General features: G+C 46.3%; 75 protein-coding genes and 1 pseudogene. 21 read left to right on the top strand and 55 right to left on the bottom strand.

The features are described 5' to 3' along the window. The first annotated feature begins 601 nt into the window (after positions 1–601). Positions 602–1,024 (top strand): hypothetical protein, encoded by a 423-nt coding sequence (locus HMPREF9999_RS04320; protein WP_009437199.1) that lies wholly within the window; start codon positions 602–604, stop codon positions 1,022–1,024. Between the two features lie 118 nt (positions 1,025–1,142). On the opposite strand, the gene HMPREF9999_RS04325 is transcribed toward HMPREF9999_RS04320, so the two are convergent. The 25 genes from HMPREF9999_RS04325 to rho all read right to left on the bottom strand — a co-directional run bounded on the left by HMPREF9999_RS04325 (position 1,143) and on the right by rho (position 29,980). Continuing rightward, positions 1,143–1,967, bottom strand: coding sequence for a shikimate dehydrogenase family protein (locus tag HMPREF9999_RS04325; protein WP_009437200.1), 825 nt, complete (start codon positions 1,965–1,967; stop codon positions 1,143–1,145). 17 nt (positions 1,968–1,984) lie between these two features. Beyond that, positions 1,985–2,722: a bifunctional demethylmenaquinone methyltransferase/2-methoxy-6-polyprenyl-1,4-benzoquinol methylase UbiE gene (gene ubiE, locus HMPREF9999_RS04330; RefSeq protein WP_009437201.1), complete on the bottom strand. Its 738-nt coding sequence runs from the start codon at positions 2,720–2,722 to the stop codon at positions 1,985–1,987. 22 nt (positions 2,723–2,744) lie between these two features. Next, a complete protein-coding gene (locus HMPREF9999_RS04335; protein WP_044063153.1) occupies positions 2,745–4,517 on the bottom strand; it encodes a chloride channel protein in 1,773 nt (590 codons plus the stop codon). Between the two features lie 193 nt (positions 4,518–4,710). Further along, a complete protein-coding gene (locus HMPREF9999_RS04340; RefSeq protein WP_009437203.1) occupies positions 4,711–5,289 on the bottom strand; it encodes an L-threonylcarbamoyladenylate synthase in 579 nt (192 codons plus the stop codon). 65 nt (positions 5,290–5,354) lie between these two features. Next, positions 5,355–6,509: an acyltransferase family protein gene (locus HMPREF9999_RS04345; protein ID WP_009437204.1), complete on the bottom strand. Its 1,155-nt coding sequence runs from the start codon at positions 6,507–6,509 to the stop codon at positions 5,355–5,357. Positions 6,510–6,565: 56 nt separating this feature from the next. Next, complete coding sequence (locus tag HMPREF9999_RS10585) at positions 6,566–7,765, bottom strand: phosphoethanolamine transferase (protein ID WP_198144618.1); 1,200 nt, start codon at positions 7,763–7,765, stop codon at positions 6,566–6,568. Between the two features lie 955 nt (positions 7,766–8,720). Next, positions 8,721–9,560, bottom strand: coding sequence for a mechanosensitive ion channel family protein (locus HMPREF9999_RS04355; RefSeq protein ID WP_198144619.1), 840 nt, complete (start codon positions 9,558–9,560; stop codon positions 8,721–8,723). 165 nt (positions 9,561–9,725) lie between these two features. Further along, positions 9,726–10,781 carry an OmpA family protein gene (locus HMPREF9999_RS04360; RefSeq protein ID WP_198144620.1) on the bottom strand — a complete coding sequence of 352 codons (1,056 nt, stop codon included), beginning with the start codon at positions 10,779–10,781 and terminating at the stop codon, positions 9,726–9,728. Between the two features lie 36 nt (positions 10,782–10,817). Beyond that, entirely contained in the window at positions 10,818–12,701 is a 1,884-nt protein-coding gene (locus HMPREF9999_RS04365) for an outer membrane beta-barrel protein (protein WP_009437208.1), read from the bottom strand. Positions 12,702–12,744: 43 nt separating this feature from the next. After that, positions 12,745–13,857 carry a peptide chain release factor 1 gene (gene prfA / locus HMPREF9999_RS04370; protein ID WP_009437209.1) on the bottom strand — a complete coding sequence of 371 codons (1,113 nt, stop codon included), beginning with the start codon at positions 13,855–13,857 and terminating at the stop codon, positions 12,745–12,747. Positions 13,858–14,203: 346 nt separating this feature from the next. Continuing rightward, positions 14,204–14,635: a hypothetical protein gene (locus HMPREF9999_RS04375; protein ID WP_157049608.1), complete on the bottom strand. Its 432-nt coding sequence runs from the start codon at positions 14,633–14,635 to the stop codon at positions 14,204–14,206. A gap of 66 nt (positions 14,636–14,701) precedes the next feature. Next, positions 14,702–15,871 carry an AIR synthase-related protein gene (locus HMPREF9999_RS04380; protein WP_009437212.1) on the bottom strand — a complete coding sequence of 390 codons (1,170 nt, stop codon included), beginning with the start codon at positions 15,869–15,871 and terminating at the stop codon, positions 14,702–14,704. A 154-nt stretch (positions 15,872–16,025) separates the two neighbouring features. Then, a complete protein-coding gene (locus HMPREF9999_RS04385; protein ID WP_009437213.1) occupies positions 16,026–16,616 on the bottom strand; it encodes a LemA family protein in 591 nt (196 codons plus the stop codon). Between the two features lie 111 nt (positions 16,617–16,727). After that, positions 16,728–17,678 carry a TPM domain-containing protein gene (locus HMPREF9999_RS04390; protein ID WP_009437214.1) on the bottom strand — a complete coding sequence of 317 codons (951 nt, stop codon included), beginning with the start codon at positions 17,676–17,678 and terminating at the stop codon, positions 16,728–16,730. Positions 17,679–17,868: 190 nt separating this feature from the next. Beyond that, positions 17,869–18,711: a DUF5715 family protein gene (locus tag HMPREF9999_RS04395; RefSeq protein WP_009437215.1), complete on the bottom strand. Its 843-nt coding sequence runs from the start codon at positions 18,709–18,711 to the stop codon at positions 17,869–17,871. A gap of 57 nt (positions 18,712–18,768) precedes the next feature. Next, positions 18,769–19,338 (bottom strand): DUF4924 family protein, encoded by a 570-nt coding sequence (locus HMPREF9999_RS04400; RefSeq protein ID WP_009437216.1) that lies wholly within the window; start codon positions 19,336–19,338, stop codon positions 18,769–18,771. Positions 19,339–19,344: 6 nt separating this feature from the next. Continuing rightward, entirely contained in the window at positions 19,345–20,046 is a 702-nt protein-coding gene (locus HMPREF9999_RS04405) for a LysE family translocator (protein ID WP_009437217.1), read from the bottom strand. Between the two features lie 120 nt (positions 20,047–20,166). Next, positions 20,167–21,327, bottom strand: a complete 1,161-nt coding sequence (gene galK / locus HMPREF9999_RS04410) for a galactokinase (RefSeq protein WP_009437218.1) — start codon at positions 21,325–21,327, stop codon at positions 20,167–20,169. 99 nt (positions 21,328–21,426) lie between these two features. Further along, a complete protein-coding gene (locus HMPREF9999_RS04415) occupies positions 21,427–22,716 on the bottom strand; it encodes an MFS transporter (protein ID WP_009437219.1) in 1,290 nt (429 codons plus the stop codon). 90 nt (positions 22,717–22,806) lie between these two features. Further along, a complete protein-coding gene (locus HMPREF9999_RS04420; RefSeq protein ID WP_009437220.1) occupies positions 22,807–23,889 on the bottom strand; it encodes an aldose epimerase family protein in 1,083 nt (360 codons plus the stop codon). A 538-nt stretch (positions 23,890–24,427) separates the two neighbouring features. After that, entirely contained in the window at positions 24,428–25,309 is an 882-nt protein-coding gene (gene era, locus HMPREF9999_RS04425; RefSeq protein WP_009437222.1) for a GTPase Era, read from the bottom strand. 234 nt (positions 25,310–25,543) lie between these two features. Beyond that, positions 25,544–26,542, bottom strand: coding sequence for a beta-ketoacyl-ACP synthase III (locus HMPREF9999_RS04430; RefSeq protein ID WP_009437224.1), 999 nt, complete (start codon positions 26,540–26,542; stop codon positions 25,544–25,546). Positions 26,543–26,756: 214 nt separating this feature from the next. Next, positions 26,757–26,945: a 50S ribosomal protein L32 gene (gene rpmF, locus HMPREF9999_RS04435; protein ID WP_009437225.1), complete on the bottom strand. Its 189-nt coding sequence runs from the start codon at positions 26,943–26,945 to the stop codon at positions 26,757–26,759. A 196-nt stretch (positions 26,946–27,141) separates the two neighbouring features. After that, the gene (locus tag HMPREF9999_RS04440) at positions 27,142–27,621 is read right to left on the bottom strand and encodes a YceD family protein (protein WP_009437226.1); all 480 of its coding nucleotides are present in this window, start codon (positions 27,619–27,621) and stop codon (positions 27,142–27,144) included. Positions 27,622–27,757: 136 nt separating this feature from the next. Then, complete coding sequence (rho, locus tag HMPREF9999_RS04445; RefSeq protein WP_009437227.1) at positions 27,758–29,980, bottom strand: transcription termination factor Rho; 2,223 nt, start codon at positions 29,978–29,980, stop codon at positions 27,758–27,760. Between the two features lie 315 nt (positions 29,981–30,295). On the opposite strand from rho, the gene HMPREF9999_RS04455 reads away from it, so the two are divergent. The 3 genes from HMPREF9999_RS04455 (at position 30,296) to HMPREF9999_RS04465 (ending at position 33,946) form a co-directional block, all read left to right on the top strand. Continuing rightward, a complete protein-coding gene (locus tag HMPREF9999_RS04455) occupies positions 30,296–32,167 on the top strand; it encodes an ABC-F family ATP-binding cassette domain-containing protein (RefSeq protein WP_009437229.1) in 1,872 nt (623 codons plus the stop codon). Positions 32,168–32,255: 88 nt separating this feature from the next. Next, positions 32,256–33,524: a replication-associated recombination protein A gene (locus tag HMPREF9999_RS04460; protein WP_044063165.1), complete on the top strand. Its 1,269-nt coding sequence runs from the start codon at positions 32,256–32,258 to the stop codon at positions 33,522–33,524. Between the two features lie 80 nt (positions 33,525–33,604). Continuing rightward, a complete protein-coding gene (locus HMPREF9999_RS04465) occupies positions 33,605–33,946 on the top strand; it encodes an L-rhamnose mutarotase (protein ID WP_009437231.1) in 342 nt (113 codons plus the stop codon). Positions 33,947–34,094: 148 nt separating this feature from the next. Here HMPREF9999_RS04465 and miaA read toward each other — a convergent pair whose 3' ends face one another. The 12 genes and pseudogenes from miaA to HMPREF9999_RS04525 form a co-directional block, all read right to left on the bottom strand. Beyond that, positions 34,095–35,015 carry a tRNA (adenosine(37)-N6)-dimethylallyltransferase MiaA gene (gene miaA / locus HMPREF9999_RS04470; protein WP_009437232.1) on the bottom strand — a complete coding sequence of 307 codons (921 nt, stop codon included), beginning with the start codon at positions 35,013–35,015 and terminating at the stop codon, positions 34,095–34,097. After that, positions 35,016–35,552, bottom strand: coding sequence for an IS1096 element passenger TnpR family protein (locus tag HMPREF9999_RS04475; RefSeq protein ID WP_009437233.1), 537 nt, complete (start codon positions 35,550–35,552; stop codon positions 35,016–35,018). A gap of 20 nt (positions 35,553–35,572) precedes the next feature. Beyond that, positions 35,573–36,343, bottom strand: a complete 771-nt coding sequence (lpxA, locus tag HMPREF9999_RS04480) for an acyl-ACP--UDP-N-acetylglucosamine O-acyltransferase (RefSeq protein ID WP_009437234.1) — start codon at positions 36,341–36,343, stop codon at positions 35,573–35,575. A gap of 27 nt (positions 36,344–36,370) precedes the next feature. After that, positions 36,371–37,279 (bottom strand): annotated as a pseudogene (locus HMPREF9999_RS04485) (UDP-3-O-acyl-N-acetylglucosamine deacetylase); the annotation flags it as partial. Positions 37,280–37,467: 188 nt separating this feature from the next. Then, a complete protein-coding gene (gene lpxD, locus HMPREF9999_RS04490) occupies positions 37,468–38,508 on the bottom strand; it encodes a UDP-3-O-(3-hydroxymyristoyl)glucosamine N-acyltransferase (RefSeq protein ID WP_044063117.1) in 1,041 nt (346 codons plus the stop codon). Between the two features lie 908 nt (positions 38,509–39,416). Further along, a complete protein-coding gene (locus tag HMPREF9999_RS04495; RefSeq protein ID WP_009437238.1) occupies positions 39,417–41,603 on the bottom strand; it encodes a RagB/SusD family nutrient uptake outer membrane protein in 2,187 nt (728 codons plus the stop codon). A 117-nt stretch (positions 41,604–41,720) separates the two neighbouring features. Then, complete coding sequence (locus tag HMPREF9999_RS04500) at positions 41,721–45,110, bottom strand: SusC/RagA family TonB-linked outer membrane protein (protein ID WP_009437239.1); 3,390 nt, start codon at positions 45,108–45,110, stop codon at positions 41,721–41,723. 28 nt (positions 45,111–45,138) lie between these two features. After that, complete coding sequence (locus HMPREF9999_RS04505) at positions 45,139–47,106, bottom strand: hypothetical protein (protein WP_009437240.1); 1,968 nt, start codon at positions 47,104–47,106, stop codon at positions 45,139–45,141. 95 nt (positions 47,107–47,201) lie between these two features. Then, the gene (locus HMPREF9999_RS04510; protein WP_009437242.1) at positions 47,202–49,319 is read right to left on the bottom strand and encodes a fasciclin domain-containing protein; all 2,118 of its coding nucleotides are present in this window, start codon (positions 49,317–49,319) and stop codon (positions 47,202–47,204) included. Between the two features lie 3 nt (positions 49,320–49,322). After that, entirely contained in the window at positions 49,323–51,293 is a 1,971-nt protein-coding gene (locus tag HMPREF9999_RS04515; RefSeq protein ID WP_009437243.1) for a RagB/SusD family nutrient uptake outer membrane protein, read from the bottom strand. Between the two features lie 133 nt (positions 51,294–51,426). Further along, a complete protein-coding gene (locus HMPREF9999_RS04520; RefSeq protein WP_009437244.1) occupies positions 51,427–54,828 on the bottom strand; it encodes a SusC/RagA family TonB-linked outer membrane protein in 3,402 nt (1,133 codons plus the stop codon). An 11-nt stretch (positions 54,829–54,839) separates the two neighbouring features. After that, on the bottom strand, positions 54,840–57,854 hold the full coding sequence (locus HMPREF9999_RS04525; protein WP_157049610.1) for a hypothetical protein: 3,015 nt from the start codon (positions 57,852–57,854) through the stop codon (positions 54,840–54,842). A 1,633-nt stretch (positions 57,855–59,487) separates the two neighbouring features. On the opposite strand from HMPREF9999_RS04525, the gene lepA reads away from it, so the two are divergent. From lepA to recA, 5 genes are all read left to right on the top strand, one after another. Next, positions 59,488–61,269, top strand: a complete 1,782-nt coding sequence (gene lepA, locus HMPREF9999_RS04535) for a translation elongation factor 4 (protein ID WP_009437248.1) — start codon at positions 59,488–59,490, stop codon at positions 61,267–61,269. A 163-nt stretch (positions 61,270–61,432) separates the two neighbouring features. Continuing rightward, on the top strand, positions 61,433–62,452 hold the full coding sequence (gene pheS, locus HMPREF9999_RS04540) for a phenylalanine--tRNA ligase subunit alpha (protein WP_009437249.1): 1,020 nt from the start codon (positions 61,433–61,435) through the stop codon (positions 62,450–62,452). Between the two features lie 368 nt (positions 62,453–62,820). Continuing rightward, a complete protein-coding gene (locus tag HMPREF9999_RS04545; RefSeq protein ID WP_009437250.1) occupies positions 62,821–63,390 on the top strand; it encodes an isochorismatase family protein in 570 nt (189 codons plus the stop codon). A 32-nt stretch (positions 63,391–63,422) separates the two neighbouring features. Next, complete coding sequence (locus HMPREF9999_RS04550) at positions 63,423–64,874, top strand: nicotinate phosphoribosyltransferase (RefSeq protein ID WP_009437251.1); 1,452 nt, start codon at positions 63,423–63,425, stop codon at positions 64,872–64,874. A gap of 225 nt (positions 64,875–65,099) precedes the next feature. Then, on the top strand, positions 65,100–66,176 hold the full coding sequence (recA, locus tag HMPREF9999_RS04555) for a recombinase RecA (RefSeq protein ID WP_009437252.1): 1,077 nt from the start codon (positions 65,100–65,102) through the stop codon (positions 66,174–66,176). 158 nt (positions 66,177–66,334) lie between these two features. Here recA and HMPREF9999_RS04560 read toward each other — a convergent pair whose 3' ends face one another. The 6 genes from HMPREF9999_RS04560 to spt all read right to left on the bottom strand — a co-directional run bounded on the left by HMPREF9999_RS04560 (position 66,335) and on the right by spt (position 74,463). Then, positions 66,335–67,528 carry an AGE family epimerase/isomerase gene (locus tag HMPREF9999_RS04560; RefSeq protein ID WP_410488780.1) on the bottom strand — a complete coding sequence of 398 codons (1,194 nt, stop codon included), beginning with the start codon at positions 67,526–67,528 and terminating at the stop codon, positions 66,335–66,337. Between the two features lie 197 nt (positions 67,529–67,725). Beyond that, the gene (locus tag HMPREF9999_RS04565) at positions 67,726–69,306 is read right to left on the bottom strand and encodes a ribonuclease E/G (RefSeq protein ID WP_009437254.1); all 1,581 of its coding nucleotides are present in this window, start codon (positions 69,304–69,306) and stop codon (positions 67,726–67,728) included. A gap of 438 nt (positions 69,307–69,744) precedes the next feature. Next, positions 69,745–70,041, bottom strand: a complete 297-nt coding sequence (locus tag HMPREF9999_RS04570) for an HU family DNA-binding protein (protein WP_262480952.1) — start codon at positions 70,039–70,041, stop codon at positions 69,745–69,747. Positions 70,042–70,164: 123 nt separating this feature from the next. Continuing rightward, complete coding sequence (gene rpiB, locus HMPREF9999_RS04575; RefSeq protein WP_009437256.1) at positions 70,165–70,602, bottom strand: ribose 5-phosphate isomerase B; 438 nt, start codon at positions 70,600–70,602, stop codon at positions 70,165–70,167. Between the two features lie 194 nt (positions 70,603–70,796). Continuing rightward, complete coding sequence (locus HMPREF9999_RS04580) at positions 70,797–72,818, bottom strand: transketolase family protein (protein ID WP_009437257.1); 2,022 nt, start codon at positions 72,816–72,818, stop codon at positions 70,797–70,799. Positions 72,819–73,275: 457 nt separating this feature from the next. Continuing rightward, complete coding sequence (spt, locus tag HMPREF9999_RS04585) at positions 73,276–74,463, bottom strand: serine palmitoyltransferase (RefSeq protein WP_009437258.1); 1,188 nt, start codon at positions 74,461–74,463, stop codon at positions 73,276–73,278. A 257-nt stretch (positions 74,464–74,720) separates the two neighbouring features. On the opposite strand from spt, the gene HMPREF9999_RS04590 reads away from it, so the two are divergent. The 3 genes from HMPREF9999_RS04590 to HMPREF9999_RS04600 are packed head-to-tail and all read left to right on the top strand — an operon-like array spanning position 74,721 to position 77,814. Further along, positions 74,721–75,734: a diacylglycerol/lipid kinase family protein gene (locus HMPREF9999_RS04590; protein WP_009437259.1), complete on the top strand. Its 1,014-nt coding sequence runs from the start codon at positions 74,721–74,723 to the stop codon at positions 75,732–75,734. A gap of 38 nt (positions 75,735–75,772) precedes the next feature. Continuing rightward, positions 75,773–77,281 carry a hypothetical protein gene (locus tag HMPREF9999_RS04595; RefSeq protein WP_009437260.1) on the top strand — a complete coding sequence of 503 codons (1,509 nt, stop codon included), beginning with the start codon at positions 75,773–75,775 and terminating at the stop codon, positions 77,279–77,281. 2 nt (positions 77,282–77,283) lie between these two features. Further along, on the top strand, positions 77,284–77,814 hold the full coding sequence (locus HMPREF9999_RS04600; RefSeq protein ID WP_232301275.1) for a lipocalin-like domain-containing protein: 531 nt from the start codon (positions 77,284–77,286) through the stop codon (positions 77,812–77,814). A gap of 768 nt (positions 77,815–78,582) precedes the next feature. Here the strand turns inward: HMPREF9999_RS04600 and HMPREF9999_RS04605 are convergent. From HMPREF9999_RS04605 to HMPREF9999_RS04635, 7 genes are all read right to left on the bottom strand, one after another. Further along, entirely contained in the window at positions 78,583–79,830 is a 1,248-nt protein-coding gene (locus HMPREF9999_RS04605; RefSeq protein WP_009437262.1) for a DUF1015 domain-containing protein, read from the bottom strand. 218 nt (positions 79,831–80,048) lie between these two features. Beyond that, positions 80,049–80,969, bottom strand: a complete 921-nt coding sequence (locus HMPREF9999_RS04610; RefSeq protein ID WP_009437263.1) for an NAD(P)-dependent oxidoreductase — start codon at positions 80,967–80,969, stop codon at positions 80,049–80,051. Positions 80,970–80,987: 18 nt separating this feature from the next. After that, positions 80,988–82,058, bottom strand: coding sequence for a 3-phosphoserine/phosphohydroxythreonine transaminase (gene serC, locus HMPREF9999_RS04615; protein ID WP_009437264.1), 1,071 nt, complete (start codon positions 82,056–82,058; stop codon positions 80,988–80,990). Between the two features lie 270 nt (positions 82,059–82,328). After that, positions 82,329–85,709: a preprotein translocase subunit SecA gene (gene secA, locus HMPREF9999_RS04620; protein ID WP_009437265.1), complete on the bottom strand. Its 3,381-nt coding sequence runs from the start codon at positions 85,707–85,709 to the stop codon at positions 82,329–82,331. 174 nt (positions 85,710–85,883) lie between these two features. Further along, complete coding sequence (locus HMPREF9999_RS04625) at positions 85,884–87,482, bottom strand: alkaline phosphatase family protein (protein WP_009437266.1); 1,599 nt, start codon at positions 87,480–87,482, stop codon at positions 85,884–85,886. 56 nt (positions 87,483–87,538) lie between these two features. Further along, positions 87,539–88,882, bottom strand: coding sequence for a DUF4105 domain-containing protein (locus tag HMPREF9999_RS04630; protein WP_009437267.1), 1,344 nt, complete (start codon positions 88,880–88,882; stop codon positions 87,539–87,541). Positions 88,883–89,160: 278 nt separating this feature from the next. Continuing rightward, positions 89,161–90,672 carry a hypothetical protein gene (locus HMPREF9999_RS04635; protein WP_009437269.1) on the bottom strand — a complete coding sequence of 504 codons (1,512 nt, stop codon included), beginning with the start codon at positions 90,670–90,672 and terminating at the stop codon, positions 89,161–89,163. A gap of 267 nt (positions 90,673–90,939) precedes the next feature. Here HMPREF9999_RS04635 and HMPREF9999_RS04645 point away from each other — a divergent pair, with 267 nt between their 5' ends. Next, on the top strand, positions 90,940–91,893 hold the full coding sequence (locus HMPREF9999_RS04645) for a LuxR C-terminal-related transcriptional regulator (protein WP_009437271.1): 954 nt from the start codon (positions 90,940–90,942) through the stop codon (positions 91,891–91,893). A 451-nt stretch (positions 91,894–92,344) separates the two neighbouring features. Here HMPREF9999_RS04645 and HMPREF9999_RS04650 read toward each other — a convergent pair whose 3' ends face one another. From HMPREF9999_RS04650 to HMPREF9999_RS04665, 4 genes are all read right to left on the bottom strand, one after another. Next, complete coding sequence (locus HMPREF9999_RS04650; protein WP_009437273.1) at positions 92,345–93,268, bottom strand: phosphatase PAP2 family protein; 924 nt, start codon at positions 93,266–93,268, stop codon at positions 92,345–92,347. A gap of 313 nt (positions 93,269–93,581) precedes the next feature. Beyond that, positions 93,582–94,730: a cytochrome d ubiquinol oxidase subunit II gene (gene cydB, locus HMPREF9999_RS04655; protein WP_009437274.1), complete on the bottom strand. Its 1,149-nt coding sequence runs from the start codon at positions 94,728–94,730 to the stop codon at positions 93,582–93,584. Positions 94,731–94,742: 12 nt separating this feature from the next. Next, on the bottom strand, positions 94,743–96,239 hold the full coding sequence (locus HMPREF9999_RS04660) for a cytochrome ubiquinol oxidase subunit I (protein ID WP_009437275.1): 1,497 nt from the start codon (positions 96,237–96,239) through the stop codon (positions 94,743–94,745). Positions 96,240–96,418: 179 nt separating this feature from the next. Beyond that, the gene (locus HMPREF9999_RS04665) at positions 96,419–96,631 is read right to left on the bottom strand and encodes a DUF4492 domain-containing protein (protein WP_009437276.1); all 213 of its coding nucleotides are present in this window, start codon (positions 96,629–96,631) and stop codon (positions 96,419–96,421) included. Between the two features lie 308 nt (positions 96,632–96,939). Between HMPREF9999_RS04665 and panC the strand changes: the two genes are divergently transcribed. The 8 genes from panC (at position 96,940) to sprA (ending at position 109,587) form a co-directional block, all read left to right on the top strand. Continuing rightward, positions 96,940–97,788, top strand: a complete 849-nt coding sequence (panC, locus tag HMPREF9999_RS04670; protein ID WP_009437277.1) for a pantoate--beta-alanine ligase — start codon at positions 96,940–96,942, stop codon at positions 97,786–97,788. 116 nt (positions 97,789–97,904) lie between these two features. Continuing rightward, complete coding sequence (gene panD, locus HMPREF9999_RS04675; RefSeq protein ID WP_044063122.1) at positions 97,905–98,252, top strand: aspartate 1-decarboxylase; 348 nt, start codon at positions 97,905–97,907, stop codon at positions 98,250–98,252. Next, positions 98,252–98,833 (top strand): nicotinate (nicotinamide) nucleotide adenylyltransferase, encoded by a 582-nt coding sequence (nadD, locus tag HMPREF9999_RS04680; RefSeq protein ID WP_009437279.1) that lies wholly within the window; start codon positions 98,252–98,254, stop codon positions 98,831–98,833. Before panD ends, nadD begins: the two co-directional genes overlap by 1 nt. Before the next feature lie 257 nt (positions 98,834–99,090). Continuing rightward, positions 99,091–99,810 (top strand): phosphatidylserine decarboxylase family protein, encoded by a 720-nt coding sequence (locus HMPREF9999_RS04685; protein ID WP_044063123.1) that lies wholly within the window; start codon positions 99,091–99,093, stop codon positions 99,808–99,810. A 190-nt stretch (positions 99,811–100,000) separates the two neighbouring features. Next, entirely contained in the window at positions 100,001–100,726 is a 726-nt protein-coding gene (locus HMPREF9999_RS04690) for a CDP-alcohol phosphatidyltransferase family protein (RefSeq protein WP_232301276.1), read from the top strand. 65 nt (positions 100,727–100,791) lie between these two features. Beyond that, on the top strand, positions 100,792–101,082 hold the full coding sequence (locus tag HMPREF9999_RS04695) for a DUF4834 family protein (RefSeq protein ID WP_009437282.1): 291 nt from the start codon (positions 100,792–100,794) through the stop codon (positions 101,080–101,082). A 313-nt stretch (positions 101,083–101,395) separates the two neighbouring features. Then, positions 101,396–102,007 carry a Holliday junction branch migration protein RuvA gene (gene ruvA / locus HMPREF9999_RS04700; RefSeq protein ID WP_009437283.1) on the top strand — a complete coding sequence of 204 codons (612 nt, stop codon included), beginning with the start codon at positions 101,396–101,398 and terminating at the stop codon, positions 102,005–102,007. Positions 102,008–102,099: 92 nt separating this feature from the next. Further along, on the top strand, positions 102,100–109,587 hold the full coding sequence (sprA, locus tag HMPREF9999_RS04705; protein ID WP_009437284.1) for a cell surface protein SprA: 7,488 nt from the start codon (positions 102,100–102,102) through the stop codon (positions 109,585–109,587). A gap of 303 nt (positions 109,588–109,890) precedes the next feature. Here sprA and HMPREF9999_RS10715 read toward each other — a convergent pair. Continuing rightward, positions 109,891–110,079: hypothetical protein (locus HMPREF9999_RS10715; protein ID WP_009437286.1), on the bottom strand; the 189-nt coding region annotated here is incomplete at its 5' end.

Raw genomic sequence — 110,079 nt, forward strand, 5'->3', positions numbered from 1 at the left:
TTTTGCACTTTTTGCTTTCACAACCTTCACAAAAATCTCTGTAATAAACTGACATACAATGAATAAGGCTATATTTTCGGACAAAATTTAACAATCAAGCGATGAAATGCCTTTGAGGAACCCTAAAAGAGGAGAAAGAGAGCACGCAGAGGGACAAAAGAGAGGGGCAAGAAAAAGTCCCAAAATCGTACGAAATTGGGGCTATCGGTGAAGGTTGTGAAAGCAAAAAGTCAAAAGTGCTGGGGATGCGCGCGTGTCACGCGCGTGGGCGAGAAACGCACTAATTTCATCAGAAACAAGGGTCATCACACCAAGATTCAGCATTACCCCATATTTCCGATTCTCGCAAAAGGGCTCCAGACTGACCAAAAATGAATATGCCACTCTTGGCCATATTCGCAAATAGAGCAGAGAAAAACACGAAAAGTCACAAGTTTTTTACGATTACACAAAACTTAAATACATCTTTTACAGGGTTAGACCCCAATATTTCAACTCTATTAACCCATATATCTATAGCGGGCACACGGTCAGCACCGCAATAGTACAAAAAAGCCACACAGATATGGGCCGTAAAATATAAATCCTTAAATCACTAAACATGAAAAGTTTATTCATTACTCTCTCTTTCCTCTTCACCACGATGGGCTATCTCTGCCTGATGAGCTGCACAACAACGCGCGAAATTCACCATCAAACCACGCTACACGACACCGTGCGCCTCAGCCAACGTGATACCGTGCGACAATGGCGCATACAGCACGATAGCATTTTTCTCCACGATAGTGTTTACTGGCAAGGGAATCAAATGGTGAAAGAGCGAACACACGAACATTGGCACTTCGTGCATGACACGCTGCATCGGGTACACCTCGATACCTTGTTTCATGCTAGAGATCGACAAGAACAACAACGCACTGCCACTTCGACGACTCCGCGGGACTCACTCATCTCTGCCCTACTTTTTGCCCTCATCGGAGTTGCAGTGGGGGGAGTGTTGAGAGGATTCCTCGTCCGTAAATAATGACTACAACGGTCTAATGACCGATTTGGAATAATACCCAATCGGCTGTGGCAAAACAGATTTTACCACAGCCGAGTCGGATTATTGTTGGGGAATATGCCATTTGCTGAAAGCCTCTCTAGAGCGCAAGCGTGTGCCATGCCTCCCAAGCGGCTTCTGCCTGAAGGTGCAACATTTCAAGTCCGTTTTTCACGACTGTATCTTGCGCTTTGCCCAACTGCATGAAGCGCGTTTCGAGGGGATTGTAGACTAAATCGTACAGCACATGGGCTGACGTGAGCAAGGTATAAGGGATGCCTGGAGCTTCCTCCACTTTGGGGTGCATGCCTAGCGGAGTGGTATTGATCACTAGAGAATGCGCTTTCATCACTTCGGGCGTGAGAGCATCGTAAGTAAGCACTGGCACTACAGCTCCACCTACTTCCACACCTTGGGGCAGAGGGTGGCGACTCACATAAGTGGGATGAATACCCAACTTTCGGAGCGCAACAACGACAGCTCGAGATGCTCCACCAGTGCCCAACACAAGGGCGCGCTGGATGTCGGGACGAAGCAAGAGGCGCAAACTCTCTGTGAATCCGACCCAATCGGAATTATCGCCCAATAGTCGCACTTCTCCATCAGCACTGCGGACTATACGCACCACATTGACGGCTCCTATCTCAGTAGCAGCAGGCGACAAAGCATTGAGTTGCGCAATGATTGTTTGCTTGTGAGGGATAGTTACATTGAACCCACGCAAATGGGGTTGTGTCATTGCCCACTGGTGCAAATCGGGCAGTTGCTCCATTTCAAAGTTCTCATAAGTAGCCTCAATATTTTCGCATGCAAACTTTTCCGCAAAGTATTTTGCAGAAAAACTATGCCTGAGCGGAAAGCCGATAAGCCCATATACATCGACAAAGGCAGCACCTTGGGAAGAAGAGGAAAGCAAGTGCCCCATAACAAGCCTTTACATTCTTATTTTTCAGCTGTGTAGAGCGTGGAGAGTCCGAAAGTGAAACGGCGGAATTTCACCGATTGGAAACCCGCTTTTTCGATGATGCCTTGCATCACTTCGCCTTGAGGGAAAGCTTCCATCGTAGCAGGCAGATAAGAATAGGCTCGGCTGTCGCGTGAAACGAGTTTTCCCACGATGGGCATCCACACATGGGCATAGAGCCAGAAGAGTTGTTTCATGGGGAAGCGAACTGGACTGGTGAGTTCTATGATGACGAGTCGTCCGCCTGGTTTGAGCACACGGAGCATCTCGCGAAGTCCTCGGTCGAGGTCTTCAAAATTGCGAACACCATAAGCCACAGTGACGGCATCGAAAGTGTTATCATCGAAAGAAAGTGCCATGCAGTCTTCCTTTTGTAGCGTGATGATGTCGGACTTTCCGGCGCGCTCCACCTTCTCACGACCTACACTGAGCATTCCTTCTGAGAGGTCAGCCCCAATGAGTGATTGTGGATGCAGACGATCCACGGCCATTAGGGCGAAATCGCCTGTGCCAGTGGCTACATCGAGGATGCGCTGCGGAGCGTAGGGCTTCAAAGAGTCGATAGCTGCCTTGCGCCATGAACGGTCGATGCCCAGCGAGAGGGTGTGATTGAGAAAATCGTAGGAATGTGCGATTTGGTCGAACATACGTTCCACCTGTTCGCCCTTGGCTCCTTCGTTGGAGTAAGGCTTTATGCTTTCTTGCTGATATTTCATTGCAAAGTTTGTGCGTTATAGCTTATTCTTCAGAGAAATCTTTCATGATTTCACGATAAGCACTGTAAAGTTCAGAGCGGCTCACATAGCCCACAAAGCGGTTTTCAGTGTTGACCACGGGGAGTGTGCCTGCATCATCGACTTGGAATTTGTCCATAATGGCTAACATACCATCATCAGTGCGCAGCGTGGCTGAAGGCTGCGACATGAGCCCACGGACGGTGAAGGTCTTGTAGAGTTCGCTTCGAAAGATGATATGGCGAATGTTGTTGAGATTGATTTGCCCCAATAAAGTTCTATCAGGACTACAGACAGCGAAATGGAGACGTTTACTAGAAGAAACGATTTGCAGCATCTCACCGAGAGAGATGTCGGGGTTAAGCACTGGACGCGTTTTGTCGATGACGTCATCGAGATTCATCAAGGCAATGACCGCCTGGTCTTTGTGGTGGGAAAGGAGTTGTCCACGACGTGCCAAACGCATGGCATAGATACTGTGGGGTTCGATGCTGCGCACGAGGCTATAGCTCACTGAAGAGACAATCATCAGCGGCACGAGGAGTTGATAACCGCCAGTGAGTTCTGCAATGAGAAAGATGCCAGTGAGAGGAGCATGGAACACAGCACTCATCACTGCAGCCATGCCATAAAGGGTGGCGTTGGTGGTGGGAAGCACGATGCCAAAGGGCTGTACAAGATTCCACACTCCAGCAAAGACGAAGCCTGTGACTCCCCCGAGGAAGATGGAGGGCGCAAACGTACCACCGCAACCGCCTCCCCCCGTGGTGGCTGTGGAAGCAAAGACTTTCACCAAAGCCACGAGCGCGAGGAAGACGAGCAAATACTGGTCGTGTCCATAGAAGAGCGAGTTGTTCATCACAGACGAGGCATCGCTCACTCCGTGACTATTGAGCAAGGTAGAAATTGTGGAATAGCCTTCACCATAGAGCGGTGGGAAGAGGAAGATGAGGGCTGCTAACACCGATGCCCCAAGGGCGAAACGTACCATCATGTTTTTGCATTTGGCAAAGATTTGCTCAAAGGCATTCATGGAGCGCGTGAAATAAAGGGCTACGAAACCGCAAACCAGACCGAGCAAGATGGTACTGGGCACGCGTTCCACGACAAAGGGATCGTTGAGATCGAAATGAAACATGGTGGCATTGCCCGAAAGGAAATAGCTGATGCAGGCGGCCGTGGTGCAGGAGATGAGCAAGGGGACGAGCGACCACATGGTGAGGTCGATCATCAACACTTCGATGGTGAACACGAGTCCTGTGATGGGGGCTTTGTAAATGCCGGCGATGGCGCCTGCTGCTCCACAGCCGACAAGCAACATCAAAGTGCGGTGATCTTGGTGAAACCAACGACCTATGCGGCTGCCAATGGCTGAGCCTGTGAGTACAACCGGCGATTCGGCTCCAACAGATCCACCAAATCCGATGGTGATGCCGGAAGCGACAATAGACGACCACATGTTGTGCGAACGAATGTGCCCTTGGTTGCGCGAGATGGCATAGAGAATTTTGGTGATACCATGCCCGATGTTGTCACGCACTATAAACTTGATGAAGAGTGCGGAGATAAAGATGCCGACTACAGGATAGATGAGATAGAGGGCATTGGAACGATCGACATCAAAGTTGTGGGTGAGCCAATGTTCCACAAAGTGTACAAACCATTTGAGCAAATTGGCGGCCAATCCCGAAGCTACTCCTACTAAGAAACTTAGAATAAGGATGAATTGCTTGTGGGTGATGCTACCATTGGTGAGCTTCTTTAACCACTGGGGCATGCGTAGATGCGCCGGCGTGGGAAGCGCAGTGATGCTCTCTTTGGTGTTTTCAAAAAATTCTTTGGGAGAAAGAGGCATTGTAGACGTTAGACGTTAGAGATTAGACGTTAGAGGGGCGCAGACCCGTTTTAGACGTTAGAGAGTAGACCTTAGAGGGTAGACGTATACTCTTCTCTCTATATCGTAGTATGGGTTAAGGACGGATGACAGTGACCTCCGAAGATGCCGTGAGTTTGATGATAGACGATGCCGCACCATTGTCGGGTTCATCACGACGGGAGGTGCAGACGTAGTCGACCGCAGCAAGGATTTCGGGAGAGATGTCGGCAAAGCAACGGGGGGCAGCTTCTCCACTGATGTTGGCAGAAGTGCTGACGACCGCGCGCTTCATGCGCATGCAGAGCTCTTTGCTAAACTCTTCTTGGGTGATGCGCAAGGCTGCACTGCCATCTTCTGCGAGAAGATTGGGAGCTAGATGGCGCACATTGTCATAGATGATGGTGAGAGGGCGAGTGGCACACTCCAGCAGTTGCCAAGCAACTTCGGGCACATCGGGTACATAGAAGTCAACTTTGGCTTCACTATCCACCAAACTGATAAGGGCTTTTGCATCTTCGCGACGTTTGATTGCGTAAATTTTAGCCACTGCTTCTGGATTAGTGGCATCACAACCCAAGCCCCAAATGGTGTCGGTGGGATAGAGAATGACGCCACCTTGGTGCATCACGTCAATGGCTTGCTTGATATCTTGTCGTTGTTCGTGAGTGAGCATAATGCAGAGTTTAAATGTGTTGGTGATTGCGTTGAAACCTTATTAGGATTGCTTTTGATACCTTCCTAGAAAGGAGTATGAGGGGTGCTGGATCGAGATTGCTGCCACTGTTTCCACCAACTGCGTACATTTCGATCGGCACGCGCTAAGATATAGGCTAGCGTTATGAAGAGGGCGATGCTCCAACCGAGGGTGGCAACATCATTTCGCTCTGCGGCTTGCGAGGCACGAGGTAAAATCTCAGCACGAATGATGGGATGATAGACAAAGAGTGCGGAAGAATAGATGCCCCAATGCTCCCACCCCATGCGAAATGAGGGATGACTGAGTAAAGATACCCACGGCACTACCGCCATGATGGCAAAGAGGGGAGAAAAGAGCCAGAAGGTGAAATGGAAAGCTGAGCAATAAAGTAACACCAACCCGAGAAGGCTCGTCAATAGGGCTAGTCCCTGCTGCAAGATGGGGGAAAGTTTACTTTTCCATTTCGTCATTGTGGCTGCCCCACCCCATCGCGCTGCGCTTATACCCAAAGCAAAGGGAAGGAGATGACCAAGGGCAGAAACACGAAGATAACGCAGCAACGAACTGTTGCTAATTTCCAAGTGAATGTTGGATTCGTTGGCTAACCACATGGCTAGGAGACTCAATCCTACGATGCTCCACAAAGGAATAGCACTTTTCCATCTATAGAAAACACAACGATAAAGGAGATAGAATTGCAACATCAGGGAGAAGAACCACCAAGGACCATAGAGCAGCGTGTCGAACTCGAAAAAGTTGCCCAAGAAAGCGAGGGTGAGCCAGGGATTGCTCTTTCCGAAACTAAGGGTGAACGTGTGCCAATCTATCAAAAAGAAAAGGGCAACCACGAAACCCGGAATCATGAGCCCCCACAATTTCTTCATGTGTTGCCACAGAAAAAGAAGTGTCGAGGGGACTTGCGTTAGACTCTTCTCATACTTCATCACCAAACCATAACCACTGAGGAAGAGGAAGATGGACACTCCGTAATGTCCGAAATGGGAAAAGACCGAAGCTATCATGCGCCACACATCTTGGCTGTGGTGAAACTCAAAGAGCACACGCTGGATGTTGCGAGGGGAAAACGTGAACTCGTTCTCTGCTACGGCACCTGGTAAGAGATGCAACAGATTGTGCAACATGATGCTCAAGATGGCGATGCCCTTGAGTAAATGATTATCGGATTTGGTGAGCATAGTGGAATAAGAAGATTCGTCACAGCAGAAAGAGATAGACCACAAAAGCTGATGTCTTAGGGACGAGAGCTACGCATCACTTCGTCATAATTGATATTTCCTCGCAACAATCGACGTTGGGGACGAAATTTGGGTGAAAGTGGGTCGCGATGGGCTTTATAATGAGAGGTCTTGATACCTGCAAGTCCTAAGAGGAGATGGGGCAAATCATCGTGAGAGAAGGGATGATGTTGGGCAGTCTGAATGCGCTCGAAGAGTTCGGGGTGCAAACGACGAAACTTTCGACTTCCCCAAATCATGAAAGGGACTTCGTATTCATGACGTATGACCTCGGCTGAGGGCTGCTCATCGTGGATGCGACCATAAAGTTTGATGCTGCCATCATAAACTTCTTCTCCATGATCTGAAAAATAGACCACTACGGCATCTTCATTCGCAAAATTCCGCAAAATGCGATCTACCACTTCATCATTCCAGCGGGTAGCATTGTCATAGTGTGCCACAGTTTCTCGTTGAGATTTTGACAAATCAGGTCGAGGAATATCGTGATGGGTGAAGGTAGTTTGATCGGAGGGATAGCGATGATCGTATTCCATGTGCTGCCCCCAAAGGTGAAACAGATAGAGATTGCGCTCGCCAGGTGTGAAGCTTTTCAACAAACTTAGGATAGTGCCATCATTCTTGCTGCGAAAGGCATTGCGATGGTCAAAACAGAGGTTCTCCATTTGTGCATCATTCAAGAAGAAGGAACCATTAAAATCGATGCTTCCCTGCGATACGGTATGGAAGAACTGATTGGAGAGGAAGGCGACTTTGAATCCTGCTCGCTTGAACAAGGCTGGAAAGAGGACGCCTTCCGTCCATCTGCCTCCTTCATCGGCACTTTGAGTGGAGAGGAAGGCTCGAAAGGCATTGCTTGTGATGTTCCACGGAGAAATGACATCATCGAAGACTATCAGTTCCCCACGCTTTGCCCGCTCACTGAGTCGCGGTGTTGTAGGCAAGCCATACCGATAGAGCGCAGCATGGTGTTTGTTGTAACTTTCGCCGATAATCACCACAATGTTGGGACAACTCTTTTCTGCCACTTTCAACACGGGCAGATGTTGCATACGTAGTTTCAAAGCCTCTGTTTCATGTGCTGCCATACGCACGAGATGAAGGGCTTGAACGCTGCGATAATAGGGGGTAAAGAATTCCGATTCCGCAACAGACTCTGCATGTTCAGTCTGGCTATTAGAGATGAATTGTAGCATCTTGAACTGATGATTCATCCATACGATCCCAGCACTACACAAGAATACGGAAAAACAAGCGAAGAAGAGGTTTGTCCACAAAGGGAGAGCCAGCCTACTCTCTTGCACCTTATTGTCGCAATCTCCACTGGAATCTTCTCTTTCTATCTCGGAAGCCTTACTCTTACTAACCTTGCACCATAGACCAAATTTCCGTATTATCTTTCGCAAGTTTCTACTCCCTCTCGGCCTGAACCTCTGGCACAATATGCGAAAGGGGATGTGGTGCCAAAACTCGAATATCAGACTCATTGAAGCGAGAGAAAGCGTTGTAATAAAGACCTTCCAAAAGACTTCGTTGGACAGCAATCCCTCCACAAACTCACTAGATTCAGCGGGAGAGGTTTCTAGCAAAAGATGTACAACGGTGGGAGAAATGCAAAGATGGAAACGCTCAAATAAGAAAATCTCTACACTCCATAGTATATATGCAGATAGATAGACAAAGCATTTCACAAAACGAGACATAGTGTACCTCTTTCCTGACTTGGTCATCAGAGACAATAGCTCCAACAAAGCAGCAAGCAGATAAATGTCAAACGAGGCAACAAGACCATAATATCCATAATCATGGCTGGGACGCTCAGTAATCCACGCATTGCTCAAGAACAACATCAGCAGAGTTCCGACCAACACTCGTTGCCGCTGCAAAGGGCGAACAAGCGTAGAGAGGAAGCAATGAAGAAATGAGCGTGAAAATGACATGAGTGGACAAATGAAACAAGAAATACACAGTGATATCTCTGGTACTTACGCTAGCGATGAATGTGGATGATGGCTAGAACATCATGATTTTAGCCAAAAAGTTCACCGCAAATTTACCATTTTTTGAGGGCGTATGCAAGAGTTCCTCTAGTTTTATGCAAGGGGATAAAAGAACCGCAAGATAGAGCGTAATTACACCCTGTAAAAACAGCTATTCTTTCCGGTGGCTTACCGTAATCTGTGGGAAGGGGAAGGAAATACCCGCTTCATTAAAGGCATGGAAAACGGTGAGATTGAAGCCATGAGTCACTGCAAGGACATCTGAAACATTCACCCACGCACGAACAAGAATGTCTACACTACTAGCATTGAGTGCAGAAACTCCAATGTAAAGTTCATTTTCTTTCAACACGCGTTCATCTGCTTCCAAAAGTTCGCGAAGAATCACGAGTGCTTTATCCACATCGCTATCGTAGTCAATGCCGAAGGTCCATTGCAAACGACGGGTGTCTTGGGCTGTAGGATTGATGATGACACCACTGCTCAACGCACCATTGGGAATGAAGATGACCTTGTTCTCGATGGTGGTGATAACTGTGTGGAAAAGACTCACGCTTTTTACAGTGCCTTCTACATTCTGCGCTTGGATGAAGTCTCCTATTGCAAAGGGTTTGGTGACAACGATGATAACACCACCAGCAAGGTTCTGCAACTGCCCACTCAATGCCATGCCGACTGCCAAACCCATAGAGGCAAGTACAGCAGCTAGACTAACGCTTTTCACGCCTAAAATGCTGATGACTGCAATACCTACGGCGATGTAGAGCAGTGCTATGACAATGGAGTTGATAAGCGAGACGGCTACGCCAGTTAAATTACGGCGATCCATGATACCTTTCAACACTCTGATGATGGCATTGATGACCCATCGTGCTATGAAAAAGAAGACAATGGCAAGTAGCACGCGGATACCAAAATTGATGAGTCCATCCTTCCACCCTTCAAGCATGGTAAGAAATTTGTGCTCATTAATATGAATGGGCTGAGTCATGCCTGAAACGACTTCTTTCGTAGTGTCATTTTGACTTATGAAAAGGGGCAAGTATTTGAGTAGCAAAGGTTGTATCTGCATAATCATGTAGGAGACTAGAAAATTATATGCAAAATCACCCATCTATGCACAAGGCATAGATAGGCGATAAACAAGAATTTGAATTTACTTTTCCAAAGAGATGTCGACTCTTCTGGCGACTTGCGCACCGACAGCAGAGTGATTGACACCACAATCAGCAAGGACGATGCGACGGGAGTCTACACCTTGCTGTAATAAATAGCGTTGTACAACTTGTTGTCGCTTTTGCGCGAGTCGAATATTGTATTGACGATTACCTTCTGGCGAAGCATATCCTCTCAGCACAATGCGTGTTTGCGGAAACTCAGTAAGAAATTGCAGAGTTTCCGCAATTTTTTGTTTTGCATCGGCACCCAAATGTGCGCTGCTCAAACTGAAGAACAAAGAACGCTCGAAGTCAGCAGGAACAATTGCTAATGTTGGACTATCACCCACCCATTGACCTATCAAAGAGTCATTTACAGGCAATAAACTGTTATGACTCTCCAGAGAGAAAGTTGGAGTCACTCGCTTCATCTCTGGTGTGTTGATTTGAACAACAGATGTATCAGTGCTTTGTAATTGCTTTAACTGCGCTTCCAAAAGTCGAAGTTGATGAGCTAAACTATCATCACGCGTAGCATTGACTGGCAGTGGCACGGGGATAAAAGTTGATATCTGACGTTGCTTCTGTGGACGTTGCTGTTGCAACTGTCGCAATATAAAGGCTTGCTCATTAAGCACTTGTTGCAAAGCTGGAGAAATCTCTTGTTGCGTGTTGCGCTGTTGCACGACCAAATGTTGTTGAGCGAGTAATTGTTGCACCATCTGTTCTAATTTTGCCAAACGTGCAGACAAAGCTGAAACAGAAGCTGATGGAGTAACTTCATGGTTGACAGGCGAGCCAAATGCTTCTACCATCAACCACGTGCGCAACCAATCTTTTGTGTCTCGATTGCGCTGCTCTTTCATCTGCTGTTGCTGCTTTACCATAGTGATGAGAGCAGCCACCAATTGATTTTCATCAACAGCAATCAAGGTGTCGCTAGCAGCCACCACTCTGCTCTCTGCAACTCCCGTAGGAGCTGCAGAAGCCGTATGTGGCATGAGCGGTAGTAACACGAGGATGTTCCAAAGGCAAAAACTAATAATTCTTTTCATAAACATGAGATTATGAGAAATAATACCTTGGACTAATTATTGTGCAGAACTAGCAGAGGAAGTTGAGGCTCCTTTGGCTGATGCTGCTTTGGGCTGTGAAGCTCGCACAGTAGCCGACTGAGCGGGTTGAACAACTGGATTTGCAGCCTTATTAACTGCTTTTTGCTCTGACTTATTCTGAAGCAACTGCTGTTGAAGCTGCTGAATTTGTCGTTGCAGTTGCTGAATCTGCTGTTGATTGTTGCTTTGTTGTCCGTTCTTCAAAACAGTGCCAGCCTGTGGCATGGTGTAGTATTGTGGCAATACCTGCTGAGGCACTTGATTATTTCGCAATGCCATGATAAGCAATATCTTATCGAAGTCTGACATTGTGCTGAAAGAATTACTCTGCTGCACTGGAGTTTGCTGGGTAGCTTGGAGTACACGTTGCACAATGCGTGCAAGTTGTTCTTCATTGAGCAGAATCACATTGCCAGTGGTCTGCAAAGGTACAGAAGTCTTCACAGTAGCAGGCACAAGAGGCGTGGCATCAATAACAACATCAGCGGTGTCTACTGCAACGGCAGTGCGGGTTTTCACATCGTCACGAAGCACAACAGCTGTGTCTACACGAACCTTTGAATCCTTGTCGGCTGCCATTTGCTGCAACTTCTCCTTTGCCAACATTCTATCGTGCTCTGCTTGTATCAACTTTTGATAAGCAGCAGTACCGTTCTTTGCCTTAAGTCCAAGATTGAAACGAAGACCTAGACGATACATCCAGTTCACATTGATAGAAGAAGGATTAGCAGCCTCTGTAAGTTTGGGATTATCTTGCTCCATAAGCAGGGCCTCGGCAGAACCAAAAGCACTCACCATGCGATGCAAGGGCACTTCTAATCCACCACCACCAAGAGCAAACCAGCCGCTCTTGGCGTTAACAAAACGAGCATCTTTATCTGAATACTTATCATCTACGTTGAGATATCCAGCACCCAAAGAAAGGTATGGCGTAACGCCACGAGGTACATTGAGACGAGTCAAGAGATTTGCACCATAAATAGAGAGTCCTCCATCTAATTTGGTGCTGAGTCCATCGGGCTTATCAGTAGCGCGGTAGTAGAAAGCACGGAGACCTACAAGAGTAGTAAAGTCAACTCCTGCAGAAAGTCCTGCCAACCATGTATCTCCAAAACTTGAATTTTCGCGGAAGTTGAGATATGCAGCAGAAGGCTCAACGACCAAACGCAAGCCACGGAAGCCACCGCTGAAAGTTTGGCGATAAGCTCGGCTCACCTCATCCTTGGCAGCAGGGGCACCACCTAAATAGAAATCTAGAGAAGCCAAAGCACTCCAGTTTTGCAGGGTATTGTCTGTTCCAGCCACCACATATTGGCTACTAGGAGCTGCATTGAAGAAAAGATTTCGCGCTTCGAGAGAGAAAGCTACGCGAGGCACAATATTGATTTTCAAACCTGCACCTATATTTCCATAAAGTTGCTCTTCGTGTACACGACGACCAGCATTCACCACATCATCGTAATGAAACTTGAGCACACCAGCACCACCAACTACATAGGGAGTGAAACGGGCGTTGTTCCAAAGATTGAGTTTGAGATCACCACCGATACGCTCGTAAGTAATCTTAGAGTTTTCGAGTTTGCCAGCAAACTCATTAGCTACGTTCCAACCTGTACCTTGCAATTTGCCTTTGAGGTCGAAACTACGCTCATAGTTACCACGGATTTCAAGGATGGGTCCGAAGCCAAAGCCTACACGCGCACCATAAAAAGCGGAATTACCAACATTAAGCTGATTGTTCCAAAATGTATAACCTGAAGTGGGACTCACAATTACACTGAGATCACTCACTTGAGCTTGAGAACGCTGTGGAGCCATCAAAGCTACGATGGCAAGAACACCTAGAATTGCTTTTTTCATTTCGTTTAGTTCTTGTTGATATTAGTATTCTGGAGAATGAATGTTACAGTTCACTCTCCTTTAATCTTTCTGCATTTTCTGCCACAATGAGGTGGTCGATGCAATCTTGCACATCACCATCCATAAAGGCAGAGAGATTGTAGATGGTATAGTTGATACGGTGGTCGGTGATACGTCCTTGTGGATAGTTGTAAGTACGAATCTTTGCCGAACGGTCGCCCGTTGAAACCAACGTTTTACGACGAGAAGCAATGTCATCTACATACTTCTGATGCTCCTTGTCGTAAATGAATGTACGCAAGCGAGCGAGAGCACGCTCCTTATTCTTAGGCTGGTCGCGTGTTTCGGTACATTCGATGAGAATCTCTTCTACTACGCCTGTGTTTGGATTCTTCCAATTGTAACGCAAGCGTACTCCCGACTCTACCTTATTGACGTTCTGGCCGCCTGCTCCTGATGAGCGGAACGTATCCCATTTGATTTCACCTTCGTTGATCACCACATCGAAGGCTTCTGCTTCGGGAAGCACAGCCACAGTAGCTGCAGAAGTGTGTACACGCCCTTGAGTCTCTGTGGCTGGCACGCGCTGCACACGATGCACACCACTTTCATATTTCAGCGTGCCATAGACATCAGCTCCAGTCACAGAGCACACTATTTCTTTATATCCTCCAGCTGCACCCTCAGAGAAACTGGAAACCTCGAGCTTCCACCCTTTAGTTTCACAATACTTGGTGTACATACGGAAGAGGTCACCAGCAAACAAGGCTGCTTCATCACCACCTGTGCCACCACGAATCTCAAGTATCGCATTCTTTGCATCCTCAGGATCTTTGGGTACAAGCATGAGTTTGATTTCTTCTTCCAATGTCGGAATGCGCTCTTCGCAAACGGCTACTTCTTCTCTAGCCATCTCTTTCATTTCCGCATCATCTTCCGTCATAAGAATACTCTTACTCTCAGCGAGATTGCCAAGAAGATTGGCATATTCCTGACGAGCATTCATGAGTTCTTCAAGATCCTTATACTCTTTGGTGAGGCGGACATAGCGTTGTTGGTCGGCTATGACAGCTGGGTCTGTGATGAGGGTAGAAACTTCTTCGAAACGAGCTACGAGGGCATCGAGTTTTTCGAGAAGTGTGGTTGTTTCTGCCATATTGATATGGGAAATTATTCTAAGTTTATTGAGGTAAATGTACAGGGCACAAGACTGAACATCTAATGTTGGTGCCCTTATTGTGACGAAGTAACAAAAAGTCTAACAGGCTGATGGTCGAAGTCATTTGCTCACTCCTGCAAGTAACTCTCTACCACTAGGAGATATAGCTAAAAATCTCAGAGATATTGGAAAAACTCTCGGAAAACTTTCGGAAAAACTCAGAGATAAATTGAAAAGTCTCGGACATTTTTTGAGAACTCTCGGAGATATCATGAGGACATCGTAGTTTCCACCTCTAGATTCTACGCCTTCTAGACCAGCAGGTGAAGTGTAAGCTTATATATTAGCGTGTCAATTCGTTAAACCCTTCGTTATAGCCTGCGTTATAGCCTTCTTCGTATTGCTCGGCTGCTTTGCCTTGATACTTATTATCTTCGTCAAAACTTGTGCCATGATCGCTGCCAGTGCCTGCGTCGGCAGAGCCATCGTCATAACCTTGAGAATGACCAGCTTCATAAGCCTCATCCTCGGGTGACAGTCTGTCACTCATCATAGTGGAACTTCCTTCATTATCTTCAGAGTCCATGTGCCTGGAAGAAGCTCCACTAAAATTGTCCTCTGCATCATGATTATTACCTTGTGAATCGTCTGAAGTATCATAGGCAGAGTCAGCTGTTTCTGCATCATCTTCGGAGTATTTTCCCCGAACCGCACAGCTAGCGAGAAGCATCACAGCAATACAGCAGTAAAAACTGCTATAAAGAAAAGATTTCATACGAGGTTTAGTTCGTTGCTAATTATGGTTGTATAGGACACTCAGAGATTGGTGTACTATAAGAACCTAATAGTTGAACTCACCAAACTCACTTCGGATTGTAAGCGACTTCTTACCTTCTTCTACGTGCCCAATCACTTGCGCATCTATGTTGAAAGATTTTGAAATTTCAATAACACGCTCGGCATGTTCTGGGGAGAGATAGATTTCTAAGCGGTGTCCCATATTGAATACCTTATACATCTCGCTCCAGTCTGCTCCACTCTCCTCTGCTATAGTGCGGAACAAGGGAGGAACGGGGAACATGTTGTCCTTGATGACACGACAATTGTCGGACACAAAGTGTAAAACTTTGGTCTGAGCTCCACCAGTGCAATGAACCATACCATGGATTTCAGGACGTAACTCATCGAGCAATCTCTTGACTACAGGAGCATAAGTGCGAGTGGGAGACAGCACTAGTTTGCCTGCATTGACCGGACTTCCTTCCACAGCATCCGTGAGTTGATAATGACCACTATATACCAGTTCTTCTGGCACGGCTTTATCAAAGCTTTCAGGATACTTTTCAGCGAGATACTTGGCAAAGACATCATGGCGAGCTGAAGTTAATCCATTGCTGCCCATACCACCATTGTACTCCGTTTCATAAGTGGCTTGTCCGCTTGAAGAGAGTCCCACTATCACATCTCCTGGACGAATGTTGGCATTGTCAATGACATCACTCCTCTTCATGCGACAGGTGACAGTGCTATCTACAATAATAGTACGCACCAGATCGCCAACATCAGCCGTTTCACCGCCTGTAGCATAGATGCCAACTCCCATGTTGCGAAGATTTTCCAAAAGCTCATCAGTCCCATTAATGATGGCACTGATAACCTCACCAGGAATGAGCATCTTGTTTCTGCCAATTGTAGAAGAGACTAAGATATTGTCTACAGCCCCAACGCAGAGCAGATCGTCAGTGTTCATGATGAGTGCATCTTGAGCAATGCCTTTCCACACTGACAAGTCTCCTGTTTCTTTCCAGTACATATAAGCCAAACTCGACTTTGTACCTGCTCCATCAGCGTGCATGATGTTGCAGTATTCAGGATCTCCGCCCAAAATATCAGGGATAATTTTGCAAAAGGCTTGGGGGAAAATACCTTTGTCAATGTTTTTAATGGCGGCATGCACATCTTCTTTCATTGCGCTAACACCACGCATCATGTAACGTTGGTTCTTGTCCATAGTAAGGGGGCTGAAAAGAGTTGGAGGAAGGAACTGAGAGCCAGATTGTAAGGAGAAGAACTCCCTATCTTTTCTAAAACCAAAAGAACATAGCCTTGTCAGAAATCTCTAACTATGTGCGATGACTTAGAACAAATGACTCTTATAGGAGGGGTTAAAAGTTTACACTAGGAGCATTTTGTGCATCAGCAGTCGCTTCAAAAGTGGCACGTTTTTCAAAGCCAAACATACCTGCAAGGAGGTTGATGGGGAAACGTCGCACACTTACGTTGTAGTCACGCACAGATTCATTATACTTCTTACGTGCTTCGTTGATGCGATTCTCCGTCCCTTCCAATTGAGCTTGGAGCATTGAAAATTGCTCATTAGCTTTCAAGTCGGGATACTGCTCTTGCAGCATCATTAGTTTGCCGAGTGCTTGCGAGAGTTGTCCTTGTGCATTCTGGTAGGCAGCAAGTTGTTCGGGAGTTGCATTGGAGGGATCTAGCGTGATTTGTGAAGCCTTAGCACGAGCTGCAATAACGTTCTCAAGTGTAGTGCTTTCATGCTTGGCATAGCCTTTGACAGTGCTCACAAGATTAGGTATGAGATCAGCACGACGTTGGTAACTACTCTGCAAATCTCCCCATACCTGATTTACAGCTTCGTCTTTTGTCATAAGACTATTGTACTGGCAACCGCCGAAACCTACGAGGACAACAACGACTGCAAGGATGATCCAAAGAATTCTATTAGAACTTTTCATACGATATGTATTTGAAGGGATATTGAAAAAGTCTATATGTAAAGGAAACGATTTGTTTTCTGAATGTGGAGAAAAGGGTAAGCAGGTATGAGACTAAGAAATGCCCTTCCATCAGAAACGGCCACCAGATCCGCCTCCACCAAAAGATCCACCACCAAATGAACCTCCACCAAACGAGCCACCGCGGCCGCGACCACCTCTCAGCATGCTCCCTAAAAGCATACCTGCAAGAAGGCCTGAAGCTGAAGAGTCATCTTGATCGTCATCTTCAGTCCGCTCACGAGTGAACACTTGCCCACAATGCTTGCACCGATAGGTGATGACTACTAATCGCACGGCTCGGCCGTTACGAATCAATCGCTGCTCTTGTTGACGAAGTTTTTCTACTTTTCGTTTCCGACATTGTGGACATCGGGGATGTGTGACATTGAGTAGATACAAACAATAAATCAACACTACGAGGAACAAAACGATGACCAAAAACACGCCTCCTCCCACATTACCAGTATCCTCTAGCGCTTTTAGCTCTGAGTCTCCTTGTGCCACTTGATTGATGGCCTTGATTGCAACGAGCATCGCCCCATCCCAATCTTGTTTTTTGAGGAGAGGAACAAAAAAGCGGTCTTCTATGAGCTGGATTTGCCCATCGGGCAAGGTACCTTCAAGACCATTTCCGGTGAGAAATTGATAGCTTCGGTCTCCTACTGCCAGAACGATTACCAAACCAGTATTGGTTCTTTTGTCCCCCACTCCATGTTTTCTAGCAAGAGCCATAGCAAATTCGTAAGGATCATCACCTTCTAGTTTGTCAAGTACAGCCACTAGAGTTTGCACACCTTTTGTTTCCTCTAAATGTTGGAGGATTACATTTAGACTATCTACTGTGGACTGAGAAAGGATGTGCTCGGGATTACTCACATATTGCGTACGATCTTGATAGCGCGGAACGGGCACCTCTTCAGGTGTCCAGACCTTTGCTGAAGCTCCAACGAACCAGCTCAACAACAGAGCGACGACTGCAAGCCATCGACGAAAGAAGCAAAGTGAAAGACGTTGTTGCATACGCTTTTGATTGGGGAGTTAAAAAGGAAACTGATTACACAGATAAACACTAAAACTGGTGTAAAAAACAGGAAACTCCTACTGCAAAGATACTAACTATCGAGGAACAAGCCAAAAATCGCGCTTTATTTCAGTTATTACTAGTTATAACATGATAAAAAACGCACACATCACAGCACACTAACTCTTACTAGCGTGCTGTGATGTGAAAGCAGGATTGGTGAACTTCATATTTGACATAGCAAGTGCCCCGTTTGCGCTGATCATTCAGCACTTCGGCTAAAATACTCTTTAGGGTCACTGCCCATGTCTCTACCTGTGGAGGAAGAGCAGGATCTTGCACTCTGAAATAATGATTGTAGGAGATGTCAAAGGTAGTGCCAAAGCGATGACAGCTATTCTCCGAGGCGTTGCCATTATGACGACGTAAACGCTGCACATCTTCCTCCGTACGGAGCACAGAAGTCACAATCAGTTTATGAAAAGGAATACCTTTGGTTGTAAGACTATCTAAAAAGGAACGACTAATCTCTTCGAGCAATGTGGCTGCTCTAGGCACAAGATAGGGAATACTATGTGCTAATGGTTTGACTATGTAATAAGGACTATCTCCGATGAAGACTAGTTTACTACCATGACGGGTGGCCTCTTCCCTATTCTGGCACGACTGAATACCAATTTTTGAAGCAGTAGCCAACTGCACATCGTTCAAGTCTGGGAAAGCTTCATCGAATGTGGGAACTGACGTCACACGATTCTTCACTGGTGTCCCGTCTTTGGTGAGCCAAATAGGATTGCGACGAGGAGCTAAAAAGAGACTATCCTCTGAGCGACTATGCACTGTCACAGAATCATCGGCTTGTGACACTGCATCTCTAGCAGACTGTGTAAAACTCTCAATTTGTCGGGATGCCCATTCTGGGAAAAGAAGTTTTATGCCGAAGAGAAAAGCCACAAGCCCCCAAAACACTAACAAGAAATGATAGCGAGTAAACCTTTGATTGCTATGACGAATATCTCTTTTATCTGTCATGTGTTATTCTAAATATCTATGATGTAATGAGACTATACACTAAATGTCAATGCCACCCTAATCATTACTTTCTAACTTCCCTTCTCGATTTACATTCCAATAGTCAGACAGCTGACCGAGGAAGGTGGATACATCTTTGGCAGCCGCTAGCGTTTCACTGCTAACCTCTTTTTTTTGTAAACGCAGAAGCATAACTCCATAAAGTAATTCAAAACAAAGTTCTAGCTCCTGGGGCACTCCTATACCTGATGTCTTATGCTCTGTCGATTGTTTAGCGCGAAGTTCGACGATGTAGGGCAATACTTTGTAATACATCTGTCGATAATAAGGATACTTGGCATTATCGACCAAGAGTTCATGGACCTCTGCCAAACCCTCTATGACGTTCTTATTGATTTGTAAATGTCCTTGCTCAATCACTCCTTCTTCACGCATCATTGTGCAGAGATGGCCATACCATTCGTCCATGGCTACTCGCTGCAATTCAGACACTTCAAAGCGAGACAAATAGTTCTCGCGGAGTTCATCAATACTACAGTGATGCGCACGAAGAATGTCTTCGACCTGCCACATATATAATAAGTATTCAGAACGATTGGTATATTGAAGACGTTGAGCTATCAGCATAACAGACTAGGAAGAGATGGGTATTCTAACTTGGATGTGAAAGAGGGTAAGGAAAGCATAGATAACACTCACCGTGAGCACGATGACACCTATGGTGCGATTGAGCACAATCATTCCTCGATAACCAAATGAGTTCTTCATGCGTGTGATGAGGTAGGTCAGTCCTCCCCACCACAACATTGCCCCTCCGAAGATGGACATATAGCCCCAAAATGCACCGAAGGGATTTTGCGGCACCGTAAAAGTGAGCTGCGCAAACAGAGCAATGAAGAGAAAGATGATTAGGGGATTGGAGAGCGTGAGAAAGAAAGAAGTGATAAAATTGTGTACTAAACTACCACGCTTATGTTTTGAACGGCGAATAGCTTTGAGAGGATTGCTTAAAAGTGTGTGCAAACCAAAACCAAAGAGAATGGCACTTCCACCAATCTTCATCCAATATATGTTCTGTTCTTGTTCTACAAATGACATAACGAGGGTCATACCAGCACCAGTGATGATGGCGTAAATGAGGTCGGAAAGGGAAGCTCCCAAGCCAGTAACTAAACCAACGTTACGTCCTCGATGCATGGTACGCTGAATACAGAGCACCCCCACTGGCCCCATCGGTGCAGACACGATGATACCAATGAGCAATCCTTTGACGATTAGCTGAATGGTGCTACTAAATATCGCCCAATCAATTAGTGGGCTTTCGAGAATAGACATAGTACCTGCAAATATCGCTATTTTTAATGAGAAAAAAAAGCACTGAGCGAGGAAATCGCTCAGTGCTTTTTAGAATAAAGGGCTTTTGCGAAGCCCTACGCACAAAAAGTGTGTGCTCGATTAGCAGAGTTTACGAGCCCCATCACCGATAACCACATCGATGATAATGGGTTCCTTGCCAAACTTTGCAGTGAATTTTTCCTTAACCACCTTGCAGAAGTTGTCATAGAGCTCATCGGCTACGAGGTTAATAGTGCAACCACCAAAGCCACCACCCATGATACGTGAACCTGTTACGCCTTCTTCACGCGCTACATCATTGAGATAATCGAGTTCTTCGCAAGATACTTCGTACTCTTTGGAGAGACCTTCGTGGGTTTCATACATCATCTTGCCCACAGTTTCATAGTCACCCTTCTCAAGAGCATCACATACTGTGAGCACGCGTTCACGTTCACCGATAACATAGTGTGCACGGAGTGCATCTTCTTCACTCACTTGACCACGAACTTCATCGAGTTGTTCGTAGCTAGCATCACGTAAGCTCTCAACTTCAGGGTGAAGCTTATGGATAGCTTCAGCTACACGTTCGCAGCTACGGCGACGATCATTGTAAGGAGAACCCACGAGTTCGTGCTTCACTTGAGAGTTCACAAGAACAAGCTTATAGCCCTTAGGGTTAAAAGGGAAGTATTCAAACTCACCGCTGCGGCAGTCAAGACGCATGAGAGAGCCAGCCTTACCATGAACGGAAGCAAATTGGTCCATAATACCGCAGTTGCAACCTACATATTTGTGCTCTGTGCGTTGACCAACACGTGCAAGTTCCATTTTTTCAATTTTGTTTTCACCCCAAATATCATTGAGTGCAAAAGCATAAACTGATTCAAGAGCTGCAGAAGAACTCATTCCAGCTCCAAGGGGTACGTCACCTGCAAAAGCAGTGTTGAAACCTTCTACAGGAACACCGAGTTCCATCATTTCGCGGCAAACACCAAAGATGTAACGTGCCCAACTTGCAGAAGGACCTGCGGGATCATCAAGAGAAAACTCTGTATAGTCCTTCAAGTCGATAGAGTAAGCGCGTACTGTGCGAGTGCCGTTGGGCTTGATTTCTGCAATCATACCTTGCTGTACAGCACCAGGGAATACGAATCCGTTGTTGTAGTCGGTGTGTTCACCAATCAAGTTGATACGACCAGGAGAAGCATATACAGAACCAGTAGTGCCGTCGAAGTGTTTTTGAAAACGGCTACGAACGTCATCGATAGTAAGTTTCATGGAAAATATTGTTTTGAGGGGTTATGAGGAATACCTAGTGGTGCAATGCTCTCCCCGAGTAGGGAGGCATTGCCACAAGGCTATAGAAATACTTGGAAATTAAGCTTCATCACGACGGCTTACGCGGCTTCCAACAAGTGCGTAGAAGAGAATATAAGCCGCGCAGAATACTACCACCCAGAAGCTAGCATTGTAACCAAAGAGGTCGGCTACATAGCCTTGAACAGCCATCATCACAGCACAACCAAAGACCATGGTCATGAAGATACCACTGGCGATTGCAGTGAAACGTCCAAGACCTTCTACTGCGAGGTTGAAGATCGCTCCCCACATCACAGAGGTGCAAAGACCGACAAGGAGAAGAGAGAAGGTGCCAAGAGGAATGGGTTGCCAGATGAGTTCAAGAGTACTCCAGTTTACACCGGGGAAGTTTACCAAAACATCGCTAGGAGCAAACATACCGAAGAGTACAAGCACAAGAGTTGCAGTAGAAACAGCAGTAATCATAGCGCGGCTGCTCACCTTGCTACCGATACTAGCACCTACAAAACGTCCTACAAGCATCATAAACCAATATACAGCAACGAGCAAACCAACCGTAGCTACAGGAATACCTTGAGCTACCAGGTCTTGCTGCACGAAGTTAGGTACACCTACTTCAATGCCCATGTAGAGGAAGATAGCCAAAGCACCGAGAGCAAAGTGACGGAAACCGAGTGCACCAGCAATCAATTGACCTGTAGTGAGCGTGCTAGACTCTTTTTCTTCTTTGACAGGCTCTTCAATCTTGGTAAAAAGAATCACAACAAAAGCAATAGCAAAAATCGCAAAAGCAATGAGCAAAGCAGGAGAAGCATCAGAAATACGAGCCTTGCTTACATCTGCGATGAGAGCACCCATAAGAATGTAGCAAGCCACAGCAGCAGAAGAGTTGAACACACCACCGAGCTGAATGAGCTGATTACCTGAGTTACCACCGCCACCAAGGACGTTAAGCATAGGGTTCACAACGCTGTTGAGGATAGCCATGCAGAGACCTGCGATGAACGCACCAGCAAGATATACAGCAAACACCAAACCGAGGTTTTCTTGAGCGTTGAGCTGTCCGCTAAACCATTGGATAGCAATACCCACCATACCGACAACGAGACCACCAAGGGCTGTTTTCTTGTAACCATACTTAGAAATGAGCAAACCTGCGGGGATACCCATCACAAGATAAGCTACGAAGTTACCATAGTTACCAATCTGTGCCAACACATTGGAGATAGGACCTTGGTTTTTAATAATCGTTGCCATGGGCGTGCAGAGGTTTGTCACGAAGGCAATCATAGCGAAGAGGGCAATCATCACAATAATTGCACCCCATTGTTTGGTTTTTTGAGCCATTGAATGTATTTGATTAGATTTTTATTTAATTAGTTTTCGAGAGAAAAGGCTCGTACTGAGACATCACCCAGCACGAGCTGATGCTTTCCATTAAGCTTCTACACCAAATTTGTAGACTGTCTTTTGCGTGTACACTTCACCAGGATTCAACACGACGCTGGGGAAATGTGGTTTATTGGGGCTATCGGGAAAATGTTGTGCTTCAAAGCAGAGTGCAGAACGACGTCCGAAAGTAGCACCATGATAACCAGGAAATCCATTAGCCCAGTTATCTGAATAGAACTGCATTCCTGGCTCTGTGGTATAGACTTCCATCGTGCGACCACTCACAGGCTCCTTGATTTTAGCTGCAAAGGAGAGTTCACCAACTTCCTTTTTATTCAGCACAAAGCAATGATCGTAACCAGCTCCATTCTTGATTTGTTCGTCTTTTGGATCATCAATACGTTCACCAACTACATGAGGAGTACGGAAATCAAAAGGTGTGCCTTCTACCTTACGCACTTCACCAGTAGGAATACAAGTTTCGTCAATAGGAATGTAGAAATCTGCGTTGATTTCACACACAGTATCCATGGCTGTTGGTGTAGGATTTCCTAAACCTTGGAGAGAGAAGAAACCATGACTTGTCATATTCACCACCGTCTTCTTGTTAGTAGTGCCGCGATAATCTATTACAAGTTCATTTTCATCCGTCCAAGTATAACGCACCGTCATGGAGAGTTCACCAGGGAAACCTTCTTCATAATAGGGAGATACATAGCGAAGCACAAGCGTTTGTGCGCCAATCTGCTCTGCATCCCACACACGTGCATGAAAACCAGTTGGACCACCATGAAGATGATTAGGACCATTGTTCACAGAAAGACGGTATTCTTTGCCGTTAAGTTGGAAACGTCCTCGCGCAATACGGTTGCCGTAGCGACCAACTAAAGTAGAGAGGAAGGGTTCAGGTGAATTGATACAAGCATCAATATTGTCATGTGCTTGAATCACATTGGTGTGCTTTCCATCACGATCGGGCACCATGATTGCCACAATAGTACCACCATAGTTGGTAATAGCAACTTCATTACCTTGGATATTGCGCAAGAAGAAAAGATTTGTCTTCTTTCCATCAATTTCCTTTTGAAAATCGGCGGGATTAAGACCGCTAAGTGCTTGAGTTTCCATTGTTGTATAGACTAAACTAATGGGATTGTATTGCAAAAATATCAATCGAAGTGCATGGCATTTTGGCCTTGATTTGCTTTCTTCGTGTTGCAAATCTACGAATTTATTTCCTTCGTACAAAGCAAAAGCGCAAAAAAAACAGAAAAATTTCAGAGCCAGAAATGAACATTTCTGAGCGACAATGAAATTCTTCTGAGTTTTTCTAATATGCCTGATAAAACGAGCAAGAAAACAAGTTCTTTTTTCCTGTTTAGACTAAAAGGGTACACACAAAATCATAGCAAGATGAGACTCGTTATCACTCTTTTTTCCTTCATCATCTACACGATAACCTAACAGAAAAGCCAGAAACTAGCATGCAACTACAGACATTCTTAAATTCTAATTTCAAGTTTATAAAAACCACCCTCTGTATATCATATTCATACAGAGGGTGGTTTACACGATCCCTACGGATTTATTGGGTGGAGTCATCCACCTAATCCATGATTTCTTTTGACAACTCGCACATAGCGGTGCTACTACGAGCTGCAACTATCTAGTCTAGACGATAACCAAAGGCTTCAAGACGACGATCATTTTGTCGCCAGTCTTTGTCCACTTTCACATAGACTTCTAGATATATACTCTTTTGGAAGAACTTCTCTAGGGTTTTACGAGCTTCGGTAGACACCTTCTTCAGCGCAACGCCTTTATGACCTATAATTATACCCTTCTGGCTATCGCGCTCTACGTAGATAATCGCACGAATGCGAATATTCTTCTCTGATTCCTTGAACTCTTCTACTGCTACTTCCACCGAATAGGGAATCTCCTTATCATAATAAAGAAGAATCTTTTCGCGGATAATTTCATTCACGAAGAACCGAGCTGGCTTGTCTGTCCATTGATCTTTATCGAAATAAGGGGGTGAGTCAGGCAACAACTCTTTAATTCTTGCTAGCACAGCATCAACATTAAACTTTGCTTGTGCTGAAATCGGGAAGATTTCTGCTGTTGGCAAAACTTCGTGCCAAGCTTCTATCAGCTTCATCACACCCTCTTGATTGGAGAGGTCTATTTTATTGATCAACACAAAAACGGGAATCTTCATGCGTTGCACCTTAGTGATGAAATCTGCATTCTTGTCTGGTTTCTCGACTACATCAGTCACATAGAGCAAAATATCAGCATCTTGCAAAGCTCCTTCTGAGAATGCCAACATGGACTCCTGCAACTTGTAATTAGGTTTGAGCACACCAGGGGTGTCAGAAAATACTATTTGAGCATCCTCCGAATTGATAATACCCATAATACGGTGTCTTGTGGTCTGGGCTTTGAATGTTGCTATGGAAATACGTTCGCCCATGAGGAGATTCATGAGAGTGGATTTCCCCACATTGGGATTACCTACAATATTTACGAAACCTGCTTTATGCATAGAATATACGTTGAGAATTGAAGAAGGGCATCTAATGAGCCAGTTGTAAGAAAAGACGTTTTATTCTCCTCATCCTTGAGTCTGAAGTCCTGGAGTACCAATGAATAAAACGATAGAAGAAGCGACTTCCAGCCAGTGCCCAGTGCAAGACCGAAAGTCGCTCATTATTTGGGGTTACAACTTTGGGAGAATCAAAGTGCAACTGAGGCTTAAGATAGGTCTAATCAATAGAAACTACTGACCATCATATCCCCACTTCATGTAGGCAGCACCCCAGGTGAAACCTGCTCCAAAGGCTGTAAGCACGATGTTATCACCCTTCTTAAGCTGCTTTTCATAGTCCCAAAGCGCAAGGGGAAGAGTGGCAGCTGAGGTATTACCATAGCGTTGAATATTGAGCATCACTTTGTCCATAGGGAGCTCCAAGCGGTTGGCCACAGCCTCGATGATGCGCACGTTGGCTTGGTGAGGGAGCACCCATGTGATGCTATCGCCATTCAAACCATTGCGTTCGGCAATGGTGGCACAAGCATCGCTCATGTTTGTCACAGCAAAGCGATAGACTGTACGTCCTTCTTGGTGCAACTTGTGCATCTTGTGGTCGATAGTGAAATAAGAGGGAGGACAAGCAGAGCCACCAGCGCGCATGCAGAGGAAAGGAAGTCCCTTACCATCAGCACGGAGATAGCTGTCTTTCCAACCGAAATCCTCAGTCGTAGGCTCAACGAGCACAGCCGCAGCACCATCACCAAAGATTGGACTAGTGGCACGGTCGCTATAGTCTACGATAGACGACATTTTATCAGCACCAACAACGACAACTTTCTTGTAGCGTCCGCACTGCACCATTGAAGCAGCCATGTCCATAGCAAAGAGGAAACCGCAGCATGCAGCTTGAAGATCAACACAGAAGGCATTTTTCATGCCGACACGTCCCACTACTATGCTCGATGTTGTAGGGAAAGGATAATCGGGCGTAGTGGTGGCTACGATCACGCAATCAATGTCTTGTGGATCGGTGATAGTCTTTTCAAGGAGTTGCTTCACGGCCTTGCGCGCCATGTAGCTAGTGCCTAAACCTTCTTCGTTGAGAATGCGACGTTCTTTGATACCAATTCTGGTCATGATCCACTCATCGTTGGTTTCAACCATACGAGAGAGTTCGTCGTTGTTAAGGACATATTCGGGGACGTATCCGCCTACGCCCGTGATAACGGCATTGATTTTTTCCATTTGAGGGAAAGATATAAGTTGTTAGCCCAAACTTTGTCGTTGTGCTGAGGGAGAGCTAATGAAATAAGTCGCCGTAAATTGCAAGCGGCGGTGCGACATTGGTCAATCTTCCTGTTAGTGCACGATGCAGGGGTTGGACTTTGCCCCAGATAAAACAAGAATGCGGTTTCCGGCAGGCTAGACTAGCCACCGAAAACCGCAAAATGCGTGTAGATTACTCAGCAACCTCAGCCTTTACGATAGCAATCTTACCACGATAGTAGCCGCAAGAGGGGCAAACAGTGTGATAAAGATGGAAAGCACCGCAGTTGCTGCACTTTGCGAGCGTAGGAGCTACAGCTCCATCATGGGTGCGACGCTTGAGGGTACGAGTCTTCGATTGTCTTCTTTTAGGATGTGCCATTGTTGTATTGTATTTTTTGTATTATTGTTCGTAAGTTGATTATGAATCTCTTTTACATCATGCTAGCCGTCATCTCAAGGAGAGAATCCAACAGGTTGAATCAAGAGCTATAATGCACAAGAAAAGAACAGCGAGGTTGCCAACTTCTCCGAATTAGGCTACGGAGTTTGCTGCTCGAATATCGCGTGCTATGGAATCAAGATGAGAAATCTGTACTATTGTCCTCGGAATCCTCCTCTGCGGAGAAGCGACTCATCATGTCAGCATTGCACTCACCTTCTGGATGCACTCGCTGGAGTGGCAAATTGAGAGCAATAGATTCAAAGATATCCCAAGCTGTGTCGTAGTGAGTCTGCGAGAAGGGAATGACAATCAAATCCGCATCTGCGTTATCATCATCATAGCCCACACGGAGTTCTTCTTCAAAAACAATGGGAATAGTGGTTGGATCAAGGCAACGATCACATGCCACTACCACTGTTCCTTCACCTTTATAGGTAAACAGATAGGTATCTCCTGCACCAAATCGTACGCGCATTTCGACCTTCACGTCTCCGCCAATGATTTCGCTTTGCTCTAAATCAGCGAAATAGTCATTACTGAGGTGAAGTGTACGTGCAACAGCTTCGTGCTGAACGCTGCGCAGGGGGACTATGTATGCGTCTTTACTAGACATATCGAGTGCAAAGTTACGTCTTTTTTATGAAACGACTAAGTTTTTCCTTGCAAAAATGAGGTGACAAGGCCAAAAAAGCCTTGTCACCAGGTAGTTTATTGTTGTTTTCGTGATAAAACTCACTCATACCAACAGTTTACTTGTTCATTTTCATCAAGAATTCTTCATTAGAACGAGAATCTTCCAGACGTTTCTTCACGAAGTCCATAGCCTCAACACTACTCATATCACCGATAAACTTACGGATAATATACATGCGGTTAAGCGTGTTATCATCGAGCAAGAGGTCATCGCGACGTGTAGAACTTTGGATAAGATTGACAGCAGGGAAGATGCGCTTATTAGCCAGAGTACGATCAAGCTGCAACTCCATATTACCAGTACCCTTGAACTCTTCAAAAATCACTTCATCCATCTTCGATCCCGTGTCGGTCAATGCCGTTGCAATGATGGTGAGCGAACCACCGTTCTCGATGTTGCGTGCAGCACCAAAGAAGCGTTTGGGCTTTTGGAGCGCATTGGCATCCACACCACCAGTGAGAATCTTCCCTGAAGTAGGAGCCACAGTATTAAATGCTCGCGCAAGACGAGTGATTGAATCTAAGAAAATAACGACATCATGACCACATTCTACCATGCGTTTTGCCTTCTCAAGCACCATTTGAGCAATGCGCACGTGATGCGTGGCAGGTTCATCAAAAGTTGAAGCTATCACCTCGGCGTTCACCGTTCGCGCCATATCCGTCACTTCTTCTGGACGCTCATCAATCAGGAGCATCATGAGATAAGTTTCAGGATAATTAGCCGCAATGGCATTAGCGATTTGCTTCATCAAGATGGTCTTACCTGTCTTGGGTTGAGCCACTATGAGAGCACGTTGTCCCTTACCTATTGGAGAAAACAGATCAACCGTGCGACAAGCGAGCGGTGCATTAGGCTGCGTAGAGAGCTTAAACTGCTCGTCTGGGAAAAGAGGAGTGAGGTGTTCAAAAGCTATGCGGTCACGCACTTGGCTTGGAGCCAATCCATTGATGCGATCCACACTGGTTAGCGTGAAATATTTCTCACCTTCCTTGGGCACTTTCACCTTTCCTTCGATCACATCCCCCATTTTTAGCGCATAATTGCGCACTTGATTTTGGGTTACAAAGATATCATCAGGAGAAGGCATGTAGTTATAATCCGACGAACGAAGGAACCCAGTGCCCTGTGGCGTGAGTTCTAAAACTCCTGTTCCATCGATGACAACATCAAGCAGAGTAGGAGGTTGCACCACGGGGGCACTCTCCTCACGATTCAGCAACTGAGGATTGACCAATGCATCATCTTTAAACTTGCGGAATCGAGGCACCTGCTGTGGTTCAGGCTCACTATAATAAGGTTGTTCTTGTAGTTCGGGAATAAAACTGAAATCAGTGCTATTGATAACAGGCACATCTTCTACTATCACAAAATCACTCTCTGGAGCTTTCTCCAACACAGGCAAATTAGCATACTGCGGTTGGCTGCGTTGTTGGAAATGCTGTGATAGAGTTGCCAAAGGATTGTGCAGCGCAGGGTGTTTCTCTTCACTCTCCTCAGTCTCCGCTGTAGTTGATTCAGCGGCAGCAGCTTGCTGTCTCATTTGTGCTAAGATAAAGTCTGGAAGATCGTCGTTTTCAGCTTCGTTAACCACCGCACTACCAGAGGAGACCTTAGAAAAGGCAGTCTCAGAAGTCGTTGTAACATCTACCGTAGGAGTGTTGTCATGAGCCACTTCGATGTTTTCATTCATGACAGAACCTTCAGCCACAGGCTTAATCTCTTTTATAGCTCTCGGTGTATCCATTGCAGGAGATTGATTTCCGAACATACCAGTAAGCCCAGAAGGCGTATCAAAAGTCAATGAAGTATTTGACAATTGAGCTTGACGCATCATCGTTTTTTGACGAAACATCATTTCTTCATAGGCACGTCGTTGTTCCACTTCAGCCTTTGTAGGGCGTCCTCTCTTACGCTTAGGAGGCTCCTCCACATGATCAGCAGCAAGCAAAGCTTGCACAGCCTCAGCTTCAGTCTCACGCGCCTTAGCTGCTACCATTCTTTTAGCTGCACGTTCATCTCTCGCGCTATCAAAGCGTTCACTATTCCCTGTTTGAGTGGCAGAATACACGTGATCCTGTCCATAAGTAGTGATACGTCTACGTCTAGGCGCAGCTTCCACCCCATTGCTCACTTCATCAGCTTGAGCATCAATAATATCATACACCAGCTGTTCACGAATGCTACTGGTGTAGTTTGGCGTCTTCATCGCACTGGCCATCGCTTGAAGTTCTTCGATGCTCATTGCGAGAAGCTGTTCTTTCGTATATTTTGGCATAGAGGGGAAATAAATGTCTTTGTTCTAAAATAGAGCCACCACCCCATCCACATCTCTGCGAATGAATGATTAATTGAATATAATAAATGAGGTGGGATTAAAATTCTGCGGAAATGCGAGAATCACAATATAGTTCAGTTGTCAACAAGCATTTTCTCCACAGCAGAATCCACAATTCTGCTGTTTAATAAAGTACTGCTAATGTGACTTTGAATAAAACACATGGTTTTCAACTGCAAAAGTATAACAATTCTCTTAATTATACGAATTAACTCCTCTCTTTTTTGTAAATTCGCTTCATAAAATTTTCCATTCATGGCCACTCCTTACTTAGATATACAGAATTTAACCAAGAGCATCGGTGATTTAATTCTCTTCGAAGATTTATCTTTCAGTGTTGCGGAGGGACAACACGTGGGACTCATTGCCAGAAATGGTGCAGGAAAATCCACCTTGCTGAGTCTCATTGCAGGAAAAGACACCGCAGACTCTGGAGATATTGTTTTTCAGAAAGGGCTGCGCATAGGTATGCTCGAACAGACTCCCGACTTTTCGCCTGAAATGCCCGTGCGACAAGCCGTAGCGAGTCGACTACGCGCTGAGTATGCCTCACTCCTCATTGCCGATGAAGGCCAGACGTTACAGGCACACACTGATACTTTCGATGCAGATGAAGAATGGACAGAAGTGCAACTTCGAGCCCAACAAATCCTCACCCAACTTAAAATCACCCAGCTCGATAAACCCATTGGCCTTCTTTCTGGTGGACAACAAAAGAGAGTGGCCTTGGCTTCTGTGCTCATTGCCAATCCAGATTTACTCATTCTCGATGAACCCACTAACCATCTCGACCTCGAAATGATTGAGTGGCTTGAAAAATATCTTCAACGCAACACAAAAGCTCTGCTACTCGTCACCCACGATCGCTACTTTCTAGATCGCGTGTGCCAGTCTATCGTAGAGATCGATCAGCAAACGGCTTATAGCTACAAAGGAAATTATGCCTACTATTTAGAGAAGCGCGATGAGCGCATAGCTGCTACGAATGCAAATATAGACCGTGCGCGCAATCTATATCGCAAAGAACTCGACTGGATGCGCCGCCAACCACAAGCACGCGGTCACAAAAGTCGCTCACGCAAAGAGGCTTTTTACGAACTGGAACAACAGGCTAAACGCCGTACAGAAGAGCGAGCAGCGCGCCTCAATGTCAAAGCTGGCTACATCGGGTCTAAAATTTTTGAAGCCGAATATGTGTCAAAGACATTTGAAGATGGCGTAGTAATCCTCAAAGACTTCTATTACAATTTCTCACGCTTTGAGAAGATGGGCATCGTTGGCAACAATGGTACAGGCAAAAGTACCTTTATCAAGATGCTCCTCGGACAAGTGCCACCCTCAAGTGGTCGTTTTGTAGTCGGCGAAACAGTAAAATTCGGTTATTTCTCTCAAGATGGGCTTCCCCTTGACACGCAGATGAAAGTCATTGATGTGGTGCGTAATGTGGCCGAAACAGTGGACCTCGGTGGCGGTCGTCACCTCACTGCCATGCAGTTTCTCACCCACTTCCTCTTCCCCCCAGCGCGCCAACAAGACTACGTCTACAAACTTTCGGGCGGAGAACGTCGTCGACTCCAGTTGTGTCTTGTGCTCATGCAAGCTCCCAATTTCCTCATCCTCGACGAACCGACCAATGACCTCGACATTGCCACCCTACAATTGCTTGAAGAATACTTAGCCGACTTTCGTGGATGTGTCATTGTTGTCAGCCACGATCGTTATTTTATGGACAAGGTCGTCGATCACCTTCTCGTGTTCAAAGGCGATGGTGTAGTGGACGATTTCCCTGGCAACTACTCTCAGTATCGTGAGTATCTCCAAATAAAAGAGAAGGAGGAGGTGCGCGAACGCAAAGAGCAACGCCCCGATACCACAGATACCCGCAAACCCATCCACGAAGGAAGTGATCGTCGCCGAAAACTGACCTTCAAAGAACGTCGTGAGTTTGAACAACTCGAAACTGAAATCGAACAACTCGAAACAGAAAAAACAGAAATCCATGGCACCCTCTCTTCAGGTTCGGCCTCTGTCGAAGAGATCACCCAACTTTCCAAACGTCTTCCCCTACTGGAAGAAGAATTAGAAGAGAAATCCATGCGCTGGCTCGAACTATCGGAGTTTGCTTAACAATGAAACTACCATTTTCTTAGCTCTTCACTCCTCCCCCTATCATCTCATAGCTATTGTACAACGTCTACTTTCACACTTCCACACATTGAAACCTCTAGCCGAACGCCTACGTCCCACTACCCTCTCCAACTACATTGGCCAAAGTCATTTGGTCGGTGAAGGGGCTGTGCTACGTCGCATGATTGAAAGTGGGCGCATTTCATCTTTTATTCTTTGGGGGCCTCCTGGGGTTGGTAAAACTACCTTGGCAAAAATCGTGGCATCCACCCTCGATGCGCCTTTCTACACGCTCAGTGCTGTGACAAGTGGCGTAAAAGAAGTGCGTGAAGTCATCAGCCAAGCCAAAAATCAACAATTCTTTGGATCGGTCAATCCCATCTTATTTATAGATGAAATTCATCGTTTCTCAAAATCTCAACAAGACTCGCTTCTCGCAGCGGTCGAAACTGGAGAAATCACGCTCATAGGTGCGACGACCGAAAACCCATCGTTCGAGGTGATACGCCCTCTTCTCTCACGTTGTCAGGTGTATGTACTACAACCCCTCAATGAGACGGAACTACTCCAACTTGTTGATCATGCCATTCATCAAGACATCCTCCTTCGCGAACGCAAGTTTGAAGTTAAAGAGACCGAGGCACTTGTACGATTTAGCGGTGGAGATGCAAGAAAACTCCTCAACATCCTTGAGTTACTTGTTAATGCTACGACAGAAGACGCCACAATCCTCGTCGACAATGCCACTGTCACCAATCGTCTTCAGGAAAACCCCATGGCCTATGATAAAGAAGGGGAGATGCACTATGACATCATCTCCGCTTTCATCAAGAGCATCCGAGGAAGTGACCCCGATGCAGCCATCTATTGGTTAGCACGTATGATAGCTGGCGGAGAAGACCCCAAATTTATAGCCCGTCGTTTGGTGATTAGTGCCAGCGAAGACATCGGACTAGCCAATCCCAATGCCCTGCTCATTGCCAATGCTGCCTTTGATGCAGTCAATAAAATAGGATGGCCAGAGGGGCGCATTCCCTTAGCGGAGGCCACCATATACTTGGCCACCTCTCCCAAATCCAATTCGGCATACAACGCCATCAACGCTGCATTGGCCTTTGTCGAAGAATCCGGCAACATCCCTGTGCCTCTCCATTTGCGCAACGCTCCAACTTCGCTCATGAAGTCGCTCAATTACGGAACTGACTATCTCTATCCTCACGACTTTCCTCAACATTTCACTCCACAGTCCTACATGCCCGAGACCATCCAAGGCAACCAATTTTGGCATCCTGCCGACAATGCCGCAGAAGAGCGTCATAAGTCTTGGCTTTCTCAATTATGGAACCGACAAGAATAATCCTATCCTGTTTTCTCAAAACTATGGTGGGTCCCCCTCTAATGTTTAACCTATAAAGGCGCAGTGCGCTGTCCCGCATTATGAGAATTGTACAAATGCTCCAGTTGGAACAAAACCCAGACCTTATCCGTCAATATCGCTACTTCCATTCTCGTGAAGGCATCTGGCCAGAAATCCTACAAGGCATCAAAGACAGTGGCATTCTCGAGATGGAAATCTACCTTTTAGACCACTATCTCTGCATGATTGTAGACTTGCCTGAAGACCTGTCTTGGCAAGAAGCCATGGACCGCATGGCCAAAGCACCACGTCAAGCAGAATGGGAAAACTTTGTATCTCAATTCCAACGTGCAGCTGCCGATGCTCGCAGCGACGAGAAATGGCAACGTATGGAACGAATTTTTCATCTGTACTCCGATTAAAACCTGTCGTCACGCCCAACCCCTTATTCAACTTTATGAGAGAGACTAACCTCTTTTCTCAGACCACTTCACAAACTTTGGTGCTGACACTACTAAGAATTACACAGTAGTGTCAGCACCAAAACTATTTATGCACGATTTTAAACCTTTATCTTGAAGCGACCATCATTTGTTCTATCAGGGTCATCACACCCTTCGTATCGTTAGCATCGAACCAACGTACCGAGGTGTCTTTGTTGAGCCACGTCATTTGCTTTTTGGCAAACACACGCGTATTCTTTCGCATACGATCGAGAGCCATGTCCAACTCCCAATCTCCATCAAAATAGCGAAACATTTCCTTGTAGCCCACCGTATTTAGCGCGTTTAGTTCACGAAAAGGCAGCACCCGCTCAGCTTCTGCCAAGAAACCCTCCGCCACCATCATCGACACCCGATTATTGATGCGAGAGAAAAGTTCCTCTCTAGGACGTTGCAAACCGATTTTCACGACGTCAAAAGGTCGTTTTTTAGCTTCACCTGTGAGCAACTCGCTCACACGCTGTCCACTCTCATAGATAATTTCTAGAGCATGCACCACACGCTTTGCATTTTGCACATCTACGCGCGCAAAATAGGCTGGATCACGCTCTTCAAGTTCTTGAAGCAGTGCAGACAAGCCTTCACTTTCCAAGCGTGCATAGAGTGTTGTACGCACCTCTTCAGAAATAGTAGGCAAAGGATCGATGCCGCGACAAAGGGCATCGACATACATCATGCTTCCTCCGCTCACCACGAGGGTATCATGGTCAGCAAAATGATACTCACAAACTTTCAAGGCCTCTTCTTCAAAACGCGCTGCACTATAATAATCAGTGAGTGCAAGGTTTCCTACGAAATGATGCTGCACACGAGCCAATTGCTCTGCAGTAGGAGCAGCAGTGCCGATGGGCAAATCGGCAAACATCTGACGCGAATCGGCACTAATGATGGGACAATGCAAGAACTCAGCCATTTGCAGGCTGAGTTCTGTTTTTCCTACGGCCGTAGGGCCAGTGAGAACAAAGAGTTTAGGACGAGAACATTCCATTTAAAACGAAGGACTGTCAGAGATTTCAAAACCTTCCAAGTCAATTTCATCAGAATTGAAGGAGTCTATGCCGAAATCATCAAAGGATTCACTTGAGCCTCCAAAATCATTGTTCACGGAGAAGTCCATTTCCGCAATCTGCTGTGGAGCTTTGCCCACAGACTTGATTACTTCAGGCTCATCACTACCAGGCAATTCATCACGCAAACAAAGAGAGAACACGCGATCGTTGAAAGGATCAAACACATATTCTAAATTGCGAATGCCCTTGTCCAAAAAGTCAGAGAGCAAAGTGTCAGCCATGGTGTAGAGGTCCACGTCTTCTGAAGAAGATTCGTGCATGTCCTCGCGTGTCACCTGTTCGCCACGCTCCCATTCCTCATTGCAGATGTAGAAGGAAGTCATTTGGTCATCAGGATAATTGCAGGATTCCAGCAAGACCTTGCTGAGTTCTAAGAAAGAGGCGTCCTCATCAATGAGGATGTCACGACGAAAATCATCTACTTCGTCGCAAACCACTCTAATAAGATATTGCATATAGCAGAGCGTTCGTGAGATTATTTACCAATGAAACCACGCTTTGAGTTCACCAAGAAGTCTAGGAGATAGTCCACTTCTTTGCACTTAGGCACTGTGGTACGGATTTCTTCAATACGTTCGTTGAAGAGCTTTGAGTTTTGATAGAGAATCAAGAAGGCCGAATGTAACGCATTGATTACATCCAAGGGGAAATTACGACGCTTCAATCCCACCATGTTCAAGCCACAATAAGCCACTGGTTCGCGAGCTGCAATGCAGAAGGGAGGCACGTCTTGCGCTGTGCGTGTGCCGCCGCTCACCATAACATACGACCCGATGTGGCAGAACTGATGCACCAGCACATTGGCGGAGAGAATCGCAAAGTCGTCGATAACCACCTCACCAGCTATTTTGGTAGAATTACCTAAGATGCAACCATTGCCGACGATGCAGTCATGTCCCAAGTGCATCCCTTCCATGAGAAGGTTATTGCTACCCAATACAGTCTTTCCTTTGGCAGCCGTACCGCGGTTGATGGTCACATTCTCACGAATCGTGTTGTTATCGCCGATCTCTGCAGTGGTTTCTTCTCCACGAAATTTCAAATCTTGGGGCACAGCTCCAATCACCGCACCAGGGAAGAAGGTGTTGCCACTGCCAATGCGTGAACCACTCAAGAGGGTCACAGAGTTCATGAGCTTATTATTGTCGCCCAACACCACATTAGCATCGATGTAGCAGAAAGGACCAATCTCACAATTCTCACCGATTTTCGCTTCGGGATGAATAAAAGCAAGAGGAGAAATCATAACTTGTATGTGTTAAGCAAAGAGATGTTTGAATTTAGCGCGCACCATGCGTGCAAACTTATTGTTGGCATCGTGACCTGGACGGATGGCGATAATACGTCCCTTGAGAGGACGTCCTATGAGTGCCATGTCTCCTATGATGTCGAGAAGCTTGTGACGGGCAGGTTCGTTCGACCACTGGGCTGGACGTTCTTGCAAATAGCCCAATTGGTTGGCATCGCGATGTTCTACACCGAGCGTATCGGCCAATTTATCCAGACGCTCTTGCGATACCAAACGCTCATAAATCACCAAAGCATTGCTCAAATCACCACCTTTGATGAGCCCCATTTGCAAGAGAGCTTCAATCTCACGCACAAAAACAAACGTGCGAGCAGAAGCGATTTCCTCAGCAAAATCTGACATGTGCTCCAAAGTTGCACTTTGACGTTGTACAAACTGACTATCGGGAAACTCTATGGTTGAATCTATCGCAAAGCGGTCTGCTGGTTGTACACGCAAGCAAGAACCTGAAATCTCATCATAATACTCAAAAGGCTCGGTAATCTCAATGTAGCGACGAGGAGCGTCTTGTTCTTCAAGTCCCACTTTGAGTATCTGCTCTACATACAAGATGGAACTACCATCAAGAATGGGAAACTCTGGCCCATTGATTTGGATGAGACAGTTGTCCACTCCAAGTGCCACGAGCGCAGCCATGGCATGCTCAATAGTAGAAACACGACATTCTGGCGTACCCACTACGGTGCCACGAGAAGTGTCTATCACATTTTCGGCCAACGGGATAATGTAGGGCTGGCCTTCGAGGTCTACTCGTTGAATTTTATATCCATAATCTGCTGGAGCAGGTAGGAAAGTAATCGAGAGCTGAAGCCCTGTGTGAAGTCCTTTTCCTTGTAGGGAGAAGGAAGCTTTAAGGGTATGTTGCATAGGAATTTAAATCTATTAAAGTGGAAAGTGGACAACAAACATGCGATGCTATCACCAATATCCTAAGGGAGGTGTTGGAGATTCCAGAGAACTGGACTAATACGAAAACGAGAAGCCCAATGTCGATGAATGTCTACGAAACACTAAATGTTCAGCATCCATGCTTTCAATAAGCAACGGCGAAGGCAAGGCTTTTATTGTCCTAACTTAGTTTTAAGTTCGTCAAGCTCCTTGCGCAAGGCAAGCATTTCCTTGCGTATATCGGGCAATTGCTTGAATACGGCACTGGAGAGAGCAAACTTTTTTGCATTGATGGCGGGTGTACCCATGACGGGAGCACCATCAGTGCGGGCAGTGTGGATGCCAGCTTGTGCACCAGCCTGCATGCCATCGGGCAGATGGAGGTGACCAGCCACGCCCACTTGTCCACCAAACATGCTCCAAGCTCCTACTTTCGTGCTGCCTGCCACGCCCACTTGTGCTGACATTACGGTGTGTGCTCCTACTTCTACATTGTGCGCTATCTGCACAAGATTATCGAGCTTTACGCCTTGACGCACGATGGTCGTACCCATGGTGGAACGGTCTACACAAGCATTTGCACCTATTTCCACACGATCTTCGAGAGTAACAATACCGATTTGTGGAATCTTTTCATAACCTTCTTCAGAAGGTGCAAAACCAAATCCATCGGCACCAATGACACAACCACTGTGCAAGATAACTTCATGGCCAATCTTACAACCATGATAGATGCTCACATGAGGATAAAGCAAGCAATTGTCGCCAACATACGCCCCTTCTTCAATCACCACATGGCTGTAAATTTGCGTACCATCGCCTACAGTCACATGATCACCAATCACTGCAAAAGGCCCTACATAGACATCTTCGCCTAGTGTAGCCGTTTCGCTAACAAAAGCTAAGGGGTGCACCCCACTACGCTTTTGGGTCATACTCTCATAAAGTGCCAACAACCGTGCGATAGACTCATAAGCATTGTCTACGCGAATGAGCGTGGCAGCCACAGGCTTTTCGAGCTGGAGGTCTTTATTTACCAGGACGATGCTCGATTGTGTCTCGTAAAGATGGTGAGTATATTTGGGATTGGCCAGAAACGAGAGTGCACCATCCTCGCCTTCTTCAATTTTGGCAAAGGTTTTGGCCACAGCATCTGGGTTACCCTCGATGATTCCTTCTAGATAGGTTGCTATTTGTTGTGCGGAAAATTCCATTATATCGTACTTGTTTAGCTGCAAATATAAGATTTCTTGTGTAAACAGAGAAATATATCTGCACTTTCTTTGCCTTGGAGCAAAGGAAAAACGCCTTTTCTGGGTCATACTCGGCTATATCAGACTTAGCAAAGGATTATCTCATCCAGATAAAGGTAGAATTAAACACTTCTTCTTTATATAGCTTGGACTTCTACTCCCCACACATCATATTCCTTGTCATGTATGAGTCATCATGTGCTGGACCTATTCGGATAATTGCATGTATTCAGTCACGGAAGGGCGACATCATTAGCAGACGTTTTCAATTCTGTCCTACAGAAGTCTTAATTTCAAAAGGCAAAAATCACATGAGTTTTCTTCCATCTAGAAGAGTCCAAATGGTCTTCTAGTCTCAGAAGATGGTGTATGTAGCTTTATTCTGCCATACGTCATTTGTTGTAGAGTAAAATTAAGCCACTTTTGGCCTATCAGATAGAATGGATTAGACGTAAATTGCCTAGTTATTCGTTCAAAGTCTCCTATGTAAAATATAATCTCTAGGAGATTTTCGGAATGTTCTCGGAGAAATCTATGCTCAACTAGAAGAGAAGCGATAATCCTCTCCTACGACCAACAAAAAATAATGGGATGTACGATGCGCAAACATCCATCAACTAACTTGTATAGACAATGCCACGTTAAAATGACATGGTAAAAGTGTAAAGTTTTCTTTACCTTCTTTCCATTTTGACAGAAAAGATAAAGTTCGACTAGTGTTTCTATACTACGAGCTAACGAAACTAGATTCAATGTGACAAGGAATAGTACAACAAGAAACGCGCTCAATCCTTGCGGACTGAGCGCGTTTTACGCTAGAAATATTGAGGCATCTGAATAATCATGACTCTAAAATGCCTAAATTCTGCTTAGTTACGTGCCTTTGGAGCTGGAAGATACCAGTTGCCACTTACGAAACGATCGTAGAAGTTTCCGGTCTTTGTGGGTTGCTCATAAGGTTTGAGATCAAGATCGCGACGAGAAATCAACCATGCCATCCATGAGTTGTTCACTTTTTCATCACCAGCCTTGTTGCGGTGACGTTGGATGCGCATGAGATCAAAGTAACGGTGACCTTCAAAAGCATTGTCGAGCGCCATTTCATCAGCAATAAGAGTTTCTACTGCTGCAATTTCAGCCTGAGTAGGCTCATAAGGTGTGAGCTTACCCGTCACATAAACGTGATCATACTCGTCGCCTGATTCAGTGGCTTCCTTCTCAACACGTGTCTTGGTATCATCAAACTCAAGTTTGGGAGTTTCCAAGAGCTCAGGCTTCTCCATAGCTACACCCTGACGTGCAGCTTCGTCAACAATACGTTGGGCAACGACGTTCTTGTAGACCCAAACAGTATCAGCATCAGTGAAGAAACCACATCCTGCGGAATGTATGCCTACATTAGTCTTATTGGTGAAGGTACTGAAATCAAGGTATTCCTTTTCACCTGCACGAATAATGGTGCTTTCACCAATGCTATTAGGCCCATTTATCTGACGAATAATCCATGGACGAGTCAAGGATATAATTCTGGAGATGTCCTTCTTGGTGTCGTCTGTATAGACTGTATCGACGAATGTACGCTCTACCAAACGTGGGTTGTTTTCAGGACTCAAGCCTGAGCGGAGCACATCAAATGCCATACGTGGGTATCCAGCGCGATTGATGGCTTCGGCATACTTAAGATAGATACGACGAAGTGTGTAAACTGGAATACCATAGGAGAACTGAGGTCTGGAGGTAGCATAGGCTCCATTAGGAGAGTTAGAAGGCATGTTGAACTTTTGGATAAAGCGCAACTGACCTGCTTCAGTCATGTAGATGGGAGCACTCTGATTGCCTCGGATATCTCCTAATGCGGGATATTTCACATCCTTAACACGACGACTGTTGTCATCAAATTCATTATAGACAAATACTTGACTCTCATTCAGCTTGAGGTAAGAATTAGAGGGTTGTACTTGACGATTGCGATAGTTGACAGATAATGATACCTCTCCCTGTGAGCTGGTTTCTTCCTTCTTTTTGCCATCACTTCCCGTAGATTCTTTAGTATCGCGGCTGGTAGTTGAGCTAGCATCGAATCCATAAATCTGAGGAATGCGAGAAAGCACCTTACCGAAGAAGCTGTTGGCCGCTGAAGGGATAGAAGTAAACACCCGTCCTTGCGAAATAATGTTCTTATTTTCATAAAGGGAATACCAACCAGAAGTGGCATCAAAAAGGTCAGAACGATCACCGTCACGACGATAAGCTCTAGCATATGCAGAGACTGCTAATCTAGTATTACGGTCAAGGTAGCGATGGAAATGGGTAGCTGCTTTCTCGTAGTCAGACTTGTCGGCACCACGGAGCAAATAGAGATCGCCATATACAAGATCGCCATTGAAGACTGTGAGTGCTTGTGCAAAGTCTCCAGCACCAGTTTTGAAGTTAGGATAGTTGATATAACCTAATCCATTGCTGTAGGCATAGGCTTGCTTTAAGCCGCCATGTTGTTCCAAAAGGTTGAGGAGGTTGTCGGGAGTGGCAAATCCAAGAGGAGGATTTTGTTCCCAACCAGTAGAAGCTGAGCTAACGGGAGCAGTGATAAAAGGAACGCTGCCGTATTGCTGTACTAGTTGGAGATAAGTCCACGCACGCACAAGCTGAACTTGAGCCAACTCACGGCGCATGTAGTAGTTATTATTTCTCAGTGCCATAGAGTCCACCTTGTCAAGGTAGAAGTTGCACTGGTTGATCACCTTGTAGTAGGCAGCGCGGTTCAACAATTCGCTGCTTCCATCAGAATGGTCGCGGAAATTGATGATGTTGTTGATGGAGTCATTGGTATACTCCGTTGCACTGACTAGGTCGCCTCGCAATTCTCCAAGCAAGACGTTTTGCTCTACCACGCCTTGAAGATTGCGCAGAATGCCGAAATAGAAATTGACAGTGTCTCGACCAGAGAAGTTCTCTGCATAACGGTCAATATCGGGAGTGAGCATATCTTCACACGAAGTGGTGAGTGCACCAAAGCCTACGAGGGCGAGAATCAGCGAAAGAATTGATTTCTTCATGATGGTGAAGTGTTGAATCTAATGTGATGTATGGGGATGGGAGTAACGAAAGTGGAGGCGGCAAGCCCATCTTATGGGATGGAACTTGCCATTTCCTTATACTTTCCTCGAACAAGCTTAGAGGTTGATGGTCAAACCGAGATTGAAACTACGATTTTGCATCAGCATGCCTGTATCAATACCTTGATAAAGGACTCCGTTGCCTGCGGTTACTTCTGGATCGCTGCCGAGATACTTCGTGAGGGTTACAACATTGTTGGCTTCACCCCATACGGAGAATCCTTGCAACCAAGAAAGGCTTACAGGAAGCTCATAAGTGAGACGAACTCGCTTGAGCTTGAGGTAAGAACCATCCTCGATCCAACGATCAGAGAAACGCTCATTGTTTACCCAGTTGAGTGACTCAGGACTCATGGTGCGTGGCTGATTGGTCTTTTGACCTTCTGCACGCCAACGATTGACTACAGCAGTGGTTTGATTCCAAATGTTGTTGGCACTTTCAAGCTGCATGCGTTGATAGTTGTAAATGTCATTGCCCAAAGAGTACTTGAAGTTGACATCGAGAGTGAAACGCTTGTAGTTGAGAGTGGTGAAGATGTTACCATAGAGGTCGGGATTGGGATCACCGATTTTTACGCGGTCAGCTTCATTGATCCAACCATCGCCATTTTGATCGACAAAGTGAACATCGCCTGCCTTGAAATCGCGTGAAGGCTGTGAAGAAAGGCCCGTGGGATATTTCAAACCTGCAGCTTTAGCTTCGGCAGTGGTAGAGAAAACACCTGCGGTCTTGTAGCCATAGAAAACGCCTGCGGCTTCGCCCACTGCAGTAAGGATGTTGTCCTTGCCATAAATAGAACTAGTGTAACCATTCAACACGGTTTCGCTAGAAGCTATCTTCTGAGCATTCTTGTCTAACCGGTAAGTGCGGATTACGTTGTTCTCAGTGAGTGGAAGTTTCGTGATTTCGTTCTTATAGTGTGCTACGCTGAATCCGAGATTCCACTTGAAGTCTTTGGTGTTGATCAAGACTGCATTGACATTAACACTAGCACCCGTGTTGCGAAGTTCGCCTTCATTGGTCCACTGGCGTGAGAGACCTGTGATGTCGCTCACGGTGCGACGAGTGAGCAGGTCGGTCGTGATAGAACGATATACGTCTACACCAAGTGCCAAACGGTTACGGAACATATTCAGCTGCACACCTGCATTGAGACGATGCGTAGTTTCCCACTGAATCTTGGGGTTGGCTATGTTAGCAAGTTCCAATGACGTAGCGCGATCCAAGAACTTGATGTTCTGGAAATAGGTACGGGTGGCATAGTAATCGAGATCGTCATTACCGCTCATCTCATAACCTGCAGTGAGTCGAGCATAGTCAATGAAAGATACATTGAACCACTTTTCGTTGCTCATCACCCAACCAGCTTGCAAAGAGGGGAAGAGACCCCATTTTACGCCAGCAACCTTGATGCCCCCCTCAGCTTCCTTACCAAATCGTGAGGAACTTTCTGCAGAAGCAATGAATTTGACGAAGTAGCGATTGAGGAAGTTGTAGTCTACATTGGCATAGTAAGCCAAGTTAACCCAACGGTCATTGACACCACCATTGCCGAGATAGTCGAGACGATAGCTGATGTTGGGCGTCTTGTCATTACCATTGTTGTAACCTTCTGAAAAGCTATCGGAATATCCGTAAGATGCCATGCGGAATCCTCCGAAGACATCCCATTGATGCTGACCGTAGTTTTTGGTCCATTCGATGCGGAAATCATTGTTGATGGTGGTTTCCTTACCAAACTGTGTGGCGATGACATTTTGCACCATGCCAAGACCTTCTACATACTTCTTAGGAGTTCCGCTAGCTGGCATGAAATACTTTTCATTGCTACGGATAAGAGAATAGGCAAAGCGGTTGGTGATTGAGAGGTTCTTGTTAATTTGATATTTAGGAGCTACGTTAAGCAAGAATTGTGTTTGCTCTTGATAGTTCTTATTTTCTCCTTCACCATTGTCAAGCACCCAATAGGGATGCGCCAAACCTTCAAATCCAAAACGAGAAGCGAAGAGGAAGGGGTTGTTAGCTGCAGTGTAATCTTGACCTGTATATACACGATTATTGTGCACAAAGCCCAATTGATTATTTCCTAAATAACGGAGGAAGTAAGCATAAGGGTCTACAAATGGGGACTGAATGAGTCCCAACACATTGGGAGAAGAGATATTCTTACGCGCATAACTGGAAGCCCATCCGTTGTCACGGAGATTGTAGGCATTTCGCACGTAGGTCATGTCTAAAGCTGTGGTAAAACCGTCAAAAAGATTGATATCAGTGTTGAAACGGATGTTCAAACGATTGAAGTCATTCTTCTTTGCAGTAGCTTCACTTTGGCTATAACCCAAAGACAAGTTATACATAGCCACTTCGTCACCACCCTGCACATTCACACGATAGTTCTGACTGAAAGCATTGCGATAGAGAGGCTTCTGCCAATTGGTCTCATTGTGATAGAGATCGTAGAACAAGCTCTTCTTGTCTTCGTTGAGGAAAGGAACGGACAAATCGGAAGCACGGAAGCGAGCATCGGGAGTAGTACCCAAGAACTCGGCAAGGTAGCTGCGATATTGCTTGGAGTTCATCACCGAAAGGGTGTTGGGCATCTGCTCAAAACCTCCAAAAGCACGGATGTTGATGCGAGTGGCCATAGAATGACCACGCTTGGTGGTGATACGGATGACCCCATTGGCTCCTTCAGCTCCGTAGAGTGCTGTACCGTTTTGCAACACTTCTACACTTTCAATGTCTTCTGTGTCTAAAAGATTGAGGACATTGGTATAGAAACCTTGGTGAAGAGTGGTGCGACTATATTGCATATCCCACACTACTCCATCGACTACCACCAAAGGTTGTGCACTTGCATTGAGGGAATTGAGACCATTGATGAACATGGCTGCACCTTGTGCGGGCATTCCGCCACGATTGATGGTGCGAACTGCGCCATGGAGACGTTGTTCGATGTCATTTTCAATGGTGATGGAGCTAGACTCATTGATTCGCTCTACACGCTTCTGGAGAATGTTTGTCCCATTAGAGTAGAGCGATGGGAGTTGATTGCTATAAAGATAGACGTTGCGAAGATTCTCTCCACGAAGTGCTACCTGCACTCCATTGTATCCATCGGTCGATACATAGAGGGCCGTGATATATTCAGGTACACGGAGTGTGTATTCACCTTTTTCGTCGGTAAGTGCACTGTAGTAGCGATTGTTGAGTGCTTGCACGCGCACACCACTCAAAGGTTGATTGGTGGCAGCATCGTAGACCACACCTTTCACTTCCTTCTTTTGAGCGGCAGGCTGGTGAACTGCTTTCTTATCGGCCATCCGTGTGCTATCGCTTACTTCCGCAGCGTGTGCATTGAGCACGCAAGCTCCTGAAAGTACGAAGAGACTGACGCCACAACGTAGGGCTGTTTGCATCATATTATTGCGATGATCAATATTCATATTCTTCGATGATTATAGTTTAGATGGCTTAATTGCCACGATAAGGCTTGAGAACTAGAGCTACGATGTTGAGTGCGCTGCAACGGATTTTCTTGTCACTTCTTCTCTTCTTAGGCATGGTGATCACCAAACGAGGGAATGAGTCGATGCCACTAGGCAATCCTCTATAGCATTTGGGGAATTCGATGTACTTACCAAGCTTAATGGTGTTGACCTTGCTCTGATCGAACTGGGGATTACCCTTCGCATCTTTTTCTTCTTGGTCGATGGTGATGGTTTTTGTAGCCTTTCCATCTTCGTCAGTAAACTCGATTTCCTTACCTTCGTCGTCTAAGACTTTGGCAGAAAAAACAACGCGCTCATCATCTACATCACCGAAGTTGAGGTCGGTCTTAGAAGGCACCATAACAAGTTCTACTTCGTAACGCGTAGAGAATACTTGTGGCAAGCGGAGGTTAACTACCATCTCAGACTGGATGTTGTCGATTTGGAAGCGAACATAAGTGTTGGTTGCGATGTCGCCTTTGACACCAGTCATGACAACATTACCGTCAGCATCTTTAATCTCATTACCAGCTTCATCGGTTTTAGCACGATACTCGTTATAGTTAGACTCGTTGAGTGTAATGAATGTTCCCTTACCAGAAGCAGAACGAACATTGTTGGTATTGAGAATCACAAAGAATCCAGAACGTCCCATGAGATACTCCACCTTTTGTACCCAAGCATAAGCTGGATCCAAATCATACTTCGTCAAACGATAGATGTAACCATTAGAAGCACGATAAGGAGTGATACCAGCTAACACAGGATTCTGTGCGCTGTTAGTACCTTTGCCATCTGCTGCTGAATTATAGAACACGACACCAGATGTAGCAACCAAAGAGTCTGCATGATTGACATAGTTGTTGAGCTGAGCAGAGTCTTTGCCATCGATGTTGCGCATATAATAAGGCGCAAAGAACATATTGACAGCGATGTTCTGTTCTGTGACATGCTGTTGCAAGGAGTCTGCAAGTGTCATCTTAGGATCGGCCTTGGTAGGTGCATCAAGTCTGAACTGGTCCTTGAGGGTTTTACGGTTGAAGTCAGCACCGTTCCATTCATAAGAGTAGCGTTGACCATATTTCAAAATACGACCTATCTTCTCTTTGGCTTGGAGCCATGCTTCATTCGTTGGGATGAGGGCTACATAAGTAGAGTCTTCATTACGAATGCTGGCTCTTGCAAAATTAAGAATCTCGTTGCGACGACTCACAACAGTATCCACATATACCATCTGTCCTTTCTCATTCAAGGCACCAGGAGTCGAACGATTCCAGAGGGTGTCGATTTCAGTACGAGATGCAATCAAGTTGTTGACACTAGAGAACTGTGGATAGTAACCGAGATAGTCGTAGATATTGTAGGCGAAGGGGGCAACACCATTCAAAAGATGTAGGCTACCATTGCTGGCTACTTGGGTGCTACCTTGAACAGGAATGCTGCTAAACTTGTCACCTGAGTAGATGGCATTCTTTTGGTTCATCATCTTGATTTCCTGTTTGCCGGTATAACCTTCGTGGTTAAAGCGAGCAATGTGGTTACCTACAAGCTGTGACCAAACATAGTATGAGATGTCGAGTGCTTTAGTGCGACCTTCGGGAGTGCCGAGAGCGGCATACTTAGCAGCAGCATCGAGAGTATCGTTCCAAGTCTTTGCATTGAAAGAACCATTAACGGGAGCCCACATGGTGAAGCTCTGAGACTGATTCAACAACTCTGCTGCTGTGATAGTAGACTTGTGATCATTCTCATTGCTCAAGACCTTGGTACGCTTTAAGATTCCAGCAAAGTCTGACAAATTGGGATTGCTCTCAATGGTTTCCCAAAGGGTCTTATCAGAACCTATGGTATTTTTGATATCAAAATGGTCGTCTGTGCAGGCACTTATGGCAAGCATGGCCATGGTGGCTAGTGCACCGCGAGATACCCATTGACTTATTCTATTCTTCATTGTGATAGGAAAGCTGAAGGTGAGAAATTATACAACCTTTCTCTTGCTGCTGGCAGAAGCCTAAAGGCTTGCCAGCAACAGAGAAAAGGAAAGCTTTACCACTGATCTTCGGGCTCTAACGTGCCGCTAAAGACAGAGTTGGGAACTAATTCAAAATAATCAGAGAAGAACTGGCTATCAGTTTGGTTCAAAGCAGACTTGAAGCGGAGATAGTAGCTCTTACCTGGCTCCATGTGTTGCACTGTAATGATGCGGCGAAGGATGTCTCCAGAACCAAAATTTCGAAGGTCAGTATCACCCTTACCGTCATTGACAGTGAATGAACGAGGAGCTTTCATCCAGCCGTGGTTGCGCATGTTCTTATCGTTTTCAGCATTGAGGCTTTCATCCTTTGAATCTGCTACCCAACCAATGTTATCGTTGCCTTTACCAGCTTGACGCATGTCAACGGGCAAGCCAGCGGGACGCAAGTCATTGGGGCTATTGCCGAAATAAACTTGACACATACCGCGGAGACTGTTGTTAGAAAGTCCCATGCGGATTTCATAAGTTCCGGCAGCTGGTACGGGAGGTAACTTCAACACGAAGTCGTACAAACCAAGTACCATCAATTCATCACCTTGATAGTCACGCCAGCCACTACCACCAACCGCAGAGGAGTGAAGATAAAGGAGGCGTGTGCCTTCACTTGCATTGAGAATGTTGTTGAAAAATCCTCTGGGGAAGTAAGTGTATTTGCGATTGCTACGGCAACCGTAGGATAACAATTCAGGAAGAATGGTAGTGATGTCGAAACGGATGCGCTCTCCGCCTAAAGCAGCACGAGCAGTTTGGTCGAGCATCAAGATTTTACCAATGGGGAAATAGTATCCATTCAACGCATTATTGTCAACGGCTTTACCATTTACTTGGTTTTCAGCAGACACCTCAATACCCTCTGCCACTACTTTTGTCATTTTAGTGTAATCATTAGGATCGTAAGTTGCTACACGATTCAAATGAATTTTGTGGTCAGTTGCAGTTTGAGTAATCTTCATCAACTCTGGGTTCTCACCCACAGTGGTGAAATAGTCAAATACATCAATAGAATATTTATTCTGCTGTGGGTTATAAGCATCACCATACTTGTAGCCCCATTCACTATAGTGCGCTACAAATTGGTTGAAGCCCATACGCCCTTTCAAGAAGTGATAAGCCACAAACCTATTGACAGCATTTTTCTCGTTGGTTAAATCGCCTTGTGCTTCTGTACCATAAGCCGTTTCTACCTTAGCACGCACGGCAGCGACAATCTCATCTGTGTTAGTGATGGCACCACCTGTACCCAATACTGGAGCAGGAATGCCCCACTCTTTGGCGTAAACATCGTCAGTTTCGACAAAACCAGTGAAACCTAAGTAGCGGTGTTGCGCCTCTGAGAAACGACCAACTACGCCATTGAAGCGGCGTGGCTCAGTTTCGTGCTCTTGAGCTTCATAGGCTTGGTCGAGTGTTTCCACCAATTTCTTGTCCCAACCTGTAGCTTTGAGCAATGCTGTCATGACATTCATGTTGCCAGCTTCGGCAATAAGATCGGGCACAGCCTTGCTAGAAGGAGCAATAACAGCATCAACTTCATGGATGAAACCGTTACTGGTCTTCTGGTCAGTACTTACAATTCGTGAATTACCATTGAGTTGATAATAGGTATCAATAGGAGTTTTGGAGCTATCTGTAAGCTGCTTGAGAGTAATCGAACGGTTGTTCAAATCACCTTTTGGGAAAGCACCATTTACATAGTTTCCAAAGTTTGGACTATCATAGGCTGTTTCTGTACCATTGTCAATGACACAGCTATATGCGATACGTTGAGCCTGCTCTAGAGACAAATCATTAACAGTCTTGCCTTCTCCCAAGAGACTGGTGATATACTTCGCCATGGCTTCATTGGTGGGCGCAAAGATGGTGTAGTTTCCACGCGCTGCCAACACAGAGCTGAGAGGAGAAGCATTGTCCTTGTTACCCAAAGTAACACGCTGCATCACCTTATAAATATCTGAGAACTTAGCATTGTCGCGCAGATGATCCGTGATGGTTTCATCCTTGCTGATGGTGAAATTACCCGTATCTACCGTTTCGCGGCAGCTTTCCAAAGAGGCAAGTACACCGAGGCCAAGTGAAGCCACGCACACATAAGTGGCGAGTTTCTTGATGCTAAAACTATACTTGTTCATAACTTATTTACCATTATTGGTTTTAGGCATGTACTTTTCCCAAGCTGGATTCTGCACCAACTGGCCTCCAGTACTACCACCATAGTTCTTACCGTTCACTTTGAGTTCTTCTACATAGATTGGGTTGTAGAGAGACCAAATGGATTGAAGACGTGCGCGAACAGCTGTGGGCAAACCTGCCCAGTCCAAACCACCCTTAGTCTTGTTTTGAGTGCTGTAAGTGAATTCACACTGGCGAACGATGTCGAACCAACGCTTACCTTCACCAATGAATTCTCTTTGACGTTCGGCAGCAATATAATTCACAACATTGCTATAGTCTCTGTGACGAGCATCCCAAGCCTCGGCAAACTTCTTTGCCTTTTCTCCTTCTGCCACATTCTTGATAGCATCGTCTTCAAACTTTGGTGAACGAATACGCACGCTAAAGTTCTCACTACCTTCAATCAGGGTGTCAGCACCTGGGTTGTTACGACGATAGATGTCGTCGGCAAGCATATAGGCAGTGCGTTGATTCAAGCTCTTTTGTCCCTTGGCACTTTGCACCATCACCGTTTCCTGTTTGAAATCGCTGGTCAAACGAGCCAATGCCTCTGCTTGAATTGTCATCACATCTGTAAGGCGATAAACAGGCCAGTGGGCTTTTTGAGAACTATTATTACGCATCGAGTAAGATACCCTCCCCTGGCGTACATTAAGAGGGTTAATATCACTCACCGAAGAAGCAGCTCCTTTAATGATGGGAGTAGAGGATGCTTTACCATTTTCATCCAAGAAACCATAGGAAACCATGCGCAGGTCAGTCTTACCATAGCCCTTTTCTACGTCAACTTTATCGGTCACGTTGAATAGACCATTGGCTGCAATCATATTACCAGCACTATGACTACCACTACCATCACCATAGAATTCTGAAGGGATAGTAGTGTTCTTTACGTTCACTCCATCAAAGTAGAGTTCAAAAATACTTTCTGGTGAAAATTGAATACCAAAGACCATGTTATACGCATCATCAGAAACAGCAAATTTTGAATCTGAATTGCGATATAAGGGGTAACGTACATTGGCACGATAGTCCGTAGGCTTAATGTTGTTGGTCAGAAGATACTGTTGGTATTCTTCTGCTGCTTTATCAATCACGTATTGAGCATACTGCACAGACTTTTGCAAAAGCTCTTGAGACAATGCATTTTCTTGAGCTGCTGTGAGCTCTGCGCCATTTTCACCCTTGATAGGGAAACCTTTAATCTTGGCATTTTTCACCAAGCCAGCACGCCAGAGGTACATATCTGCCAACAAGGCATACATACCATTCTGAAGGATGCGACACTTATTGTTGTAAGTATCACCATAGTTCGTACTGGCTCTTCCAATATTATCTTCTACTTGTTTAATGAGCAGAGCCATCAAATCTGCAGCAGGTGTGGCAGGAATCTTAGAAGTACGTGCATCACGGTCTGTGTCTACAGAGTGTTCTACGAAAGGAACATCGCGATAGGCACGAACCAAATAGAAATAATATAAAGCACGCAAGGCAATCATTTCACTCTTAATGGGAGCAAAATCACCTTCTGTGAAAGAAGGATCTACCTTATCACGCACCATGCGTTCACCATTGTCAAGGACTTCGTTGCAGAAGTTGATACCTTTATACATGGATGACCAGTCGAACATCCCTTGCGTGGGTTGTAACACCCCATCCTGCAAGTAGCGATATTCAGTCTTCTCGGTCTTGTTCAGCTCTACATTGTCAGAGCGAAACTCTCCCCAAATGAGAATATTGCTGGTGTTTTGTGTCAATTGATAATATGCGGCATTACGCACATTCTCAACATCGTTTTTACTCCCCCAGAATTCCTCTTTCGTAATAGAGTCGGTGGGATAGAGTGTCAAGTAATCACTACAAGACACCAATCCGCCCGCCAACACAATTGCGCTGGATGTAAGGAGTTTGTTGATGATATTTCTTTTCATGAGGTCTTAGATAAAGAGCGACAAGAGTCAACTCTATGATAAATAAGATGCTTATTGAAATGTTTCCTGTAGGTAAGCGGCAAAGTTCTCAAAACTTTGCCTACCCCTACACGGAAAACAGAGACCATTTGTGTTAGAAACCGAAGTTCAAGCTAAATGTAAACGAACGAGCGTTAGGCGTTTGCTGTCTGTCGATAGCAGGGCTATAACCTGCAGCTCCGTGCTCTGGCTCAACACCTGAATACTTCGTCCAACGGAAAAGGTTGTTGGCTGAGAAGTGAATATTCAGAGCTGAAAGGCCGAGTTTCTTCAGATGCTTAGCATCAACAGAATAACCCAATTGGAAATATTGGAAACGCAAGTAGTCTGCAGCTTCAACGTAGCGGTCAGAAGCCAACGCATTGAAAGAGTTTCCTGCAGAAGCATTCTTCGCACGAGGAATTTCAGTCACGTCGCCATTCTTGCGCCAGCGCCAGTTAACAGATGCCATCTGATTCTTGTTGGTACGCATATCTTCAGCTTCCATACGGGCAAGGTTGATTACCTTGTTACCTACACGGAAATTGAAGTTGGTCTTCAATGACCAGCGACCATAACGGAAGTCTACACCAAAACCACCGTTGACTTTAGGATTAGAAGAGCCTAGATAAACGATATCAAGTTCGTTGATTTGACCATCATGGTTGATATCTTCGTAAATTACGTCACCACCTTCGAAACGATAGTTGACACCACCATAATCAAAGTACATGGGAAGAGGATTTCCGGCCTTGTCATAAATGACATTACCGTTGGCATCACGTGCAATAGGTGCAGTCTTACCAGTAGCCTTAGCCGTATTGACTTTACCTGCAGCATCTACATACTTATTCTTCTCTTCATTTTGGAAGTAACCATTGTGGTCGTAGTCATAAGCGTAGACTCCCTTATAGCGGAAACCATAGATACCACCCAATGCGTGACCGAGCTGCACGCGCTTTACGAAGGTTTCATTCTTTTTATCAAACTGACCATTCATGGAAGCCAAGACATTCTTGTCCATTTCCGTCACAACGTTCAAGTTTTGCGCTACGTTTGCACGTAGGGTTACGTTAAACTTGCCAATGTTCAAGATGGGCTTCGTAGAGACAAAGAGTTCCCAACCTTCATTCTCCATTCGACCCACATTACCATTGGCAATGTTAGAATAACCAGTTGAAGAAGGAATACGAATGTTAGACATGAGGAGGTCTGAAGTATACTTCTTATAGACACTCAAGTCAAATTGGAACAAGTCATCTAGCAAGTTGAGGTTGAAACCAAGGTTCCAAGACTTTGTCTTCTCCCAACGAATCTCCGTAAGACGGAGGTTATCAGGAGCAATACCTTGCTTACCAAGGTATGAACCATAAGAACTATACTTATTGTAAATCAAACCTTCTCCAAACCAAGCATTACCGTTCACACCCCAGCTAGGACGAACAGCCAACATGCTCACATATTTTTTCAAAGGCTTGAAGAAACCTTCGTCTGAGATATTCCAACGACCAGAGATACCAGGGAAGAATCCCCATTTGTTACCCGAGCCGAACTTAGTCATACCATCAGCACGAACTGTGAAGTCTACGACATATTTTGAACCATAAGCATAGTGCAAAGTACCTGTTCCGTTCATGCTTCTATGTGTACCAGTGGAAGAGCCAGTACCTGTGAGATAGCCTGGAACGGTGGGGTCACTAATACCACCAGAAATACCAGAGAACGCTAAGTCTTGTTTGGTAGAACTACTTGTATTAATTTCGTAACGTCCCAATACTTGCAAAGAGTGATTCTCGGGAAGATGAGGACGGAACATCAGAGAGTGACGCGAAGTGAACGAGAAGTTCTTAGAGTCAGAGTTGTTGGTAAGGTCCACACCTTGTGTCCAGTTGTTAGAAGTCAACTGATGCGGATAGTAAGAAGAGGTCGTTTCTGTGTACGCGTTGATATGTACCTCCGCAGTATAATTCAACTGCGTAGTCTCTTCGTCCTTACCCAAGAACTTATATTCCAAAGAGAATTGTGGAGTAATCGTATAAGTGCTCTGACGATTCCAAGCCAAGTTAGCAATCGCCACAGGGTTACCATTGTCCACCATGTCACCCAAATAGTAAGAGGTCAAACCAGAGTTATTGGGCAACAGACGATTTTTATAGGCATCACCAGCCTTAGGTGGCATAAGGTAATACTCACCAGTATCAAAGTAGTTACCAGTCGCTTGGTCATATTCCCAACGATTCACCGCCATGTTGGGCATTGCCTTGTAGGCCTTATCCAAGATGTTACCGTTGTTACGGTTGTTCTTGGTGTAAGTGAGGGAGAAGTCAGAAGAGAATTTGATGCGGTCAGACACATAGTAGTCAAGTGTCAGACGAGTAGAGAAGCGATCGAGAGATTGCTTGATGATCGTACCTGTTTCGTGGTCATATCCACCAGACACACGGAAGGTCACCTTCTCACCACCACCAGAGAGGTTCACACCATAGTTTTGCTTCGTACCAAACTGGGTCACTTCTTTCACCCAATCCGTGCTCTTATTATAGTTTTCATAATAAGCAGGATGGCTGCGAAGGTAAAGCAACTCTACAATACTTGAAGCATAGTCACTCTGATTGGGGTTAAAGTAAGCTTCTTTCAACATCATGGAGTAGCCAGGACCATCGAGCATATTGAGACCCTTAGGCTGCCACGCACCATTGAAGCGATAGCTGAAATTCACCTTCGTCTTACCACGCTTACCGCGACGTGTCGTGATTTCAATAACACCATTAGAACCGCGTGCACCCCAGATAGCAGTAGAAGCAGCATCTTTGAGCACCTTGATGCTCGCGATGTCCTCAGGATTCACTTGGAGAAGAGTAGCAAACTGTTCTTCGTTATCAAGGTTATTGAGGTCGAGTGAAGACACATCCTGTCCGTCGAGAGGATAGCCATTCACCACGATAAGAGGCTCTTGCGAACCGTTGATAGAACTCACACCACGCAAGCGCATAGAAGTACCAGAACCAAGGTTACCAGAGTTGGCCACGATATCGAGACCAGCGATTTCACCTTGAAGAGCTTCACCTGCAGTAGTGAAGGACAGACCCTCTTTGCTGTCCATATTGAGGGTTTGAGTAGCCGTTGAAACTTCCTTTGGTGGAATATCCAAACCATTGGAACGCACACGACGTTTCGTCACAACATCCACCGTAGAGATGGCATTGCGGTCGTGTAATTCAATGCGGAAAGTGGTGCGTGCACCGATGTTATCAATACGAGAAGTTTGATAACCTATATAAGAAATCTCAAGACGGTTGTTGGGATTCTTAATAGTCATGGTGAAGTTACCGCTCATGTCGGTCTGAGCAGCCGATACTACGCGGTTACTCTTATCCTTCTCCACGACGTTAGCCATAACGATAGCACCATCTGTCTTGCTAAATACATGACCAGAGATGCGCTTCTGCTGCGCAAAGGCCGCCGTAGTGCAACACAAGGCAAGTACAATCGTTGAAGTATACTTTATGTGGTTCATAATGGCTGAGATTATTCTTTGATACTGAATTTAGACAAGAAAGCCTTTGCCTGCTTAACACTGCTCCATTTGCGAGCGTATCCAGCAGAGAGTGACTTATCGAAAAGCAATGCCTTACCGATGGTATGCACCACAGCATACGAGCTACTGCGGATATATTGAGGAGCAGTTTCGCGATCGTAGTTGGCATCACGCACCAATTGGTTGTAAGGTGCCACCACAGGGACGGTTTGTCCGCTTTCGTCCTTCAACACAATACTGTTAGGAGTCTGCGACACATTCAACTTCATATACACCTTCGTCTCATTGTTTACACTAGAGGTGGAGTATTCTTCCTTGCTTGTCACATTGTCCACAAACACGCTTTCGTCTTGGAAGTGGTATTTTAAGAAGTTGACCAAAGTAGTGATCATAGCTTGCGCCTTGATTTTCACTTCACCATTGTGCTTATTCACTGCATCTACTTCCTTCTGATTACTCTTATCATCTGCGAGTTTTACTTCAGCTTGGAGATTATCAGTGAGATACTTCTCAATTTTTTCCCAAGTGGGAAGTCCCTTGTCCACCTCAGCCTTTACAGCTTCATTAGTAGGAGCGTAGATGGTATAACGATAGTTATTGAAGAAACGCACGAGCTTATCATCCTTGGTACCGGCATTAAACACTTGTCCAGCCTTATTACCTGCTACAAAGACATAATATTTCAGAGCCACCTTTTCACGTTCCTTACCAGCAGCATCGTCTAACTTCTTAGCCTTGAGAGAATCATACAAACCTGCTTTATCAAGAACATCAGTATTCAAGCCATCGCAAAGCTTCATAAACTCCGCATAGTCTGTATTCTTGGTCAAGATTTGGTAAGCAGAATGAGTCGTAGCCTGCAAAGGACGATCAAGAAGGTAGGTCATACCATTACCATAACCATTCTTTTCGCGTGTTTGGTCATACTCTGCTGTAATCGTTGATTGATAGGCTGCTCCCGTACCTTGGAGTTGTTCGGCCAAGCCTCCCATCAAAGTAGTACCCTTTCCGCGTTTACCAGTGCTGGTTACCATGATTGGAGCCCCCTCACGAGACAAGAAATACTTGCGTTCGGCGTTAATACCTTGCACATCATTATTGTCGTGTACCACGATGTGATGGTTCACCATCTCAATCAAGAGTTTCTTCTTGATATAACCTACCCCCTGGTCGATCGTTACGTGACCTTCATGGTGGTAGTTTCTTTCTTCTTGGTCTTTAGTTTGTGGACCAGTGTTCAGGTTCAAGCGATAAGCCAACTGGCGCACACCCAAAGTCTTCACACCACTTCCCGCACCACGCGTATTAGTAGGCTCCCAACGATAATAAATCTGGCGATTTCTCATCATGGAGGCAGGATCAATGTAACCAAAGTTCTTCAATCCATCGTCTGTAGGTACAAAGAAGGAGAAGCGGCTTTGCATTGCCTTCAAATAAGTTGAGAAGTACTGCTGCAAAGGTGCTTTAGCATAGTCACTACCTTGCACAAAAGAATCGTCGGCACGAACCACAGTACGTACTATTTGCGTGTTACTGCTATAAAGTGCAGGAGCCAACACAGAAGCATAGTCCGCAGGTGAAACCACACGATTCATTACATAGACCACACCATTGTTTGCTAAAAGAGTCTTGTCAATGACAGACTTATAAGCCGCCTCACTTGGATAGTCACGAAGGGGGAACATGGGGTCACGCGCATCATTCATAATGGTGAGGTACTTTGAAGGAACGCTCTCATTGAATGAGGGTTTCATCAAGTTATTCACCAAAGGCTGCACGATATCCAAAGGAATTTGGTCGATGTGTTTCAGAAGATTCTCTTCGTTCACCTCAAGATCCTTAAGACCATAACGTTCAAGCAGCACTTGCCCCGCGCCACGCAAGAAATAATCTCTCAATGCTTTGTCACTGGGAACAAACATCACGCCCATGTCTTTCTCCTTCTCCGTGCCACCTTCAGGCTTATAAGAGTTCCAGCCTGGATCGTAAGTCAGGAGGGGGAAATCATTATTTACAATGCGATCAGGCCCAGTAGTCAAGCGGCCTGTCTTAGTATTGATTGCAAAATAGCGTTTTTCAAAGATAGAGTCTATACTATTATTATGGAGAGCTTTGTAGTTCTCTGTCAGTGTTGCATCATAATAAGGTGCGCTGAAACGATCTAAGATGTGGCTAAAGATATTAGTTTCGCCATTACTGCGAATCTCTTCTGCCATACTGCTGGGTGGAACCAACACCTTATCAAGCACATGAAAATAACCATTCAAGCATACAACGTCTTGCTCCATCACACGATTACCAAAGACATAAGCACGAGTAGGATCACTTTCATTCCAGCCATTCTTATCTCCAACAATAAAGGCCACATCGCTACGTCTAACGCGCTGCTCCTTCATATTGTTTTCTATGAAGTGTGTCATCATAGGCTCAGAGTCATCTGTCGCCATAAGGATACTCTTACCCTTATCACCCTTGAAGCGGTCCCAATAGTGTTTTTCGCCTTCCACCTGACTATAATTAGTAGGAAGCTCTTCTGGACGCCACAAACGCACACTATCCACAACAGCAGCTGCAGAGTTCTGGCGCAAAGCGAGGTTTTTATCGCCATTGTCTGCATTACCCATCATCTCGATCACATAGGCATTATTGAGCTGTGCACCATTGAAGAGAATACGCTTTTGGGCATCGGTGAGTTGTTCATAAGAACTAACTCCCCATTTATTGTTCTTGAAGAATTCCTCATAAGCCGCATCTGGAGCGACAAACAGCGTTTTACTACCCGTCTTCGACATCACCTCCTTATAACCGAGGTCTTCGATTAGACGCACTGTGTAGTTAAACTTATTACGCCCCTTGAGTTCATCATAGATACTACCACCCAAGAAACTCGGACGAGTCTCATCGAGCTTATAGTCATCTTGACAAGAGTACGTGATGCCGCCAATTGAGAGCAACAGGAAAGCTCCAATCATGGTCTTTCCCATTCTGCAAAAACGGTTTTTCATACACATGCTTTTTATCATTTATTATGTATTCGTTTTATTGTTGCAAGTTAAAACCGTATGGACTTAAGGGTGATTCTATCCACACGACTTCGCAAAATTAGTCGAAAAGCAACTACTGACCAAATTTCCACGGACTATTTTTCGCCTCTCACATTAAGTTTTTTAATACTCAGGCTGAGTGCTAGCAAAATCTAGGTAATCTCTTTCATTTTTCAAGCAGGAAATGAATATTATTTACATATCCATCCAGATAAAGCAGATTATACCCGAATATAGGCGAGTACACTTTGCAAAAACTACTATTAAAACTGCACACACTATTCATTTTTACCTTCCTAAAAATCGCAATAATCAAAAACAAAAATACACACTTAACAACATTATATATCATATAAGAAAATAACTCTTATATCAACTCCACCAACATCCTTACGATAATCGAAGCAAAATTCAATGCTAGCTAACGGCATAAAAGGAAAAGCGACTCACCAGCTTGGGCAACCCAGCCAACGAATGAACTTTCCATATTGACAACTCCAAAGCTTCACGAGCAATCTATCCATTTCCCTTCAACCGCTATGCTTCATGCTCTAAAGATGATTCAGACAGCAACTCGCCGAACTCTCCTCCGTTCTAGAATCACCCTATTATCACATTCAATCTGAACGCAAAATCTTGAGCTCAAAATCGGACAAACACCCTAGTCATCTCCTACACCGCTCAAAAAAAGTCACTTATATCTCACATCCGCAACAAAAGCAAGAGACCAAAAAACAACATGGCCACCTTCAAGCATCCTATCTATCAACTTATTATCATCACTTTCTCACTTCAACAGAAAACAAGGAAACAGAATAAACCCACGAAATTAAAAGACATTTCAAATAGAAGCTTTCAGACATTATTCGTAAAGTAAGACCTTAGCCCAACGAAAGAAAACGCTCACATTGCACATCTGGTGAAGATGCGCCCAACTGCACCCCATCTAACTCTATTGGCAACAGCAACTCAGTCCAACACACCCAAATGAAATCATACAACTCTAGCCCAAACTCTCGGAGGATTATAATAAATACTCCGAGAGTTCTGGCAAAATCTCCGAGAGTTTCGATAAAATCTCCGAGATATTTTTGAAAAACTCCTAGATTTTCTGTGATTTCTCAGAGAAAGTTTATCTACGTTGGAAGGACGAAAAAAAGAAGAAAGAGATTCCTCTAAAAGCTCTTCCATTGCTGTTTGTTCATATCACACAAAATCAGTATCTTTGCAGATGGTTGCCCTATGCGCAGCCTCTATTGGCCACACATTATAGCTCTTAACGCACTGATGTTACCTCTTCTCACCAGTACGATTTCTACCTCTAACAGAGCCCCCGCCTCACGCGCTATGTAAATGACTAAAAGTAGTTTGCGAATACGAATTGCCAACGCTCAGGAATTCCAACATTGCAACAGCACCCTGGCAATTATCTCTCTGCGTTGTAGCCCGTCCTCAAGAGTTCAAATGTAATCATAGTGGCTTACATGGCTTTATCCTCGCTAACCCACATGGCGAATAACGCTACAAACTCATTAAATAGCTGGTATTCAGTAAAAACTCTATACTTTTCCACCCTCTCATCTCAACAAGGCTCATGAAGCACATCCGAAATTTCTGCATTATCGCCCACATTGACCACGGAAAAAGCACTTTGGCTGACCGATTGCTTGAACGCACGTCAACCATCAAGGTGACCGCAGGCCAAATGCTCGATGACATGGACCTCGAAAAAGAGCGCGGTATCACCATCAAAAGTCACGCTATCCAGATGAATTATAAGTTGGATAACCAAGACTATGTGCTTAACCTCATTGATACCCCAGGACACGTGGACTTTGCCTACGAGGTGAGCCGCTCCATTGCAGCTTGCGAAGGCTGTTTGTTGGTGGTAGACTCCACTCAAGGTGTGCAAGCACAGACGATATCCAACCTCTACATGGCTATTGAGCATGATTTGGAAATCATTCCTGTGCTCAACAAGTGCGACATGCCCAACTCTATGCCAGAAGAGGTGGAAGACGAAATCATCGAACTCATCGGCTGCAAACGCGAAGACATCATTCGTGCTTCGGGTAAGACGGGCGAAGGCATTGACGACATTCTCCGCGCTGTGGTAGAGCGCATCCCCGCTCCTGTGGGAGATCCAGATGCTCCCTTGCAGGCTTTGATTTTTGACTCGGTGTTCAACTCTTATCGTGGCATCATCGCCTACTTTAAGATCGTAAATGGCTCGATCAAAAGTGGAGAGAATGTGCTTTTTGTCAACACTGGCAAACAATATAAGGCCGATGAAGTGGGTGTGCTCAAGATGGAGCTTTCTCCCAAAAAGGAACTTTCCTGTGGCGATGTAGGCTATATTGTAAGTGGTATCAAGACAGCTACAGAAGTGAAAGTAGGCGATACCATCACTACCGTCGAAAATCCTTGCCAAAAGGCTATTGAAGGTTTTGAAGAAGTGAAGCCCATGGTCTTCGCTGGTGTCTACCCTATCGAAACCGAAGACTTTGAACTCCTCCGTGCATCTTTGGAAAAACTCCAGCTCAACGATGCCTCTTTGTCCTTCCAACCCGAATCGTCTGTTGCACTCGGTTTCGGTTTCCGTTGCGGATTCCTCGGACTCCTCCACATGGAAATCGTGCAAGAACGCCTAGACCGTGAGTTCAACATGAACGTCATCACCACCGTGCCCAACGTAAGCTACAACATCTACGACAAACACATGGAGATGAAAGAGGTGCACAACCCTGCTGGTATGCCCGATGCGATGGAGATCGACCACATCGAAGAGCCCTACATTCGCGCTTCTATCATCACACGCACCGATTTCATCGGTAACATCATGACCCTCTGCTTGGGTAAACGTGGTGAACTCATCAAGCAGGAATACGTTTCGGGCGACCGTGTAGAACTCCACTACGACATGCCACTGGCGGAAATCGTGATTGACTTCTACGACAAACTCAAATCTATCTCCAAGGGATACGCTTCGTTTGATTATCACCCCATCGGATTCCGCCCTTCAAAGCTCGTAAAACTCGATATTCTCCTCAATGGCGAACCCGTGGATGCCCTTTCTACGCTCACACACGTGGACAACTCCGTATACTTCGGCCGTCGCATGTGTGAAAAGCTCAAGGAATTGCTCCCACGTCAGCAGTTTGACATCGCCATCCAAGCCGCCATTGGTGCGAAAATCATTGCGCGCGAAACCGTAAAACAGTTGCGTAAAGACGTGACTGCCAAGTGTTATGGTGGTGACATCAGCCGTAAGCGCAAACTTCTCGAAAAACAAAAGCGCGGTAAGAAGAAGATGAAGGAAATCGGTAACGTACAGGTGCCTCAAAAGGCATTCCTTGCCGTGCTGAAACTCGACTAATCTCTCCCAGCCTCAGCATCTTTTATTTAAAAGACTAGACCCAAGTCCCATTAAGGAGCACACATCCTTGCTTGTGACACTCCATTCTTTCTCAGGATTTTAGCCTTAGTCTTCACTACATATTCGGAGCTTTGCTCCCTCTTTCTCGATAAAAATTAACATCATGATAGAGAAAATCAAGCAGTTGCTCGCAGAAGTGCCGAGCCTTTCTGCACAAACTGACGAACAGCTCGAAGCACTTCGCTTGAAATACCTGAGCAAGAAAGGTCTTATTAACCAGCTCATGGCGGATTTCCGCAATGTTGCAGCAGATCAAAAGCGTGAAGTGGGTGTGTACATCAACCAATTGAAAGATGCACTCCAATCTCGCTTCAACGACCTCAAAGCGGAACTTGCCACCACCGAAGAAGATCACTCACATCTCGATCTCACTCGCACGCCCTACCCCATTGCTTTGGGCACACGTCACCCTCTTTCGGTCGTGAAACAAGAAATCATCGACATTTTTGCTCGCATGGGCTTCTCACTCGCCGATGGCCCTGAAGTAGAAGACGACTGGCATGTATTTGGTTCCATGAACTTTGCCGAAGATCATCCAGCGCGCGACATGCAAGACACCTTCTTCATCGAAGCACATCCCGATGTGATCCTCCGCACCCACACTTCTAGCGTGCAAAGCCGCGTGATGGAACACACTAAGCCCCCCATCCGTGTGATTTGCCCTGGTCGTGTATACCGCAACGAAGCTATTTCTGCACGTGCACACTGCTTCTTCCACCAAGTAGAAGGCTTGTACATCGACAAAGATGTGTCATTCACCGACTTAAAACAAGTATTGCTCACCTTCGCGCGTGAGATGTTCGGTCCTGACACTCAGATTCGCTTGCGCCCCTCCTACTTCCCCTTCACCGAACCTTCTGCTGAAATGGACATTTCGTGCAATATCTGCGGTGGTGAAGGATGCGGATTCTGCAAACACACTGGCTGGGTGGAAATCCTCGGTTGCGGTATGGTAGACCCAGCTGTGCTTGAAGCTAACGGCATTGACTCCACTATCTATAAAGGCTACGCCTTCGGTATGGGTGTAGAGCGCATCACCAACTTGAAGTATCAAGTGAAAGACCTCCGTCTCTTCTCTGAAAACGATGTGCGCTTCCTCGACCAATTTATGGCAGCTCACTAATTAGAGCACTTTCCCCAAGTAGATCCCCATAATATCTATGAGATATTGTGGGGATTTTTTCTACAACAATGATATTACCCTCCCTCGCCTTAAGAGCTCTATAGCTGAATCTGACCACGACGATGACAGATAACCAGTGTCCTACGTGGAAAGTTCAATCCAAGAAGGGCATAAGCGGTCTTAAAAGCGAATATCTTTGCCATCTACTCCAAAAATAAGCCTTAAATATCCAAGTTGTATCAGCTAAAAGTAGTACCTTTGCTAAGAACAAAAACCCTTTTGCCAACAAGCAAATTGCACAAAAATAGGCTACTGATGCGACTCATCGCCACACACCTTAGTGATTTGCCCTTCAAAAACACAACCCCATGTCTTCTTTACCCCTCAACTCTTCTGATATCCACCTCGTTGTCGTGGATTGCCAACATGATTTCTGCCATCCTGAAGGTGCGCTCTACGTGCCCCAAGGAGAGCGCGCAGTGGAAAACATTGCTAGCCTACTGAAAACTGGAAAAGTGGCGCGCGTCACCTTCACGCTCGACTGGCATCCTCTCGACCACTGCTCTTTCAAACCACAAGGTGGGCAATGGCCCGTCCACTGTGTGCAATATAGTCGCGGAGTAGCTCTTGCAGAAAGTTTGATGGATCCTCCCCTCCTCTCCTCGCTGCATCCCACATTTGTGACCAAGGGAGCTAACCGCAACCAAGAAGAATATGGCGCCTTTGCTCAACCCTCTGTAGAAGAACTTGCATTGCTTCAGTCGGGCAAAGTGGTGGTATGTGGTATTGCTGGTGACTATTGTGTACTCGAAACGCTGAGAAATGTACTTAAAGTGCGTCCTGATGCACAAGTGTTCATGGATGGCATCGCTTCGATTGACGGAGGCACCGCCCTCAACGAGTTTATGACTAAACATCAAATAGAGCGTTTCCAATAGTTACTCGAGAAAAATCTCCTAAGTAAAAAGCTATGTTACCAACAACCTTCAATAAGCGCAGTATTGCCCTCCTCACCGACCTCTATGAAATTACCATGGCAAATGGTTATTTCGAGGAAGGCAGAAAAGACACAGAAGTGGTATTTGATGTATTTTATCGACAAATCCCTGACCAAGGCGGTTTCGCCATCTTTGCTGGGTTGGAACAAATCGTAGAATACATTGAGCATCTCCACTTTACATCGGAAGATGTAGACTATTTGCGCTCACTCAACCTATTCTCAGAGCCTTTCCTGCAATATCTTGCTCATTTTTCTTTCTCTGGTAACATTGATGCCATCGCAGAAGGTACGATAATCTACCCGAACGAACCGCTGATGACGATAACGGCTCCTATTATTGAGGCACAACTCATAGAGACGTTCTTGCTCACACAGATTAACCACCAGAGCCTCATCGCTACTAAAGCCAACCGCATCGTGAGAGCGGCTAAGGGCCGTGGTGTAGCCGACATGGGCGCTCGTCGTGCGCATAATGTGGATGCAGCGGTGTATGGTGCGAGAGCTGCCTACATTGGAGGTGTTAACAGCACTGCGACCGTGCTTGCTGGTCAACTTTTTGACATTCCTGTGGTGGGAACGATGGCACATAGCTGGGTCATGTTTTTCGATGGTGAATATGATGCTTTCAAGCGATATGCCGAAATTTATGGTGATGCCTCAGTGTTTCTCGTAGACACTTACGACACCCTCAAGTCAGGTGTGCCTACAGCTATCAAAGTGGCTCGTGAAGTGCTACATCCCAAAGGGCAGCGTTTGAAAGGTGTGCGCATAGACTCAGGCGATATGGCCTACTTGTCCAAGGAAGTGCGCAAGATGCTGGACGAAGCAGGTTTAGAAGACTGCATGATTATGGCCTCAAATAGCTTGGACGAACGCACCATCACCTCTATCATTGCCCAAGGTGGCTGCGTGGATAGTTATGGGGTGGGCGAACGCCTCATCACAGCTTATAGCGATGCTAAGTTTGGTGCTGTCTACAAATTGGCTGCTATCAAGCACGGAGACACCTTTGTTCCTAAGATTAAACTCTCAGAAAATGTGGGGAAGATTACAAATCCTGGTCTGAAACAGCTTTATCGCGTTTATTCAGAAAAGGGAGCTTCCATTGCTGACCTCATCACCAACTCTGGCGAAATACCCAAAGATGGGGAGGATTTCGCCTATATCTCTCCTGAGAAGCCATGGCAAGTGCGCACTTTCTCAAATTGCACCTTCCGCCCGCTCCTGCAACCGCTATTCCGTAATGGTAAACTGGTGGCTCAGCTGCCTAAACTCACAGAGATTCGCCAACATGTGCAACAACAGCTCCAACATGAGGTGTGGACTGAAGAACAACGCTTCGAGAATCCTCACCAACACTATCTCGACATGAGCGTTGCTTATTATCAGATGAAGCTCGATTTGATGCAGGCACACAAATAGTGAGAGCCTATCATAGGCACGCTGAAAAATATCTTTGGAAAGATGCAGCTATCAGCATGCCAATGCTGCTAACTATGAGTAAGGACAAGTAAGAACTAGTCTCTTTGCTCTTGGACTTTTTCTCTGCAAAACAGCAATAATTGTCCATAGTAAATCGTATCTTTGCAGTAGTCTAGACGACTACACTATAGTTTTCCCCTAAACAATCCCCTTTTACTCTATATAATGGCAAAAAAGGAAGTATTGCTTTCCGACAATAATTCGGATAAACTCAAAGCATTGCAGGCTGCAATGTCTAAAATCGAAAAGGACTTTGGTAAAGGTTCTATTATGAAGATGGGTGACCAAGAGGTAGAACACGTAGAAGTGATTCCTACTGGCTCTATCAGTCTTGACCACGTATTGGGAGTCGGTGGTTACCCTCGTGGCCGTATCATCGAAATCTACGGTCCTGAATCTTCTGGTAAGACTACTCTCGCCATCCATGCCATAGCAGAGGCCCAAAAACGCGGTGGTATCGCGGCATTCATTGATGCAGAACACGCATTCGACCGCTTCTATGCTAAAGAACTTGGAGTAGACATCGACAATCTCTACATTTCTCAGCCCGACAACGGTGAACAGGCTTTGGAAATTGCGGATCAGCTGATTAGATCTTCTGCTATTGACATTATAGTCATTGACTCTGTGGCTGCTCTCACGCCTAAAGCCGAAATCGAAGGTGACATGGGTGACAATAAAGTGGGACTTCAAGCTCGCTTGATGAGCCAAGCTTTGCGCAAAATTACTGCCACCATCTCCAAAACCAACACGACTTGTATCTTCATCAACCAATTGCGCGAAAAGATTGGTGTGATGTTTGGTAATCCAGAAACGACTACCGGTGGTAATGCACTGAAGTTCTATGCTAGTGTCCGCCTTGACATCCGCCGTGCCAGCGTAATTAAAGATGGGGAAACGCCTATTGGTGCCATCACTCGTGTAAAGGTAGTAAAAAACAAGGTAGCTCCTCCTTTCCAACGCTGCGAATTTGAGATGGCTTTCGGAAAGGGAATCTCTCGATTGGGCGAGATTGCTGACCTCGGTGTGGAATACGATATTATCAAGAAGAGTGGTTCATGGTACAGCTACGGAGAAACGCGCCTCGGCCAAGGCCGTGAAGGTTTGAAACGTGTGCTTACCGACAACCCTGAACTATGTGAAGAAATCACCGAAAAGCTGGTAGCAGCCATGAAGGGTATTGAGCTTACGCCAGGCAACCCCGATACAGATGGTGATCTTACGGAGGCTGGTGAAGAATAGTCTCACCATAGAGCCTTTATGATGCTGACCATAGCGGAATATCAGCTCTTATATGCAAAACAACGGAGTGCTTATCTTAGGATAAGCACTCCGTTGTTCTTTTTATCTTCTCTCTTTCCTCAAGAAAGATGTCTTACATTGAGGAAGAGAGTCGGCGATTATCGTTGAGCAATCTCTGCTAACATCGTCCAGCACTGCAAGAGACCACGAGGTACGTGGAAGCAGCCTTTCCATTTTCCCCCCTTAAGAGTGAGTAATACTTCACCTTGTCGATTGAGATAACCAAACCACTCTCCACCATTTTCAGAATCGGTGAAATGCGACCACACGTATTCATGTACGCGCTCAAACCAGGCTAAGCATTTTTCATTGCCCGTGAGTTGATAACCTTTGAGCATAGTGATGAGAGTCTCAATGTGTACCCACCAAAGTTTCTGATCCCACTCCAATTGTTGGAGAGGTTTGCCTAAACGATCCATGAAGTAGAAGATTCCTCCATGCTCCTTGTCCCATCCATATTCAGCCTCAGCGAGAGCGATGTGACAGGCTTTCTCTATGAGTTCTGGGCGATTCAGACGTTTACCTAAGTCCATAATGAACCACATAGCTTCGATAGCATGACCTGGATTCATCAAACGTCCGTCCATGCAATCCACAAGTTCGTTGTCCATGCTCAGGTGTTCTACTATGAGCCCCAGCTCAGGACGATAAAACACATCCATGACTTCATGGATGCAAGTCTCCATGGTTTCTTGTAGGAACTCAGGACTGAGGAGATGTTCTATCTCAAGGGCTACATTGCAAAGAATCATAGGGAGCGCAAAACTCTTCATGGCGCGTGCACCTGAAGCGGCTTTGTTCCATCGGCCTTTGGGATTATCTACTTTAGAAAGCACGATATCAAACGTGCGACGAGCAATATCTGCATACTCTTCATTGCCTGTAGCGAGAGCTAACTGTCCGAAAGCAATCACCGCAAAGGTATAGGAGAAGATGTTGTAAGGCTCAACTAGTGGACGACCTTCTCGGTCGAGAGAGAAGTAGAAATTGAGTTGACCATCATGGGCATGCTTCTTCAGAAACTCCGCTCCCTGAATTGCGGCATCCAACCACTGCTGGCGTGTTTCAGCAGATACGGTGGGTTCTTGGACAGTATTGTAGAGTTTGGAGAGCATCCACACTTCACGTCCTTGCATCCACACGAATTTGTCGGTATCAAAGACACTACCATCACGTTCGAGACAGTGAAGGAAACCACCAAATTGGGTGTCAATGGAGTGATTCATCCAAAAAGGGATGACTTGTTCGAGGAGCTCATGCTTATATTGTGCGGCGAGCTTTGAGAAATCTATCATGATCGGGTATTTGAAGAGGGAATTTGTTGATGGCAAAGTTACAACAAAGGCAGCGAATAACCAACAAACGCTTGGGGAATAAGGCACAAAAAAGAGTTGATGCTACATGTTGTGCACCAACTCTTCTGTATGTTGCTATAAGTTGACTGAGAACAAGTCTTCAGTCTAAGGAGTCTGTCCTATTCGCTGTGCGACTATTGGTTTTCTCTTTCCTCTTGCATGTCTATTTCTTCACCTTTGTGATCGATAAACTTGTAGTCGAGGAAGGCAAGGCTTTGGTCAGGGACAATCTGCAACGCGCGACTATAATGGAATTGCCAGCGACGGCGCAGAGAGATGAAGCCTTGGTTGATGTATGCAGCAACGAAAGGATGAACGTGAAGTCGGAACTTCTTGATGCCTAAGTCTTCTGTGATGATACGAATCTTACCTTCCAATGCATCTGTGAAAAGATAAGATGATTTGATTTTACCTGTTCCGCCGCAGGAAGGGCATTCTTCTTCTACCTTAACATCCATAGCAGGACGCACACGTTGGCGAGTGATTTGCATCAGACCAAACTTAGAAAGAGGAAGGATGTTGTGGCGAGCACGGTCTTTTTTCATGTTCTCCACCATACGCTCATAGAGCTGCTGGCGATTTTCTGGCTGCGCCATGTCGATGAAGTCAACGACAATGATGCCTCCCATGTCGCGGAGACGGAGTTGTCGTGCCAATTCATCGGCAGCACCGAGGTTTACATCTAGTGCATTGACCTCTTGTCCTTCTACACTCTTACTGCGATTGCCAGAGTTAATGTCTACCACGTGCAAGGCTTCTGTGTGTTCGATGATCATATAAGCACCATGCTTATACGTCACCGTGCGACCGAGTGACGATTTTATCTGTTTGGTGACAGAGAAATTGTCAAATATCGGAACATTGCCTTTGTAGAGCTTTACAATATCCTTGGCTTCTGGAGCGATGAGTGTTACGTAATCGCGCACCTCCTCATAGACACTCTTGTCATTGATGTGGATGCTGGAGAAAGAAGGATTGAACAAATCTCTCAAAAGGCCTACAGTACGGCTCGTTTCTTCGTAGACTAAGGTTGCTTTGTCCAAGCTGTCAGCCTGCTGTATGTTGGCTATGGCACTTTCCCAACGACTTTCAAGGATACGCAACTCTTGGTCTAACTCCGCAACACGGCGACCTTCTGCTACTGTGCGGATGATAACACCGAAACCTTTGGGTTTGATGCTATGAATAAGCTGTTTTAATCTTGCTCGCTCTGCATCGCTCTTGATTTTGGTCGATACACTCACCTTATCAGTAAAAGGTATCAGCACCAAATAACGGCCGGCAAAGGAAATTTCACAAGTGAGTCGTGGTCCTTTGGTGGAGATCGGTTCTTTGACGATTTGAACAAGTACTTCCTGCCCTACGGATACGGTATTTTGTATCTGCCCTTCTTTTTCGGTATTGGGCTGGCGAGGTACTTTATTCAGCGGTAGGGGCTTACGCTTTCCCCCTTTAATCAGACTTAGATAGTGTTCAAATTGGCGATATCTCACTCCAAGATCAAGATAATGGAGGAAAGCATCGCGCTCATATCCGACGTTCACGAAGCAAGCATTGAGTCCGGGCATAATTTTCCGAACCTTTGCTAGGTAGATGTTGCCCACTGCGAACTGCTCCGATCTACCTTCTTGTTGAAACTCTACCAGACGTTTGTCTTCGAGTAGGGCAATCGAAATGTCGTTCTTTTGGACATCGACGATAACTTCGCTAGTCATGATGATGGTTTGTGGTTTTGTGGCAGAGAGGCGAACACACTTTGTGCCCTATCTGAGCAGTCTATAGCTTCGACAAGTCGAAACTTTAGACAGGTGAGCCACGCCACAGTTACAAGTTGTCAGCAAAACAGAAAAGTTAAAAGCCAGCACCTTCGCAGGGCGAAGCCACATTGACTTTTAACTTTCCAGCCGTCATGACAAGAGTTTACTTGCTCTTGTGACGGTTCTTGCGCAGACGCTTTTTGCGCTTGTGGGTAGACATCTTATGTCTCTTCTTTTTCTTTCCGTTAGGCATGATGGTTGAATTTAACTAGTTAATGAATATACGAGAGAGCGTTGTGAGCGAGATGAGCAATCTCCACTGTGGGAGAACATCCATTGCCTTGAGAGCCTGCGAAAAGCTTAGACTCATAGAGCAAAACCACTCACAGCGTTGCATTATTTCTTGATCATCTCTGCAAAAGTCTTGGCAGGCTTAAATGCAGGAATGTTATGTTCGGGAATGATGAGAGTCGTATTCTTCGAAATGTTGCGAGCTGTTTTAGCTGCACGCTTCTTGAGGATGAAGCTGCCGAATCCACGCAGATATACGTTTTCTTCTTTCGCGAGCGACTCCTTCACCGTTTCCATGAATGCTTCTACTGAAGCAAGCACAGTTGCGTTCTCAATGCCAGTCTTTTTGGCAATCTCCCTTACGATGTCTGCTTTGGTCATCTGTTCCTTGTTTTGAGTTATTGTTGAGGCCTATAGTTCAAATTGAGTGCAAAGTTAATAATTTTCAGTGGATTATACCAAGGTGAAACAAACTTTTTTTGTTACACTCCCTCACTTTTCACTACTTGCCCCACGAATTTAACCTTATTGAGTCACTGCAATCTTTGCGATGCGTGCTTCGTGACGGCCACCTTCAAAATCTGTGTTAAGGAATTGATCCATAATAGCAGAGGCTGTGTCGGTGTCAATATAGCGACCTGGCATCACTAAAACATTGGCATCATTGTGCAAACGCGTCATGTGTGCAATCTCAGGCATCCATACCAAAGCAGCGCGAACGTGCTGGTGCTTATTGAGTGTCATAGAGATACCCTCACCACTGCCACATATAGCGATGCCACGAGTGCATTCTCCTTGGGCTAAACCTGTGGCCAAGGCATGAGCATAGTCAGGATAATCGCAAGAAGCTTCACTGTGAGTGCCATAGTCCACATATTCTATGTTGTGCTCATCGAGATATTGCTTTACAAAAGTCTTGAGTTCATAGCCTGCGTGATCTGAGGCCAAACCTATTTTATTCATTTACGTAAGGTAATAATATCATAATAGTTTGAGGGGAAACCGAAGTGACTCCCTCCCCTCTCAAAAAAATCCTTTATGGAAGTCCAATGCCAGTTTTGGAGAGATGGCTAACCTAGCATCAGACACAAAGCAACGAGCGGAAATGCCAATTTCTCATCTGAGAAGTCCAGACATTTCCGCTCGTGTTTAATGGGTTATCGTGCAAGGTACTGCTTCACTTCGCCAAAGATATTCTCAGCAGTGAAACCAAATTTCTCGTCAAGTACGGTGAAAGGTGCACTGTGACCAAAGTGGTTCAAACCATAGATGTGACCATTGCCTGCGGAGAGGGTCTCGAACACTACGGGAAGTCCAGCTGTAAGGAAGAACTTCTTAGCTGCAGCGGGGATAACACTCTCGCGATAAGCCTCATCTTGATTGCGGAAGAGCTGTTCAGAGGGGCAGCTCACCACGTTAGCACGAATGCCTTCGGCTAGCAGGAGTTCACGAGCAGCAACTAAGGTGGAAACTTCCGAACCACTAGCAATAAGAATCACATCAGGATTCTCTTCGCGAATCACAGTGTAAGCTCCGCGACGTGCTCCTTCGTAATTAGTACCTTCAGGCAAGTCTTTTACATTCTGGCGACTAAAGATGAGCGCAGTGGGAGTATCCAAGTTCTCCATAGCCATCTGCCAGCACACAGTCGTCTCGTGCACATCAGCAGGGCGCAACACACGCACAGAATCACGGCCAGAGTGATTTTGGAGTTTCTCCATCAAACGGATTTGCGCCTCTTGTTCCACGGGTTCGTGGGTAGGCCCATCTTCACCTACACGGAAGGCATCGTGGCTCCACACGAACTTAACAGGAAGCTCCATCAAAGCAGCCATACGAATGGCAGGCTTCATGTAGTCGGAGAAGACAAAGAATGTACCCATAGCGGTTTGCATACCACCATGTAGTGCTATACCGATACACACACAAGCCATGGTGAGTTCGCTCACACCTGCTTGTAGGAATCCACCAGAGAAGTCATCGCGCTTGATCTCTGTAGTATGGCGCAAGAAGCCATCAGTCTTATCAGAGTTGCACAAGTCGGCAGATGACACAATCATGTTACCCATGTGTGCGGAAAGCATAGCTAAACACTCAGCAGAAGCATTACGAGTGGGGCCATTATCTTTCTGCTTCAACTCCTTCCAAGGCATTTCTGGCAAGCGTTGTGCCCACCAGTCTGCCAAAAGTTTCGCTTGTTCAGGATGCTCAGCAGCCCAAGCCTTCTCTTCAGCATAACGCTCAGCTACAATAGCTCTGAGTTCTTCTTTACGCTGTGCATAAAGCTCGGCCACTTCGGGACGAATTACAAAAGGATTCTCAGGATCAGCACCTAGATTGCGCACCGTATTCGCATAAGCATCACCACCAAGAGGAGCTCCGTGTGTGCGGCAGTCGCGCTCATAGCTAGAACCATCTGCTTGACGGCAGCCCTTACCCATCACAGTATGTCCGATGATGAGCGTAGGACGTGCATCTTCCTCGCGCGCAGCACGGAGAGCTTGTCGGATTTGTTCAGGATCATTACCATCAATCTCCAGCACATTCCAGTTCCAAGCGCGATATTTCATTGCCGTGTCCTCAGAGATTACATCTGCTGTGGGAGTAGAAAGCTGAATCTCGTTGGCATCAAAGAACATGATAAGGTTGTTCAAGCCAAGGTGTCCAGCCAAGCGACCAGCACCTTGTGAGATTTCCTCTTGCACACCTCCATCAGAAATGTAGGCATAAATGCGTTCTTTCTGGAATCCCTTGTTACCCGTGCGTGCATAGAGAGCTTTAGCCGCAATTGCAGCACCAACAGCGAAGGTGTGACCTTGCCCAAGGGGACCACTAGTATTCTCCACACCACGTTCAAAATTCACCTCGGGGTGTCCAGGTGTAGCCGAACCCCATTGGCGGAATGACATAAGTTCATCAATGGAATAGCGACCGATAAGCGCAAGTTGGGCGTAAAGCATAGGTGACATGTGTCCTGGATCCAGGAAAAATCTGTCGCGACACTCCCAAGTTGGTCGTTCAGGGTCGAAAATCAGAAATTCGCTAAAGAGGACATTGATAAAATCAGCACCGCCCATGGCACCACCAGGGTGTCCAGATTTGGCACGTTCTACCATGCTTACTGCAAGTGTGCGAATGTTGTCGGCTGCGAGATTAAGAAGATGGGTGGGATTTTCCATGAGAATCGAAAAAGTGCTATGCGAAGCTCGATGATTATTGGAGATATTTGTTTATACAGGCGCAACAAGGCCACACTTCGGTGTGCTATCTTACGACAAAGCACACTATAAGTAGAAGCGATGATTGCCCTTTACTAGGGGCAAATGTACGATTTTTTAAGCATAGGAACAAATAAATCTAGCGCAATTGCAAAGACGACTTGCAAAACAAGATAGTTTTGCGCGTTCGGATTGTACAAAATGCCCTAAAAAAAAGCTATTGCAGCTGAAGATTTAAAATAAACAATAACGAGACAGAGACTACTTAGCTCTCATTATCATTACCAACTAAAGCACTGAGAAAGACAACAAAACTATCGCTCTCACAACAGGAAAAAAGAGTCGTGAGAGCGATAGATAGATAAGGAGAACAGCGATGCAGGAACTAAGCTGCTACTCCGCATTGATGCTCTAGGATTTATTTGATGATTTCCAACTGACGGAACACGCCCACCAGAGCGGCCACCGCACGATCCACTTGTTCGTGCGTGTGATTAGCCATAAGGGCAATACGAACCAAGGTGTCAGTAGGGTGACACGCAGGAGGCACTACAGGATTGATGAATACACCAGCTTCAAAGGCCATTGCTGTAGCCGCAAAAGTCTTCTCGAGGTCACGTACATAGAGAGGAATGATAGGACTTTCTGTATCCCCAATCTCGAAGCCTTCTTCGCGGAAACGCTTAAGCGCATAGTTCGTCACTTCCCAAAGAGCTTCCAAACGCTCGGGTTCACGCTGAAGAATGCGCAAAGCTTCCAGTGCAGAAGCGGTAGCAGCAGGCGTGTTAGAGGCTGAGAAGATGTAAGTGCGCGCTGTGTGACGGAGATAATCAATAATGGTGCTGTCCGCAGCAATGAATCCACCGATAGATGCAAGGCTCTTTGAGAACGTGCCCATAATGAGATCTACCTCGTCCGTAAGACCGAAGTGATCACAAACACCACGTCCCTGACGACCAAATACACCAATACCATGAGCTTCGTCCACCATCACAGTGGCACCATACTTTTTCTTGAGCTCAATGATTTTGGGCAAGTCGCAGAGATCTCCCTCCATAGAGAAGACACCATCCACGATGATGAGCTTCACTGAGTTGGCTTCACACTTTTGAAGCTTGCGTTCTAGGTCAGCCATATCGTTGTGCTTGTAGCGCAACTGCTTAGCCATAGAGAGACGACGACCATCTACAATAGAGGCATGGTCACGATCATCGCAAATCACATAGTCGTGTGGACCAAGGAGAGCAGGAATCACACCACTATTCACCGTGAATCCAGTGGAAAAGCAAAGCGTTTCATCTTTGCCCAGAAACTTTGCAAGCTCTTTTTCTAGCTCTACGTGAAGGTCAAGTGTACCATTAAGGAATCGACTTCCTGCACAGCCAGAACCATAGCGACGCATGGCTTCAACGCCAGCTTCGATGACACGTTCGTCACCTGTTAAACCTGTGTAAGCGTTCGACCCAAGCATGATGACGTGATGTCCGTCCATTTCGACTTCGGTACCTTGTTTACCTTCAATTTCTCGGAAGTAGGGGTAAAGACCTTGCTTTCTCACCTCATCGGGGAGAGTGAACTTAGATAAGCGTTCGTGAAGAATATCCATTGGTTATATTATAGCGGAATGCTGAAAAAGCGGACGAAAAGTAGGCAAAGCCCGATATGCACGGGTAATGCTGACCTCTCTTTCGAGCATTTCCGTCCTATTTCATTATTTCTTTGGCATGCAAAGTTACACATTTATCCTAAGAAGTGTGCAATAAATGACAGAAAAAATGCCGTCTCGCTGTTTTTCATGAGAGTTTCAGTGGGCAAACTCTAAAGTTTAGAGTATCTTTGCAGCCATATCAACTCCGTTTTTTTATGATGCAACGCATTCTTTTCATCATCAACCCGATTTCGGGCACAAGCCGCAAAGGCAAAGTGGTCAATGCTATCAAACGTCGCATTGATCATCAACGGTTTGCTGTAGAGATTCGTTACACCGAATATGCAGGCCATGCCGTAGAAATAGCCCGTGAAGCTGCTGAAACAGGCTTTGACATCGTCGTGGCAGTAGGTGGTGATGGCACCATAAACGAAGTGGCGCGCTCACTGGTACACACGCAAACAGCACTTGCCATCGTGCCTTCCGGCAGTGGAAATGGATTGGCTCGTCACTTGCTCATCCCTATGGACATCGAGAAAGCCTTAGACATCATCAATGCCAATGTGGTAACGGACTTAGATTATGGTTTGATCAATGACAAACCTTTCTTCTGCACCTGCGGGGTGGGCTTTGATGCCTTCATCAGTCTTAAATTTGCTGAGGCTAATACACGAGGACTAAAAACCTATGTTGAAAAAACACTTACTGACGGCCTAACTTATAAGCCTGAGACCTACCGCATATACATCGGAGGAGAGAGCGAAGGAGAAATGCAAGAAGTGGATGCTTTCTTAATCGCTTGCGCCAATGCTTCGCAATATGGCAATAATGCCTACATCGCTCCTGATGCTTCTATGAAGGATGGACTCATGGACGTCATTGTATTGGAGCCCTTTAGTATATTGGAAGCACCAATAGTGGCCATGCAACTATTTCAGCGCACCCTTCCTCACAATTCACATGTCAAGACCTTCCGCACCAATCGTCTGCTGATCGAGCGCACCACTGCTGGCCCTGCTCACTGTGACGGCGACCCTTATGAAACGACCGCCCGCATCAAAGTAGAATTAGTCCCTGCTGGTCTGCGTGCCATCATCAACGAAAAGGCCTTGCTCACTCCGCCAACCTCTTCCGTTCAATCCAACATGTTGCTTCGCACTCTCGAACCTTTTCAGAAGCAAATGGTAAACTTGCGCAATCAGGTGAACTCCCTATTCGATATCTTCTAATCTTTTGAAGAAGACCATAGGGTTTCTAATGACTTTTCATGAAACACATCCGTCTTTTTTCTCTGTTTTGGGGGCTATCTTCTGCTTTAGGCTGTGCCTTTGCTCAAAACTTTGAACGTCCCGAACTACCTGACTCTAGCATGATGCTGCAATTAGCAGGCATAGGCACAGCAGGTGGAGGGGACTTTCAGCCATTTTGGTTCGCGGCCAACCGCTGGGGAGTATTGAGTGTTGAAGGACATCGGCCTACTCTATTGGTAGGAGTCTATGATCGCCCCCGCAACATTGGGCGTGGCTGGTCGCTACGCTACGGAGCTACCATCACCACCAATCGCGATCTAGACAACAATGTACGCGCACAAGACGTGTTGCTTGCTCTAGACAAAGGAGCTTCTCGCTTTGCTTTTGGCACTCGCAGTCACGACACTCCGCTCAATGACGAAGATTTGTCGACGGGAGCCTTCGCATTAGGTCGCAATGCCATGCAACCTTTGTCCATCTCTTGGCAGGTGAAACGCTGGTGGCGCATTGGTGGTGCTCATAGCAAATTTGCCTTGCGAGGACATTTAGCTTATGGTTGGTTGCAAGATGGAGACTGGCAAGAGCGTCGTATGGTTCCTGTGAAAGGGCGTTTTGCCACTGGGGCTAAATATCACGAGAAGTCGGGCTACCTACGCATTGGGACAGATGACTCACCATGGGAGTTTATCGGCGGCTTGGAGATGGCCAACACCTTTGGCGGAACCATCCACAACTACGACTCCACCCCACTTAAGATGCCCGAGAGGGCTGCTGAATACCTCTACGCCTTTGTAGGAAAAGGCGGAGGCGACCCCACTGATGGCGAAGGATATGCCAATGCTTCGGGCAATACGATTGGAGCTTGGCGTGCCTCTCTTCGCTATCGTGCAAAAGATGATTGGCAAGCCCGACTATACTACGACCACTATTTTGAAGACGACAGTCAAGCCTTTGACGAATATGGATGGTTGGACGGATTGTTAGGGATGGAAATCCGTTTTCCTCGCAATCGTTGGGTGGGGAAAATGGTTGGAGAAGTGACGAGAATGGACTATCAGAGTGGGCCAGTCTATCACGATCACACTCGAGAAATTCCAGACCAAGTGAGTGGGGTTGACAATTATTACAATCATGGCTTATATGCTGGATGGCAACACTATGGCATGGCTATGGGAAATGCTCTCTTTGCTTCGCCGCTGTATGATGGTAAAAAGAACTTACAATTCCCTGCCACTCGATTTCGAGCAGAGCATATCGGGATAGCCGGACAGCCATTCTCGCAGTTGCACTATCGCTTGATGTATTCTCACTTGAAGAGTTGGGGCACTTATAGCATCCCTTTCCATGAGATTCAGCACCAGCATTCACTGCTGGCAGAAGCACGATGGGAAGGGGGAGCTTTCTCTCGTGGACAACTTCGTGGCCGATGCTACGCGACTGCAGCTGTCGGAGCAGACTTTGGCGACAGACTTGGCCATCGTTTAGGATTTATGTTGAGTTTTGGCATTAGATTATTTGAAAAATGAGCATGCTTATCAAGAAAATCATGACTTCTGTGGCCTGGGCTGCTGCGATGCTTCCTCGACAACGCTCATTAGTTTTTTCGTTACGCAACGGTCTTTTAGCCTGCTTAGCCTGGCTGTTTGCCCTATCGCTCACTTTTAGCTGTGACAAACTGCCTCGCAATGGCAAACTAGATGGGCATTGGCAATTGATGGAGCGCGATGGAAGCTCCGTACAAGCCGAGCGCACATATTGGGCCATCCAGCTAGACCTCCTGCAGTTACGGTCGTTCACAAAGTCTCCCATCACCAAAGTGAAGTACTCTGGTGGTGTTGTGGCGCGTTTCTCTCATCAAGGCGATAGCTTGATCATCACGAAAGGCTATTTGATGAATCGCGTGAACCAACAAGACATCCTCATTGATTCGACGCACCAAGCCGATCTTTCTGCCTTTGGCATCACAGAATTGCCAATGCGCTATAAAGTAGAGCTGCTTACAGACGAAAAAATGACACTCGTCTCTGGCTCCCATCGTTTGGTGCTACGAAAATTTTAGGACAAAAGGGCATAAGAGGGCTATTTATCTACTTTCTGCAGTAGATAAATAGCCCTTTTTCACTACTCTATCTAACTTTGAATTGTTAAATATACAGCAAGACAAAAGACAGAGTTTCCAACCATCTAGGAGAATAAATACAAAGATATAGTGCTAACTAGCCTTCTAGACAAGCACTACTTGCCAGTTATCTCTTACTTTTTACTACCTTACTCACCAATTTTAGAGTTAAATCTTGGAGATTAGACTTCTTTTTCTCCTAGTTTTTAGAGGAAAATCTAGGAGAAAAAATATATTTTGTGGGAGTTTTTCATTATTCTCTCCGACAATTCCCGACAAACTTACTGCGGAGAATCGCGTATTTGCCTACAAGACTATCACTGCTCTTCAATGTAGCGTTAAATTTGCCCTTATAAAATGTAAAGTTTTCTTTTGGAGCATAGAAATTCGGCTATTTCATCATCTCCTTTCGGCTATTCTTCCTCCACGTTCTAGCCATGCCGTTAATCTGCGAGCCTAGACATTTCACTGGCTGCTTAAAACTAGGGTATGACTTTGCCGGCCTTCTGTTCATACATAAATAGAATGTGGCGTGTTCTCATCGAGAGAGCACGCCACATTTGGAACAAGTCAAGACTCAGGCTTAAAGCAATATGGAGGGATTGAGTCTGTGCCTCCCCCTTTCAAGAGACTAATCAACAGAGAATATAGATAAATTCATATTAGCTAACGGACTAATCGTAAGGAAAGAAGGAGAGGAGCGATTACTTATTCCATGAGATGAATAACTACACCACTACGAAGTTTGGGTTCAAACCAAGTGGCCTTGGGAGGCATGATGTTGCCTGTGTCTGCTATGCGCATCACTTGATTCATAGACACGGGATAAAGTGCTAGAGCGGCTTTCATTTCACCACTATCCACTCTGTGTTGTAGCTCGGAGAGTCCACGCAAACCACCTACAAAATCTACACGTTTGGAACTGCGCAGATCGGTAATGCCTAACAATTTGTCTAAGATCAAACGAGAAGAGATGTCGACATCAAGCACTCCTATGGGATCTGTGGCATCGTACGTGCCTGGGCGCGCATCTAAGGAATACCACTTGCGATTGAGATAGAGTGAAAACTGGTGAGGTTGCTGTGGAGTATAAGGGGTTTCTCCTTGTTCTTTGACTTCAAAGTCTTCTTGCAGAGCTGTCAAGAATGCCTCATCACTTAGTCCATTGAGGTCAGCTACTACACGATTGTAGTCAAGGATGGTGAGTTGATCGGCGGGGAAACACACTGCCAAGTAATAGTTGTACTCTTCATCACCTTGATGATCTGGATTGGCAGCAGCTCGTTCCACTCCCACACGGGCTGCGGCTGCCGAACGATGGTGACCGTCGGCGATGTATAAGGCGTCCATTGCTCCAAACTCACGAGTGATTGTGGCTATATCATCTGAACTATCAATCACCCACAAGGTATGGCGGAAGCCGTCTACATCGGCTACAAAGTCTATTTCTGGCTTGCCTTGGGCTATGCGATCTATGAGACGCACAAGGATGGGATTGTGCTTGAAAGCTAAAAAGGCAGAACCGATGTGGGCATTGGTGGCAAAGAGGTGCAGCATGCGGTCATCTTCTTTGTCACGACGGGTGAGTTCATGCTTCTTAATTAGCCCATTGTTATAATCGTCTACGTGAGCAGTGAGCACAATACCATATTGGGTGTGCCCATTCATGGTTTGGGCATAGAGATAGTAGCATGATTGAGTATCTTGCACTAGCCATCCTTGCTCGATAAAATGAGTGAGCTGTCGCTTTGCTTCGGGATAAACACGTGGATCGTGCTCATCTGTGCCTTCGGGAAAGTTTATTTCTGGACGGATGATGTGGTAGAGTGATTTCTCATTGCCTCGGCATTCTTCACGCGCTTCTGAAGAATTGAGCACATCATAAGGGCGACTGCTCACTTGGGCGGCAAGATGAGAGGGGGGACGTAGCCCACGGAAAGGTTTTACTCTGGGCATAATGGTAAGAATTTAAGGAAAGTATAGAGTTATGCTTGTTGGTGACAATGAAAAGTACCAACCTGTTGTCAAGAATCACTAGCAGAGGAAGAAAGGATGACTCCTACCCTTTCCTCCTTTGCTAACGAATGAAAGGTATTAGTTCGGGAATGGCATGCTATAAGCCAGGAGATAAGTAGCCGTTATGAAGGAGAACCACTCTATAAAGACTGAGACTGCTACTCATTCACTTGGAATGTTCTATCGCCTGTTGCAAAGAATTTCACGATTTGTCGAGCAGAAGCAAGACCGGCATTGGCATTGGCTTCAGCGGTCTGCGCGCCCATCTTCTTGGGAGGCGCAAAATACCGATCTCCTAACAAGGCTTTGAAGTCTTCATGTCGCTTGGGCGGAATGTCAGTGATGAAACTAAGGTCTGTGCGCTCTTGTAAAAGCTCTAGAAGTTCGTCTTCGTTTATAATTTCTTTGCGAGCAGTATTGACCAATATCCCACCTGGTTTCATCAATTCTATCATTTCGCGATTGACAAATCCAATGGTGCGAGGCGTAGCAGGGGTGTGTAAACTCACAATGTCGCAACATTGCACTAAGTCATACAAATTGTGCTCTGCATACACTCCGTCGCTCTCGATGCGCTCTACACGATGGAAGAAGTCATAAGCATGAACATCCATACCAAAACCCTTAGCGATACGCGCCACTTCACTGGCCACATTGCCATAAGCCAAAAGACCTATTCGCTTGCCTTTGAGTTCACTACCGATTTTTCCATTAAAATGCTGACGCACATGGAAGAGGAGATAGGCAAACACAAGCTCAGCTACTGCATTGGCGTTCTGCCCAGGTGTATTCATCACGACTACGCCGTGGGCGGTGGCTGATTCTAAATCAATACTATCGACTCCTGCTCCTGCACGTACTACAATTTGCAACTGAGGAGCTGCATCAAAGACTTCAGCATCAATGACATCGCTACGCACAATGAGGGCTTCTGCATTGGCCACGGCAGCCAGCAGTTCACTTTTCTCAGTGTATCGCTCCAACAGCTGGAGTTGATGCCCTGCGGTTTCGACAATTTCTCGAATGCCCTCAACAGCTGAGGTCGCAAAAGGCTTTTCGGTGGCAATCAGAATGTTCATACAATGCAAAATAAGCGGTTAATGTTCTTGTGCAAATTGCTTCATCGTTTCTACTAAGGCTTGTACGCCTTCGAGAGGCATGGCATTGTAAATAGAAGCTCTAAATCCACCGACAGAACGATGGCCTTTGATTCCATGCATGCCGCGAGCTGTGGCAAACTTCTGGAACTCGGCTTCGAGTTCTTCCTTGCCTTCTGCCATGACGAAGCATACATTCATGTAACTTCTATCAGCCTTGTCTGTCACGGTGCCACGGAAGAAGGGGTTGCGATCGATTTCTGCATAGAGCAGTTCGGCCTTCTCTTTGGCGCGACGCTCCATTTCAGCTACTCCACCTTGTTCTTTTATCCAACGCAAGGTTTGAAGACAGGTGTAGATAGGCAATACTGGAGGGGTGTTGAACATGCTTCCACCTGCTATGTGGGTGCGGTAGTCGATCATTGAAGGAAGCGGACGGCTCACCTTGCCAAGAATGTCGGTGCGAACAATGACAAACGTGACTCCAGCCATAGAGAGATTCTTCTGAGCTCCACCATAAATGAGGGCATACTTCGATACATCAATCTGACGAGAGAAGATGTCGCTCGACATATCTGCCACCACAGGAACTGGACTATCGATGTCTTCGTGCAATTCGGTGCCGTAGATGGTGTTGTTGGTGGTGATGTGAAAGTAATCTGCGGTAGTGGGGATAGTATATCCTTTAGGGATGTAAGTAAAATTGTCGGTGGCAGAAGACGCTACTTCCACTACTTCTCCAAAAAGCTTGGCTTCTTTGATGGCTTTCTTTGCCCATACGCCCGTGTTTAAGTAGGCGGCTTGGCGTTCGAGCAGATTAAAGGGAACGTAACAGAACTGAGTAGAAGCTCCACCTCCCACAAAAAGGACTTCATATCCTTCGGGGACATTCAAAAGCTCTTTGACTAGGGCAACCGCTTCATCAATCACAGCCTGGAAATTGCTCGTACGATGGCTTATTTCCATAAGAGAAAGTCCCATTCCGTCAAATTCTATGCAGGCTTCTGCGGTGGCTTTAATGACTTGCTGGGGAAGAATAGAGGGACCAGCACCAAAATTGTACTTTTTCATGATACTATAGGGTTGAAAAGTGGGAGAAGTCAGCGAAAGATTAAGAAGCATCACCGACAAACAAGCGTGGCTATTTTGCTAACTCGACTTGTCACACCACGAAATTACACATTTCATATGAAACTCCCAAGAGAAATAACAAAAAAACTCGAAAGTTCTTAGATGACACCTTGTGGTGCACAACAAGAACTTTCGAGTCGTTCGTCTGAAACAGGGATTTTCTACCTCATTTCATGAAGTTACTTCTTGATTTAAGAAGCGAATATTCGGTTATACTAAACCTTTTCCGTGACAGTGTTTGAAGGGTTTGCCAGAACCACAAGGACAGGGATCATTGCGATGTGGCATTTGTTGCTGCTGGAAAGGTTGTTGAGCAGGAGCAGAGGCTGTTTCGCTGCTAAGTTGTGACGCTTCTACGTCTACTAAGTCGCCTTGAGCATCAAACTCTTGCTTGCTTTCTGACATCTCTGCGCGTGCATCATGCTCTACTACGGCTTCTTGCAGCTCAGTGGGTACTTCTGCACCAGCAATGTGCGCACGCATCAAAGTGGAAACAGACGAATTGTTGATATCATTCACCATTTCATCAAAGAGTTTCACACTTTCGATTTTGAAGACCACGAGGGGATCCTTCTGCTCGTACGAAACATTGCGCACAGAATGCTTGAGTTCGTCGAGCATACGGAGGTTTTCCTTCCAAGAATCGTCAATGTTGTGAAGAAGGATGAGCTTTTCAAATTCGCGCACCACACTCTTGGCTTCTGTCTCATAAGCTTCTTTGAGATCGACGCGAACGTTGTAGACCAAACGACCATCACTGATAGGAATCAAGATGTTGTCATACATGTCGGACTGTGTCTCGTAGATTTGCTTAATGACAGGCAAAGCCACAGCTCGGAGAGTCTCAGTCTTGCGATTGAATGTGCTGATAGCGGCTTCGAAAGCACGTTCGTACAGATCACCACGCTTTGAGCTATTGAGTTCTTCCTCTGTGAAGGGAACTTCCATGGCAAAGAGTTCTATGAAGCGCTCTTTGCAACCTTCATAGTCGTTGTTCTGTATGGTGTCTACGACACGGTCCCAAATCATGTTAGAAATGTCCATACCGATACGCTCACCCATCAAGGCATGACGGCGTTTCTCGTAGATTACCGTACGCTGCTTGTTCATGACGTCATCATACTCAAGCAGGTGCTTACGTGTACCGAAGTTATTTTCTTCGACTTTCTTCTGGGCACGCTCGATGCTCTTGCTGATCATCTTAGCCTCAATCATTTCGCCATCCTTAAATCCTAGGCGATCCATGACTGCTGCAATGCGTTCTGAAGCAAAGAGACGCATGAGTTTGTCTTCTAAGGATACGTAGAACACAGAGCTACCCACGTCACCTTGACGACCTGCACGACCACGCAACTGACGGTCTACGCGACGGCTATCGTGACGCTCAGTACCAATGATGGCCAAACCACCTGCTGCACGCACTTCTGCTGAGAGCTTAATGTCAGTACCACGACCAGCCATGTTGGTAGCGATGGTAACTGCGCCGAGCAGACGTTCTTCTTCGTGCTTATTGCCATCTTCGTCGGTGATGGTCACCTTGCCCAAGGTGCTTTGACCAGCGAGGGCAACGATGTCTGCTTCCTTTTGGTGGAGCTTAGCGTTAAGTACTTGGTGTGGAATGCGACGAAGATTGAGCAGGCGGCTGAGAAGTTCAGAGATTTCCACAGAACTTGTGCCGACCAGCACAGGACGTCCGGCATTTCGCATCTTTTCTACTTCATCAATCACCGCAGTATACTTTTCGCGTTGCGTTTTGTACACACGGTCATTCATGTCAATGCGCTGGATAGGACGGTTGGTAGGAATTTCCACAACGTCGAGCTTGTAGATATTCCAGAACTCACCAGCTTCCGTGATAGCCGTACCCGTCATACCCGCCAACTTGTGGTACATACGGAAGTAGTTTTGCAGCGTGATGGTAGCAAAAGTCTGGGTTGCGGCTTCTACACGCACGTGCTCTTTTGCCTCAACAGCTTGGTGGAGTCCATCGCTCCAGCGGCGTCCTTCCATGATACGGCCTGTAGATTCGTCGACAATCTTAACTTGACCATCTTGAATCACATAGTCGTCATTGAGAGTGAACATGGCATACGCCTTCAAGAGCTGTTGGAGCGTGTGCACACGGTCGCTCTTGATAGCATAATCGGCCATGAGTTCATCCTTCTTGGCTATGCGCTCTTCATCAGGTAAGTGTTGCGCCTCAAGAGCTGAGAGTTGTGAAGTGATATCGGGCAACACGAAGAGTTCATCATTCTGAACTGCCTCAGCCAACCATGCTGTTCCCTTATCAGTGAGGTCGCAAGAACGTTGCTTCTCATCAACCACGAAATAAAGAGGTTCTACGGCCTCTGGCATACGACGGTTGTTATTCTCCATGTAGATTTCTTCCGTCTTCAACATGCCAGCCTTGACACCAGGTTCTGAGAGATACTTAATGAGTGGACCGTTCTTGGGCAATGCCTTGTGCGAACGATAGAGTGCGAGATTACCCTTTTCGCGATCTTCCTTATTATCGCTCTTGAGCAAACGCTTAGCCTCTGTGAGATATTCAGTAGCCAACTTCTTCTGTACAGCAACCAAACGCTCTACAAGGGGTTGGTATTCTTCATACATTTGGTCTTCACCACGCTCTACAGGACCAGAGATAATGAGCGGAGTACGTGCATCGTCAATGAGCACAGAGTCTACCTCGTCGACAATAGCATAATAATGCTTGCGCTGTACAAGGTCGGTGGGACTCATGGCCATGTTGTCACGAAGGTAGTCAAAACCAAATTCGTTGTTAGTACCAAAAGTAATGTCGCTATTGTATGCACGACGGCGAGCTTCACTGTTGGGTTGGTGCTTGTCGATGCAGTCCACGCTCAAGCCATGGAACTGATAGAGAGGTCCCATCCATTCAGAGTCACGCTTGGCAAGGTAGTCATTGACGGTCACCACGTGCACACCACGCCCTGAAAGCGCGCGAAGGAACACAGGGCAAGTAGCCACCAAAGTCTTACCTTCACCTGTGGCCATCTCAGCGATCTTTCCTTGGGTGAGTACGACACCGCCAAAGAGTTGCACGTCATAGTGCACCATCTCCCACTTAAGATCATTACCTCCTGCAAGCCAGTGATTGTGATAGATGGCCTTTGTACCATCTTCAGAGAGTTCTACGAAGTCACGGGTGACAGCCAACTCACGGTCAAAGTCACTCGCAGTAACTTCTATAGTCTCATTAGTAGCAAAGCGACGTGCCGTTTCTTTTACGATAGCAAACGCCTCAGGAAGAGCTTCTTCTAGGGCAACATCCATGCGTTCGAGTACCTCTTTCTCGAGCTTATCGATCTTATTGAAGAGTACTTCACGATCTTCAATAGGAGTTTCTTCAATTTTTGCGCGAATCTCTGCGATTTCAGCATTGAGCTCATCGCCAGAACCTTGGATGTTACGCTTCAGTTCTTCGGTCTTTGCACGCAACTCATCGTTAGTGAGTGCTTCGATGCTAGGAGAAACGGCCTTGATTTTATCCACCCACGGTTGAATTTCTTTCATATCGCGGGTAGCCTTACTACCAAAAATTTTGGAGAGGAGTTTATTAAGATCCATAAATGGGTATATATTTCGTTGTATGAATTTGAGAATAGGTGGAGATGTTGAAAGGTCTAAGCCTACTCCACCATATATTAATAGGAGAAGAACACTAAAGTGTTCCAAATATCGCAGCCCTATTCCTGCAAGAGCCCTATTGTCTTCTCATAAGGAGACTAAAGCTCATTGGCATTATAATAGCGGTGCACGCGTGCAAGCATTGGGGGCTCGGATGCGTAGGGCTTTCGACAACGTGGGAGCTATGCAATCCACCGTCACTGGCGTGGTCACTAACTCAGATTTTACACCTGCACCATACAAAATGATAGGGAAAGCTACATAAGCTTCACGCATCATCTTCGATTCCTGCGTATCTGCATTGACATATCTCCAGCCAGGCATCACTTGGATAGTTACATCGCCAGAGCGTTGTTGGTTAAATCCTCCGCGAATACGAGAGATACCAGGTGTCCATGCCCCTTGCATCAGTCGATGCGCAGTATAGACATCCTTCACTCCTGCCAGTTGTATCAAGAAATCTTGCACGCGAGCTTGAAACTCTGAGACATTGATTTGTCGATTCTCAAGCAAACGGTGGTTAAAATAGATTTCAGTGCCGTAAGTGGCTTCGATATAATTGCCTTGTCCATACACAGCCACAAGGTACATGCCAAGCAAACTAACCGTGCGTCGCATGTCGAACGTCCCTGTGGGAATACGATATTTCGAGAGATCGGCCGTTTCTTCCTCTGTATACCCCGTAGAAGTGAGTGTAAAGAGCACGCGCCCAGCACCTGCTTTGGCTTCTGCGGCACGAATAATCTCAGCCACAGCACGATCCAGTCGCGCATAAGTGTCTTGCAATTCTAATGCTCCCTCAGAAACAGGCCTATTTCGATAAGTACCAGCATAGAGGGACACAGAAAGATAGTCCGTTGTGGCATCAGCCCCTAGGTGAGTGCCAATGAGCGCGGCCGAAGTCATAGCAGCCACCTCGTCATTCACCAAAGCAGAGGTCTTAAACTCCGTGAAACGACTACTTCCTTTGAAGCGATGCGCAAAAGGCTTGCGCGCATCTCCCGTTACAAAGTAGGAAAACTTGCCCACTCTCTCATTAGAAGGCTGCCAAGTCTCATTTTGTAAACGGAGGTCTATATTATAATACGTGTTACGATGGTCTGCCCAGGCTGGAAAGCTGCCATAATACGACGAAGAGACCCAGTTGCCCGTGTTATTATCCATCCACACCACTTGGTCAGCAGCGTGACCAGCGGAGAGGATTGCCACGTCGGCTTCAGGGGCAATGGAGACTACCTGCGCTTTTCCACGAGTAGCCACCTTGAGTTCATCGCCAATTGTACTCACATTCAGCCATCGAGGAGAGAACTGTTCCACAGTTCCTAAGCCCTTTACTTGGCGATCTTCCACACAAAGCATGGGACGAAGCGTCTCACGATTGAGCCAACGCCAAGCAACGATGCCATGATCAGCAGCCGTAGTTCCCGTGGCAAGCGTAGCCGCTGCCGATGCTCGGTCAGGGCGCGCCAAGGGATACTCAGCTTGTTCGTACCAGCGGCCTTGTCGCATGAGTCTTTGCAGTCCATCTTCTCCATATAATGGAGAGAACGCTTCGAGATAGTCCGAGCGGAGTTGGTCTACAAGGATGTTCACCACCAATCGCGGCACAACATTCTTCTCACCCTCCCATGCCAACTCGGCCCCCTTAGCCTCAACAACGGCTAAGATGGTCATCGCGGTGATGAAGGAAAGAATGAAATTATGCTTACGCATGGTGAATATTGAAACTATTTATTCTGTAACACGAGGAGCATGCTCCCTTTTTTATCTTAAACTATGCGCCACACGATGTCGTATGAAGTATAAGCAATCATGCCAGAGCGCACCAAAAGCATGAGTGCTATGGGTACAGTGGGCAAAGGGAATTGCTGGTTTCCAAAGAAGAATGTAATAAAATATCCCAAGACGCCTACCATTGCCAGAGCAGCCATCGCCTTACGAAAGGCCACTGCACTAGGTAAATACAGCGAGAGAAGGAGGAGCAATAAGACAGGATTGAAGATACTGATCAAATAATTTGTACCTACAGCTGGATGTTCTGACCATCCTATCATAATGGTAAGTAGAACACCCACCAAGCTCAATCCTACCAATAGCACTGTGTCAAAACTAAGTGTCCAGATGCGCCAAGCACGCTGGGCTATTGGATTGCCCTTTCTCGCACGCCATTGACCGAAGGTCAGCAATAGACAGAATGCAAACAATGTGCCAAAAAAGACAATAGGAGAAAGCGGAGTTGCTTTTTGTTGAGCCACACTTTCTATAGGCAAAAGTGGAGCTTTTGCTACGACTAATGGTCGTAACTGACCATCACGTCCGCGAATCTGTGCTGCATCAAAGATGCGTAGTGCGTAAGTGGGAAGGAAATTATAGCGCAGTTGATCCTCAGCATTGAACTTACGATCCACTTCGGGGCCGAGTAAGAGATCTTGTCCAAACTCATACCATGGGCTGTTTCTCGTAAACTCATGTATCATATCGCGCTGACTCATCACAGACTTATCGCGACTCAGATTTGGAAAGACCAGAGTTTCTCCATTAGCTTTCAGTGCGGCCTTGATGGCTTCTACTGCACGTGTGGTACAGTTATCATAGAGAAAGTTATAACGATACGTCCAATCAGGCTTATCCGCTATCAAAGTATCCATCCCCTCAAAACCTTGCACGGGATAGGTGTGTCGTTCGTATTTGTTTTGTTCAAAGATTTGGTTTTGCCATCGAGCCACATGCGCCACTTCGGCAGGCGTGAGATTCAGATATTGCTCGGTGACTGGCATTTGTTCATTGGCAAACTCATATCCAAACAATGCTAAACTCTCGCGAGATACCGAATAATCGGTCAAGCCCAGGATGAACTTTACGATGAACCCAGACTGATTCAGACTAAAAAGTCCATAGTTATAAGCATAATCTGTCGTCCCTTTGGCTTCACGCACGCGGAGTGCCGTATGTCCGTACAAACGATAAAGGCTCGTTCCTGGCGCACAAGTGAGCAGACTCACTCGCGCACTATCATTGGCCGCGGCCATTTTGGAGACATTTACAAAACTTTGAGCTCTCACCACTAATGGCAAGAGCAACAAAACGAGAAGTATGTGCAGTTTTATTCTCATCTTTGCACAGTTATTGACCAGCAAATTTACAGAAAAATGACCAAGAAGCAAAATTTTACTTCCCCTTTTTCTGCTTTTCCTTCTGAAACTTACTCTAGGATAGCACAAACTGGCGAGGCCACGTGAGACACATTCACTTATCTACCATGATTTCCCCTTCCACATTTAGCTCATTTCAAATCAAAAAGCAGGGACTATAGACCATTCCTCAGCGAGGAAGTCTATAGTCCCTACTCGATTTATGATTTGCACTCAAACTAATGCAGACAATTTCTGGTTTAACGGCTCAGGAACCACGCATTGAAAGCAGCTCCAATAGCAAATTCATTTTCTGAACGCAAGGCACCACCAGCAATCTTACGGTGAGTATAATCGGCCTTCAACACGATGTCCTTTCCTAAACGATAGTTCACACCAGCCACCCACATGGACGTCTCGAAAACATCTGACATAGGAATCACATGGGTTGCTAAATTAGTTCCGGCATGCTGAGGGTTATAGTATTCATAGCGCACAAAGGGAAGGATGTCAGGAGTATGACCTGTGTTGAAGATATGCTTCAGATTGAAGCCCACTTCTGCAGCACAACTAATTGCTCGTTCCGCTATATAGAGTTTTTTCTCCCCCATACGTCCAAATGCATCGGCATTACCCACATTACCAGAAACGATATTTGCGCGCGCTTCTACATACTTGTTCAACCATTGTGCATCAACCGACCAGAGAGTCACAGGCACTTTAGCTGTGTTTTTGATTACTTCTTCAGCGACAAATGCGTTGTTTGTGGTATTGGAGCAATAATAGAAACTCGCTCCTAAGCGCAAACCAGGCACGCCCACCCAATCCAAACGCGCCATCCACGCAGGATTGGTGAAGTTGTCTTGCTCAAAGAGTCCTTGCTGCCCTTGATGCACCCAACTTTCTGGTCTGAATTGTTGTGCATTTAAGCCAGAAACAAGCATCGTGTGGTAATCAAACTGGCCTAACCCACGGCCAAAAGTACCATAGGCTGCCAAACCTGTCTCGTGCCATGTGCTAGGAATAATGCTCGTTTCACCTTCAGGACGCGCTGTACCAAAGAAGTTCAGAGGTTCATGATGAGCATTGGTGAGGCCCATTGGCACAACCATGTGCCCAAAGCGAAGGTTAAAGGCAGGATGCACAAGACGAGTGATGTGGAATTGCTCGATGATGACCTCCCCTCCCTTTGAAAGTTCTGTTGAAGTGTCACCATTCTTTGCATTTTCCAATTCCGCCGTGACTCCGGTACCACCCGATTCAAATTCAATCTCAGCACCTACCACCCATTTGGGATTAATCTTATAATCCAAAGCTAAAACAAAACGGGGGATAGAGATTGTGGCACGATTCTCTAGAGTATTTCCTTCCTTCGTTGCAAATCGATTCAAGCCATAGCCTTTGAAAGCCGAAATCATTTCACCATATCCACCTAGACGGAAACGCGAAAAACTGCTATACTCTTCATCCGAAGCACGAAGTTTGAGCGCATTGTGCGGATGATTGCCATCGCAGTGCTCTTCGCAATGCACATCTTGACTATGGTGGCAGTGTTCCTGGCAAGCCTCAGCAGCTTTCTTAGGCATACTGACCTGTTTTTTATCGGAAGGTTTATTCTGGTCAGAGCGTTCCATCATCCCATCAGGCACTCTGCCATTGAGTTCCTTCAAGGGATGATTGCCCATGATTTCATCTTTGATGCGACACTGTGCTGCTGCATGGAGCGAAATTGCGCCCAATACCGCAGTAAAAATAATTTTTTTACTAGTCATTGTCTTTGTTTTTCGATAATCCAACTGCAAAATTACGATTTTTTCAGTAGACAAGCAATCACTACTTATGGGTATTTTTCTGTTTTTCTCACATAATCACACGGCATTCGTGGGGAAAATACCTACTAATGAGGAGCGAAAAGACCAAAAAAAGTTCGTATCTTTGCAATATCTTTGGGCATACTATCAAAGACTTGCAATAGATGCTATTGCGGAGCTCTTCGACACCAGTCCATTTCAAGTTGCCATATCACTTTCCTATTTTCTATGACTACTGGCTACACTGAACACAACAAGATGAGCGATGTCATAGCATCGCAGCCTTCTCTCCTTCAAATGATTTCTCGCTTTGGCATTCAGCTGGGTGTGGGTGAGAAAACAGTGCGCGAAGTGTGCGAAGCATCTAAGGTGGACACGACAACTTTTCTTGCCGTGGCCAATGTCATGAAGCAAGGTGCCACAGCAGCAGGATTCTACATCGACAAGATTGACATGCCCACAATGATGCGCCACTTGGAATCGGCCCATGAATTTTTCTTGGACTTCCAATTGCCGCACATCCGTCGCAAATTGCTCGAAGCAATCGACTGTTCTCGACAAAACGAAGTGGCTTTTCTTATCCTCAAATTCTATGATGAATACATGCACGAAGTGCGCAAGCACATGGAATATGAGAATCAGCATATCTTCTCCTACGTGAAACGTCTACTAGCCGGTGAGAAAGTGACAGATTTCCGCATCGGGCAATACTCCAGTAGTCACGATGGAATGGAACACAAACTCCAAGAACTGAAGAATATCATCATCAAGTATTATTCTCCCAACGAAGGCACTTCAAGCGATTTACTCTGCTATGTTCTCTTCAGTATCTACAACTCGGAAGCTGACCTACGGGCGCACTGCGACATGGAAGATTCTCTTTTCTTCCCAGCAGTGCAACTTCTCGAAGAGCGCATAGCCAACAACCAATTTGTCTCCAACACTGGAGCAGAAAACGAAGATGGGGAAACGCTCACCGAGCGCGAACGACAAATTGTGGCCTGCGTGGTGCGTGGATTAACCAACCGAGAAGTGGCAGAGCATCTCTTCATTTCTATCAACACGGTGCTCACTCACCGCCGCAACATCTCACGCAAACTAGACATCCACTCTGTCAGTGGGCTGACCATCTATGCCATTGTCAATGGTATCGTGCAGATAGACGAGGTGTCGCTCAACTAAGCGCATAGTCTCAACTTCGAGACATTCAACAAATCAACATAAAGACTCGGGTGTGTCAAACTAAGTTTTGGCACACCCGAGTTTTTATTTAGCGAATGGTGAAGTGTCTCGACCGACGTCATCCTCGCAATACAGAGTACAAGACCCAGGAAAGGTAAAGTTCACACTCTTGTTTCTTCTCAAAGAAGAGTTTATGAGTATCAGTTTTTGAGGGTTGTTATGATAGCACACCGAGGAGGGAAACCATGATTATCCTCAAAGCATTCACAAAAACTCGGAGAATTGTGAGTAAAAAGTCGGAGACTTTCTCTAAAAAGTGGGAGACTTTTTAAAAAAACTCGGAGATATTTTTGGAAAAGTCCGAGACTTTAGTGACGACCAAGGAAGATGCTACTGATGCAACGAGGAACACCCGAAGAAACCAGTGCAAACTTCTAAAAGTGACAAAGCACTAAAACGTCCAAACAGCCGAAAAGCCAGTGCTCTTTTGGGAGGCATCAAAAGTAGGCACTACTAAGAGCGAAGAAGTGGAGGCTTTGTCGGATTTGGACAATGAGGTTTTCTTGCGATCCCAACCAAGGAGTTTCTTCTCAAGGGGCAAAAGCAACAACCCAAGACGCACAGAAGCAAAGCCATAAGCTGCCCCTCCAAGCACATCATTGACCCAGTGGCGATTGTTGTACATGCGCAACAATCCCACTGTAGCTGCCACTGCATAAGCTCCAATCCCAGCCATGTTGCCATATTCCGAGCGCACTAATTCAGCTCCCATGACGGCAGTTGCAGTGTGTCCAGATGGAAAAGAATTGCGCGCACTACCATCGGGACGTAGTGAACCAACAGAATATTTTGTGGCGTTGACCAAAGTTCCCATGATGAAATAGGTGGTTGCTCCTAAGAGCAAGCGGTCACGGAAATTATGTCGATGATATACTCCTGGAAAAAAGCCTAAAGACAAAAAGGCAGCAAAGGGCGAATACTGGATATAATCATCTGCACGCATTGGCCCTCTCGTATGCCAGCGAAGAAACTGCTTGCGAACAGCCATACGTCGTTTGTGAAACCATCCTCTATCAACTACACCCCAGACTCCAAGGGCTGTAAGTCCTACTGGAACACCAATCTGCCAAACAGGAGAGAGGTGAACAAAGTGTGAAGTCTTACGCACGAGCAAAGTATCGACAGTGAAGTCAGGAGATAACTCCAAAGCTTTACGCACTGCTTGAGTGTCTAAGCGCACACTATCACTCAAAGCATTCTCCACTCTGAGAGGAGAAACTATCGTATCAGACGAAACGTCGACTCCTGCATGAACGAGATGAGAAGTAGATGCTGGAACGAATTGGGCAAAAAGAGGAAGTCTCCAACCTATCATTGAGACAAAAAAGCAGCTCAGCAGGAGTATAAATCGAAAATACATGAGAAGTTGAGAGTGTTTGGCACATGAGCGGAAGAAAAAAAAGACGAACATCCTATATAATAGACAAAGACAGATGTTCATCGGCTTTGAGAAATCCCGCATAAAGTGAAAGCAAAAGTAGTGATTTATCCTCAGATAGAGAGAACTTCATGACTAAAACTTGAGTTATTGATGGTTGGACTGGCTAAATGTCATGCAAGGTCTACAAACAAGAAAGCACCGCTAGTTCTAAGAACTGCGGTGCTTTCTTGTATATAACAGCGGAAACCTAGTAGGTATGATCGTTTTCTTGAAGTTCTTCTTTCGTGAGACTCTTACGGTCGATGCTATACCATGCGTAGGCGATATAAGCCAAAACAAAAGGAATGGCCAAAGACACCACGCTCATGGCTGTGAGGGTGAACTCACTGGAGCAGCTATTGGCAAGGGTCAAAGAGCTTTGTGCATCAGCCAACGAAGGATAGTAAGCAGTGTTGTTCAATCCTGCAATGAGCAACAAGCTCCAAACAGCAAGAACAGCACCGATTCCAGCAAACCAAATGCCACGAACGTAGGTGGAAGAGAAGACCGTGCGAGCAATGCCTACCAACACCAAAACTACACCTACCAAGAAGAGCACAAGGACTGCAGGGAGGGCGAGGAAGTTGTGGAGATATTTATAGGCCTCCATAGACACCATACCAGTGTTGGCATCAACAGCCCAGCCATCCATAGTGAGTAAGTGACCAGCAAAGGACAAGAAAAGCACGAGAAAAGCTACAGAGTCGGTGAGTACTTGACGACGAATGCGAGGAGAAAGGGTGGCATCGACGATGTTGTTGAGCATATACAAATCGCCCAACACGCGACTCAAGAAGAATACGACCAAACCGAGGACAACATTCCAAGGATTTGTCACAGCTTCCAGCCCATGCCAGCCAGTGGTCCACTGACTGATAGCAGGTGCTATTTGATCAGTCATCACATCTTTGTTCACCACGAAGTTGGCACCATGGAAGAAAGTCCCAACAGCTGTGCCTAATAGCACAGGACCAAGCACACCATTGAGCACGAGAAACCAACGATAGGTGTTCTTGCCCAGCAGGTTGCCAAGCTTTGACTGGAACTCATAGCTCACAGCTTGAAGCACGAAGCTAAAGAGAATGAGCATCCACACCCAATAAGCACCGCCAAAGCTGGTGCTATAAAACAAGGGGAAGGAGGCGAAAAAAGCACCGCCAAAGGTGACTAATGTGGTGAAGGTAAATTCCCATTTGCGACCTGTACTATTGACGATGAGCGCGCGCTCTTCCTCCGTGCGGCCGAGGGTGAAGATTTGGGTGTTGGCTCCTTGCACAAACATGAGAAAGACAACCAGTGCACCGAGGAGGCTGACGAGCAACCACCAGTATTGTTGAAGAAGTTCGTAGGTAATCATAGGTCAGTGATATTATTCTTGTTCGTGCTTATTGATGGCCTTGAACATGATACGCAATTCGGCGATGAGCAGGGCCGTGAAGACTATAAAGAAGAGAGCAAAGGTGATTTGCACATTGTGTACGGAGAGACTAGACACAGCAGCACTAACAGGGAGAAGGTCTTGAATAGCCCATGGCTGACGACCCACTTCGGCTACAATCCAACCCGCTTGTTGGGCGGCATAAGTGAGCAGCAAGCTCCAAAGCCCCACATGAAGCAACCAACGCATATGCTGAAGTTTGCCTTTGCGACCAAACCACCAGAGCAAAGCCATCACCAAGATGAGCGCAAAACCTGTGCCCACCATGATGCGGAACGACCAGAACATCAAACCACGATTAGGCACGAGATCTTCTACCTTCTCAATATAGCCATAACCGAAGTAGGCTTTATTTTCTTCAAAAGTCTTGCGAGCTACAGCTGCTTTCTCGGGGTTAGTTTTGCGATGTTCACGATATTCTTTGAAAGCAGCAAGGGCCTTCTTACCGTGTTCCATCTTTTGTGTGGCGGGAATCACCTCTTCACCCTTGTGATTGGTATAACCCTTATAGAGGATGTCGTTTTCACCAGGCACAAAGCAATTAGGATCCTTGAAGGCTATCAAAGAAAGGGCATAAGGCACTTTGACACCAGGCACGACAGTGAAGCACGCACCACACTCTCCATCCTTGAGTCCTTCGGCCACAGCGAGCTTCATGGGCTGATGATTGGCGATGTCCACACCACTAGCATCACCAGTGCCAGCAGTGATAATTGCAGAGATGAAACCGACAAGACTAGCAACTTTAATACTCTGAGTAGCCATTTTGATGTTGCGATTGCGAAGCAAATACCAGCAACTCACGGCAACCACAAACGTAGAACCCAACAACCATGCGCTAGACACGGTGTGCAAGAATTTGTTGACTGCGAAGGACTGGAAGGCAACTGCAAAGAAATCCATCATCTCATTGCGCACTGTGTCGGGATTGAAGTTCATTCCCGTGGGGTGTTGCATCCAACTATTGGCCACCAAAATCCACCATGCGGAAAGCGTAGCTCCAAAACCAGTGAGCCAAGTAGAAGCAAGATGGAAGCCTTTACTAATCTTACCCCAGCCAAAGAACATGAGGGCTATAAAGGTGGACTCCATGAAGAAAGCGAAGACGCCTTCAATAGCAAGAGGTGCTCCGAAGATGTCACCTACAAACCAAGAGTAGTTGCTCCAGTTGGTACCAAATTCAAACTCCAGGATGATACCTGTGGCCACACCAATGGCGAAGTTGATACCAAAGAGCTTCTGCCAAAATTGCGTGGTAGTCTTCCAAAACTCATCACCAGTGCGGTAGTAGATGGTTTCCATAATGGCCATCACGAGGGCAAGTCCGAGAGTGAGGGGGACAAACAACCAGTGATAGCATGCCGTAAGGGCAAATTGGGCTCTCGACCAGTCTAGAACGGCCGGATCCGTGGCTTGTAAAAATGTCATATCTTTGTTATTATTTTGAATTTCAAGAGTTTTCTATCCAAAACTCAGCTATGAATGATTGAGAAATAATTACTATATAATTATCTGCAACAGAGTAGTGAGAAGATATATCGTAGCGATGGAGCTAACCACCCTCGATAGACAAACGAGCTTAGGGCAATAAAGTGTACACAAACTTACTACTGGGGCTGCTCCTGCACGAAATTGTCACCTACGGTAGTAGCTTTTTGGTCGGCACTGCCCTTGAGCGTGGGCTGGAAGAAAAAGAGTTTAAGCACAGCAAACATGACGAAGAGCTTGACCAGGACAATGATCCAGAGCGTTTTGCCCCAAGTCATGCCACGCAGTCCTTCGGCATAGATGCGGAAAAAAGTTTTGAGTGCAGCAACCATAAGAGATGGAAGTTGAAATTAGTAGGAGGACTACAGAGTTTTTCACAAAAACACTTTGTAAAATGCACAAAGAATGAAGTCGTTAGATAGACATCTCCGTAGTTTATTCCAATTTGTAATGTAAACTTATAAATTATTCAAAGTACAAAAATACGTCGTGCGCGTGAAATCTCCAAACATTTTTCCTCATAAATGAGGAGATACCCTATTTTTTATCGCATGAATGGTAAATTAGCCCCATTTCCAGCTCGATTATTTGGTGTTTCCTGCGCTTCGTTGTAACTTTGCACGGCAATAATTGAAGCTATATGAAAATCATCAATACGGTCGCTGCATTGCAACATGCCGTGACTGAAGCTAAACAACAAGGACTATCCGTGGGACTTGTGCCCACGATGGGGGCTTTACATGAAGGACATGCCTCCCTCATTCGCCAAAGCGTGGCTGAAAATCAACTCACTGTGGTCAGCGTATTTGTGAACCCCACCCAGTTTAATGACCCCAAAGATCTTCAACACTATCCGAGAACCTTCGAAGCTGATGCACAACTCATTGCTTCGCTCGGGGGTGACATCGTCTTTGCTCCAAGCGTGGAAGAGGTATATCCGCAAGAAGACAAGCGTGTATTCTCCTATTCTCCCATTGACACGGTGATGGAAGGTGCGCGCCGCCCTGGACATTTCAATGGAGTGTGCCAAATCGTCTCTAAGCTCTTTGATATGGTGACACCCGACCGCGCATATTTTGGAGAAAAAGATTTTCAACAAATCGCCGTCGTGCGAGCTATGATGAAGGATCTGGGCTACACCTTCCAATTGGTGCCCTGCCCCATCGTGCGCGAAGCGAGCGGTCTTGCTCTTTCCTCTCGCAATGCCTTGATGAGTGACGAAGAACGCAAGTTGGCGACCAATATCTATCGCATACTCCGTGAGAGTGTTACCCTCTCGTCGTCACACTCAGTGGCAGAAACCCAACAGTTTGTTGTAGAACAACTCAATGCACTCGATGGCCTTGAGGTGGAATACTACGAAATCGTAAATGGCGAAACACTCCAAACAGTGACTTCATGGGAAGATGCTCCCCACATCCAGGGGTGCATCACAGTGTTCTGCGGAGCACGCCCCGTACGTCTTATTGACAACATTGCATACCGCTAAGCACTACATAGCGACATGCTGTAAATTGCATATTATTTTTTAGGCATTACTTATTATATATAATGAGTAATATATTCTTTGTTAGAGAAAAAACGCCTAATTCATTGCATCAAATTATGATTCTCAGTCTTCTAAAATCCAAAATACATTGTGCCACTGTCACGGAAGCCAATCTTCACTACATGGGCTCCATAACCATCGACGAAGCTTTGCTTGAAGCTGCTGGCCTCATTGCAGGTGAACACGTGCACGTGGTGAATAACATGAACGGTGAACGCATCGAAACTTATGTGATTCGTGGCGAACGCAACTCAGGATGCATCTGCTTAAACGGAGCAGCTGCCCGCCGTTTTCAAGTGGGCGATGAAGTAATCATCATGGCTTACGCTGGTTTCACACCTGAAGAAGCCGCAGGCTTCACGCCAAAAGTAGTCTTCCCCAACGCGCAAAACGCGCTTGACTGATGCAACGGATTGGTATCTTCGGGGGGTCATTCAATCCCATTCACCTAGGCCATCTTGCAGTTGCCAGAAAGGTCATTGAGCAAGGACTAGTTGATGAGGTTTGGCTCATGGTTTCCCCACAAAACCCTCTCAAACAAGCGGCCACAGACTTGATTCCTGAGCAAGATCGTCTCGCACTTGCTAGACAAGCTGTGGAGGATTGTCCCAAGATTCTCGCTTCGGACTTTGAGATGCAGCTGCCTCTCCCAAGCTACACTTGGCGAACTATGGAAGCTCTCCGAGAACGATATCCCAATTATGCATTTTCGCTTATCATCGGTGCTGACAACTGGGTAAATTTCTCACGATGGGCACACCACGAAGCCCTATTGGCAGAATATCCGCTGCTGGTTTATCCTCGTGAAGGTTATCCCATTGCTTCAGAAACATTGCCCCCAACGGTGCACGTCATTGACGCACCACTCTTCCCCTTCAGTAGTACCAGCATTCGCAATCTACTCGCTGACGGAAAAGACGTAGAAAAGATGATACCTGCTTGCATCATCGACGCCGCGCAACGCCTCTATGCTGCACCTCTGTGAGAGATAAAATAATTTTCATCTCAAAACATCTAAAACAGAGCGACAGCTCTGGTGCAGATAGTCCATCACTAGTGACACCAACAAGCAGCAAAAAACCTTGAAAATAGACACAAAGCCGTTCATTTGTGTCTATTTTCTGCATAAGTACGCACCATTGCACAGAAAATCATAATATAATCTGCAAGTTGCTTGCGTTATATTTGTACAATTGTTCAGAAATGCGTAATTTTGCAATACAGACTTACAAAATAAACCACATGTCCACACTCCGCAAAGTCAAACAACACCGACTTCACAATGAAGGGCGCACCACCCTTACCTTAGGAGGTATCGCCCTCGTTGCCATCGCAGCCTTGGACTATTGGCTGTTTTATCCCGAATACCCCATTCCTTTCTATATCATATTGGCCGTATTCATCATGGTCTACGGCATCATGGTCAATTTCTTCCGTTGCCCCGTACGCATCTTCCCTGGTGACACGCACAACGTAGTTGTAGCTCCAGCAGATGGTCGTATTGTCGTGATTGAAGAAGTTGAAGAAAACGAATACTTCCACGACCGTCGCCTTATGGTGTCGGTGTTCATGTCTGTAACTAATGTACATGCTAACTGGTTTCCAGTCGAAGGTACTGTCAAATTAGTGCGCCATCACAATGGTAACTTCGCCAAAGCATGGTTACCCAAAGCCAGCACTGAAAACGAGCGTAGCACAGTAGTCATCACCACTCCCTCTGGTCACGATGTCCTCGTGCGCCAGGTTGCGGGTGCAGTGGCACGTCGTATCGTTACTTATGCCACCGAAGACCAAACATGCAAGATAGACAACCACCTCGGTTTCATCAAGTTTGGGTCTCGTGTAGATGTTTATCTTCCCCTTGACACGGAAATTTCAGTAGAGATGGGGCAAGCTACCACTGGTAATAGCACCATTCTCGGTCACCTTAAAGACAAAAACACAACGACTCAGACAGTCTAAGTTTACCTCTTTTACACAACGCCCTTCGGAAAAACGGAGGGCGTTTCCGCATATTCCTACACGAAATACCCATTATAGCAGCAACTATCATCAAAACCAACGAGATACGATCTTCTGGCATGATGATTCTGTGCGAATGCAATATAAACTTTTCTCAGATACTACCATTTCTCTAAACAACTTTCTCCTCGTGAAAAGACATATCCCCAACCTCCTCACTAGTCTTAATCTAGTCAGTGGCTGCATTGCTTCCTATTATGCAGCAAATGCCAACTTAGAGTTCGCGCTTTACTTTATGCTACTCGGACTCATTTTCGACTTTTTCGATGGATTCACGGCTCGCCTGCTTGGAGTCTCTAGCCCTATTGGAAAAGAGTTAGATTCTCTTGCAGATGTCATCACTTTTGGCCTCACTCCTTCCCTTATGCTGTTTCACGTCTTACAGCTTATGTTGCCTTGTACTGGTGCTCCAGCATTCTGTCCAGCCCGATTGGTTCCTTATTTTTCCTTTGCCATCGCAGCCTATTCTGCTATGAGATTGGCAAAATACAATCTCGACACGCGACAATCTCACACCTTTATTGGACTGCCTACCCCGGCCAATGCTCTTTATTGGGCAGGAATCACCACCTATCTCAACCAAAATGATTTACCCTTCATCTCAGCACGCATCTTAGGAGCGATAATAGTGCTCGTCATAGCCTTCTCTTGCTGGATCATGATCAGTGAAGTTCCTATGTTTGCCTTGAAGTTTAAGAATTTCACCTGGCACGACAATAAAGTACGCTACGGCTTTCTTGCTCTTGTAGTTGCCATAGTAATAGCAGGAGTTACACTAGAAGTTTATGCCCTAGCTCTGTCCTTCCTTATTGTGCTGTACGCTTTAATCTCTCTTTGTGTCCGAGATAAGCAATAACGCTTATGGCACAATAGTTGCATATCACTAAGAAAATCCATTTAGTCATCTCAATTCAATAGTATATGGGAACATTCTTAGGCTGCCTTTTTGCCATTTTCATTGGTATCATCTTCTTCATTTGGGTACTCCTCAACCAAGGTCTTCGGTTCATCCTATCGCTTTTGGGCATTAAGTTGCCTAACTCCAAGACCTCTTTCAGAGAATACGCACAGCAACAAGGCCAACAAAACGCAAATAGCTCCCAGCAACAGCAAAATAGCTCGACACAAAACTCCTCAGATAGCGCCTCATCCAATGGTAAAATTTTCACGAAAGATGAAAGCGAATATGTAGAATTTGAAGACGTACCTTAAAGGTGCGTCTTTTTTTTGCCCAGAGTCACATATAGGTTTTATCACATCTCTACAAATTTCGAGGGCGTAGACCTTGAAAATAGGCATCACAGCGCAATTGTCATGCACTTTTCGCCCTCATCATTCGGCAGATACGTGCAATAATCCGTAACTTTGCACGTTATGTAATATGAGCTTTGCTATGAACTAAGGACAAGGGCTAAAAAGAGCCGAGGATTAGATTGTAATGACCTCCATATCCCATTCTTGTTTTGTCTATCGCATAAGCCATTTCATCAAGAGATTTTCTACATTCCAACGACGATTTCACGGTATGATCACTTATATCAAAGGCAGCATTGCCGAACTCACGCCCACCGAAGTAGTCATCGAAGCCGCAGGCGTGGGCTATTCCATCGCTATCTCGCTCAATACTTTTGCGGCACTCCAAGGCAAAGAGTCGGCTCGTGTGTATGTCACAGAGGTGATTCGCGAAGATGCTCACCTATTGTTCGGATTTTACAGCAAACAAGAGCGCACACTCTTCGAAGCTCTCACCTCAGTCAATGGCATTGGCGGACAAACAGCTCGCATGGTGCTTTCAGCATTCTCCCCCACTGAGCTAACAGAAATCATACAAGGCGAACAAACGGCCATGCTCAAGAGCGTTAAAGGTATAGGTCCCAAAGCTGCTGCTCGCATCGTTTTAGATTTGCGCGACAAAATCGGCAACCTCCTCAGCACGGGCACGCTCGACGTAGCCCCTGCTGCTGGAGGAGCCATCGCTGCCGCCGACAAACAAGTGGCCGAAGAAGCCATCTCAGCCCTCTCTATCCTCGGATTCCAACCTGCTACAGTGCGCAAGGTTGTTGGCAACATCCTTAAAGCGGAACCTGGACTCGACGTGCAGCAACTCATCAAACGTGGTTTGAAAGAAATCAAATAACCACATCGTCCAATGACAGCTTCGAGAACTGACATTCTTATCTCGTAGAAGTATCGTAACTCTTTTTACTCTTCCTCAAAAAATCAAATACAATGAAGCTCTTCTCTCCAAGTAAAGTCCAACATTGGGTCGCACTAATCGGTGTGGCTCTCTGCTGTGTAGCCACTTGGGGAGCTGTTCAGGCTACATTTGTGGCCCCTCGTGCAGAAAAAGCGGCAGAAAGTCCAGCAGCACAATCGGTGCGCGATAGCATTCTACCTCGACGTAACCCACAAACAGAGAGAGTTGTGCCTTTCACTGTGCGCCCCACAGCCAGTGCCACCACCTCTCCCGACAACCGCCATTCAGGCGACCTCAAAGACCCAGAGAATCTGACCACTGGATTGTTCTATGACGAGGTGACAGGCCTCTATAAATATGGCACAAAGATAGGTGAACACTTCGTTTTCTCCCCACTCTTCATGGGCACAGACGAAGTGATGCGAGAAGGTATCCGCCAGTCTATGATGGACTACTTCCGCAAGCGCAACAACGAAGAGTATCGCAGTCAGGGCAAGAACAAGTTTGACTTCACTGATATGCAGTTTTCTCTTGGCCCTGCTGAGAAAATCTTCGGCCCAGGAGGAGTGCGCGTGCGGACACAAGGTAGTGCAGAACTTAAACTCGGGGCGAATCACAGATGGACAGACAACCCTTCGCTCTCAGAACGCAACCGAAGTGTCTTTGGTTTTGACTTCAACGAGAAAATCAATCTTGCCCTCAACGGAAAAGTAGGTGACAAAGTGAACATGGACTTCAACTATAACTCAGAAGCCACGTTCAATTTTGATACACAAAACCTCAAACTTCGCTATGAAGGCAAAGAAGATGAGATCATCAAACTCGTAGAAGCTGGCAACGTGTCTATGCCCACACAGTCTTCACTCATCCGTGGCGGACAAAGTCTCTTCGGGCTTCGGACAGACATGCAGTTTGGTCGTCTCAAACTGCAAACCATGCTTGCGCAAAAGAAATCGGCAGCGCAAACTGTCAACTCACGTGGTGGAGTGCAACTCACCGACTTCGAGTTCTCCGCTTCCGACTATGACGAAAACCGACACTTCTTTCTGGCTCACTTCTTCCGCAATCACTACGACCAGTGGATGACACAACTCCCCAACATTCTTTCGGGAGTCACCATCAATCGCATAGAACTCTGGGTCACCAACAAGACGGCTGCCACCACCAACACGCGCTACCTTGTTGCCCTCACCGACTTAGGTGAAGCCAAAAAATACAACGACAAAGTCTGGATTCCCAATCAGAACGATGTAGCCCCTTCCAATCGTTCTAACAACGCCTATAACTTCATTCTCCAAACAGCTCCACAAGTGCGCGACATCACGCAGAGCAACGCCCAACTCGATGCAATGGACTTAGTGGGAGGTGAGGACTACGAAAAACTAGAAAGTGCACGTCTACTGAGCAGTTCGGAATACTCACTCAACTCGGCCTTAGGCTATGTGTCACTCAAGTCTACTCTCCAGCCCGACCAAGTGTTGGCTGTGGCATTTGAATATACTTATCGAGGACAAACCTACCAAGTCGGTGAATTTTCTACCGACGTCAAGGACAACACGCAGGCACTGCTCGTGAAATCGCTCAAGAACACAGCGAACACGCCTAAGATGGGCAACTGGAAACTGATGATGCGCAACGTGTATGCACTCGGAGCAACGGCAGTGCAACGCGACCGTTTCACTCTCGATGTCAAGTATTTGTCCGACACCACTGGTGTTTACATCTCCTATCTTCCCATTCCTCGCCTCAAAGACAAGCGTTTGCTATCTCTCCTCGGCTTGGACAACCTAGACAACAACGCACGTCGTGTGCCCAATGGCTACTTCGACTTCGTAGAAGGCTACACTATTGATGTGGCTTCTGGGCGTGTATTCTTCCCTGAAGTCGAACCTTTCGGGAGTTTCTTAGCCAATGTCATAGGAGATGCTGATGTGGCACGTAATTTTGCCTACACCGAACTCTATGACTCCACGCGCACCATTGCCAAACAAGTGGCAGAGCACAACAAGTTTGTCATCAAAGGCCGCTACAAAGCCACAAAGAGTGACGAGATTGTTCTCAATACTTCCGGCATACCACAAGGAAGTGTGGTGGTGACTGCTGGCGGACAAATCCTCACCGAAGGCACAGACTATACAGTGGATTATAGTGCCGGTGTCGTGCGCATCCTCAACAAGAGCATCCTCGATGCTGGAACCCCCATCCAATGCTCGGTCGAATCAAACACCGACTACGGTTTGCAGCGCAAGACCATGATGGGATTGAACTGGCAATACGACTACTCGCGCAACTTCCAATTCGGAGGTTCCCTCCTGCATCTCAGCGAGCAGCCTTTAACTTCTAAGGTGGCACTAGGTAGCGAGCCGCTCAACAACACCCTTTGGGGACTCAACATGGCATGGAAACAGCAAAGTCAGTGGCTCACAAATCTCGTGAACCGCCTGCCCTTCGTGCATGCCTCTGCCCCATCTTCCATCAACTTCACGGCAGAATTCGCACATCTCATAGCCGGACAAAACAGTGATGTACAAGGTCGAGCTTCCTATTTGGACGATTTTGAGAATGCCAAGTCCGAAATAGACATCTCCGCTCCTCAACAGTGGACTCTCTCGTCTGTCCCCTCCATGTTTGCGGAGTCACAACTCAACAATGATGTGCAATCTGGCTACAACCGCGCGCGCCTAGCGTGGTACACCATCGACCCACTCTTCACACGTCGCAACTCATCCCTCACCCCAGGTCACATCAAATCAGACTTGCAACAACTCTCCGATGCTCGTGTGAGAGAGGTATATGTCAGCGACCTCTACCCCAACAAGTCGTTGAACTACAAGGATGCAGCCACACTTCCTGTGCTCAATCTCGCATTCTATCCCAACGAACGTGGACCTTACAACCTCGATCCAGCCCTCGATCGTGACGGACACCTGTCTAATCCTACCCAACGCTGGGGAGGTATGATGCGCCGTCTTGAGACCTCCGATTTCCAAGCTGCGAATGTGGCCTACATCGAGTTTTGGATGATGGATCCTTTTACAGAAATCGATGGCAAAACCCCTAACTATACGGGTAATCTCTATTTCAATCTAGGCGAAATCTCCGAAGACGTGCTCCGTGATGGTCGCAAGTTCTACGAAAGCGGAATGCCCGTTGATGGCAATCGCTCGCAACTCACGCAAACAGCATGGGGATGGGTGCCCAACCAAAATGCAGTAACCTATGCATTCAACACTACTTCCGACAGTCGCCGGCTCCAAGACGTCGGATTCAATGGTTTGACCTCTGAAGAAGAACGCACCTTTGGCCCCTATGCCAAGTTCCTCGAAGACGTGCGCGGCCACGTGCGCCCAGAAGTTTACGACTCACTATTGCAAAGTCCCTCGGCCGACCGCTACCACTATTTTCGCGGAAGTGATTGGGACGAACGCCGCACGAGCATCCTCGACCGCTACAAATTTATCAACAATCCCAATGGTAACTCTGTAGCAGCTGAAGCTTCTCCCGAACGCTATTCCACAGCTTACAAGACCACGCCTGATGTGGAAGACATCAATCAGGACTACACGCTCAACGAATATGAAAAGTTCTATCAATATCGTGTGCAAATACGTCCTGATGCGATGCAAGTGGGACAAAACTACATCGTAGACAGCCGCACCATCAATGCGAAGACTCGAGATGGCAAGACGCCCGAAACGAAGTGGTATCTCTTCCGCATCCCCATCGAACAATACGAACGTCGCTACGGAAGCATCAACGATTTCTCTTCCATCCGTTTCATGCGCATGTTCATGACTGGCTTTGACCAGCCTGTCGTCCTTCGTTTGGCCACGCTCAACCTTGTACGCGGAGAATGGCGCGACTACGAACAACCTCTCTACACCACTGGACTCGGTGGACAATCGGGAGAAATGGTGGTGAGTGCGGTGAACTTTGAGGAAAACAACGAGAAAACACCTGTCAACTATGTGCTTCCTCCTGGCATCAGCCGCAGCATCGAACCCGGACAAGAGCAGGTGCTTGAAAACAACGAGCAAGCCCTCTCACTGACGATCAAGAACCTCTCCAGTGGCGATGCACGTGCTGTATATAAAAACACGCAGCTCGACCTCCGTCGCTACAAGCACTTGCAACTTTTTGTCCATGCCAACGCCCTCCCTGGCGACAAAGATTTGGCAGATGGTCAAATCAGTTTGTTCGTGCGTTTGGGTTCTGACTATAAAAACAACTTCTACGAATACGAGATCCCTCTTACGCTCACTCCCGAAGGTCGCTACGGTGGTGAGGTGGGTCGCCGTGCGGTATGGCCCAATGACAACATGCTCGACGTGGATCTCGACCTCTTCACCCGCTTGAAGGCGGGTCGCAACCGCAAGAAAGCACAAGGTTTGGCAACCTTCACACAGCTGTTCTCAGAATATGACCCTGCGCGCCCCAAGAATAAAGTGAGCATTCAGGGTAATCCTTCTTTGGGCGAAGTGCGCACCATCATGATAGGTGTGCGCAACAACTCGCGCGCTCCTCGCAATGTCGAAGTGTGGGCCAACGAACTCCGTCTGCAAGACTTTGCCAACCAAGGGGGATGGGCAGCTCAAAGCCAACTCAATATCCAACTCTCGGATTTGGCAACCGTGAATCTGAGCGGACACCTCGAAACGAACGGATTCGGTGGATTGGAAGAGACCGTGAGCCAACGTCGCAACGATGATCTTTCGCAATTCTCGGTGACCACCAACGTGGAAATGGGTAAACTGCTCCCCGAGAAAGTCAAGCTCACTGCCCCTGTCTACTACTCATACTCTAAAGAGGTGGTGACTCCTCGCTACAATCCCCTCGACACCGATATGCCGATTGCTGATGCGCTGGCTTCGTTGCCCACATCGGCTCAGCGCGATTCCCTCCGTGACCTCACCAATCGCGTAGTGGTGAACAAGAACTTCTCTGTTTCTGGCCTGCGCTTCAACCGCACCACGAAAGGAAGCCCCATGCCTTACGACTTGGGGAACTTTACACTTGGCTTTGCACAATCCACTCGACACACCGCAGGTACGACGACGGCGTGGGAACGCGACATGAACTGGAAGCTCAACTTTGCTTACACCTATTCACCTGGCCGTCATTCCTTCGAACCGCTCCGCAACATCCTCAAGTCAAAGTCGCCTTGGTTGCGCATCTTCAAGGATTTTGGCATCAACTACTTGCCACAAAGCATTGCGTTCAACTCCGACATTTCGCGCCATTACTACGAACTTCAAGAGCGCGACATGGAGAATCTAGAGAACAAAACGCTTCCGCTCACCTTCTCTAGCGACTTCTTGTGGAATCGTAGCTTCCAACTGCGTTGGGATCCTACTAAAAACATCCACTTCAACTTTGCCTCTGGTACGAATGCTGAGATTGAGCAACCTAATACGCCCGTCAATGAATCCCTATATCCCGACCGCTACACAGCGTGGAAGGACTCCATCACACGCAGCATCCTCGAACTCGGCCGTCCTCTCGCCTATCAGCAGAATGCCGAATTGTCGTGGAACATTCCACTCAACAAAATTCCTGTCCTCGACTGGATCACTGCCGATGCAAAATACGGAAGCACCTACAACTGGACACGCGGCATCGAGACCACCACAGGGCAATCCTTGGGCAACACCATTGCCAACCGCCGCGACATCACCGCCAATGGTCGTTTCAATCTGGAAAACCTCTACAACAAGGTGCCTTTCTTGAAGCGAGTGAATCGCAAGTTCTCACAGAGCAACAACCGCAACACGAAGCCCGAGAAGAAATTTTACGAGAAGGAAATCGTGCTTCGGGCGGACACCACCTTCATTGTTCCTCACAACCAAGGTAGTAAGAAGCTCCGTGTCGTAGCGATTCGCAAAGATGGCTCACGCTATGCCATCAAATACAAGGTGCTCGACATCAACCGCATCGAAGTGCTCTCACGCGGTGCAGACTCCCTCAAGATTACCGTGGCTGCTCGCAAACGCGTGGAGGAACAAACGTGGTATAAAGTGGCGGAACTGGGCGCACGTGGCCTGATGAGTCTTCGCAATTTCAATGTGAGCTATCGCAACAATGCGCAACTCTCTCTCCCAGGTTTCATGCCTAATGTGGGCGACATCTTCGGTCAAACTCACATGGGTAGCCTCTTTGCTCCTGGGCTCGACTTTGCCTTTGCCACAGCGGGCGAAGACTATGTGCAACGGGCAGCCGACAAAGGTTGGTTGCTCCAAAGCGACAGCATCACTACTCCTGCCACTCAAGCCCAAACGGAGGACTTCCAAATGCGAGCACAGATTGAACCGGCTCGCGATTTCCGCATCAGTCTCACATTCTCGCGCAATCACAATCGCAACAAGACCATACAATATATGTTTGAGGGAATGCCATCGCTCCAAAGTGGTACTTTCGCCATGACGACGCTCTCCCTCGGTAGTGCCTTCTCCTCTAGTGGTACGGCAGATAATGGCTACCGCAGTGCGCGCTTCCAGCAGTTCCTAGGTGCCCTCGATCGTTATCAAGCTCGACTACAACAGCGTTATGTAGGAACCACTTACCCTGCTGGACTAGGCTCATGGAGTGGACAACCATACAACCCCGAAAATGGCGTAGTAGGCAAGTATTCCAGTGAGGTGATGATACCTGCATTCTTGGACACTTACACTTCCATAGGTGGGTCTACCGACATATTCCCCATTCTGACGAAGCTCTTGCCCAACTGGACACTCACCTACTCCGGACTTTCGTCACTACCTGCCTTCAAACGCTGGTTCCGTGCCTTCAATCTCAACCACAGTTACCGCAGTCTTTACAATGTTGGTTCGTACAATAGTTTCCAAAGCTATCGTTCCGCAGTGGATGGACTCGGATTTATCAGCAATGTGGAGAATGGTCGTCCGCAACCTTCGTCACAATTTGACATTTCTACCGTGAGCATCAACGAGAGTTTCTCTCCCCTCTTGGGCGTAGATGCTACTTTCTACAACAACATGACCGCTAAACTGGAGATGCGCCGCACACGTGTGCTCACCCTCTCCATGGCTTCTCAGTTGCTCACCGAGACTCACTCCAACGATATTGTCGTGGGCATTGGCTATCGGGTCAACGATTTCAAATTTCCTTCCCTCAGTGGCAGTGGTGTAAAGGGTAAAGGTAGCAAAGCTCGTCGATCTGCTCGAAGTTCTTCGGCCAATGACTCCAACAGCAACAACAGTTTTTCTGATGGTGCCTCAGGTGGTTCTACCGATGGTTTTGCTCACTCGCTCAACTTACGGCTCGATCTCTCGTTCCGTGATCAAAGTGCGCTACAGCGCAATCTCCTCACCACCCTTTCTCAAGCCACGAGTGGCAACAGAGCGGTGCAAATCTCCTTCTCGGCAGACTATGCGGTATCGCGATTCTTCACCATCTCTGCCTACTACGAACGACAGATGAACCGTCCGCTTCTCACCTCTTCCGCCTTCCCCACCACGGTGCAAGACTTCGGTCTGAACCTCAAGTTCCAGTTGGCGAGATAGACATTGGCTCGTTCTCTCAAAGACTCTCCCAAGTCAATGGTCAAATTCCCAAGGTTTTACACCCAAGATTAGCCACAAAGCTCACCGAAGAATGGGTGGATAGGTGTTCCAAAGGACTTGTGATAATGCATCTTTGGGAATATCTTCAATGAAGCACAGTGTTTCCCTTTGTAGGAAGTCATAAACAAGCCGCGTGCGCAACAAATATGTTGCGCACGCGGCTTTTCTTTTTGGGGAATTGACATGGAGTTTATCGGTCATAATAAAAATCGCATCTATGGTTGTAACACCAAAGATACGACTTTAAGGAGCAAAAAATGACAACTTTACGCTATGAGTTTGCAAAAGCAGCCCATGCAGCAGCGGCGCGGTGGGCACTTGCTTCTCGTTCTCTTCGTTTGATTGAAGCCCACCTCTCAGCGCTCCACTTATCATGAGCTTCTTTCCTTTTCCGTTGAGCTTCTCGAAGCGCAAGCGTCCGTTGGAAGCGAG

Origin of the sequence: Alloprevotella sp. oral taxon 473 str. F0040 (genome assembly GCF_000318095.2) — a bacterium.
Taxonomy (GTDB): domain Bacteria; phylum Bacteroidota; class Bacteroidia; order Bacteroidales; family Bacteroidaceae; genus Alloprevotella.

Bases quoted from the DNA above. Each gene is read 5' to 3' on its own strand.
- HMPREF9999_RS04320 (WP_009437199.1), top strand. From the start codon at position 602: ATGAAAAGTTTATTCATTACTCTCTCTTTCCTCTTCACCACGATGGGC.
- HMPREF9999_RS04325 (WP_009437200.1), bottom strand. From the start codon at position 1,967: ATGGGGCACTTGCTTTCCTCTTCTTCCCAAGGTGCTGCCTTTGTCGAT.
- ubiE (WP_009437201.1), bottom strand. From the start codon at position 2,722: ATGAAATATCAGCAAGAAAGCATAAAGCCTTACTCCAACGAAGGAGCC.
- HMPREF9999_RS04335 (WP_044063153.1), bottom strand. From the start codon at position 4,517: ATGCCCCAGTGGTTAAAGAAGCTCACCAATGGTAGCATCACCCACAAG.
- HMPREF9999_RS04340 (WP_009437203.1), bottom strand. From the start codon at position 5,289: ATGCTCACTCACGAACAACGACAAGATATCAAGCAAGCCATTGACGTG.
- HMPREF9999_RS04345 (WP_009437204.1), bottom strand. From the start codon at position 6,509: ATGCTCACCAAATCCGATAATCATTTACTCAAGGGCATCGCCATCTTG.
- HMPREF9999_RS10585 (WP_198144618.1), bottom strand. From the start codon at position 7,765: ATGCTACAATTCATCTCTAATAGCCAGACTGAACATGCAGAGTCTGTT.
- HMPREF9999_RS04355 (WP_198144619.1), bottom strand. From the start codon at position 9,560: ATGACTCAGCCCATTCATATTAATGAGCACAAATTTCTTACCATGCTT.
- HMPREF9999_RS04360 (WP_198144620.1), bottom strand. From the start codon at position 10,781: ATGAAAAGAATTATTAGTTTTTGCCTTTGGAACATCCTCGTGTTACTA.
- HMPREF9999_RS04365 (WP_009437208.1), bottom strand. From the start codon at position 12,701: ATGAAAAAAGCAATTCTAGGTGTTCTTGCCATCGTAGCTTTGATGGCT.
- prfA (WP_009437209.1), bottom strand. From the start codon at position 13,857: ATGGCAGAAACAACCACACTTCTCGAAAAACTCGATGCCCTCGTAGCT.
- HMPREF9999_RS04375 (WP_157049608.1), bottom strand. From the start codon at position 14,635: ATGAAATCTTTTCTTTATAGCAGTTTTTACTGCTGTATTGCTGTGATG.
- HMPREF9999_RS04380 (WP_009437212.1), bottom strand. From the start codon at position 15,871: ATGGACAAGAACCAACGTTACATGATGCGTGGTGTTAGCGCAATGAAA.
- HMPREF9999_RS04385 (WP_009437213.1), bottom strand. From the start codon at position 16,616: ATGAAAAGTTCTAATAGAATTCTTTGGATCATCCTTGCAGTCGTTGTT.
- HMPREF9999_RS04390 (WP_009437214.1), bottom strand. From the start codon at position 17,678: ATGCAACAACGTCTTTCACTTTGCTTCTTTCGTCGATGGCTTGCAGTC.
- HMPREF9999_RS04395 (WP_009437215.1), bottom strand. From the start codon at position 18,711: ATGACAGATAAAAGAGATATTCGTCATAGCAATCAAAGGTTTACTCGC.
- HMPREF9999_RS04400 (WP_009437216.1), bottom strand. From the start codon at position 19,338: ATGCTGATAGCTCAACGTCTTCAATATACCAATCGTTCTGAATACTTA.
- HMPREF9999_RS04405 (WP_009437217.1), bottom strand. From the start codon at position 20,046: ATGTCTATTCTCGAAAGCCCACTAATTGATTGGGCGATATTTAGTAGC.
- galK (WP_009437218.1), bottom strand. From the start codon at position 21,327: ATGAAACTTACTATCGATGACGTTCGTAGCCGTTTTCAAAAACACTTC.
- HMPREF9999_RS04415 (WP_009437219.1), bottom strand. From the start codon at position 22,716: ATGGCTCAAAAAACCAAACAATGGGGTGCAATTATTGTGATGATTGCC.
- HMPREF9999_RS04420 (WP_009437220.1), bottom strand. From the start codon at position 23,889: ATGGAAACTCAAGCACTTAGCGGTCTTAATCCCGCCGATTTTCAAAAG.
- era (WP_009437222.1), bottom strand. From the start codon at position 25,309: ATGCATAAAGCAGGTTTCGTAAATATTGTAGGTAATCCCAATGTGGGG.
- HMPREF9999_RS04430 (WP_009437224.1), bottom strand. From the start codon at position 26,542: ATGGAAAAAATCAATGCCGTTATCACGGGCGTAGGCGGATACGTCCCC.
- rpmF (WP_009437225.1), bottom strand. From the start codon at position 26,945: ATGGCACATCCTAAAAGAAGACAATCGAAGACTCGTACCCTCAAGCGT.
- HMPREF9999_RS04440 (WP_009437226.1), bottom strand. From the start codon at position 27,621: ATGTCTAGTAAAGACGCATACATAGTCCCCCTGCGCAGCGTTCAGCAC.
- rho (WP_009437227.1), bottom strand. From the start codon at position 29,980: ATGCCAAAATATACGAAAGAACAGCTTCTCGCAATGAGCATCGAAGAA.
- HMPREF9999_RS04455 (WP_009437229.1), top strand. From the start codon at position 30,296: ATGGCCACTCCTTACTTAGATATACAGAATTTAACCAAGAGCATCGGT.
- HMPREF9999_RS04465 (WP_009437231.1), top strand. From the start codon at position 33,605: ATGAGAATTGTACAAATGCTCCAGTTGGAACAAAACCCAGACCTTATC.
- miaA (WP_009437232.1), bottom strand. From the start codon at position 35,015: ATGGAATGTTCTCGTCCTAAACTCTTTGTTCTCACTGGCCCTACGGCC.
- HMPREF9999_RS04475 (WP_009437233.1), bottom strand. From the start codon at position 35,552: ATGCAATATCTTATTAGAGTGGTTTGCGACGAAGTAGATGATTTTCGT.
- lpxA (WP_009437234.1), bottom strand. From the start codon at position 36,343: ATGATTTCTCCTCTTGCTTTTATTCATCCCGAAGCGAAAATCGGTGAG.
- lpxD (WP_044063117.1), bottom strand. From the start codon at position 38,508: ATGGAATTTTCCGCACAACAAATAGCAACCTATCTAGAAGGAATCATC.
- HMPREF9999_RS04495 (WP_009437238.1), bottom strand. From the start codon at position 41,603: ATGAAGAAATCAATTCTTTCGCTGATTCTCGCCCTCGTAGGCTTTGGT.
- HMPREF9999_RS04500 (WP_009437239.1), bottom strand. From the start codon at position 45,110: ATGAATATTGATCATCGCAATAATATGATGCAAACAGCCCTACGTTGT.
- HMPREF9999_RS04505 (WP_009437240.1), bottom strand. From the start codon at position 47,106: ATGAAGAATAGAATAAGTCAATGGGTATCTCGCGGTGCACTAGCCACC.
- HMPREF9999_RS04510 (WP_009437242.1), bottom strand. From the start codon at position 49,319: ATGAACAAGTATAGTTTTAGCATCAAGAAACTCGCCACTTATGTGTGC.
- HMPREF9999_RS04515 (WP_009437243.1), bottom strand. From the start codon at position 51,293: ATGAAAAGAAATATCATCAACAAACTCCTTACATCCAGCGCAATTGTG.
- HMPREF9999_RS04520 (WP_009437244.1), bottom strand. From the start codon at position 54,828: ATGAACCACATAAAGTATACTTCAACGATTGTACTTGCCTTGTGTTGC.
- HMPREF9999_RS04525 (WP_157049610.1), bottom strand. From the start codon at position 57,854: ATGAAAAACCGTTTTTGCAGAATGGGAAAGACCATGATTGGAGCTTTC.
- lepA (WP_009437248.1), top strand. From the start codon at position 59,488: ATGAAGCACATCCGAAATTTCTGCATTATCGCCCACATTGACCACGGA.
- pheS (WP_009437249.1), top strand. From the start codon at position 61,433: ATGATAGAGAAAATCAAGCAGTTGCTCGCAGAAGTGCCGAGCCTTTCT.
- HMPREF9999_RS04545 (WP_009437250.1), top strand. From the start codon at position 62,821: ATGTCTTCTTTACCCCTCAACTCTTCTGATATCCACCTCGTTGTCGTG.
- HMPREF9999_RS04550 (WP_009437251.1), top strand. From the start codon at position 63,423: ATGTTACCAACAACCTTCAATAAGCGCAGTATTGCCCTCCTCACCGAC.
- recA (WP_009437252.1), top strand. From the start codon at position 65,100: ATGGCAAAAAAGGAAGTATTGCTTTCCGACAATAATTCGGATAAACTC.
- HMPREF9999_RS04565 (WP_009437254.1), bottom strand. From the start codon at position 69,306: ATGACTAGCGAAGTTATCGTCGATGTCCAAAAGAACGACATTTCGATT.
- rpiB (WP_009437256.1), bottom strand. From the start codon at position 70,602: ATGAATAAAATAGGTTTGGCCTCAGATCACGCAGGCTATGAACTCAAG.
- HMPREF9999_RS04580 (WP_009437257.1), bottom strand. From the start codon at position 72,818: ATGGAAAATCCCACCCATCTTCTTAATCTCGCAGCCGACAACATTCGC.
- spt (WP_009437258.1), bottom strand. From the start codon at position 74,463: ATGGATATTCTTCACGAACGCTTATCTAAGTTCACTCTCCCCGATGAG.
- HMPREF9999_RS04590 (WP_009437259.1), top strand. From the start codon at position 74,721: ATGATGCAACGCATTCTTTTCATCATCAACCCGATTTCGGGCACAAGC.
- HMPREF9999_RS04595 (WP_009437260.1), top strand. From the start codon at position 75,773: ATGAAACACATCCGTCTTTTTTCTCTGTTTTGGGGGCTATCTTCTGCT.
- HMPREF9999_RS04600 (WP_232301275.1), top strand. From the start codon at position 77,284: ATGCTTATCAAGAAAATCATGACTTCTGTGGCCTGGGCTGCTGCGATG.
- HMPREF9999_RS04605 (WP_009437262.1), bottom strand. From the start codon at position 79,830: ATGCCCAGAGTAAAACCTTTCCGTGGGCTACGTCCCCCCTCTCATCTT.
- HMPREF9999_RS04610 (WP_009437263.1), bottom strand. From the start codon at position 80,969: ATGAACATTCTGATTGCCACCGAAAAGCCTTTTGCGACCTCAGCTGTT.
- serC (WP_009437264.1), bottom strand. From the start codon at position 82,058: ATGAAAAAGTACAATTTTGGTGCTGGTCCCTCTATTCTTCCCCAGCAA.
- secA (WP_009437265.1), bottom strand. From the start codon at position 85,709: ATGGATCTTAATAAACTCCTCTCCAAAATTTTTGGTAGTAAGGCTACC.
- HMPREF9999_RS04625 (WP_009437266.1), bottom strand. From the start codon at position 87,482: ATGCGTAAGCATAATTTCATTCTTTCCTTCATCACCGCGATGACCATC.
- HMPREF9999_RS04630 (WP_009437267.1), bottom strand. From the start codon at position 88,882: ATGAGAATAAAACTGCACATACTTCTCGTTTTGTTGCTCTTGCCATTA.
- HMPREF9999_RS04635 (WP_009437269.1), bottom strand. From the start codon at position 90,672: ATGACTAGTAAAAAAATTATTTTTACTGCGGTATTGGGCGCAATTTCG.
- HMPREF9999_RS04645 (WP_009437271.1), top strand. From the start codon at position 90,940: ATGACTACTGGCTACACTGAACACAACAAGATGAGCGATGTCATAGCA.
- HMPREF9999_RS04650 (WP_009437273.1), bottom strand. From the start codon at position 93,268: ATGATAGGTTGGAGACTTCCTCTTTTTGCCCAATTCGTTCCAGCATCT.
- cydB (WP_009437274.1), bottom strand. From the start codon at position 94,730: ATGATTACCTACGAACTTCTTCAACAATACTGGTGGTTGCTCGTCAGC.
- HMPREF9999_RS04660 (WP_009437275.1), bottom strand. From the start codon at position 96,239: ATGACATTTTTACAAGCCACGGATCCGGCCGTTCTAGACTGGTCGAGA.
- HMPREF9999_RS04665 (WP_009437276.1), bottom strand. From the start codon at position 96,631: ATGGTTGCTGCACTCAAAACTTTTTTCCGCATCTATGCCGAAGGACTG.
- panC (WP_009437277.1), top strand. From the start codon at position 96,940: ATGAAAATCATCAATACGGTCGCTGCATTGCAACATGCCGTGACTGAA.
- panD (WP_044063122.1), top strand. From the start codon at position 97,905: ATGATTCTCAGTCTTCTAAAATCCAAAATACATTGTGCCACTGTCACG.
- nadD (WP_009437279.1), top strand. From the start codon at position 98,252: ATGCAACGGATTGGTATCTTCGGGGGGTCATTCAATCCCATTCACCTA.
- HMPREF9999_RS04685 (WP_044063123.1), top strand. From the start codon at position 99,091: ATGTCCACACTCCGCAAAGTCAAACAACACCGACTTCACAATGAAGGG.
- HMPREF9999_RS04695 (WP_009437282.1), top strand. From the start codon at position 100,792: ATGGGAACATTCTTAGGCTGCCTTTTTGCCATTTTCATTGGTATCATC.
- ruvA (WP_009437283.1), top strand. From the start codon at position 101,396: ATGATCACTTATATCAAAGGCAGCATTGCCGAACTCACGCCCACCGAA.
- sprA (WP_009437284.1), top strand. From the start codon at position 102,100: ATGAAGCTCTTCTCTCCAAGTAAAGTCCAACATTGGGTCGCACTAATC.